The organism is Rothia sp. HSID18067, from assembly GCF_003989445.1.
In the GTDB taxonomy this organism is placed as follows: domain Bacteria; phylum Actinomycetota; class Actinomycetes; order Actinomycetales; family Micrococcaceae; genus Rothia; species Rothia aeria.
Genome location: NZ_RBMF01000001.1, coordinates 1035477 through 1150819, shown reverse-complemented (window position 1 = coordinate 1150819; position 115343 = coordinate 1035477). Strand labels below are relative to the sequence as shown.

85 protein-coding genes and 2 tRNA genes (2 of these 87 cut by a window edge) are annotated in these 115343 nt (G+C 55.9%); 63 read left to right on the top strand and 24 right to left on the bottom strand.

Translation table 11 applies throughout. The features are described 5' to 3' along the window. The 6 genes from scpB to D8M23_RS04975 form a co-directional block, all read left to right on the top strand. Window positions 1-838: the 3' portion of an SMC-Scp complex subunit ScpB gene (gene scpB, locus D8M23_RS05000; protein WP_126853900.1), read on the top strand. It extends 80 nt beyond the left edge of the window; the window shows 838 of its 918 coding nt (coding positions 81-918); its start codon lies beyond the left edge, outside the window; its stop codon occupies window positions 836-838. A gap of 138 nt (window positions 839-976) precedes the next feature. Further along, on the top strand, window positions 977-2035 hold the full coding sequence (locus D8M23_RS04995) for a pseudouridine synthase (RefSeq protein WP_126853899.1): 1059 nt from the start codon (window positions 977-979) through the stop codon (window positions 2033-2035). Then, a complete protein-coding gene (locus tag D8M23_RS04990) occupies window positions 2035-3171 on the top strand; it encodes a prephenate dehydrogenase (RefSeq protein WP_126853898.1) in 1137 nt (378 codons plus the stop codon). The genes D8M23_RS04995 and D8M23_RS04990 overlap by 1 nt, the downstream gene beginning before the upstream one ends. 102 nt (window positions 3172-3273) lie before the next feature. Next, entirely contained in the window at window positions 3274-3966 is a 693-nt protein-coding gene (gene cmk / locus D8M23_RS04985) for a (d)CMP kinase (RefSeq protein WP_126853897.1), read from the top strand. A gap of 106 nt (window positions 3967-4072) precedes the next feature. Beyond that, entirely contained in the window at window positions 4073-5662 is a 1590-nt protein-coding gene (der, locus tag D8M23_RS04980) for a ribosome biogenesis GTPase Der (RefSeq protein ID WP_126853896.1), read from the top strand. A 206-nt stretch (window positions 5663-5868) separates the two neighbouring features. Continuing rightward, window positions 5869-5942 (top strand) — tRNA-Pro (locus tag D8M23_RS04975). A gap of 213 nt (window positions 5943-6155) precedes the next feature. On the opposite strand, the gene D8M23_RS04970 is transcribed toward D8M23_RS04975, so the two are convergent. Then, window positions 6156-6794, bottom strand: coding sequence for an NAD(P)-dependent oxidoreductase (locus tag D8M23_RS04970; protein ID WP_126853895.1), 639 nt, complete (start codon window positions 6792-6794; stop codon window positions 6156-6158). A gap of 482 nt (window positions 6795-7276) precedes the next feature. Between D8M23_RS04970 and D8M23_RS04965 the strand changes: the two genes are divergently transcribed. From D8M23_RS04965 to D8M23_RS04955, 3 genes are all read left to right on the top strand, one after another. Further along, entirely contained in the window at window positions 7277-8938 is a 1662-nt protein-coding gene (locus D8M23_RS04965) for an L-lactate permease (RefSeq protein WP_126853894.1), read from the top strand. A 396-nt stretch (window positions 8939-9334) separates the two neighbouring features. Next, complete coding sequence (locus D8M23_RS04960; RefSeq protein ID WP_126853893.1) at window positions 9335-10996, top strand: L-lactate permease; 1662 nt, start codon at window positions 9335-9337, stop codon at window positions 10994-10996. A 178-nt stretch (window positions 10997-11174) separates the two neighbouring features. Next, the gene (locus tag D8M23_RS04955) at window positions 11175-11567 is read left to right on the top strand and encodes a DUF1304 domain-containing protein (RefSeq protein WP_006887864.1); all 393 of its coding nucleotides are present in this window, start codon (window positions 11175-11177) and stop codon (window positions 11565-11567) included. 158 nt (window positions 11568-11725) lie between these two features. Here the strand turns inward: D8M23_RS04955 and D8M23_RS04950 are convergent, their stop codons facing one another. Then, a complete protein-coding gene (locus tag D8M23_RS04950; RefSeq protein ID WP_126853892.1) occupies window positions 11726-12412 on the bottom strand; it encodes a DNA-3-methyladenine glycosylase I in 687 nt (228 codons plus the stop codon). Between the two features lie 101 nt (window positions 12413-12513). Next, the gene (locus tag D8M23_RS04945; RefSeq protein WP_126853891.1) at window positions 12514-13146 is read right to left on the bottom strand and encodes a methylated-DNA--[protein]-cysteine S-methyltransferase; all 633 of its coding nucleotides are present in this window, start codon (window positions 13144-13146) and stop codon (window positions 12514-12516) included. Window positions 13147-13565: 419 nt separating this feature from the next. Between D8M23_RS04945 and D8M23_RS04940 the strand changes: the two genes are divergently transcribed. The 5 genes from D8M23_RS04940 (at window position 13566) to D8M23_RS04920 (ending at window position 20565) form a co-directional block, all read left to right on the top strand. Beyond that, entirely contained in the window at window positions 13566-14501 is a 936-nt protein-coding gene (locus D8M23_RS04940; RefSeq protein WP_126853890.1) for a hypothetical protein, read from the top strand. A gap of 246 nt (window positions 14502-14747) precedes the next feature. Continuing rightward, a complete protein-coding gene (locus tag D8M23_RS04935) occupies window positions 14748-16307 on the top strand; it encodes an Hsp70 family protein (protein ID WP_126853889.1) in 1560 nt (519 codons plus the stop codon). Window positions 16308-16478: 171 nt separating this feature from the next. Further along, window positions 16479-18032, top strand: coding sequence for an Hsp70 family protein (locus D8M23_RS04930; protein WP_126853888.1), 1554 nt, complete (start codon window positions 16479-16481; stop codon window positions 18030-18032). Window positions 18033-18202: 170 nt separating this feature from the next. Continuing rightward, window positions 18203-19693, top strand: a complete 1491-nt coding sequence (locus D8M23_RS04925) for a DnaJ domain-containing protein (protein ID WP_126853887.1) — start codon at window positions 18203-18205, stop codon at window positions 19691-19693. Between the two features lie 95 nt (window positions 19694-19788). Then, window positions 19789-20565: a nucleotide exchange factor GrpE gene (locus D8M23_RS04920; protein ID WP_126853886.1), complete on the top strand. Its 777-nt coding sequence runs from the start codon at window positions 19789-19791 to the stop codon at window positions 20563-20565. Window positions 20566-20644: 79 nt separating this feature from the next. Here the strand turns inward: D8M23_RS04920 and glpK are convergent, their stop codons facing one another. The 3 genes from glpK to D8M23_RS04905 all read right to left on the bottom strand — a co-directional run bounded on the left by glpK (window position 20645) and on the right by D8M23_RS04905 (window position 24992). Then, window positions 20645-22201, bottom strand: a complete 1557-nt coding sequence (glpK, locus tag D8M23_RS04915) for a glycerol kinase GlpK (protein ID WP_126853885.1) — start codon at window positions 22199-22201, stop codon at window positions 20645-20647. A 153-nt stretch (window positions 22202-22354) separates the two neighbouring features. After that, window positions 22355-23158: an MIP/aquaporin family protein gene (locus D8M23_RS04910; protein WP_390896804.1), complete on the bottom strand. Its 804-nt coding sequence runs from the start codon at window positions 23156-23158 to the stop codon at window positions 22355-22357. A 67-nt stretch (window positions 23159-23225) separates the two neighbouring features. After that, entirely contained in the window at window positions 23226-24992 is a 1767-nt protein-coding gene (locus D8M23_RS04905; RefSeq protein WP_126853884.1) for a glycerol-3-phosphate dehydrogenase/oxidase, read from the bottom strand. A 201-nt stretch (window positions 24993-25193) separates the two neighbouring features. Between D8M23_RS04905 and D8M23_RS04900 the strand changes: the two genes are divergently transcribed. After that, on the top strand, window positions 25194-26141 hold the full coding sequence (locus D8M23_RS04900) for a sugar-binding transcriptional regulator (protein ID WP_126853883.1): 948 nt from the start codon (window positions 25194-25196) through the stop codon (window positions 26139-26141). Between the two features lie 32 nt (window positions 26142-26173). Here D8M23_RS04900 and D8M23_RS04895 read toward each other — a convergent pair whose 3' ends face one another. Then, window positions 26174-27073, bottom strand: coding sequence for a LysR family transcriptional regulator (locus D8M23_RS04895; protein WP_126853882.1), 900 nt, complete (start codon window positions 27071-27073; stop codon window positions 26174-26176). A gap of 340 nt (window positions 27074-27413) precedes the next feature. Here D8M23_RS04895 and D8M23_RS04890 point away from each other — a divergent pair, with 340 nt between their 5' ends. The 7 genes from D8M23_RS04890 (at window position 27414) to D8M23_RS04860 (ending at window position 36739) form a co-directional block, all read left to right on the top strand. After that, window positions 27414-30905 (top strand): bifunctional proline dehydrogenase/L-glutamate gamma-semialdehyde dehydrogenase, encoded by a 3492-nt coding sequence (locus tag D8M23_RS04890; RefSeq protein ID WP_037236401.1) that lies wholly within the window; start codon window positions 27414-27416, stop codon window positions 30903-30905. Window positions 30906-31119: 214 nt separating this feature from the next. Then, window positions 31120-31506, top strand: a complete 387-nt coding sequence (gene gcvH / locus D8M23_RS04885) for a glycine cleavage system protein GcvH (RefSeq protein WP_006887859.1) — start codon at window positions 31120-31122, stop codon at window positions 31504-31506. 506 nt (window positions 31507-32012) lie between these two features. Then, a complete protein-coding gene (gene ftsR, locus D8M23_RS04880; RefSeq protein WP_006887865.1) occupies window positions 32013-32783 on the top strand; it encodes a transcriptional regulator FtsR in 771 nt (256 codons plus the stop codon). 439 nt (window positions 32784-33222) lie between these two features. Next, entirely contained in the window at window positions 33223-33810 is a 588-nt protein-coding gene (locus D8M23_RS04875) for a MerR family transcriptional regulator (RefSeq protein WP_037235747.1), read from the top strand. A 228-nt stretch (window positions 33811-34038) separates the two neighbouring features. After that, a complete protein-coding gene (locus tag D8M23_RS04870; RefSeq protein ID WP_126853881.1) occupies window positions 34039-34851 on the top strand; it encodes a ParA family protein in 813 nt (270 codons plus the stop codon). Between the two features lie 42 nt (window positions 34852-34893). Then, window positions 34894-35181: an acetyl-CoA carboxylase biotin carboxyl carrier protein subunit gene (locus tag D8M23_RS04865; RefSeq protein WP_161971648.1), complete on the top strand. Its 288-nt coding sequence runs from the start codon at window positions 34894-34896 to the stop codon at window positions 35179-35181. Window positions 35182-35302: 121 nt separating this feature from the next. Then, window positions 35303-36739 (top strand): mycothione reductase, encoded by a 1437-nt coding sequence (locus D8M23_RS04860; protein WP_126853879.1) that lies wholly within the window; start codon window positions 35303-35305, stop codon window positions 36737-36739. Between the two features lie 162 nt (window positions 36740-36901). Here D8M23_RS04860 and D8M23_RS04855 read toward each other — a convergent pair whose 3' ends face one another. Together D8M23_RS04855 and D8M23_RS04850 are read right to left on the bottom strand one after the other, a co-directional pair. Then, on the bottom strand, window positions 36902-38980 hold the full coding sequence (locus D8M23_RS04855; protein WP_126853878.1) for an AMP-binding protein: 2079 nt from the start codon (window positions 38978-38980) through the stop codon (window positions 36902-36904). Window positions 38981-38999: 19 nt separating this feature from the next. Further along, the gene (locus D8M23_RS04850; RefSeq protein ID WP_126853877.1) at window positions 39000-39839 is read right to left on the bottom strand and encodes an alpha/beta hydrolase; all 840 of its coding nucleotides are present in this window, start codon (window positions 39837-39839) and stop codon (window positions 39000-39002) included. Between the two features lie 276 nt (window positions 39840-40115). Between D8M23_RS04850 and D8M23_RS04845 the strand changes: the two genes are divergently transcribed. Further along, entirely contained in the window at window positions 40116-40877 is a 762-nt protein-coding gene (locus D8M23_RS04845; protein ID WP_006888851.1) for a lysophospholipid acyltransferase family protein, read from the top strand. A 188-nt stretch (window positions 40878-41065) separates the two neighbouring features. Next, window positions 41066-42454 (top strand): class II 3-deoxy-7-phosphoheptulonate synthase, encoded by a 1389-nt coding sequence (locus D8M23_RS04840; protein WP_126853876.1) that lies wholly within the window; start codon window positions 41066-41068, stop codon window positions 42452-42454. A gap of 86 nt (window positions 42455-42540) precedes the next feature. Here D8M23_RS04840 and D8M23_RS04835 read toward each other — a convergent pair whose 3' ends face one another. Next, complete coding sequence (locus D8M23_RS04835) at window positions 42541-44094, bottom strand: serine/threonine-protein kinase (protein ID WP_126853875.1); 1554 nt, start codon at window positions 44092-44094, stop codon at window positions 42541-42543. 192 nt (window positions 44095-44286) lie between these two features. On the opposite strand from D8M23_RS04835, the gene D8M23_RS04830 reads away from it, so the two are divergent. Then, window positions 44287-44655 carry an Rv2175c family DNA-binding protein gene (locus D8M23_RS04830; protein ID WP_006888853.1) on the top strand — a complete coding sequence of 123 codons (369 nt, stop codon included), beginning with the start codon at window positions 44287-44289 and terminating at the stop codon, window positions 44653-44655. A 116-nt stretch (window positions 44656-44771) separates the two neighbouring features. On the opposite strand, the gene D8M23_RS04825 is transcribed toward D8M23_RS04830, so the two are convergent. Then, entirely contained in the window at window positions 44772-45905 is a 1134-nt protein-coding gene (locus D8M23_RS04825) for a polyprenyl synthetase family protein (RefSeq protein WP_126853874.1), read from the bottom strand. A gap of 224 nt (window positions 45906-46129) precedes the next feature. Here D8M23_RS04825 and dinB point away from each other — a divergent pair, with 224 nt between their 5' ends. The 24 genes from dinB to nrdR all read left to right on the top strand — a co-directional run bounded on the left by dinB (window position 46130) and on the right by nrdR (window position 78243). Then, on the top strand, window positions 46130-47467 hold the full coding sequence (gene dinB / locus D8M23_RS04820) for a DNA polymerase IV (RefSeq protein ID WP_174234607.1): 1338 nt from the start codon (window positions 46130-46132) through the stop codon (window positions 47465-47467). Between the two features lie 310 nt (window positions 47468-47777). Further along, entirely contained in the window at window positions 47778-48176 is a 399-nt protein-coding gene (locus D8M23_RS04815; protein WP_023134584.1) for a DUF3040 domain-containing protein, read from the top strand. Window positions 48177-48801: 625 nt separating this feature from the next. Beyond that, window positions 48802-49230, top strand: a complete 429-nt coding sequence (mraZ, locus tag D8M23_RS04810; RefSeq protein WP_006888897.1) for a division/cell wall cluster transcriptional repressor MraZ — start codon at window positions 48802-48804, stop codon at window positions 49228-49230. A gap of 67 nt (window positions 49231-49297) precedes the next feature. Further along, a complete protein-coding gene (gene rsmH / locus D8M23_RS04805; RefSeq protein ID WP_037288036.1) occupies window positions 49298-50350 on the top strand; it encodes a 16S rRNA (cytosine(1402)-N(4))-methyltransferase RsmH in 1053 nt (350 codons plus the stop codon). Then, window positions 50351-51451: a hypothetical protein gene (locus tag D8M23_RS04800; protein ID WP_126853873.1), complete on the top strand. Its 1101-nt coding sequence runs from the start codon at window positions 50351-50353 to the stop codon at window positions 51449-51451. Window positions 51452-51624: 173 nt separating this feature from the next. Then, on the top strand, window positions 51625-53472 hold the full coding sequence (locus D8M23_RS04795; RefSeq protein WP_126853872.1) for a peptidoglycan D,D-transpeptidase FtsI family protein: 1848 nt from the start codon (window positions 51625-51627) through the stop codon (window positions 53470-53472). Window positions 53473-53595: 123 nt separating this feature from the next. Then, the gene (locus D8M23_RS04790) at window positions 53596-55338 is read left to right on the top strand and encodes a UDP-N-acetylmuramoyl-L-alanyl-D-glutamate--2,6-diaminopimelate ligase (protein ID WP_126853871.1); all 1743 of its coding nucleotides are present in this window, start codon (window positions 53596-53598) and stop codon (window positions 55336-55338) included. After that, entirely contained in the window at window positions 55338-56954 is a 1617-nt protein-coding gene (locus tag D8M23_RS04785) for a UDP-N-acetylmuramoyl-tripeptide--D-alanyl-D-alanine ligase (RefSeq protein WP_037235670.1), read from the top strand. Before D8M23_RS04790 ends, D8M23_RS04785 begins: the two co-directional genes overlap by 1 nt. A gap of 3 nt (window positions 56955-56957) precedes the next feature. Beyond that, window positions 56958-58163, top strand: a complete 1206-nt coding sequence (gene mraY / locus D8M23_RS04780) for a phospho-N-acetylmuramoyl-pentapeptide-transferase (protein WP_126853870.1) — start codon at window positions 56958-56960, stop codon at window positions 58161-58163. Window positions 58164-58177: 14 nt separating this feature from the next. Next, window positions 58178-59770, top strand: coding sequence for a UDP-N-acetylmuramoyl-L-alanine--D-glutamate ligase (gene murD, locus D8M23_RS04775; RefSeq protein ID WP_126853869.1), 1593 nt, complete (start codon window positions 58178-58180; stop codon window positions 59768-59770). Between the two features lie 82 nt (window positions 59771-59852). Continuing rightward, on the top strand, window positions 59853-62018 hold the full coding sequence (locus D8M23_RS04770) for an FtsW/RodA/SpoVE family cell cycle protein (protein ID WP_161971647.1): 2166 nt from the start codon (window positions 59853-59855) through the stop codon (window positions 62016-62018). 189 nt (window positions 62019-62207) lie between these two features. Beyond that, on the top strand, window positions 62208-63311 hold the full coding sequence (murG, locus tag D8M23_RS04765) for an undecaprenyldiphospho-muramoylpentapeptide beta-N-acetylglucosaminyltransferase (RefSeq protein ID WP_006888831.1): 1104 nt from the start codon (window positions 62208-62210) through the stop codon (window positions 63309-63311). A 4-nt stretch (window positions 63312-63315) separates the two neighbouring features. Next, a complete protein-coding gene (murC, locus tag D8M23_RS04760; protein WP_174234606.1) occupies window positions 63316-64812 on the top strand; it encodes a UDP-N-acetylmuramate--L-alanine ligase in 1497 nt (498 codons plus the stop codon). 28 nt (window positions 64813-64840) lie between these two features. Further along, complete coding sequence (locus tag D8M23_RS04755) at window positions 64841-66283, top strand: cell division protein FtsQ/DivIB (RefSeq protein ID WP_238693761.1); 1443 nt, start codon at window positions 64841-64843, stop codon at window positions 66281-66283. Between the two features lie 205 nt (window positions 66284-66488). Further along, on the top strand, window positions 66489-67700 hold the full coding sequence (gene ftsZ, locus D8M23_RS04750; RefSeq protein WP_006888936.1) for a cell division protein FtsZ: 1212 nt from the start codon (window positions 66489-66491) through the stop codon (window positions 67698-67700). 150 nt (window positions 67701-67850) lie between these two features. After that, the gene (locus D8M23_RS04745; protein ID WP_126853866.1) at window positions 67851-68711 is read left to right on the top strand and encodes a polyphenol oxidase family protein; all 861 of its coding nucleotides are present in this window, start codon (window positions 67851-67853) and stop codon (window positions 68709-68711) included. A 97-nt stretch (window positions 68712-68808) separates the two neighbouring features. Next, window positions 68809-69627 (top strand): YggS family pyridoxal phosphate-dependent enzyme, encoded by an 819-nt coding sequence (locus tag D8M23_RS04740; RefSeq protein WP_174234605.1) that lies wholly within the window; start codon window positions 68809-68811, stop codon window positions 69625-69627. Window positions 69628-69930: 303 nt separating this feature from the next. Beyond that, window positions 69931-70620 carry a cell division protein SepF gene (locus D8M23_RS04735; protein ID WP_006888949.1) on the top strand — a complete coding sequence of 230 codons (690 nt, stop codon included), beginning with the start codon at window positions 69931-69933 and terminating at the stop codon, window positions 70618-70620. 13 nt (window positions 70621-70633) lie between these two features. Beyond that, the gene (locus tag D8M23_RS04730; protein ID WP_006888913.1) at window positions 70634-70933 is read left to right on the top strand and encodes a YggT family protein; all 300 of its coding nucleotides are present in this window, start codon (window positions 70634-70636) and stop codon (window positions 70931-70933) included. Between the two features lie 255 nt (window positions 70934-71188). Next, window positions 71189-71734, top strand: coding sequence for a DivIVA domain-containing protein (locus D8M23_RS04725; protein ID WP_006888900.1), 546 nt, complete (start codon window positions 71189-71191; stop codon window positions 71732-71734). 512 nt (window positions 71735-72246) lie between these two features. Continuing rightward, entirely contained in the window at window positions 72247-72909 is a 663-nt protein-coding gene (lspA, locus tag D8M23_RS04720) for a signal peptidase II (protein WP_126853865.1), read from the top strand. Further along, complete coding sequence (locus D8M23_RS04715; RefSeq protein ID WP_126853864.1) at window positions 72906-73892, top strand: RluA family pseudouridine synthase; 987 nt, start codon at window positions 72906-72908, stop codon at window positions 73890-73892. Before lspA ends, D8M23_RS04715 begins: the two co-directional genes overlap by 4 nt. A gap of 76 nt (window positions 73893-73968) precedes the next feature. Continuing rightward, the gene (gene dnaE / locus D8M23_RS04710) at window positions 73969-77505 is read left to right on the top strand and encodes a DNA polymerase III subunit alpha (protein ID WP_006888870.1); all 3537 of its coding nucleotides are present in this window, start codon (window positions 73969-73971) and stop codon (window positions 77503-77505) included. Between the two features lie 177 nt (window positions 77506-77682). After that, complete coding sequence (nrdR, locus tag D8M23_RS04705; RefSeq protein WP_126853863.1) at window positions 77683-78243, top strand: transcriptional regulator NrdR; 561 nt, start codon at window positions 77683-77685, stop codon at window positions 78241-78243. A gap of 100 nt (window positions 78244-78343) precedes the next feature. Here the strand turns inward: nrdR and ppgK are convergent, their stop codons facing one another. Next, window positions 78344-79135, bottom strand: coding sequence for a polyphosphate--glucose phosphotransferase (gene ppgK, locus D8M23_RS04700; RefSeq protein ID WP_006888834.1), 792 nt, complete (start codon window positions 79133-79135; stop codon window positions 78344-78346). A gap of 131 nt (window positions 79136-79266) precedes the next feature. Further along, window positions 79267-80163, bottom strand: a complete 897-nt coding sequence (gene map / locus D8M23_RS04695) for a type I methionyl aminopeptidase (RefSeq protein ID WP_037235648.1) — start codon at window positions 80161-80163, stop codon at window positions 79267-79269. A gap of 223 nt (window positions 80164-80386) precedes the next feature. Between map and D8M23_RS04690 the strand changes: the two genes are divergently transcribed. Beyond that, window positions 80387-80569: a hypothetical protein gene (locus tag D8M23_RS04690; protein WP_023134599.1), complete on the top strand. Its 183-nt coding sequence runs from the start codon at window positions 80387-80389 to the stop codon at window positions 80567-80569. Window positions 80570-80681: 112 nt separating this feature from the next. Here D8M23_RS04690 and panB read toward each other — a convergent pair whose 3' ends face one another. The 5 genes from panB to D8M23_RS04665 form a co-directional block, all read right to left on the bottom strand. Continuing rightward, complete coding sequence (gene panB / locus D8M23_RS04685; RefSeq protein WP_126853862.1) at window positions 80682-81578, bottom strand: 3-methyl-2-oxobutanoate hydroxymethyltransferase; 897 nt, start codon at window positions 81576-81578, stop codon at window positions 80682-80684. Window positions 81579-81621: 43 nt separating this feature from the next. Further along, entirely contained in the window at window positions 81622-83316 is a 1695-nt protein-coding gene (locus D8M23_RS04680; RefSeq protein WP_126853861.1) for a hypothetical protein, read from the bottom strand. Between the two features lie 94 nt (window positions 83317-83410). Further along, complete coding sequence (locus D8M23_RS04675; RefSeq protein WP_126853860.1) at window positions 83411-84388, bottom strand: TPM domain-containing protein; 978 nt, start codon at window positions 84386-84388, stop codon at window positions 83411-83413. Beyond that, a complete protein-coding gene (locus D8M23_RS04670) occupies window positions 84381-85679 on the bottom strand; it encodes a TPM domain-containing protein (RefSeq protein ID WP_126853859.1) in 1299 nt (432 codons plus the stop codon). Before D8M23_RS04670 ends, D8M23_RS04675 begins: the two co-directional genes overlap by 8 nt. Before the next feature lie 258 nt (window positions 85680-85937). Further along, window positions 85938-86384, bottom strand: coding sequence for a hypothetical protein (locus D8M23_RS04665; protein WP_037235630.1), 447 nt, complete (start codon window positions 86382-86384; stop codon window positions 85938-85940). Window positions 86385-86799: 415 nt separating this feature from the next. Between D8M23_RS04665 and D8M23_RS04660 the strand changes: the two genes are divergently transcribed. From D8M23_RS04660 to D8M23_RS04640, 5 genes are all read left to right on the top strand, one after another. After that, window positions 86800-88140 carry a glutamine synthetase family protein gene (locus tag D8M23_RS04660; RefSeq protein WP_126853858.1) on the top strand — a complete coding sequence of 447 codons (1341 nt, stop codon included), beginning with the start codon at window positions 86800-86802 and terminating at the stop codon, window positions 88138-88140. A gap of 59 nt (window positions 88141-88199) precedes the next feature. After that, window positions 88200-91619, top strand: coding sequence for a bifunctional [glutamine synthetase] adenylyltransferase/[glutamine synthetase]-adenylyl-L-tyrosine phosphorylase (locus tag D8M23_RS04655; RefSeq protein WP_238693760.1), 3420 nt, complete (start codon window positions 88200-88202; stop codon window positions 91617-91619). A 32-nt stretch (window positions 91620-91651) separates the two neighbouring features. After that, a complete protein-coding gene (locus tag D8M23_RS04650) occupies window positions 91652-92833 on the top strand; it encodes a hypothetical protein (RefSeq protein ID WP_126853857.1) in 1182 nt (393 codons plus the stop codon). Between the two features lie 747 nt (window positions 92834-93580). Continuing rightward, a complete protein-coding gene (locus tag D8M23_RS04645; protein WP_126853856.1) occupies window positions 93581-93880 on the top strand; it encodes a hypothetical protein in 300 nt (99 codons plus the stop codon). Between the two features lie 125 nt (window positions 93881-94005). After that, entirely contained in the window at window positions 94006-94329 is a 324-nt protein-coding gene (locus D8M23_RS04640; protein ID WP_006888915.1) for a DUF5713 family protein, read from the top strand. Between the two features lie 194 nt (window positions 94330-94523). On the opposite strand, the gene hrpA is transcribed toward D8M23_RS04640, so the two are convergent. After that, the gene (gene hrpA, locus D8M23_RS04635; RefSeq protein WP_126853855.1) at window positions 94524-98963 is read right to left on the bottom strand and encodes an ATP-dependent RNA helicase HrpA; all 4440 of its coding nucleotides are present in this window, start codon (window positions 98961-98963) and stop codon (window positions 94524-94526) included. Window positions 98964-99216: 253 nt separating this feature from the next. Between hrpA and D8M23_RS04630 the strand changes: the two genes are divergently transcribed. After that, entirely contained in the window at window positions 99217-100080 is an 864-nt protein-coding gene (locus D8M23_RS04630) for an N-acyl homoserine lactonase family protein (RefSeq protein WP_126853854.1), read from the top strand. A gap of 42 nt (window positions 100081-100122) precedes the next feature. Beyond that, window positions 100123-100773, top strand: a complete 651-nt coding sequence (locus tag D8M23_RS04625) for a GNAT family N-acetyltransferase (protein ID WP_006888840.1) — start codon at window positions 100123-100125, stop codon at window positions 100771-100773. A gap of 38 nt (window positions 100774-100811) precedes the next feature. Here the strand turns inward: D8M23_RS04625 and D8M23_RS04620 are convergent, their stop codons facing one another. Next, window positions 100812-101297 (bottom strand): NADP-dependent oxidoreductase, encoded by a 486-nt coding sequence (locus tag D8M23_RS04620; protein ID WP_238693759.1) that lies wholly within the window; start codon window positions 101295-101297, stop codon window positions 100812-100814. Between D8M23_RS04620 and D8M23_RS12105 the strand changes: the two genes are divergently transcribed. Together D8M23_RS12105 and D8M23_RS04615 are read left to right on the top strand one after the other, a co-directional pair. After that, a complete protein-coding gene (locus tag D8M23_RS12105) occupies window positions 101262-101480 on the top strand; it encodes a hypothetical protein (RefSeq protein ID WP_165575990.1) in 219 nt (72 codons plus the stop codon). The two genes, D8M23_RS04620 and D8M23_RS12105, sit on opposite strands and share 36 nt — an antisense overlap. A 120-nt stretch (window positions 101481-101600) precedes the next feature. Next, complete coding sequence (locus tag D8M23_RS04615; protein ID WP_023134609.1) at window positions 101601-102032, top strand: helix-turn-helix domain-containing protein; 432 nt, start codon at window positions 101601-101603, stop codon at window positions 102030-102032. A gap of 47 nt (window positions 102033-102079) precedes the next feature. Here D8M23_RS04615 and D8M23_RS04610 read toward each other — a convergent pair whose 3' ends face one another. Together D8M23_RS04610 and D8M23_RS04605 are read right to left on the bottom strand one after the other, a co-directional pair. Continuing rightward, window positions 102080-103054 (bottom strand): alpha/beta hydrolase, encoded by a 975-nt coding sequence (locus D8M23_RS04610; RefSeq protein WP_126853853.1) that lies wholly within the window; start codon window positions 103052-103054, stop codon window positions 102080-102082. A gap of 79 nt (window positions 103055-103133) precedes the next feature. Further along, complete coding sequence (locus D8M23_RS04605) at window positions 103134-104111, bottom strand: NADP-dependent oxidoreductase (RefSeq protein ID WP_238693758.1); 978 nt, start codon at window positions 104109-104111, stop codon at window positions 103134-103136. A 300-nt stretch (window positions 104112-104411) separates the two neighbouring features. On the opposite strand from D8M23_RS04605, the gene D8M23_RS04600 reads away from it, so the two are divergent. From D8M23_RS04600 to D8M23_RS04590, 3 genes are read left to right on the top strand one after another with little or no spacing between them, the layout of a single operon-like run. Then, window positions 104412-107090 carry a DUF6493 family protein gene (locus D8M23_RS04600; RefSeq protein ID WP_126853852.1) on the top strand — a complete coding sequence of 893 codons (2679 nt, stop codon included), beginning with the start codon at window positions 104412-104414 and terminating at the stop codon, window positions 107088-107090. Further along, on the top strand, window positions 107091-109748 hold the full coding sequence (locus D8M23_RS04595) for a DUF6493 family protein (protein WP_126853851.1): 2658 nt from the start codon (window positions 107091-107093) through the stop codon (window positions 109746-109748). It abuts the gene before it with no gap. A gap of 49 nt (window positions 109749-109797) precedes the next feature. Next, window positions 109798-112509, top strand: coding sequence for a DUF6493 family protein (locus D8M23_RS04590; protein ID WP_126853850.1), 2712 nt, complete (start codon window positions 109798-109800; stop codon window positions 112507-112509). A 283-nt stretch (window positions 112510-112792) separates the two neighbouring features. On the opposite strand, the gene D8M23_RS04585 is transcribed toward D8M23_RS04590, so the two are convergent. Then, on the bottom strand, window positions 112793-113311 hold the full coding sequence (locus D8M23_RS04585; protein WP_126853849.1) for an HXXEE domain-containing protein: 519 nt from the start codon (window positions 113309-113311) through the stop codon (window positions 112793-112795). Window positions 113312-113544: 233 nt separating this feature from the next. Then, a tRNA-Arg gene (locus D8M23_RS04580) sits at window positions 113545-113617 on the bottom strand. A 213-nt stretch (window positions 113618-113830) separates the two neighbouring features. Between D8M23_RS04580 and argS the strand changes: the two genes are divergently transcribed. Then, window positions 113831-115343, top strand: the 5' portion of a protein-coding gene (gene argS / locus D8M23_RS04575) for an arginine--tRNA ligase (protein ID WP_126853848.1). The gene runs 152 nt beyond the window's last position; 1513 of the gene's 1665 nt are visible here — the first part of the coding sequence; it begins with the start codon at window positions 113831-113833; the stop codon falls past the right edge of the window.

The window sequence follows — 115343 nt, the reverse complement described above, 5'->3', positions numbered from 1 at the left end:
TTGGGACCCCGGATCCGATACGGAAATAGCGTCGGGCGCCGGGCAAGAAGGCGCAGCGAGCGATGCTGACGCCCCAGAACCCAACAACACTGTGCAGACACCGCCCCAGAGCAAAGGGCTTACAGTATCTAGCCTCCCCGATAAGGACACAAACAAGACCCCATCAGGGCAGCGAGCGCCCCAGCACCCCAGCGGCCGAACCATGGGTGCTGCTGCTGTTGATGCTGAGGACGAGTTTTCCCGCGTGGAGCGTATACCGGGCGGGGTGAAAGCAGCGATTGAGGCTGTCTTAGCGGTCGCTGACGCCCCGGTGAGTGTGCGTGAGCTATCGGCTGCGCTGATCGTGAATGAGCGGGCGGTGGAGGCTGCCTTAGACGAACTGTACCGTGAATATAACGGGGACGAATCAGACTACGGTGAGGATGGGCCTTCTCGGGAGCCGAGAGGTTTTGAACTGCGCCGGGTAGGGGGCGGCTGGCGTTTGTACTCTCGTGCCGATTTCGCGCCTTGGGTGGCCCGGTTTGTGACCCGCAGCCAGAGCGCCACATTGAGCAAATCGGCGTTTGAGACGTTGGCTGTGATCGCGTATCAGCAGCCGGTTACCCGGGCTCGTGTTGCAGCGGTGCGCGGCGTGAATGCTGATGCCGCGGTGCGGCAGCTGGTGCACCGCCAGTTGGTGCGTGAGGCGGGTAAGGAAGAAGGTACAGGGGCGGCCCTGTATGAGACGACTGAGCTTCTGCTGGCGAAACTGGGGTTGGACTCGTTGGATGAGCTGCCGGAGCTTGCCCCGTTTTTGCCGGATGATACGGAGGCGGCACTTTTGGCAGATGATGCGTAGATACTTATAACGGGCTCCGCAGATGGGTAATGCGTGTAATACTTCAGGCCCAGGGGAGTGCTGCGGAACGTGCGGGCAGTGAGCCCGGGATATAACAGATAAATTGTAGAAAATACTGACAGGATATTAGGAAAACTGATGGCATACGGAAAGAATAATTCCCGCCCCGGACATACGGGCGGTTCCAAGGGCGTGGGCCCGCAAGGCGGTGGCCGCAAGGCTCAGGGGGGCGCCCCCAAAAACTCGAAGTATGGCGCCTCGCAGTCTGGCGCTTCCAGGGGCAAAGGCAAGGGGAAAGGTAAGTACTCTGAGCTACCTAAGCGTGAACGCCGGGCACCGGGCCGCCCGTACCGTTCGGGGGAGGCGTTTGCGCATGAGCGCGGCGAGTACCGGGCCAACAAATGGGCGGGGCCGCATCGCCCACGACGTCCGCGTGCTGCGCCGGTGGATCATTTCGATTTTTATGACGAGAACGGTGTGCGTCTGCAGAAGCTAATGGCCCAGGCCGGGGTGGCATCACGCCGTGTGTGTGAGCAGATGATCACCGAAGGGCGGGTCACTGTTAATGGTGAGGCCGTGACCGAGCTAGGGGTGCGTGTGAACCCTGCGGATGTTGTGGTTCAGGTGGATGGTATGACCGTGCAGACGAACGATAAGCTCGTGTACATGGCATTTAATAAGCCTGCCGGGGTTGTTTCAACAATGGAAGACCCCGATGGCCGCCCCTGCATTAAAGATTTTTTGCGGTCTTCAATGACGGAGCGGGTGTTCCATGTGGGTCGTTTGGATGTTGAGACTGAGGGGCTGCTGCTGCTGACGAATGATGGTGAGCTGGCGAATCGGCTGACGCACCCCTCCTACGAGGTGCCTAAAACATACCTGGTGCAGGTGCGTGGCCCGGTTGAGTCGGGCGTGGGTGCGCAGCTGAAAAAGGGGGTGCGTCTTGAGGATGGCGTGTCTCGTGTTGATTCGTTTAAGCTGGTGGATTCGGCCCCGGGGCATGTGCTGATTGAGGTGAGTATCCATTCGGGGAAGAACCGTATTGTGCGCCGCCTGTTTGAGGCTGTAGGGTACCCGGTGGAGAAGCTGGTGCGTGTTGAGATGGGCCCGGTACGTATTGGGTCGCAGAAGCAGGGTACGGTGCGTAACCTGTCGAAGGTTGAGATCGGGCATCTACTGGCAAGCGTGGACATGTAATGGGTTCTCAGGATATTTCCCCGGTGCTTACCGGCCCGGTGCTGGTGATCGGCACGGGCTTGTTGGGGGCATCTATCGGGTTGGGCTTGCGTGCCGCAGGAGTACCGGTGTACTTGCAGGATATTTCGCCTACCGTGGAGGCGGTCGCTGAGGATATTGGTGCGGGTACCCGTTGGTCCTCTCTTGGGGAAGCCAAACGTGCCTCATGCGCGCCGCAGCTGGTGCTGGTGGCGGCCCCGCCGGACGTGGCTGGTGACCTGTGCGTGCAGGCACTCAATACATATGCGCCGCACAGGGATTACCCGGGAGCCACCGTCACTGATATTGCTTCGGTGAAGTCTTTGCCGCTGCGGCAGGTGCTTGAGTCGGGGGCTGATGCTTCACGTTATGTGGGGTCGCACCCGATGGCGGGGCGGGAGAAGTCCGGTCCGGTTGCTGCACGCGGAGAGCTGTTTCAGGCCCGACCCTGGATTATTTGTGAGCATGAGGCTGCCCGCACTGAGTGCGTGAAACTGGTGCGGGCTTTAGCGGTTGAGCTGGGGGCTATTGTGACCGCCTTGAGTGCGTCTGAGCATGATGAGACGGTGGCGCTCATCTCGCATGTGCCGCAGGCGGTGAGTTCTTTACTTGCCACCCGCCTGCAGCACACACCGTTATATGCGCTGTCGCTGGCGGGGCAGGGCCTGCGTGATACGGTGCGTATCGCGGGGAGTGACCCGCGTCTGTGGGTGCAGATTTTCGCGGCGAATGCGGAGCCTATGGTGCGTACACTCTATGGTATGCGGCAGGATCTGGACCGTCTGATTGCTACACTTGAGAACCCTACCGCCCCCGGCGCTCGCCTGGATTTGGCGCAGCTCATGAGTGAGGGGAATGCGGGGGTGGCTCGCATCCCCGGTAAACATGGTACGGTGCCGACCGCATTTGCCACGCTCACGGTGTTGGTGGATGATACTCCTGGGTCTTTGGCGCGGCTGCTGGCCGATATTGGTGAGCTGGGTGTGAATGTGGAAGATCTGCGTCTGGAACATTCAACCGGGGCAGATGTAGGCATGGCCGAGTTGTCGGTGAGCCCCGCTAAACATGATGGGCTGGTGACCGGACTGACCGAGCGGGGCTGGAAGGTCGTCACCTAGTGGGTGGGGTGTCCCAATGTTTGCGGGGAGGAATAAACGCCCCAATCCCGTATGCTAAAAGCAGGTAAGTACCTGCGCATCACCATATGAAAGCGAATAAGCATGCATGAGAAACCTAAGTTAACGATTGCTATTGATGGCCCTTCCGGGTCTGGGAAATCTTCAGTCTCAAAAGAGGTGGCGCGTCATTTTGGGCTGGCGTATCTTGACACCGGCGCCATGTACCGTGCGGCAACCTGGTATGTGCTGGAGCGGGGGATTGACCTGGCTGACGCTGAGGCTATCTCCCAGGCGGTGGTTGAGATGCCGTTGGTGTTTGGTACCAATATTAAGGAAGAAGAGATCCTGATTGGCTCTACCGATGTGCGTGAGCAGATCCGCTCTGAGCGGGTTTCGGCGGCGGTCTCAGCTGTGGCGTCCGTCCCGGCGGTACGTGAGCACCTGATCGGGTTGCAGAGATGGGCCATTGGGCACGCCGTGAATGGTATTGTCGCTGAGGGGCGTGATATTACCACTGTGGTGGCCCCGGACGCGGACGCGCGTATCTTGCTGACTGCTTCAGAAGAGGTGCGTATGGCCCGCCGCGGCCTGGAAAATACTGAGAAGTCGGGTTCTGCGGGCGATTTGACGCAGCAGATCTCTGAGCGTGACGCCCAAGACTCGAAGGTTAATAATTTTATGCAGGCCGCAGCTGGTGTTGAGCTGATTGATAGCTCCGAACTGGACTTTAACGCCACCGTTTCGGCTGTGATTAATGCGGTCAACGCGCAGGTGAAAGCAAAACGCGGGGGATAACCCACGCAGCAGTATGTAATGTGCGAACCGTCCGACTCTCAGGTTCCTTAGTGGGATGTTTATTGGGAGGTGGTTCGGGTGTTTGCAGTGTAGAAAGGGGACGCGCATGGCTGAGAACGATGCTATCCGCGATGACTACGAAGACAAATATTTAGGCGGCGGTGAGGATGATGTCACCGAGCGTCTAACTGATATTGACGATGAGACCGCCGAGGCGCGCGCGCAGGCTCTTCTGGAGGGGCTTGAGGATTATGACCTTGATGAGGAAGATCGTGCGCTCTTGGGCGCCTGGGGTTTTGAGCTTGATGAGGAAGAAGAGCAGCTTGCTGACCCGGTGGTAGCGATCGTGGGGCGCCCCAATGTGGGGAAGTCCACGATTATTAACCGTATTTTGGGTCGGCGTGAGGCCGTGGTGGAGGATAAGCCGGGGGTGACCCGCGACCGTGTCTCCTATAAAGCTGAATGGTTGGATAAACGTTTCACCCTTGTTGATACTGGCGGCTGGGAGTCTGATGCTCGCGGTATTGACGCCCAGGTGGCGGATCAGGCGGAAATCGCAGTTGAGCAGGCCGACGTTGTTATTCTTGTGGTGGATGCGCGCGTGGGTATTACCGCCTCGGATGAGCAGATTGTGCGCATGCTCCGGCGCGTGAAGAAACCCATTATCCTGATGGCCAATAAGATTGATGACGCTCACCTGGAACCGGAGATTTATAACCTGTGGTCGCTGGGAATGGGGCAGCCTTTCCCGGTTTCGGGTTTGCACGGTCGTGGCCTTGCGGATGCCCTTGACGAACTTCTAGAGGTCATGCCCGAGCACTCCCAGTATGCGCAGCCGGATGCGCCAGGTGGGCCGCGCCGTGTGGCGCTGATTGGTCGCCCCAACGTGGGCAAATCCTCGCTGCTGAATAAGCTAGCGGGCTCTGAACGTGCAGTTGTGAATGACCTTGCGGGTACTACGCGTGACCCTATTGATGAGGTTATTGAGCTGGGCGGCTACCCGTGGCGGTTTATTGATACGGCGGGTATTCGCCGCCGCCAGCATATGGCGAAGGGGGCAGAGTTTTATTCTTCGCTTCGCACTCAGACAGCCCTGGAACGCTCCGAGGTCGCGGTTGTGCTTCTGGACGTGTCTGAGCCGCTGAGTGAGCAGGACGTGCGTATTATTCAGACCGCTATCGATTCCGGTCGTGCAATGGTGCTGGCTTTCAACAAGTGGGACACCCTTGATGAGGAACGCCGCGAGATGCTCGAACGTGAAATTGACCGCGACCTGGCGCACGTGAAGTGGGCTCCGCGCGTGAATATTTCGGCGAAAACCGGCTGGCATAAAGATAAACTGGTGCCCGCCCTGGAACGCTCGCTGGAGTCCTGGGATTCGCGTATCCCAACGGGGCGGCTGAACGCTTTCTTAGGGGAGCTGGCTGCGGCGCATCCTCATCCTTTGCGTGGTGGTAAGCAGCCGCGTATTCTTTTCGGCACGCAGGTGTCGTCGCGCCCGCCGAAGTTTGTGCTTTTCACAACCGGGTTCTTAGACCCGGGGTATCGGCGTTTTATTACGCGCCGCCTGCGTGAAACTTTCGAGTTCACAGGCACGCCGATCGAAATTTCGATGCGCGTGCGTGAACGCCGCTCCTTGGGGGAACGTCAGGGCGGTAAGACGAAGAAGAAGGGGAAGAGCACCCGCAAACGGTAGTCCCCTGCCCCGTGGTGTACTGGGTGCCTTGTGGTGGTCTTGAAGAAGCCGCTGCGAGGCGCCCGTGCTGGCATGGTGACCCCTTATGTGAGCAGCTGAGAACGGTAGCGCAAAAATTTCTGTTCCTTAGTCTGTGCCAAGTTGCACGGGGTAAAAACCTGGGGTATAGTTTATCGAGTGTTCAGGGGAGGGTTCCCCGGAATCATCGGGTTGTGGCGCAGCTTGGTAGCGCACTTGACTGGGGGTCAAGGGGTCGCAGGTTCAAATCCTGTCAACCCGACGCGGAAAACGCTCTAATCGGTAGAACTATCGGTTGGGGCGTTTTGTTGTATCTGGTATTGTGCATCATAAGTTACTGGTTTTGGCGGTTGACACAATGTACGTGACCGCAGGCTAGCTATGACCGGAAGGCAGCAACTTTAGCAGCCTCACGTGAGCGGATGCCGCTTAAGCCCTCATCGTTGTCTCGCCGGTGGCACCGCGTAATGGTGAGTTAGTTGCCGCCGCTGGTAATAACAGCATCGCGGCCAATCCACTCAGCATCTTGGGCGGCACGGTACATAAAATGGCCCACATCGGCGCGGCTCACCTTTAGTACCGCGGATTTCATGGAAATATTCTCTCCCACCCGGTAAGTGTCGGTGGCTGGGCCGTTTGTTAGAGCGGTAGGGTACACGATGGTGTAGTCCAGGTCGCTGGCGCGGAGCAGCTTTTCTGCCTCAGCCTTATTCTCATAAATATTGCGCAGTATTGTCTTATACACCGCTTTCTGGCTGAAGGTGGCCGAATCGTAGGTGTGCGCAACACCGAAAGACGATAACCACACCAGGCGGTGAACACCGGTGGCAGATGCCGCCTGCAGAATCGCCAAGATGGCGTCCGTAAAAAGGTTCTCCGCCCGCAGGGCTTTACCACGGCCTAGAGTGGAGATGATGACGTCCTGCCCGTCCATAGCTTTCGTTAGATCCTCAGCTGAGGTGGCATCACCGCGAACCACCTTCACTTGCTGCCCGAACTGTTCCAACGTTTCGGGGTGCCGGGCTAAGGCGGTGACGGTATCCCCATGTTCCAGGGCTTGCTGAAGCACTTGTTGTCCGGTGGGGCCGCTGGCTCCAAGTAAAAGGATATTCATAATTATTCCTCCCAGGCGGTATAGGCGCGCTCTGACAACATCTGCGAGTTTACTTAACAATGGTAGTAAAGTTCATGTAGAAGATAAATGTTTTAGGCGCACGGAATCTGCCCCCAAGTAATAGCCCTAAAGGCCGTTGAGCTGTCTGGATATCCAACGTGTTGAGGCGGGTAGTGGAATAATAGTGCGGAGCGCAGTGAAATCTTCAGGTTGTGATGCAACTATGATGTTTCAGTCTTTAGGTGGGGATATTTGCGAACAAGTTGTTATGAAGTGGTACATTCATAAGTGGGACGGGGAACACATAAGCCACCGTAACCATCTGGCAGGCAGGTTTAGCGTTTTCTCCGTTTGAAAACACATCAATATGCTGCCGCCAAACCCACAGAAACGCAATACTACCAGTAAGGCGCTCGCTGAGGGAACGACGGCACAGCCCGCATAGAACCACTGCGGGCGCACTGCCGGAAGGACACACCCTCATGTGGCAACAGGTATACGACCCGTTACATTCCACCGTGCTATCAGCCCTCGTTGCGGCCATACCCATTATTTTCTTCCTCCTAGGGCTTACCGTTCTCAAAATGAGCGGCATTAAAGCGGCTATAGTTTCTCTCGTTCTCGCTCTGGGCATCGGAATCCTCGTCTTCGGGCTGCCAGCAGGTGCCGGGGCGGGCTCGATCCTTTACGGTTTCTTAGCTGGCATGTGGCCTATTGGGTGGATTGTGCTCATGGCCGTGTGGCTCTACCGCATTAGCGTGCGCGCCGGGAACTTCGACATCGTCCGTTCCTCCATCTCAGCTATCTCAACAGACCAGCGCATCCAGATGCTGCTGATTGCGTTTTGCTTTGGTGGGTTCTTGGAAGGGGCCGCCGGGTTCGGTATTCCTATCGCCATCTGCGCCGCGCTGCTGGTGAGCCTGGGGTTCAACCCGCTCAAAGCCTCCATGCTGGCGTTGGTTGCAAACGTTGCCTCCGGGGCGTACGGGGCCATCGGTATTCCTGTCAGCACCGGTGCTGAGAAAGGCAGTATTCCCCTTGCTGAACTATCGGCAGATATGATCCCTGTGCTGCAGATTTTTGCGTTTCTTACCCCTGTGCTCCTTGTGATGATCCAAGACGGGCTGCGCGGTTTACGCGAAACAGGTCTGGTAGCGCTCATTGTCGGCGCCGTGTACTCTGGCGGACAGTCGCTATTGCTACAGGTGCTGGGCAACCCCGAGCTGGTCGATGTGATCCCGCCGCTGTTGGCGCTTGTGGCGCTCGCACTAATAATGCGTGTGTGGCAGCCCAAAAATACTTACCGTGAACCTACCGCTCCCACACTCGAAGAGGTACAAGAGCAGGGGGCAGTTAAGCATACCGCCGGGGAGATCCTAAACGCCTGGAGCCCGTTCGTATACCTCTCCGTCGTTATTCTCTTGTGGTCCACCGTCCTCAAGCCGGTATTTGTTAAAGCCACCAAACCGGGGGAGAGCGACGGGCTGCTAGGATTCACCAATATCCCTGTTAATATTCCCGGCGTGCACAAGGCAATAGCGCAGGCAGCCCCTATCGTTCATGAACCCACCCCAGTGAAGGCTGTGTTTACCTGGAACATTTTGGGGGCATCCGGCACCGCGATTCTGGTGGCCGTCGTTATTACTGTGCTGTTCTCCAAGATTAGTTGGAAGGCCGCGTTTGAGGAGCTCGGCGGCACCTGGAAACAGCTGCAAACTCCCATCATTATGATTTGCCTGGTCATGTCCCTAGCGAATGTGATGAACTACGCCGGAATGATCTCTTCCATCGCGCTGGCGGTGGCGGCCGCAGGTGCCGTGTTCCCGCTCCTATCACCCATTATTGGCTGGATTGGTGTGTTCGTGACCGGCTCCGTGGTGAACAACAACATCCTCTTCGCCGGTCTGCAATCAACCACCGCACACCAGATCGGCGTGAACCCCACTCTGTTGGTGGCTGCCAACACCTCTGGTGGTGTGATGGCAAAAATTGTTTCGCCCCAGTCAATTGCTATCGCTGCGGCCGCAGTGAACAGCGCCGGGCAGGAATCGAAGATTACCTCCATGTCCATCAAATACAGTGCAGGGCTGCTGATCGTTCTGTGCGTGTGGGTGTACCTACTCTCACTGGTGATGACGCACTAATCACCTCGGGCGGCTTCAACTCACATACCGCCATAGCAGCCACTACAACTGGCGGGTTCCGCAACGGAAATAACCGAGCGGAACCCGCCAGTTTCATGCGTCTACACCGCAAGTCAGTGCCGCCTCATATGAGTCAATTCCCGCACTCATGGTACTTTTGAAAAGAAAAGGTTGTGTGTACCCTTATTAGTCTCACATGTCCACGTCTCACTACAGCAATGGGTACAGAGCGGGAATAACACCGGTACACACCACTGTTATATACACACAAATACAGATAAAACGCACGATGCCGCCCACACACCTGCCACACCAGTAGCAGGAACCGTGGCGGCATCACATCGTGAAATACCGAGCGGGAGCACACACAGCACCGCCGGGAAGGACTAAAAACTTATGTGGCAACAGGTCTATGACCCACTCCACTCGACTGTGCTTTCGGCACTGGTCGCGGCGGCGCCCATCATCCTTTTCCTACTGAGCCTTACCGTTTTCAAACTCACTGGCATTAAATCCGCGCTCCTTTCGTTGGCGGCTGCGTTGGGTATTGGGATCTTCGTGTTTGGCCTACCTGCCAGTGCCGGGGCGGGTTCGATCCTTTACGGTTTCTTAGCTGGCATGTGGCCTATTGGGTGGATTGTGCTCATGGCTGTGTGGCTGTACCGCATTAGCGTGCGCGCCGGGAATTTCGATATTGTGCGCTCATCGGTCTCGGCAATATCCACCGACCAGCGCATCCAGATGCTGCTGATTGCGTTTTGCTTTGGTGGGTTCTTGGAAGGGGCTGCTGGGTTCGGTATTCCCATTGCCATTGCGGCGGCACTACTGGTGAACCTGGGCTTTAACCCGCTCAAAGCCTCCATGTTCGCACTTATCGCTAACGCCGCCTCAGGGGCTTATGGGGCTATCGGTATCCCGGTCACTACTGCCGCCAACTACGGAAACATTGATCTAGCAGGTCTATCCATAGATATTGTTCCGGTACTGCAGATTTTCTCAATGCTTATCCCCGTACTCATGGTCGCCATTCAAGACGGGGTGCGTGGTGTGCGTGAAGTTGGGCCTGTTGCCTTGCTTATTGGTGCAGTGTTTTCTGGCGGGCAGTCAGCGATTCTATTCTTCCTCGGCAGCCCCGAGCTGGTGGATATTATTCCGCCGCTGCTGGCGCTTGTGGCGCTCGCACTAATAATGCGTGTGTGGCAGCCCAAAAATATTTACCGTGAGCCTACCGCTCCCACCCTCGAAGAGGTGCAAGAGCAGGGGGCAGTTAAGCATACCGCCGGGGAGATCCTGAACGCCTGGAGTCCCTTCGTGTACTTATCCGTTGCCATCCTGCTGTGGTCTACCGCCCTCAAACCGGTATTTGCTAAAGCTGTTAAACCGGGGGAGAGCGACGGGCTATTGGGGTTCTCCACCATCCTGTTTAATATTCCCGGCGTGCATGGGGCAATTGAGCAGGCTGCCCCTATCGTCACTAGACCCACCCCTGTGAAGGCTGTGTTTACCTGGAATATTTTTGGGGCCTCCGGCACCGCGATTCTAGTGGCGGTGCTGGTGACCGTGTTGTTCTCCAAGATTAGTTGGAAGGCCGCGTTTGAGGAGCTTAGCGGCACCTGGAAACAGTTATGGCTTCCTATCCTCATGATCTGCTTGGTGATGTCCCTAGCGAATGTGATGAACTACGCCGGGATGATTTCCTCTATCGCACTTGCGGCCTCAGCTGCGGGCGCGTTCTTCCCGCTTATTTCGCCAGTAATCGGCTGGATTGGTGTGTTCGTGACCGGATCAGTAACAAACAATAACGTGCTGTTCGCCGGTTTGCAGTCTGCGACCGCGCATCAGATTAATGTGAATCCCACTCTGCTGGTAGCCTCGAACACTGCGGGCGGTGTGATGGGTAAGATCGTTTCGCCTCAGTCGATTGCTATTGCTGCGGCTGCTGTGAATAGTGCCGGGCAGGAATCGAAGATTACCTCCATGTCTATTAAATACAGTGCTATTCTGCTGGTTTTGGTATGCGTGTGGGTGTACCTACTCTCACTGGTGATGGCCCGCTAAAGAGCTCCTTGCTCTTCGTCCAATACCCGTTGTCCGGCTCGTCGGTACAGCGAGAATCCGAGCAGGCACGTGGTGAGGCGAAGTATGTGTATAAGTTACGGGCATGTATCTTCACTGGTCTGAGGGAGTAAAATTGTTCCTGTTTACCGATTGACACTACAGCAAGGAGAAGAACTTTATGCCAGCTATGCTGACCGTAGTCACTGTGTTCGCGTTTGTGGCAATTGCCATTCACGTGTATATCTGGATTCTTGAATCGTTTCTGTGGACCAAGCCGAAAGGCCGTGAAGTGTTCAACATGAGTGAGGAATTCGCGGAGTCTACAAAAGATATGGCGGCAAACCAGGGGCTGTATAACCTGATGTTGGCTTGGGTTGCTGCCACCGGCCTGCTCGCTTTCTGGTTTGGTGGGCTTCCGCAGGTGGGTATCGCCCTCATGTTTGCTGGTTTGGGGTCGATGGCTGTAGCTGGTATTTACCTGTTTCTCACCTCAAAAGATAAGCGTAAGCCCGCGCTCATCCAATTTACCCCGCCGCTGCTGGCGCTGATCTTCCTGCTGGTGGTGATCTAGCCTCAGAGGTTTTTAATAGGATGCGCCCGCACCCGCGTATTGTAATGCGCCGGTGCGGGTGCATCTTACTGTTTACGTCATTCTATTGTGTGGTGTTTTCTGAGAAAAGTGTGAGGCGCCCGGTAGGGGGAGGTAACATAACCCCAAATATGAGGGGGCTAAAGTGCCTCGGGGGAGGGCAGGAGCCTGCCGTTTTCGTCGAAAAGCCCCATGACGCCCCTGCGATGAGAATCCAGCAGGTGCGCATCCACCATACCGATAGCGCACATGAGCGCGTAACAGCTGGTGGGCCCTAAAAATTTTCCGCCCAGTTTCTTAAAAGTCTTCGCCATAGCAGTGGACACGTCGTCCTGGGCGGGGACCTCGCTGAGTTCACGCGGGGTAATGGTGCGTTCGGGGAGGAAAGACCAAATGAAGGCTGGCAGCCCGGGCTCAACCCACTGACCATTTGGCAGATAAAAGCCAGCCAGCGAGGTGTCCCCAGCAGCCGCACGGTCACGCAGCTCGATGGTTAATAGCGCGTTAGAAATAGTAGCCTGTATTTTCAGGCGGTTGCGGATAATGCGCTCATCCTGCAACAGTCGTTCCACATCGTCGTTAGTGAACTTTACCAGAGCGTCCGGGACAAAATTTGCGAACAGTTCACGGAACGCCGGGCGCTTCACAAGAACCGTGTACCACGAGAGACCCGACTGGAAGCCTTCAAGGCAGACCCGTTCAAGCATTCCGCGTTCATCGGTAACGGGCACACCCCACTCGGTATCGTAGTAGTCACGTTCCAGATCGTTACGAACCCACGCGGGGTACTTCTCACGGGGCGCGTGATCCCCGGTGCCTATAGCCATGACTCTCCCCATCATCGAAAGTATCTATTGGAACAGCGCGTAGCTCTCAAATATACCAGTCTTTATCGGAAAAATATGGTGGAAAATTGGTGAGCACAACACTAAAACAACCGCCCGCTACGTATATCTTTAGGCTCTTCACGATCCAATAACCAACGTTTACGGTCAAGGCCTCCAGCGTATCCGGTGAGCTTCCCACCCGCACCGAGCACCCGGTGGCAAGGAATAATGATCGCGATTTTATTATGACCAACTGCCTGCCCAACAGCCTGGGCGGGCGCACCAGGGCCAACCATCCGCGAGATTTCACCGTAGGTAACCGTATACCCGTACGGAACTGTTTTGAGATAGTCCCACACAGCCAGCTGAAAATCGGTGCCGTCAGGATCCAGCGGTACCTCAAAATCTGTGCGCCGACCCCTAAAATATTCGTCAAGTTCCCGCTCCGTTTGAGCGAGGATACGCGCCGGGGCCACATAGATGTGTTCGCCACGGCGTTCGGCATCGGCACCTATTGCCTGAGCCACCTCGTCGGCCTCAGCGACTAGACCAGCGGGGTCGGTAATACGTTCGCCCAGCTCATGGGGGAGCGGAAAATGGGCTTGCTCTTCATACCAAATGCCGGTCAGGGCGTTATCACTGGCCGCCACATACAGACGTCCCACTGGGCTGTTGATAATACTATGCCAACGCGGCGGGTACTGCCTCTGAAAGGCCCTCGGTTTGACGCTCATGGTCGCTCCCTGATCGTGAGGTTACTGCGAACCCGCCCATAACAGGGGAGAGCGCTATGGCGTGCCCGCATCATAATTAACCATCATATCGGTTAGCAGAAGATCTGGTTGAGGCGATTGCATAACCGATAGCGGGGGAATAAGGGGCAAACAGGTGATAAAACATGCGGGCTGTGTAGCGTTTCTTACCGTTATGTTTCCTGCGGTTAGCGTATCGGTATTCTCAATCAAGCGATACCTTGAACGTATCGACTCTGCCCCGCGACAGGCAAAACCTGGGAGTATGATTTGAAAATCTTCAGGGGCCAACTGGCAGAGTTCAGAGGGTGCGGTATGCGGCTAAAATATTGTCTAATCACAGACAAACGCCGGGCGGCATCACCACGCCCGCACGCGGTAAATTTCAGCAAGGACGCCCTATGACTACGAATATGAATACTCAACAGCCCGACGACGAACTACAGCACTGGCGTTCCTCAGTGCAGGACTACATTAGCCGCAAAGATGACATTAACCTGTATATCGCTGCGCAGAACCTGAACCGACTAGCCCCCGCCGATCCGCTCGGGCTGTTCGGTCTTGCCAAGGCCCAGCGGCACAGAGGGGAGCTTGAGCCCGCCTACTTTAATATCACCCAGGCGCGCCAGCGCTCCGCAGAACCTGTTGAGGGGATGCTGTTGCTGGAGGCACAGCTCGCCCAGCAGCTCAACCAACATGCTGTCGCCGCAGACCGGTACGCTGAGCTCATTGCTCTTAATCCTCTTGAACCTGGTTACGTCACAGCCCGCGCCGAAGCACTCAGACTCAGCGGCCACACCGAAGAAGCCGATAAAGAACTCCGCAAAGGTCGCGATTTCTTTCAATACGACCAGACCCTACACGACTCAGGAGTTGCAGCCGCCGTAGCAACCGCAGAAAAAGACACTGTTAATATTAACCAGAAGCCCGCTTACCTTACCGCCGAGGCTGCGAAAAACGCCCTAGAAATACTGCGTAAACCCGAGCCGCTTGAAAGCGTCAGAACTGCCTCAGCCCACCTGCGGGAACGCTACGAGAACCTTCAAACCGCCGCAGAATATGCGCTCAAGAGGCACTTCGTTTGGCGCGAATGGTGGCAGATGATCATTATCGGCTTGTTCCTGCTCTTCCTCATTCCGTTCGAATATGGTGTGCTGCATGGGGCAGTGGCACGTATCCTGGAAACCCCGACCTTTACAGAGATCTTCGGAACGGTATTTGCAGTACTCGTGCTGCTGGGTATCCCGCTACTGCTGGGGTTTATTTTCTTCTTCCCTAAAGGCTATAAGATTAGCCGCTCAAAAGCCCGTAAAGCAGGGATTCTTTTGTCACGTTAAAGCCCTCACAATATGTACTCATAGCATGGGATAACGGGTAGGATGTCATCAGAAGAAGCCGCTTGTTCCTAGGGGCGCTGTAATGCCTAATTTTCTGGTACTGCATAATGTTCCCGCATGTCTATCTTAGTAAAGCAAGAGCCAGCCATATATACTGAGGCTAGTAGTGACCTGCAATAAGCATCTTATGTATATTTGAATATAGGATGATGCCTGAAAAGACCAGCCACCATTGAGAGGGAATACATGGGGATCGCTATAGGAATAGATCTGGGGACGACGAACTCTGCAATAGCTGTTGTACGGCCTGATGGAAGACCAGAGATCCTTAAGAACCGTGAGGGGGCTGCTACTACCCCCTCTGTTGTCCTCTTTCAAGATTTTGGAGGTGGCGATGAGCCGTTGGTGGGAGAACAAGCTAAAAGGCAGGCGGGCATAAATCCTACTGACGTTGTGCAGCATGTGAAACGTTATATGGGGGATGCTTCGTGGAGGTTCGATTCAGAATCTGGCGCTCAGTATAGCCCTGAAGAAGTGTCCGCAATCGTTCTCAAACGGCTCAAAGAAGATGCTGAGCTAGCTCTTGGAGCAAGTGTTACTGACGCCGTCATTACAGTTCCAGCATATTTTGACGACTCGCGCCGCATTGCCACAAAGCACGCTGGCCAGATCGCTGGGTTGAATGTTTTACGGGTGCTGAACGAGCCAACAGCTGCGGCACTATCGTATGGAGTTGAAAATAACTCTGGGGGGCATGTGCTTGTCTACGATTTAGGTGGCGGAACTTTCGACGTTACTATTTTGCGTATTGCCGGGGCAGAGTTTGAAGTGGTTGCTACAGATGGCGATCGTAACTTGGGCGGGTTTGATTTTGACAATGCCCTGATGAACTACCTAAATGATGAGTTGAAAAAACAGGGTGCTCCTGACAGCTTTGAAGATGTTTCATTAATGGTGCAGCTGCGTGAACAGGCAGAAGATGTGAAAAAATCTCTCTCCACAGTTCCGGCCACGAATGCATATGTAACCATTCACGGCAGGAGCTACCGAGTGCCTGTGAACCGTGGAATATTTGATGCGCAGATTGCTGGGTTATTGCGTCGTACGGAAGAAATTTTGGAGGACGTCCTGCAAGAAGCACAGCTTACTTGGGCGCATATTGACAAGGTTCTTCTGGTGGGCGGTTCCACCCGTATGCCTGCTGTGCGGCAGATGCTTGAAAAGGTAACGGGTAAAACCCCAGAGTTAGGGGTTAACCCTGATGAAGCTGTGGCTCTTGGTGCTGCTATACGGGCGGCTCTGGAGTCTGAGCCTGAGGAAGAAACCATTGGGTTTATCGGTGGGCGTACAGCAGTTGAAGGGTTGTTGGGTGGTCCGGTACGGGTGAAAGACGTAACCTCACAGGCATTGGGGGCAATATTATTTAAGTATAATACGGATGAGAAGATTAATAGAATTATTATTCCCCGTAATTCTGAAGTTCCAGCAAAGCATAGTCGAAAAGTTTGCACACGTTATGATTACCAAGAAAGTAGTTTGGTTACAGTCACCCAGGGAGATGATGAAGATCCTGAATTTGTGACAATTGTGGGTAAAGGTGTTCTTGACATGCCAATAAAATATCCCAAGGATGCACCGTTAGAATATATTTATAAGTACGATGTGGATCAGATTATCAATGTTGAAGTTATTGATTTAACTGCCAATATATCCTTGGGAACTTTTCAGATTGATCGTGTTGCTAACCTTACCCAGGAGCAGATAGAAAAAGCGAATTATAAGATTGGAAGTATGATGATTATGTAGGTTGATGTATATAAAAATATACTTTCTATTGTGTCATAGATATTTTTAGTTCGATCTAAAATAGTTATTACGCTTAGATATAAGCTGTTTATTATGAACTATGGTTCTGTCGCTGTGTGGATCCTATGTTCAGCTTATAGAGACGCTGCAATTAGCGGAAAAGGAGCATGTATGGGAATCGCAGTTGGAATTGACCTTGGCACCACGAACTCTGCGGTGTCAGTGGTACGTCCCACTGGTAAACCGGAAGTCTTGAAGAATAAAGAGGGTGATTCCATCACCCCATCGGTTGTTCTATTCCAATCATTTGGAGGGCCAGATGAGCCACTGGTGGGGGAGCAGGCTAAACGGCAAGCGGCGGCTTTCCCTGACGATATTGTGCAACACGTAAAACGGTATATGGGGGATCCGTCGTGGCGGTTTGACTCCTCATCTGGGGCACAGTATTCTGCTGAAGAAGTGTCGGCTATTATCCTCAAGAGGCTGAAAGAGGATGCCGAAATTGCGCTGGGTGAAGAAGTCACTGATGCTGTGATTACAGTTCCTGCGTATTTTGATGATGCCCGCCGAACCGCTACGAAACAGGCTGGTCAGATTGCCGGGTTAAATGTTTTGAGGGTTCTGAATGAGCCTACTGCGGCTGCGCTTTCCTATGGTATAGATGCGGATGCCAATGGTACGGTGTTGGTGTACGATCTAGGCGGCGGTACGTTTGACGTAACGATTCTAAAAATTGCTGGTACCGAATTTGAAGTGATCGCGACTGATGGTGATCGTAACCTAGGCGGATTCGACTTCGATAATGCCCTGATGAGCTACCTGAATGAGGAGCTGAAAAAACAGGGCGCACCGGATGCTCTGGAAGATGTTGCGCTCATGGCGTCTCTGCGCGAAAAGGCAGAATTTGCCAAGAAAGCACTATCCACTGTTCCTAAGACAAATGTACAGTTTTCAGCGAATGACCAGCACTACCGGGTGCCTTTGACTCGTGAAGAGTTTAATGAGGTTACTCAGTCGCTTATGGTACGCACCCAGGAATTGGTAGCTGATGTCTTAGAGGCTTCTAAGCTCACGTGGGATGACATTGACAAGGTCCTTCTCGTTGGCGGTTCGACCCGTATGCCAGCGGTGCGTGAACTTGTTGAGCAGATGTCAGGGAAGAGCCCTGAACTGGATGTTAACCCGGATGAAGCAGTAGCTCTTGGTGCGGCCATTCAGGCCACTCTGGAAGGGGATATTGAAGTCAGCACTGAACAGGTGGGCTCTAAAGCCACTGTTGAAAGTTTCCTAGGTGGTCCTGTGCATATTAGCGATGTTACATCGCAGGCGCTGGGTGTGATTCTCATAGAGGCTGACGGGGTGACCGAGTTCAACCAGGTCATGATTGAACGTAACACGAAAGTACCCGCAAAGACCGAACTGAAGACAAAGACTGCTTATGATCGGCAGACCGCAGTGCACGTAAAAGTGACCCAAGGGGATGAGCGGGATCCGCAAAATGTCACTATTGTTGGTGAGGGCCAACTGGAAATCCCTGTTTACCCTAAAGGTTCTCCTTTGCGCGTGAGCTATGAGTATGATGTCGATCAGACTGTTGTTGTTGAAGTGCACGACCTGACTGCTAATAAATCACTGGGGACCATTAAGATCGAGCGTGTCGCAAACCTTGGAGAAGGTGAGCTCGGGGAAATGGAGCAGAAGATCGGCGGTATGCAGATTAACTAGATAGAATCTGCAAAACATTAGGTGCCCGAGGTTTATCTTGCAGGAGCAGATTTTAGCTAGCGGGAGCACCTCGGGCACACAATCTATAATATCTTGGTTGTATTTTAGGTAGCTGTAATAAAAATATGTTTTTATTTCGGATTGCCGCACTAAAGTAGCGGAGGAGAGATATGGATTTTAACGACTACTATGACATCCTTAAAATTGATGATTCGGCAGCGGAATCTGAGATTAAGGTAGCAATCCGTAAAACTCGTTCTCGTTACCGTAACCTAACGGGATCTCCTAATAAGGATCAAGCACGCAAAGCAGAACATATGATTGACGTGCTTGCTGAGGCAGAGAAGGTTCTCTACGATCCTGCTGCCCGAGCCGACTACGACCAGAAACTTGCTATTTATCGCACAAAGAAAATCCTAAACGATGATGAGAGGAAAGGGCCTTCCCCATCTGAAGAAGAAATTCGCCGTGAATATGAATTGCGGCTTGAGAAAGAGTGGCAGCGTCGGGAACGGAAACTCCGTGATGAATACAAGAAACATAAAGAAGAACGGCACGATGACTCCATAATAGAGGATGACATTAGTGACGACGAATTCCTAGACCGTTATGAAGAGCGTTTAGAACGGGCACGCCAAGAACGAGCTGCACGTGAGGAGCGTGAACGTCAGGAACGTTTGGAGCGCGAGAGACAAGCTCGTGCTGAGCGGGAACGCCTCCACAAACTTGCACAAGAGAAACGTGCCAAGGAAGAAGCTGCGCGCTGGGAGAAACAAGTTACCAGCTATTTAGAGGATCAAAATCGTGATTATAAAGCTCTTCACTACGCCGCTCAGCAACTTACCTCATATAACCCTCGCAGTGCTATAGGGTGGCAGGCTCTGGCAATGGCCCAGTATGACCGTGGGGAATTTCCAGCGGCTGCTACATCAATCCGGCAAGCAAAACAGCTTTCGTCAACGCCCAGTGATGACCTGCTTTCCCTAGAAGCACTAATAGCCATTAAAAACGGAAACTATACGCAAGCGCTCGCGAATTATCGTCATCTTATTCAAGAGTATCCTGATAATCAAAAATATATTGCCCAGTATATTCAAGCCCTTACCGTCAGTGGAGATCCGCAGCATGCTGTTTCTGAAAGTGAGCAGGCTTTAGCTGTCCATCCTGATAGTTCAGAGATAAAGAAACAATATGCTGTATCTCTTATGAGGGAAGCGCAGAGTTATTCTATACCATATAATGGATTATTGTATGTTGCTTCACGGCAGCAGTTAAGAAACGCCCGTAAGGCTTTTGCAAAGGTACCCAAACCTCATATGCTGCCTGAAGATATAAGGCCCATATATCATCAAGTGGCGGATCATATGAAGATTGCTACCAAGCGGCGGTGGACTGGAAATTTTCGGCTGATGTTCCTGTATTTTTTATTTTTGGGTGGGGCAATGGTGTTTATGCCGCTGATGACACTTATGGCTTTAGTAGATTCGATATCAAAATTTTATAGTGATATTTATGGATTTCTGGCTGATATAATCATCGCATTTATTGGAATGGGTATCTCGGTACCTGTGTGGTGGTTATTCTTTTACTGCTTCTATCAGCCAATGTGGCGTCACAATCGACGATGGCTATCAAGTATAGGAGTTGCTGTGCCGAGGTAATTTGCGTATAGAGAGCTAGCAGCTCTCTATACCCGCCATTGACCTTTAGTATGTATCCGTAGAAATGTATTTATAGTTATAATTTGAGGGAAATAATGTCAGACAATATACCTGAAACCTTGTATACCTCCCAGCCTGCCCTCCATGCTCGAGAGGGAGAACAAAATACTGAGGATAAAGCGGCAAACACCGATTATCCTCACACTGCGGATGGCTCTACCGCAACCGCTCAGCCTGTCCCCCAAGAGAACATCCATAGCCAAAGTGTGACTGTTTCAGCGTTCGTTACTCCAGGATTTGAAGAACGTGTGCTTGGAGAACTAGAAGAGTTACGTAACCGTTTTACCCATAAGATTGCTGAGGACCGTGCGAAGAATCAGCTGATTGTTTCGGTCCAACAGAGTTTACGTGAGCGTGATGAGACAGCTAGGGGAGAAGCATACCGCTCTATATTCAAGGAGATCCTCGTCGCCTTGGACCGGTTGATCTCTCAAGAACCCTCAGCAGCTCTTACAGAATCAGTGCGGGAAGAAATCCTTGACATTCTCGCGCTGCGTGGACTGGAACGCATTGAGGCACAAGGCCTCTACAACCCCGCAATTCATGAAGTTGCCGGTGTGGTACCTGCTGATGATACGCATCCAGCGGGGAGTATCGTATCTGAGGTGAAGGAAGGTTTTATGCTTGCTGACCGAGTGCTCCGCCCTGCTTTGGTAACTGTGGCGCGTGCTGCTCAAGTTTCTAACGGCGTTCAACCTGAGACTACTTATACCGCACCTTCAGAGAACACCGTCGAAGCATCCGGAACATTGCAACCACATAACCCAACAGCTGTTCCCCAGGCAGAGCCTAACGAAACGCATCTGTCATAACTTTCCCTGATATTGTCTCAGGGGTGCCTAGGCACTAGCCTAGACACCCCTGATATACGGTAGGTCGCAAATTTAAAGTTTATGCGGTGGGCACGTCCTCATCCACCCAGTCGAGGGTGCGCGCTACAGCCTTCTTCCAAAGGCGGTACTGGCGGTCTACTTCGGACTGCTCCATGGCAGGCAGCCACCGCTTATCCTCAGCCCAGTTTTCGACAACGTCTTTCTCGCCGTCCCAGAAACCGACCGCAATACCGGCTGCGTAGGCGGCACCCAACGCAGTAGTCTCAATAACCTTCGGGCGGATCACCGGGACCCCCAGAATATCCGCCTGGAACTGCATCAGGAACTCGTTTGCGGTCATGCCGCCATCCACACGCAGCTCGGAAAGTTTCACGCCGGAATCGGCGTTCATCGCGTCCAGCACCTCGCGGGTCTGGAAAGCGGTTGCCTCCAGTGCCGCGCGCACAATGTGCGCCTTGTTTACGTAGCGGGTCAAGCCCACAATCACGCCGCGCGCATCGGAACGCCAGTGCGGGGCAAACAGGCCCGAGAATGCAGGAACCACATAGCAGCCACCCGAATCCTCAACCGAAGTTGCTAGTGCTTCGGAATCGGAGGCGTTGGTGAGCATGCCCAGGTTATCGCGGAGCCACTGAATCAGCGAACCGCTCATCGCAACCGAACCCTCTAGGGCATAAACGGGGTCAGCGTCACCAATCTTGTATGCCACGGTTGTCAGAAGGCCGTTATCTGAGAACACGGGCTCATTTCCGGTGTTCATCAGCATGAAGTTACCGGTACCGTAGGTGTTCTTCGCCATGCCCTTCTCAAAGCATGCCTGCCCGAAGGTTGCAGCCTGCTGATCGCCCAGGATACCGGCAATGGGTGTGCCGCGCATCAGGCCGGTCGGGCGCCCATAACCGTAGATCTCAGAAGAGGACTTAATCTCGGGGAGCATGCTCATGGGAATACCCATATCGGCAGCGATCTGCGGATCCCACTCAAGAGTACGAATGTTCATGAGCAGAGTACGGGATGCGTTCGTAACGTCAGTCACGTGCACGCCGCCATCAACACCGCCGGTCAGGTTCCACACCACCCAGCTGTCGGTGTTGCCAAAAAGCAGATCACCGCGTTCGGCACGCTCACGAGCGCCGGGAACATTATCGAGAATCCACTTAATCTTGGGTCCTGAGAAGTAGGTTGAAAGATTCAGGCCCACAACATCGTGGTACTTGCCCACACCGTCATCGCCAGCGAGCTCATCAACAACGTCTTGGGTGCGGGTGTCCTGCCAAACAATTGCGTTATAAACCGGCTCACCAGTGTTCTTATCCCACACCACCGTGGTCTCACGCTGATTGGTGATGCCCACTGCGGCAATCTCGTGATGGTTTACCTCACCGTTTGCCATCGCCATTGCAACGGCTTTACGCACGTTATCCCAAATCTCAACGGGGTTGTGCTCAACCCAACCTGCCTTGGGGAAAATCTGCTCGTGCTCAAGCTGACCCACAGAAACGATCTTGCCCGCCTTATCGAAAAGGATAGCCCGGGAGCTGGTGGTGCCCTGGTCGATAGACATAATGTACTTGCGCTCAACATTCAGGGTGGCGCTGTGTAGGGGGTTAGTCATAGTGATTTCCTCACTGTTGTGGGAGACAGGCGGCCTGAAATACGCCAAACCTGTTATCTGACACGGAATAAAACTTTTAGGAGTAGAAACGGCAGAGGATACGCCGCCCGTCTCTTACATAACGGTGCCGGGCGGCGTATCACGCCTTAACAATTAGAGCGCCAACAGCGCCGGAACAATCAGGCCAGCGAGCACACCACCGATGGTGGGGCCAAGCACCGGCACCCAGGAGTACGACCAGTTAGAGCCGCCCTTGCCGCGGATCGGAAGCACAAAGTGAGCGAAACGCGGGGCCAAGTCACGTGCCGGGTTAATGGCATACCCGGTTGCACCACCAAGGCTCATACCAATCACAACCACCACTAGGGCCACACCCAGCGGGCCAATCTGTGCAGGGGTCTTGCCCGAAGCAATAATCCACCCTACCAGCACGAACGTACCGAGGATCTCCGTCACCAGGTTCCAACCGTACGACTTAATAGCGGGGCCGGTCGCGAAGATACCTAGGCGGTCGCCTTTCTCCTCATCAAAGTGTTTTTTGTACGCGAGGAAAGCCGCCACAGCACCGAAGAACCCGCCGAGCATCTGCCCGGCAATATAGATCGCAATATTAGCAGCCGAAGCGGGTACATTCTCGGCAAGGTCACGCCCGGCTGAGGCCAGCCCGAGAGTCACAGCGGGGTTGAGATGGGCGCCCGAAGGGAAAGACAGGTACACGGCGGTGAACACTGCAAGACCCCAGCCAAAGGTAATAACAACCCAGCCAGCGTTCTTAGCGTATGACTTGGGCAGGTTGACTGCGGCGCACACACCAGCACCGAGCAGAATCAGGATGAATGTCCCGAAAAATTCAGAGACAAACAAGCCTAACGTGTTGGCCTTACCGGCGGTATCCGCAAGGGCGCTACCGCCATCTGCGAGAAGCGTGCCGACGGCGGCAGCTAGAGGAATTGACATAATCGTCCTTTCAGCACTGCATTGTGAACTTCACATAACTATACGGGCAGCTAAAAACCTGCGGCAGTTAGCTGTGGTGCACATTGAGCGTGCGGCGGGGGGCCACCGGCTCAACGGCCTCAATCTTAGCGGATGCTTCGGCGTCGGTCGAGGCTGTCTCTGCCTGACGAATAGCCGCTACACGGGCCGCGTAGAGATCGAATTCTTTTTGGGCTTGTTCCGGCGACCAACCGAGTTCGGAACGCATAATCTCAAGAATCTCGGGGGCCGCAGCCAACCCGCGATCACGCTGTTCAAGGTCAAGACGCACGCGGCGAACCAGTACATCTTCCAGGTGCAGGGCACCTTCGTAGCGAACAGCGAATACAACGTCGGCGCGTAGGAACTGCGGTGCGTGTTTAAGAGGCGCACCAAGGTCCGGATCAGCATCAATAAGCGCACCAAGATCCTCAATCTGCGCGCCGTAGCGTTCCAGCAGATGGGTAATACGGTCTTCATCCCAACCATAGCGTTGTGCGTAACGGCCACGGCCGGCCTCAATAGCGCGATACCCAGCAGCACCCACCAGCGCGATCGTCTCCGTCACCGATGGACGTTCCTGTGCACGATCACCGAGTGCAAAATCAACCGCATCCGCCGCCATTACACGGTAGGTAGTCAGCTTGCCGCCGGCAATAGCGCTCATGCCGGGGGCAACCTCCGTAACAGTATGCTCACGAGACACCTTAGTGGACTGGGCACCATCACCCTTAACCTTCGGCTGCAAGAGAGGACGCAGCCCCGAATAGGTACCGATGATGTCATCATGGGTCAACGGGTCAGCAATCAGCTTGTTCGCCTGCTCCAGCACGTAATCAATATCTTGACGCGTTGCCACAGGACGCTCGCGATCCTCGGTATACGGGGTATCGGTCGTACCAATAATCCAGTAACGCTGCCACGGGATAATGAAAAGTACCGATTTTTCGGTCTTTGTGAAAATACCGCTAGTAGCCTGAATACGATCACGCGGCACGACAATGTGAATACCCTTAGACGCGAGTACCTCAAGGCCGGCATCCGGGTTCGCCAGAGATTCAGACTCTTCGGTCCAGACTCCGGTGGCATTAATAATGTGTTTCGCTTTGACCGTGAGCTCCTGCCCGCTTTCCAGATCGGCCAGCCTCGCACCCACCACCTTGCCGGAGGTGTCTTTATCGATACCTACTACCTGGGTACGTGAAGCAGCCAGGGCACCATAACCGCTGGCGGTGCGAACAACATCAACGACTAGGCGGGCATCATCTACGCGTGCATCATAGAACTGAATAGCGCCGGTAAATGCAGAATCTTTGATATCGGGGAAAACCGTTTTAGTGCCCTTCTTCGTGAAGTGACGCTGCGAAGGAACTCCCTTTTTGCCGCGCGAACCAATGTACGCGAGGGTATCGTACATGCCAATGCCGATAGCGGAATAGGAGCGCTCAATAACAGGAGTCTTCAATGGCCACAAAAAGGGCTGCGCGTGCACGAGGTGAGGCGCAATTTTCTCGAGCAGCAGACCGCGTTCCTTGAGGGCCTCAGCTACGAGTTTGAAATCCAGGTTGTAGAGGTAGCGTAGACCGCCGTGAATAAGTTTTGAGGACCAGGCGCTGGTACCTGCTGCCCAGTCTCCCGCTTCCACAATCCCTGTACGCAGGCCGCGAGTCGCCGCGTCGAGGGCGATACCGGCACCGGTAATACCGCCGCCAATGACAAGAACGTCGAGTTCGGGTCCTTCCGCCATATCAGCCAGTGCGCGTGCACGAGAGGAAGCGGTGAGGTGAGAAAGTTTATTGAACTGCTGAGAGCCCATTTGTGTTCTAATCCTTTTCTTCAGGGGCGTCTTTGTCGTCTGTGGTTGGGGAGGGAATAGGCCCACCTGTGCCGGGTGGGAACCGGCGCCAAAGCCAGCAAACTGTGTGCTTACACCGTTTTGAGGTTGCACTCAGTAAAACCTGGTGGTGAAATATTTACCAAGTATTATGAACGGATTTTCATGCGGGGGAGGGTGCATGTGAACGGACGAATCAATCAAGCCTATGAGGCCGCACAACTGTATTACGTACAAGATATGACTATGGACGGTATCGCTAATCGGCTTGGGGTTTCCCGCGCTACCGTCTCACGACTTCTCAAAAGCGCTCGTGAAACTGGCATGGTGCAGATTCGTCTGGATGATTCTTTCCGGGTTCGCAGCGAACTTGAGCGGCGCATTAGCGAACGATATAAGACCCGCGTAAGCCTAGTAAACACTCGGGCGGATGCTACACCTATCGCGGTGATGGGACAGGTGGCCCGTACTGCCGCCCAGCTTCTAGACTCTATGATTGACGACGGAACAAGTATTGGGGTGGCATGGGGTGCGACCGTCACTGAGGTGTCTCGGCATCTGCCGCGCCGCCCCCTCAATGGGGTAAAAATAGTGCAGCTCAACGGAGCGGGAAACGCCCACCACACCGGAATACCGTACCTGGACACCCTGCTAGGACGACTTGTTACAGCCTATGACGCATATATAGTGCATTTCCCCGTTCCTGCGTTTTTTGACTATGCCGACACGAAAGACGCTATGTGGCGGGAAAGGAGCGTGCAGGCAACTCTGCGGGCCCAACGCAAGGTTGACGTGGCGCTCTTTGGTATTGGTGCTTTCGGTGGGGCAATCCCATCGCATGTGTACTCTGGCGGGTATTTCGATGCTGCCGCGCAGCGTACACTGCGTGAGCAGGGGGTGGTGGGGGATATATGTACTATCCTGTTGCGAGAAGACGGCTCGTGGAAGGATCTGGAGATGAACCGCCGGGCCTCTGGCCCCACTCCGACAGAGCTAACTCATATTCCGCGTAGGTTGTGTGTGGCATCTGGGGTGCATCGGGCAGCTGTGCTGCGGGCAGCATTGCGCACGGGGGCCATCACTGACCTGGTGCTGGATGAGCAGTTGGGGCGGGCTCTCATTGAGAAGTAAGAGCGAGGGCGTTTCGGTGTGGAGGGCAGCTGCTAAGAGTCGAACGCTTCACTCACCGCATGCCGCATGGCTTCACGTACCATGGCAAGGGCGGGGGTTGTGACCGCATCGGCGCGTACCGCGGTAAAAATACTGCGGTAGGGGGCTCCCGGCAGATCCACTACCCGTAACCCTTCAGAGTTGGAGAGTGAAGCGAGAATAAAGCCGGGCACAATACTGGCGGCAAAACCGGCACGTACCAAGTTCACATTAGTGATCATGTCGTTGGCGCTGTATCGGATCTCGGGTTCGAACCCGGCGGCTCGGCATTGGTTGACGGCCCACCGGCGGGAGGTATTTTCTTCCCTTTCAAGAACCCACGGGATGTGTCGTGCCTCGTGGAGGGAACGGATGGGGGAGTCCGCTGGAACGATGAGGCTCAGAGGGTCTTCAACCAGCAGCTCGGAGTGAAGTTCGGGGTATTCAGGGATGTAATGGTGTGGGTAGGATTCGGCGATTACCATGTCGTATTCGCGGCTTCTGGTCATTGAGATGCCGGTTTCCGGATCGATTTGAAGAACCTGCAGCACTAGACGTGGGGCGTGGTCGTGAAGGTAGGCGAGGGTGCGTGGCAATAAGGCGAATGATGCGGACTGGAAAATTGCTAGACGTACAGTTCCGGCTGGCTCTCCGGCGAGGGTAGCTACGCTGGTTTGCATACGGTCCACTTCCCGCAGAATACGTCGGGCTGTTTCGATGACTACTAGCCCGGCGCTGGTAAGCTGCACACGCCTGCCTACGCGTTGGAGCAGGGCGGTTCCTGCTTCTTTTTCGAGGTTAGTGATCTGCTGGGAGACAGCTGATGGGGTGAGATTAAGTGCATGCGCGGCAGAGATAATGGTGCCTCGCTCGTGGATTTCAAGGAGCATCTGCATGCGGCGGATGTCGTACATGGCTGTCTTTCTGCTGGGTGAGGTGGGGCTGCGGCGTCTCTACTATGATTTCAAGATTAGTATATAGAGATTAGCCTCACATCTACTCTGGGGTGATGAGTCCCACTATTTTGGGGTGTTTGGGGGAGTAAAGTAAGCGGCTGAAACCTCCTGCACTCCTGAGATGTGGCGGATTTTCGGGAGAAAACGATGCCATAGCAATTATTTAGAAATTTTAAACAATATATGGCACAAACATTTATTTTTTCTAATGAGGTATTTCCCACCCTTTTGTGGTGAAATAGAGACATCATTAAGCTTCGTGCGCATCGCGCGCACCGTAGTTAGTTAGGAGTCAAGGATGACGCATCCTTTCGCATCTGAGCACTACCAGAACATGGCGAACGAGGCTCGTAAGCTCGTCCGTCAGTGGGTCACTGAGGCGCAGAACGAGAAATCAACCTTTGCCGCTGAGCAACTCGCTGGCGTGCTCAAGGATCCGAATGGCCTGCCTTTTACTGTCGGTTTTGTCGACGGCGTGATCCGCCCCGAAGACGATAATGTCTCGGGTCGTAACCTCTCCCATATTGCATCTCTTGTTCCTTCCTTCCTGCCGTGGTATATGAAGTCCGCTGTTGGTATCGGCGGTAAGATGGCGGGTAAGCTCGCCTGGCCGACCGTTCCCGTAGCACGCCGAGTGCTCCGCGAGATGGTTGGGCACCTGATCGTTGATGCCTCCGATGAGAAGCTAGGTGGCGCAATTGCAGAGCTCACTAAGACTGGCAACCGCCTAAACGTGAACCTTCTGGGTGAGGCTGTGCTGGGTGATAACGAAGCAGAGCACCGCCTTTCCGAGACCAAGCGACTGTTGGCACGTGACGACGTTGATTATGTCTCCATTAAGGTATCGGCTGTCTCCGGCCCGCACCAGCACTGGGCGTTTGACGAAGTTGTTAATGAATCAGTCCGCCGCCTGACCCCGTTGTACGAACTGGCTGCCTCCACCAGCCCCACCAAGTTCATTAACCTGGACATGGAGGAGTACAAGGATCTGGACATGACCATTGACGTGTTCACCAAGATCCTGGATCAGCCGCAGCTGAAGAACCTCGAAGCGGGTATCGTGCTGCAGGCATACCTGCCTGATACTCTTGCCGCTATGATCCGCTTGCAGGAGTGGGCCGCACGCCGCGTTGAGAACGGTGGCGCAGGTATTAAGGTTCGCCTCGTTAAGGGCGCCAACCTCTCCATGGAGATTGTTGAAGGTGTAATGCACGGTTGGCCCGTCACCACCTGGGACACCAAGCAGGCAGCAGATACTAACTACAAGCGTATCCTTGATTACGCCCTGCGCCCCGAACATGCCAAGAACATCCGCTTGGGTGTTGCTGGCCATAACCTCTTCGATGTGGCGTTTGCACTGCTGCTGGCTGAGGACCGCGGCGTTGCCGACCGTGTCGAATTTGAGATGTTGATCGGTATGGCCGAGCAGCAAGCAAAGGTTATTCAGAAGCGTGTGGGTCACCTGCTGCTGTACACCCCCGTGGTAAACCCCAAGGAATTCGATGTTGCTATCGCCTACCTGATCCGTCGTCTGGAAGAAAACGCATCAAGCGAGAACTTCATGTCGGGCATCTTTGACCTGGCAACTGACGAGGCTATCTTCAAGCGTGAGGAAGAACGCTTCCTGCGCTCACTGAACTCCGTCACTGACGAGATTCCCTCCGCTAAGCGTACCCAGGACCGTTCCCACGAGAACGCTGAGAACGTCTTCGTCCCTGCGGGTCGCTTCGAGAACACCCCCGATACCGACCCCTCACTGGCAGGTAACCGTGCATGGGGTCGTGCGATCCTTGAGCGTTCCAAGAGCACCCAGTTGGGTATTGATATCCTCAAGGAGAATGAGCTGACCTCTGTTGCTGAGGCGGAGGCACTTATTGAGGAAACCGAGCAGGCTGGCAAGGCTTGGGGTCGTCTCTCCGGTGCTGAGCGGGCTAAGATTCTGCGCCACGTGGGTAAGGGTATTGCTCTGCACCGTGCAGACCTGCTGGAGGTTATGGCTGCCGAAGCTGGCAAGACTCTTGAGCAGGGTGATACCGAGGTATCTGAGGCTATCGACTTTGCGTACTACTATGCAATGCTGGCTGAGGACCTCGATAAGATGGACGGTGCTCGGGCTAAGTCTGTAGACCTGACCCTGGTCGTTCCGCCGTGGAACTTCCCGACTGCTATTCCCGCCGGTGGTGTGCTTGCCGGTTTAGCCGCAGGTTCTGCTGTTATCTTCAAGCCCGCAACCATTACCGCCCGCACCGGTGCTCTGATTGCAGATATTATGTGGGACGCTGGCGTGCCGAAGGAAGTTCTGAAGCTTGTCAAGGTTGTTGACCGTGAGGCAGGTAAGGTACTCATTTCCCACCCCGAGGTGGATCGTCTGATTCTTACCGGCGGCTACGAGACCGCTGAGCTGTTCCGCTCCTGGCGCGATGACCTGCCGCTGTTCGGTGAAACCTCAGGTAAGAACTCCATTATTGTTACCCCGAACGCTGACATCGACTTGGCTGTGAAGGACGTCGTATACTCGGCGTTCGGTCACGCGGGTCAGAAGTGCTCTGCCGGTTCAACTGTTATCCTGGTTGGTTCCGTGGCTCAGTCTGAGCGGTTCCGTCGTCAGCTGCTTGACTCCGTGAACTCCCTGCACGTGGCGCACCCGCAGGACATTGAGTCTCAGATGGGCCCGGTGGCGCAGAAGCCTGAGGAGAAGCTACTCCGCGGTCTGACCACCCTTGGTCCGGGTGAGCGTTGGCTGATTCAGCCTAAGGAACTGGACGAGACCGGCCGCCTGTGGAGCCCCGGCGTTCGTGAAGGCGTCAAGCCTGGCTCTGAGTACCATATGACTGAGTACTTCGGTCCGATTCTGGGTATTATGACTGCTGACACCCTTGAAGAGGCTATTGAGCTGCAGAATGCTCCCGACTACGGCCTGACTGCTGGTCTGCACTCGCTTGATGCTGATGACCTTGAGCTGTGGCTCTCCAAGGTGCAGGCGGGTAACGTGTACGTGAACCGTGGTATCACCGGTGCAATTGTTCGCCGCCAGCCCTTCGGTGGCTGGAAGAAGTCTACCGTCGGTTCCGGTACCAAAGCTGGTGGCCCCAACTACCTGGTCGCACTTACCGACTGGGAGCCGGATCACGCAACCGCTACTACCGTTCCGCAGTCTGTGGCGGTACGCGAGGTACTGGCCACCGCTGAGGGCGCTAGCCTGTGCGGCGCAAAGGACTTCGAGTTCATTAAGCGCTCGGCATCCTCCGACGCTCACGCTTGGGAGACTGAGTTTGGTTACGGCCACGATCCCTCGAAGCTGGGTGTTGAGCGTAATATTCTGCGCTATCTACCCACCCAGGTGCTGGTGCGTGCCGATGAGTCGGCACCTGCGGCAGAGGTCGTACGTGTTGTACTGGCTGGTTTGGCAGCCGGTGCCCCGATCGCTCTGTCAACTGCACGGGATCTGCCGGTCGCCGTCCGCGGTGTGCTGGAGAACAAGGGCGTGAAGTACTCGATCGAGTCTGATGAGGCATGGCGTAACTGGCTCAAGTCCAACGCTAAGACCCCGGTTCGTGCCCTAGCTGGCACCCCTCTGGAAGGTACTCGTATCCGCTACATTGGTAGCGATGTAAAGTCCGTGTACACCGCTCTGGGTGGCCGCCCGGACGTGGCTGTGTACTTCCAGCCGGTGACCGAAGCCGGGCGTATCGAGATGCTGCCGTTCCTGCGTGAGCAGGCCGTCTCGATTACCGCACACCGTTTCGGTAACCCAAACCCCTTCTCTGAGAAGGTCATTGCTTCTCGCTAGAAGCTGTAAGTAACTCATAGGATGCGCCTTGCCTCCTTCGTGGAGGTGGGGCGCATCCGCCTTTAAAACAGCCTCGTCATACTGGTAATCAACGTGCTCGCGGTTACGTTATATGCGATAATCTAAGGTATATCGTGCGCGTTCCCCACGGCGCGAACGTGGCTCGCGTGGCTCACGCGGCCTGCAAGGAACACAGTGAAAGGAAACCACCGTTATGAGCAATGTTCCCGCAGAACTTTTGTACACCTCCGACCACGAGTGGGTTTCGGCTCTCACCGATGAGGGCACCGTTCGTATTGGCATTACCGACCACGCACAGGACGCTCTGGGCGACGTCGTGTATGTTGATCTTCCCTCGGAAGGCGATACTGTCGAAGCTAACGATTCTTTCGGCGAGATTGAATCCACTAAGTCCGTTTCGGATGTGCTTGCCCCGGTTGCTGGCGAGGTTGTGGCCGTTAACGAGGCTGTGAACGACGATTCGTCCTTGGTTAACAGCGACCCTTACGGGGAGGGCTGGCTCGTTGAGCTGCGCCCTGCAAACGCTGATGATCTCTCTGGTTTGCTCTCTGCTGAGGCATACAAAGCAGAGTTGGACTAGGGTGAGTACGATGGTTTAAGCCCTCGATTCAAAAATGAGAGCTTAATCTCGGTCGCAGCGAATTTGTAGAGGTGCTGGTGAGTTTTGAACTTGCCAGCACCTCCGTTTTTCAAACAGGGTAGGTTCCCCTTAGTTCGGCGTTATTTCACGGGTAAAACGGTGTATTGGCTTCAACCCCGGCTTCATATTCGGGCGTTGAGGGGGCTAATTGGTATTCTTTCTCCCAGCGCTTAATAAAGTACTTTCTCCGTAAAAAATCATAAAATTTACCCAGAATCTTCGGGAGAAATGGCATTCTCTCGCTTAAAGCTATAAGATTGAACAGCAGGTTAAGTGTTTATCATTTCGTGATAATTCACGAAGGCCTGCTCTCACACTCAAACACAGGCGCTAAATAGCTGGCTACCGTGCAAGCCTCCCGGTCATGTACGTGTCAGGCGCTGGGGTACCTTGAGCGTACCCCAGCGTGTATTTAGCGAAAATCTATAAACCCGAAAGTTGTTCTCATGAGCTCACTCATTGATGAAAACCTCGCAAGGGCCGAGGCTCTCGTAGAAAGCGTCGGGCGTGGCGAAAACAGCCGCGACCCCCGCGACATTAAAAGCCGTACCATCGGTCAGGTTCTTAGTCAGCTAGACCTGGACTTCCCCGGCATTAGCGCTTCGAAGATTCGGTTCCTCGAAGAACGCGGACTGGTGTACCCCAAGCGTACTGACACTGGGTACCGCAAGTACTCCCAGACCGATATTGAACGCCTGCGGTACATCCTCACCATGCAGCGTGACTACTATATGCCCCTGAAGGTCATCCGCCAGCACCTTGACGACCTTGAAGCCGGACGCGCTATTAACGCAATCCCTGCGCCGGTCTCTGACGAGGTGCTGGACCAAGTACTCGGATCCTCCGACAATGCAAGCCGCAAGTACACCCTGCGCGAGCTGGCAGAGTACTCAGGGGCCTCAACAGAACTTATTGATGACCTGGTTGAATACGGCCTGATCGAGGCTAAGGACGGCGAATACACCGAGTATGATGTGCTGACCGCCCGCACTAGTGCTGAACTGACTCAGCACGGTATTCAGCCCCGTCACCTGCGTTCCTTCAAGTCTGCTGCAGAACGCGAGATTTCTCTGGTAGAAATCGCGGTAGCTCCACTGGCTTCCCGCCGCGACCCTTCATCGCAGTCTCAGGCTCAGGAGCGTGCGGATAAGATCCGCAAGCTGTGCCTGCAGCTGCATGCGACTCTGGTCGAATCGGCAATGCCCAGTTACGAATAATTTGGCATTATCGAAAACACTCTGTTATTCCGGCACCGGGACCGGGACGGGGCGTTTTCCCCAGAATCCGAGACACAATCAATAACCCCGCCGATGGGTTTATAGTGGATTCACTCACTCAGCATGAGGATGCGCGCCTCGCCCACTGGGCGAGGCGCGCATCCTCATTTAAGTCATAAAATTTTTTGCTGAAATACGTTCTTATTTAGGTGCGTTGTCCCGTGCAAACGTATCCTTCAGCCGGTACGATAGCTAAGTAGGATTCTCATGGTGCATGTCCTAACCGGACGGCCCCACCTCGTACCCTCACCGTGGGGAGAACGTAAGAGAACACAAAGAATAGGAAGTAACCTCAGTGGCGCAGCAATCCAGCCGTGGGCAGAACGCGAAAGGCACCGCATCCGCTGCGGATGCAGCAGACTCTACCCTTTCGCACCCGATGGATCAGCCGCTTGAAGGGTTCGGCTCTCTTTTTCCCACAACGCCACCTCCGCGCGGAGAACAGGGGGTGCTTTTCGCAGACCCTCTGTCCCTGGTAGATGAGAACCTGGGGTATCGTGGGTCGGTAGCCCGCAAAGCGGCGGGTATAAGCTACCGCCAGCTGGATTATTGGGCGCGTACCGAGCTAGTGGTCCCCACAGTTCGTTCAGCCTCCGGGTCTGGTACCCAACGTCTCTATAGTTTTAGGGACGTGCTGGTGCTTAAGATCGTAAAGCACCTGCTTGATACTGGTGTTTCCCTCCAGCAGATCCGTACCTCCATAGAGCACTTACGCACCCGAGGCGTGGAAGACCTGGCGGGAGTGACCCTTATGAGTGATGGCACAACAGTATATGAGTGCACATCCCCGAGCGAAGTGATTGACCTGGTACAGGCGGGGCAGGGTGTGTTCGGTATCGCCATTGGCCGTGTCTGGCGTGAGATTGAGCAGAACCTTAACGGCGAGCCGGGAGAAGACACCCTCGGCGGGGCGCATGAGCACGTAGACCAGTTGGCGGCTAGACGTGCCCGCAAGGCCGGGAACTAAGTCCCGGCCCTGCCTTGCAGGCTGCCCTAACCCACGATACAAGAGGCGGCAGGGAGGCAGTCCCTGAGAAAGAAACCTACACACTAGCAGGTACCCATAGTATTTTTGAATCGTGGGTTTCAAGCGTACCCTGCAAAAAGCCTCACCATTCGGTGAGGGTGCAGTTATTTCGCTAGAATAAGTTGTAAGCACTCATTCATTGGAATACTCAACGGAAATATACTCTCAATGCCTAGAATCGTCAGTATCAGTAGCCTCAAAGGCGGCGTAGGCAAAACTTCCATAACACTCGGTTTGGCATCTGCCGCGCTACATGGTGGGCTCAAGACTCTCGTAATAGACCTTGACCCACACGCAGACGCCAGCACAGGGTTGGACGTTGCCCCTACCACCCCCGATATTGCCTCCATCATGGATGGAGACGAAGAGGACGCGTTCACGGCCTCAGTCGGCCCATCTGGGTGGAACCGTCACGCCGGTGCCACTACGCTCTTAACCAGCCACCCCGCCACTACCGGCGAGATACAGGTGGCGCGCGGCTCTGCCCGGTCAATCCTTTTCGATACCCGGCAGCATGTCTCCTACAGTGAGCGGGTGCGGAAACTTATCCGCGCGACTGACGCTACCTACGATCTGGTGCTCATTGACTGTCCTCCTTTTATGGGAACCCTCACCTCGGTGGGGTGGGCTGCCAGCCAGCGGATACTTTCTATCGCGGAACCTTCCCTTTTTTCGGTTGCCGGAACCGAACGCACGCTACGCGGCATCGCCCGTTTTAAGGACAATAACGAACAAGATATTGAGGGGGCTGCGGTCATCATTAATAGGATGCGCCCTAATGACCCTGAGCACCTGTACCGCCGCGAAGAAATGCGTACCCTCTTCGGTGGTCTCGTGGTTGAGCCAACCCTGTGGGAAAGCTCAGCGGTACAACGAGCCCAAGGCGCGGCTTTTCCTATCCATTACTGGCCCGATGAGGAAGCCGTGGACCCGGCAACCCGTTTCACCCGCCTGCTCACGGGGCTTGTCGCCGCCCTGTAGCCGTTGGATATGAAAGAGCCGCAGAAAGTAAAGGACTTCTTCATGCCGCAGAACAGCAACTCGCCGCAGCGCCCAAACGAACATACTCTACACTCAAACCAGGATGATCTGGGGCCCACTATAGTGTGTGCACCGTTCGCCGGGTACCTGACTCTGCTCGTGGGTCAGGGCGAGCATGTGGACGCGGGACAGAAGCTCGCCATCGTCGAAGCCCTTAAAGTGGAAACTCTGGTAACGGCTCGGACGCACGGTCGGGTTGGGCGTATTACCCACACCGATGGCTCATACGTAACTGGTGGGCAGCTGCTACTGACTATAGTGCCGGAATAAAACCTAAGTCCCCGTGTTATAGCTACCGTTAGAATGATACGAAGGGCACCTGAGGCCCAAGAAACTGGCAAACCCGAGAACCGGCAGGCCCGGGACCACCACATGATAAAGGTAGGAGCGCATGAGCATTAAAGACCTCGAAGTCATTGACGGGGTGGCACAGTACGACCTTGTAGTGATCGGCTCTGGGTCGGGCAATAGCATTATTGGACCCGAGTGGGATGATAAGACAGTCGCCATTATTGACGGCGGTATATTTGGCGGCACCTGCCTAAACGTGGGGTGTATCCCCACAAAAATGTTTGTGTATCCGGCCACCGTGGCAGTTAAAACGCAAGAAGTTGCTGAGCTTGGCGTTGAAGCATCCGTGCAAAACATTTCGTGGAAGAACATGCGCGACCGCATTTTCCCACACCGAATCGATAAGATTTCTGAGGCTGGCCGCCAATGGCGTGCTAACCTGCCGAACGTTGACTTCTACCCAGAGTATGCGCACTTTACCGGCCGGCACACCCTGCAGACTGCATCGGGCCGGAAGGTCCACGGTAAGCAGGTGGTTATCGCCGCCGGTTCACGCGCCACGCGCCCCGACGTGCCCGGAATTAACCTGCCGCAGGTGCTCACAAATGATACCGTGATGCGCATGGAACACCTACCGCAGCGTATGGTGGTGCTTGGCGGCGGAGTAGTGGCCGCAGAGTTCGCACATGTTTTCTCAGCGCTGGGCGTTGAGGTAACCCAGGCGAACCGGTCAGCCCGCCTGCTGCGCGGCGTGGATGAGGAGGTCGTGAACCGTTTCGCCCAAGCCGCATCTCAACAGTGGAATCTGCTGCTGGAGCACGCTCTCATCGAGATCCGTCAAAACGATGACGACTCAGTAACCGTGGTTCTTGAGAACGACGGCGAACTAGTTGATGTGGTTGCCGATAAGGTGCTGGTGGCTACCGGGCGGCGTCCAAATAGTGATAGCCTGCATGCTGAGAAGTTCTTTGATGTAGATGCCCGCGGCCTTATTGGTGTGGACGAGTATCAGCGGGTACTGTACAACGGCGCCCCCGTTGAAGGTGTTTTTGCGCTGGGGGATATCTCCTCCCCATATCAGCTTAAACATGTTGCTAACCACGAGGCGCGCATCGTGCAGCATAACCTGTCCCACCCGAACGAGCTACGCGCCAGCGACCACCGCTTTGTGCCCGCGGCTGTATTCAGCCACCCGCAGCTGGCGTATGTGGGCCTCACCGAGGAGCAAGCGCGTGCCGCCGGTGAACGTGAAGGCTTTGAGGTGACCGTTAAAAGCCAGGAGTTTGGGGATACCGCCTATGGCTGGGCGATGGAGGATAAAGTGGGGCTGTGCAAGCTGATCGCCCGTAAAGACACCGGTCAGCTGCTGGGGGCGGCGCTGGTGGGCGAGGAGTCATCCGTGCTCATTCAGCCGCTCATTCAAGCGATGAGCTTCGGGCTGGGGGTGCGCGAGATGGCCCGCGGCCAGTACTGGATTCACCCCGCACTGACTGAAGTTGTTGAGAACGCTCTGCTGGGGCTTGAAATCAACGCATAGCTATAGCTGCAAAATATGCCGCAGGGCAAGTTTTCCCGGTTTGAGGAGACTCGGTGGGAAAGCCTGCCCTGCGGCATATATCTCTTGGGAAACATACGTTTGGCAGCCGTCAGCGCACATCGCGTACATGCGGCACCCGACCGTTCCGGCCCAAGGCCGAACTTATTGCTCGTGGGAGCGAGAAGTGTCATCCTCTGCTGCTTCGATCACAGCGGTATCCTTGGGGCCGTCAGAGGTCACAGCAGTCGCCTCAACCTGCTCGGTACTTTCGGTTTTCTGCGCTCGCGCAGCCTGATACCCCTGCAGCCTCTCACTAGCCTGTTCCCTGAGCTCCTCAATGCGTTCGCTGGCGTGCTCCGCGTATTCGTGCAGTTTCTCGGACGCCTGCTCTTTTATCTCCTGCAGCCGCTCTAGACGCACACCCATATCGCCGGAGACCCGGCTGTACATATCGTCCACATATGCGGAGAAATCTTTCAGAATCTTTGAGCGTTTAAGCTTCTGCGATGGCGTCAGGTAACCGTCGGATTCCGTCAGGTCTTTGTTCATGATACGAAATTCACGCACTGCCTCTGCCCGAGACACCAGCAGGTTTGCCTCGTCAATAAACATCTGCACTGCCTCACGCACCTTCGGGTGCACCGCTGCCTCGGGGATGCTCATGGCACGCGGTAAGCCCAGGTGTTCCAGCTGCTCCGGCAGCGTATCCGGGTCAAGCGTCACCAGCGCGGCAATAAACGGTTTCTGATCTCCCACCAACATTGCCTGAGATACCAAGGGGGAGGTGCGGATGTGATCTTCCGCCACAGACGGTACCACATTCTTACCGCCCGCAGTCACAATAATTTCTTTCTTACGGCCCACAATCGTCAGGTTGCCGCGTTCATCAAAGCGGGCCAGGTCTCCGGTTTTAAACCAGCCGTCTTCAGTAAATGCGGTGGCGTCTTCCTGAGGGTTCTTATAGTATCCATCGATCACACCCACGCCGCGCACCTGCAGTTCACCGTCTTCGGCAATACGCCCCTGCGCTCCCGGTAAGAGCGGGCCGATGGCCCCGATCTGGAACTCGCTAATACGCCCCGCTGCAATCGGCGCGCAAGTCTCCGTGAGACCGTACCCTTCAACCACCCGGATACCTACAGCGTGGAAGAAGTGGCCTAGAGTATCGGATAACGGGCCACCGCCCGAGACGGCGTACTTTAGCTGCCCGCCCATCGCCGCTCGCAGCTTCGCGTACACGAGCCTATCGTAGAACGTGTACTGGGCCGCCAACGCGAGGGGAACCCGCCCGGAAATTTTAGCGCGCGACCACTCAACAGCAACCTTCACTGAGCGGTCAAATAGGGCTTTGTTGAGCGTTCCGCCTTTAGCTGCCTTAGCCTTCGCCCCCTCATAGATTTTCTCAAACACGCGGGGCACTACCAGCAGCATAGTCGGTTTAAAACTGTCCAGATCGGCAGCGAGGTTTTTAATATTAGGGGAGTGCCCAATCTGTACGCCCGCGTCCATCGCCAATATCTGAATCAGCCTGGCGAGCACATGCGCCAACGGCAGAAAAATAATAGAGGAATTATGGGGATTCGCAATCTCTGGTTCCGCCAGTTTGGTGTTTACGCTCAGGTTCAGGAAATGCCCGTGTGTTAGCGGGCACCCCTTCGGCCTGCCGGTGGTACCTGAGGTGTACACAATAGTTGCCAGGGAGCTGCAGGTGGCGGTGTCACGTGCCGTATACACTGCTTCTTCCGGCACGTTGAGCCCGGCCGTAATGAGTGCATCCAGGGCCCCGTTATTAATAACCCAGGTGTTTTCAAGGTGCAACGGCTCAATGCTGTTTGCCTGTTCGATAACACCAGCCAGCTTATCGTCCTCAACGAAAACTGCTTTCGCTTCGGAGTGAGAAAGAGCCCACGCCGCCTGGGCGGGCGCGCTCGTCTCATACACGGGAACAGAGACGGCTCCCGCATACCAGATAGCGAAGTCAATGAGAGTCCATTCGAACCGGGTGCGGCTCATAATGCCGATACGATCTCCGGGAACAATACCGGAGGCGATCAGCCCTTTAGCCACCGCCACCACCATGGCCCGAAATTCGCGGGCCCGCACCGGCTGCCAATTCCCCGGTGACATCTGCCAGCGATACAACAACGGGTTGGTAGTGTCAGCGCAACGGCGTTCTAAGATGCTGGTGATATTCAGCTGCGGGTCGCACATTACCTCTGCTGGAACAGAGAAAACCTTCATGAGTTACGCCTTCCACGCCCTAGCTTAAGGACTGTACAAATTTGTGTGTGAATTCTTTAACAAGCTCGGCATCGTAATCAAGGGTTGCCACATGGTAGCTACGGGTGAGCCATTTAAATTCTACCGATGCCGAGACATGTTGCAGAAAATAGCGGTGTGACGCGTCAGTAACGGTGTGGTCTGATACGGAGCGCAAGTACAGTACAGGTGCATGCAGTTTCGGCAGTAGCTCGCGGGTTTCTACCCCCAGCAGGTGCAGCTGCCGGATAGACGCGGTGGGAGTGCGTGCATATGCCCCTTCATCTACACCCGGCACGGCAATATCGGACCCTATTGAGCGCATTACCGGCAGCACTGGTGCCACCCGGTGGGCAATGCGCATGAGCGGGTTGACATCAACAAAGAATGGGTTAATAAGCACTGTGCCAGCAACCGGGCGGCGTGCCGCAAGGTGCGCGGCAAGGCATCCACCCATAGACATACCGATAACAATTACTCGATATCCCGCACCAGTGAGCCGCTCGTACGCCTGCTCAACACTATCTATCCAATCGGTGTAGTGGGTGACTGCCATATCACGCCAGTGAGTTCCGTGGCCGGGTAAGCGGGGTAACTCCACCGGGTACCCTTTCCCTGTTAAATACGCTGCTAACGGGTGCAGACTGTGCGGAGAGCCTGTGAACCCGTGCACGATGAGGATACCTAAGTCACCCGCATACTTTTTGGGGTCTGCGGGGGACGACAGCGGTTCGTGGTTAAAGTCCGGCTGCTGCGCAGGCACCCCACCTGTCTGTTGCCTCTCGTGTACTTTGCGGCGTATCCGACGCACCGGCTCTAACGAGTTCTCAAAAATATTCATACATCCCCCAGGAAGCTGTGTAACCCCACACTTAATATCTAGCACTATTATTGCTTTCAAGGTGAGATAAAAACTCACGCTATTGAGCTGTGAGCGTGATTTCGCGCGATTCACAGGTAACTGGCAGGTGAAAATGGGCTGTATAACACCCAATGGACCCCCTGGTACCCGGCTACAATCTACTAGGAAGGCACTCGCCCCTCCGATGACGCACACCGGTGTGAATTAATCGAACCGTGCCGCGTTCAATAACCGGAAACACTCCAGGAGAAAACTGTGGTCACACACCCCGCCACAACACCCGTATATGCGGTACTTAAAGCAATAAGCGACCCCACCGTCCGGCGGATCTGGCCGCATGAAGTTATAGGCGCTGAAAACATGCCCAATGGTCCAGCCATTATTGCCAGTAACCACTTAGCCTTCTGCGATTCGGTGTTTATTCCGCTTGCGGTTAAACCCACCGTAAATTTCTTAGCGAAAAGCGACTATTTCACTACCCCCGGCTTTAAAGGGCGTGCAATGGCAGCTTTCTTCCGCAGTGTGGGCCAGCTTCCTATGGATCGTTCGGGTGGGGAGAAAAGCAGGGCTTCTTTAGAAGCCGGTCTAAAGGTGCTTCGTGCCGGGGGAGTGCTCGGCATCTACCCTGAAGGAACCCGCAGTCCTGACGGACGCTACTACCGCCCTAAAATTGGGGTGGCGCGTCTTGCATTGGAATCTGGTGCACCCGTGGTACCTGTGGGTCAGCTGGGCACCGACCTAATACAGCCAGCCGGGACGAACAGGCCACGTTTTCGGCATAATGGGAAACCCATTACGGTACGCACTATTATTGGTAAACCGTTGGAGTTCGCACATTTGCAGGATAAAGCTAATGACCACGCCACGCTCAGGGCTGTGACCGATCAGATAGCTGAGGCTATTCGCGCCCTCTCGGGGCAGCAGTACGTGCCTGTGCCCGCCGACAAAGTTAAACGGCTTATGGCGGCTCATGGGTGGAGCGCCCAAACCGCAGTAGCTAGTCTTCTCACACACTAACAGCCACATTTCGGTTGTACGGGCCGCTTTGTGGCGTGTGATTTCACGCAGCGAGATAAAAACATGACCGCTCCGTACCGTCTTGCCCATAGCGGGAGTACAATAACGTAGTACTGCCTCATGGTTTTAGCTATGGGGTACCGCAACCGCAGACAACCCAACCTGAGTGATAGAGCGAGACAACATACATGAGCAACACGATTCGCCCGCAACAGCCCAGCGACCATGGGCTGGATATTTGGCGCACCCTTAACGCTGACCAGCAGCCTACCTGGGCGGATCATCCCGACTACGCGCCCACAGTGGCAGAACTCGAAAAGCTGCCCCCGCTGGTCTTTGCGGGGGAAGTGGACTCGATGCGCCGTCAACTTGCTGAAGTCGCTGAAGGTCGTGCTTTTCTGCTTCAGGGCGGAGACTGCGCCGAAACGTTCGCGGGAGCCACCGCCGATAAAATTTCAGGCCGTGTTCGCACCATCCTACAGATGGCAGCGGTGCTGACCTATGGGGCCTCTATGCCTGTGGTTAAGATGGGCCGCATTGCCGGGCAGTTCTCTAAACCACGCTCCTCGGATGTGGAAACCCGTGACGGTGTTACCCTGCCTTCGTTCCGTGGAGAAACCGTTAACGGTCATGAGTTCACAGCAGAGGCGCGCACTCACGATCCCAAGCGGATGCTGCGCGGGTACCACACCTCCTCGGCAACCCTGAACCTGGTGCGGGCTTTCACGAAGGGCGGTTTTGCCGATCTGCGTTCCGTGCACCAGTGGAACCGTGGGTTTACCGAAAACCCTGCGCATGCCCGCTATGAAGAAACTGCGCGTGAAATAGGCCGTGCCCTCAAATTTATGGAAGCCTGCGGGGTGGACTTTAACGCATTGACCACCACCGACCTGTACGTGGGCCACGAGGCACTGGTGCTTGATTTTGAGCGTGCCCTCACACGCATCGATTCGCGTACCCACCAGCCTTATGACACGTCCGCACACTTTTTGTGGATTGGCGAACGCACCCGAGGAATTAACGACGCCCATGTGGACTTCCTTTCTAAGGTGCGTAACCCCATCGGTGTTAAGCTGGGCCCCGGCACCACCACCGATGACGCACTAGCTCTTATCGACAAGCTCGACCCTGAACGGGAACCCGGTCGTCTTACTTTTATCACCCGCATGGGGGCAAAAAATATTCGCGAAAAACTTCCCGCTCTCGTCGAGGGGGTTAAAGCATCCGGGGCGAAGGTCGTGTGGGTTACCGACCCCATGCACGGCAACACTATATCGGTTCCATCAGGGATTAAAACCCGCCGGTTTGATGACATCCTGGATGAGGTGCGCGGCTTCTTTGAGGTGCATGAGTCCCTGGGTTCTTTCCCAGGCGGCATCCACGTTGAAATGACTGGGGATGACGTCACCGAGTGTTTGGGCGGCTCAGACCCCGTGGACGAGGCAGCACTGGCTAACCGCTACGAATCGCTGTGCGATCCGCGACTGAACCATTCACAGTCTCTGGAGATCGCATTCTTGGTATCTGAGTACCTGAAGAGCCAGTATGTGCGCCAATTGGGTAATACTATGCGTTAAGCACACCCATATAAACGTATGATGAGGCCGATGAGCCGTCCTAAAGAGGGCAGCTCATCGGCCTTGAACGTATGAGGTGTGGGGGATTAGAGCCCACCAAACATTTGTGACAGGTTAGCCCACCACGTGCTCTGTAATACCGACTGGGCCAGCAGCCACCCCACGAACCCTGCCAAAACTAGAGCCACCAAGAGTACGACCACTCCCGTCACTACTGTAAACGGCGATGGTGGCGGACCTAGCCTTTCAGCTGGGAGCCTCCTGTTACGGGGGAAAGGACGCGGGCCGGGCCGCGCTTGCGGATGCGATGCTGGCCTGCGCTGCGGGGAACGGTTAGGGCCCGGTGGGGTGCGTGGAAGTCCAAAGACATTATTCAGGGAACGCTGAGCAAGCTCTGGGCGCAGCGCGCCATAGTGCATCCGCGCCGAGGAACCGTCCAAGGACCGCTGGCCGCCTAGGGGGATATCGCCACGCGCTAAGGCAGGGTTTACCGGCCGGGTTTCAGGGCCGATACCGATCGAGAGCGGAACGTATTCTTCCATGGGTAGCACAGGTTTTGCGGCCTGGGCCCGCCGGTTAGTGCCCACCAGCAGATCCTCAGCACGGCCAATACCACTGATGGGGCTGTTGTGCACCATCTGTGCCAACCCCGTAGTCTCCGCGATGTGTTCCACAGCCTCCCATAGCGGAACTTCAGGTTCCTCCACGAGGGGAGTGCGCCAGGCAAGCTCTTCCTCGCTCATGTGGGCAGTCACATCCCGCAGATCGGTTAGAACTTCAAGCGCGTTCTCTGGACGGTCTTCAGGCTGCTGACGGGTACACCAGCTAATGAGCCCCGCAAGCCCTGGATCTAGGCCGGGAGCAGCCTCAGCGACGGGCGGGATTTCGACGTTTGCATTGTAACGGTGAACCTCGCTGCTGTTGGCGATGCCATCAAACGGCAGATGCCCGGCGAACATGAGGTACATCATCACGCCCAAGGCAAAAATATCGGCGGGTGCACCCGTCTGCTGGCCTTTGACCAGTTCCGGTGCAGCGTATGCGGGGGTGCCCATAATCTCACCGGTGAGCGCCTGGTCGTCGCGGCGCGTCAAACCGAAGTCTGCCAGTTTCACCGTCTCGGTCACATCCAACAAAATATTGCCGGGTTTAATATCGCTGTGCACCAGCCGTCGCGCATGAGCCTCAGACAGCCCCTCCACTACCGGCAGCAGAATTTGCAGGGCTTCCCCTACAGATAGGGCACCGCGCTCCCGCAGCAGCTGGCCCAGCGTACACCCGTGCACGTACTCCATGACAATGTACCGTAGCTTCTGCCCGCGTACCGTCTGTTCACCTGAGGAAAGCACGCCGATCACATGTCCGCCGCCCATCTGCCGTAGCGATGACTCTTCACTGTAAAACTTGCGCTGATTCTCGGGTGAAGCGGCAAGTTCAGGTTTCAGAATTTTAATAGCCACCGGGGAATCATTGAGCCACGTATCGGTCGCGTAGTACACTTCGGCCATACCGCCGCCAGCAATGAGCGGGCCTGCCAAGTAGTGTTCGTCGAAGATGATGCCGTTTAACCAGTCACGCCCCCGCGTCGCAGAACTCGCGGGGGAAGAAGACGGCGTTGAAGATGGGGGAGGATTCATCATCTACGATTCTAGGGGATATGTGGTGCCCATGCTGCATGGACAACTCTCACTGAGCAAAGATACAGCGGATTCATAGGTAAAGGGAGTAAACCCGGTCAAGTCATAGAGCCCGAACCACCCACCAGAACAGAACCGACAATAATGGCGGCACGTAAGTAGGCAAAATCGGGCAGATTCTGGCACTCTTAAAAGGTGAGTAGCGAAAAAACTGTACAGACCTTTGCCCTTGTAGGCGACTGGGTCACTATTCCTGATATTGCCGAGGCACTTGATTTGAAAGTTACTCGAGTGCACAACCTTATCTCGGATGGCACTCTTGTAGCCCTGCGCGAACCAGACACGAATGTGCGTAAAGTACCCGCGCTTTTTCTCAACGGCGATCATGTGCTCGAATCTCTCAAAGGCACCTTAGTAGTGCTCAAAGACGCTGGTTTTAGCGACGAGGAAGCCATCACCTGGCTCTACACTGCGGATGATTCTCTGCCGGGACGTCCCATTGACGCGCTCATTAACGGGCAGAAGACGGAAATCCGCCGCCGCGCACAGGCCTTAGCCTGGTAAAACCCGAGACCGATAAAACCGTGCGCCATTGAGCACTTGGGAGCTCTCCTAAAAATTAGTGACGGTGGAGGGGCCACCCACATGATGAGGTGGTTGGTCCCTCCACCTTTTTGTAGTTACGCGGCTCGGTGCAATGCTTTTGCCGCGATAGCTTCTAGGGCTGCCCGCACCTGCTCCGGCACCGGTAAAGCAGCCAACGCCGTATCAATGGCAGCAGACTTGCGGGCAATGAGCTCCTCAAGCTGCGCCACTGCACCACAAGAAAGCATGAGACCACGCACCCGCTGAACATCGTGAACATCTAGGTTCGGGTTCCCCAAGCATGTCTCAAGCAGGGACCGTCCCGCCTGATCCGCATTCTTTTCCGTAAGTGCCACCAGCACGGTGCGTTTTCCTTCCCGAATATCATCCCCGGCAGGTTTTCCAGTGGTTTCAGGCTCACCGAACACCCCCAGCTGATCATCACGCAACTGAAAGCCTTCACCCAAGGGCAAGCCGAAGCTGCGGTACGCATTAAGAATGGGGTGGTGCTGGTTCTGCTGTGCATCAAGGGCTAGAGCGCCGCCAAGAGTCAGCGGGTGCTCGCATGAATATTTGGCTGACTTATAACGGATCACGTTCTGGGCACGCTGTAGTGCCGCATCATAATCTTCGGAATCGATGACTTCCGAGAGTACATCCAGGTATTGCCCGGCCATGACTTCGGTGCGCATCGTATCGAAAACAGTTCGTGCGGTGCGGTCTGGTAGGGAGCCCACCCCCATGCGCGCAAACATTGTCTCCGACCATGATAGGCACAGATCTCCGGCGATAATACCCCCCGTAAGACCATAGTTAAAAGTATCGCCGCGCCAGGCACTACTTTTATGCTGGTTCTCAAAACGTTTGTGCACGGCGGGTGCTCCACGCCGAGTATCGGAACGGTCAATAATATCGTCGTGGATGAGCGCAGCGGATTGAAACAGTTCAATGGCCACCCCTATACGCACCACCGACAGGGGCTTTGGGTCCTCAAGAATACTCACCCCACCTGCGCCGCGCCATCCCCAGTAGCTCAGTAGCGCACGCAGCCTTTTACCACCTGTGGAGAGCGCTTCAATGGCTTCTAGCAGGCTGAGTGCATCTGGTGAAATATTGGAGAGCACCTCGCGCTGTTGGGTAAAAAAACGCGCCATTTCGGCCTCAACCTCTTGCAGATATGCCTGCTGTTCGGCCTGAATTTGCGTTTCAAACGCGCTCTGCGTAGCCATTATTGCTCCCGTCGATATATATCTGGCGGTGGTCGATACCCATCTAGCTTATGCTATCTCCCATAATTTGCGGTATTTTCGCGTGGGGTTAGCCAACTCGATTTTTTATAGAATAAGAATACTATATAGAATATATATGCTATTATGGGGTGGTGGGAGGCTGAAGATACATCAAAGCTGAGGCACAATAGTCATCCAGGGCCTCCCTCTATCAAGGGGGTGTAATGTCTGAGAACGTAAAAAACATCTTTAATACATCTCGCTTCCAGCGGGGGAATACCGCTGATGACCGAAGCGAGAAGCCCCGCATCATGATGCATCTTGATATGGACGCATTTTTTGTCAACGTAGAGCTGCTGAATAAACCAGAATTACACGGAACTCCTATTATTGTGGCGCATGAGGGCCCGCGCTCAGTGGTATGTTCTGCTTCCTATGAGGCTCGAGACTCGGGTGTTCATTCGGGTATGCCACTGGCACATGCTAAACGCTTGAGCCCACAGGCAACTATTCTGCCTCTGCGGGGTGATTACGGCTTTTACTCTCGTGCGGTCATGCGAATACTGCGGGATGAAAGCCCGCTTGTGGAACAAGTAAGTGTTGATGAGGCATTCATTGATCTCACCGGTGCCACTGCCATCGGCGGATCCCCGGTTGCGATAGCACAGCGGGTGCGAGAACGTATTGCAGACGAGCTGTCTCTACCCTGCTCGGCGGGGATATCTATTAATAAGTTTCTTGCCAAAATGGCCTCAACTGGCAGTAAACCCAATGGGCTGTGGGTGGTGCCGCCCCACAGGGTGCAGGAGTTCCTGGATCCTATGCCGGTTAATAAACTGTGGGGTGTGGGAGCGCGAAGCGCCACTTTGCTGAACGAATACGGAATCTACACGGTGGCACAGCTGCGTGAATTTGACGCCCAGTGGCTGTGCGGGCGTTTTGGTAATGCGGCAGGGAACCATCTCTATGCTCTTGCTCGTGGTATTGATCATCGTCCGGTGGTCACTGAACGTGTTGAGAAAAGTATGGGAGCTGAACATACCTTTGCTACCGATACTCGCTGCGTCGCAGATATTGAGCGAGCGGTGCAGGGTATTGCTTTACGGTTGGGGCGGCGGCTGCGCGCAGCAGGGAAAACCGCCGGTGCGCTGACCATTAAATATCGTTATGAAGGTTTTGAGACACACACTAAATCTATACCCCTAACTGAGCCTGTAGATTCTGGGATGCAGATATATCGTATTGCTTGCGCCGCCCTGAGGGCGATGGGGCTTTTGATCAAAAGTTGTGATGGTCAAAAGGAACAAGCGTCACGGGCTTTACGGTTGATAGGGGTACGCGCCGAGCGGCTGCAACAATGCGCCTCTGGTATGCAGCAGACGCTTTTTGCCTTGGACCCACAGGAAGGTGACGGTGCAGAGAAAGCTGACTGGGGTCGTGTGGAGCGTGCCCTTGATGGCATCCATACGCGATTTAGTGCAGAGGCGGTGCGCCCGGCCTCTCTGATGGGGTATACGGCGGAGCGAACACATATGCACAGGGTGCAGCATCGTCAGGTGTAAGGCTGGATGCGAGGCGTAGAAGTGCGAGCTTTTAAAGAATATACGGCTTAGAAATCCCCTGAGTGTTAAGCGTTGAGGCAGGTTCATGGGCCGCTGGGTACTCTGATGCATCCGCGGCAACGCAGGGATGTGGTGAGTGCGGCTTTTATTCTCAGTACATACACAGAGATTTAGCTCAAGAAAGAGTACCTATTGGGGGCCTAAAAGGGGTACTATGATGAACGTACGCTAGGCTACATGTGATGGTCTTGCCCCGGGGTGGATATGTGCCGACGGCAGGGCTTTTGGGCACGGTTTTAAGGAGAATGCTATGGCACTTTCGGAGCGCGAACAGAAAGTCCTTGATCAGCTTGAGGAGTTAATGCACGCCGAAGATCCGCAGTTTGCAAGTTCGATGTCTTCGACGGGCAATACCGCGCCCGTATTTAGCGCCCGCCACATGGTGCTGGGTATCCTGTGCGTGCTTGCTGGGCTGGGCATTATTATTGGGGCGGTTGCCTCAAAGATTATTCTGCTTGGTATTGTCGGCTTTATAGTTGCCGCCGGGGGCGTGTATTTTGCGACCACCAGTAAGAAAACCCCTATTGATTCGTTCTTAGGTGGTAAGGCTAAAGGTGCCTCCGCTGAGAAGGCGCAGCAACAGCGCAAACAATCGAAGCTCATGGAGCGCCTGGAAGAGCGCTGGGATGAGCGCGAACAGGGGCGTTAGTATATTTTTCTTCTTGTGATACGTCAGTGCTGGCGTGAGGTACCACCGTGGTAATAGGCTGGTACGTTTAAACCGTGTTCTACCTCAGACTTGGTGGTGGGGCGGGGCTTCCATAAGGGAGGCCCCGCCCCACTGTCCGTTAAAGGTCGCTGTACTTGCAGCTGCTGTACACGCCACACCGGGGTGGTGGTACTAAGAGCCGGTATTTATCCCAAGCTAGCGTTAGCTTCTGATTATGGGTGTTTTCCCCACCGTAAGCGGTACTCACGCTGAAACTGAGGATGTTTCCTCCACTTTTCCCTCCACAATCCTCCACCGCCCCACAATAACCCGTGTAGCGGCGGGATTGTGTCTGCTGCCGCCAATAACTCTAAAACTGCCTGCGTGGAACGGGCAATGATGTGGTTTTTCAAAATATGTTGGCTATTCGTGCGTCGAATCAGCGGGTGGCGAACTCCTCAATAACGGTCCTAGCTGGGGTGAAGCTGCGGGATTCAAGGGCTTGACGTGCAGGTTTATTAAAATTTGCGGAAAAATTTGGGTGCTTAAAAAGGGTTAAGTGGTGGAAAGTGGGGTAAAGTGGAGGGTAGCAGATTGTTCAAGTGCGCTGTGAGGGGGTGGGTACGTGTTTTTAGGGACGTATTCGCCTCGGTTAGACACCAAAGGGCGCATCATTCTTCCCGCGAAATTTCGTGAGGAACTTTCTGCTGGTCTAGTGCTCACCCGCGGACAGGAACGTTGCTTGTACGTGTTCTCTGCGGAAGAGTTTGAGCGTATTCACGAGCAGATGCGTTCAGCGCCGCTGTCTTCACGGCAGGCTCGGGACTACATGCGTGTGTTCCTGTCGGGCGCATCTGATGAGGTGCCCGATAAGCAGGGGCGGGTCACCATCCCGGCGGCGTTGCGTGAGTACGCTCGGTTAGACCGCGAGCTTGTCGTCATCGGCGCGGGTTCCCGAGCCGAAATCTGGGACGCTCAGGCTTGGGACGAGTACCTTGCTCGTACCGAAGCTGAATTTGCACAACTGGATGAGGAGCCTTTCCCCTTCCTGTAAACCACCCCATCTGTTAGCGCATTCGCTGCGGGAGCAGATCCTAGTACGTGACCCTCAAGGAGCGAATATGAGCGCTAAGGAAAGCACCCACGCCGGTGCTCAGGGAGCGGTAGCTCCCGCACACACCCTTACGCTTACTGAAACTCCCGATGCGGGGCTTTCGAAGAAAGAAGCGAAAGAACGCCACGTACCGGTCATGCTTACCAGGTGCCTTGACCTGCTAGCCCCGGCCCTCGAACGTGAAGGGGCAGTGGTCATTGATGGGACGTTAGGAATGGGCGGGCACACCGAGGCAATGCTTGAACGTTTCCCCGAACTGCAGGTGATCGGCATCGACCGAGACCCGCAGGCGCACACTATTGCGGGGCAGCGGCTGGAGCGGTTCGGCGAGCGGTTCATCCCCGTGCACGCTGTGTACGACCAGATTGAATACGCCATGGACGTCGCCGGGGTGAATGCCGTCGATGGCGTCCTATTCGACTTGGGTGTCTCCTCCATGCAGCTGGATGAGCGTTCACGCGGGTTTGCTTATTCTTACGACGCTCCGCTCGATATGCGGATGAATAGTGAAGATGAGCTGACAGCACGCACCGTAGTGAACGAGTATCCGTTGGAGCGGCTGCGGAGAATTATCCGCACGTGGGGCGAAGAGAAGTTCGCCGCGCGGATTGCCGAACGGATCGTTGCTCAGCGGGCCGTTCAGCCGTTTGAGACCACCGGTGAGCTGGTAGCCGCTATCCAAAAGGCGGTGCCAGCAGCGGCACAACGCAAAGGCGGGCACCCTGCGAAACGCACTTTCCAGGCGCTACGCATTGAGGTGAACCACGAACTGGAGGCACTGGAACGCGCTGTGCCGGTCGCAATCGACTCGCTCTCCCTGGGCGGGCGGTTTGTGGCCATGAGCTACCACAGTTTAGAAGACAAGATCGTCAAGCGGGGCCTGAGTGCTGCCGCCACCTCTAAGGCACCCAAAGGGTTCCCCGTGGAGCTTGACGAACATAAGCCAACGATGAAAGTTATCACGCGTGGCGCAGAGCCACCGACTGAGGCTGAAATCGCAGAGAATTCACGCGCCGCAAGCGCAAAATTGCGGGCTGGCGAGAAGATTAGGGTTACATAAATGAGCGTAACAACGAAGACCACCATGACGGGGGAGCGTAGGAACACGCCCAAACCCCCGGGTCGTAAAACACGCCCGGAAGGGACAGCTGCTGCGCCGGGCCGAGCAGGCTCCTCACACCCCGGGTCGGCTCGTCGTGCCTCCACAACTTCGACAAGCACCCGCCGCACCGCACAGAAGGAAAAAGTTGGTGCATCATCTCGGGCTGCTACCGCTGGCAGCCCCACCCGAACCAGCACCCCCAGCCGGGCTCGAACAACCGAAACAGCCCGGCCTCAGGGCGCTGGTGCCACGCGCACCTCACGGGGGGCGACCCTGCTAGACGCTCCCGCCCGTTTCTTGGCGTACACGCGCGGGGTAGCGGGAGTATTTGAGAAGCCCTCAACCGCGCAGTTCGAAGCGAATACCACCTCGGTGCGGCCTCAACCTGCTCGGGGCGGTACAGCTGGGCGCGCTGAAGTGCGAGAAGCCTCCGGTGCAAAAAAACGTGCGCCGCTGGCCCGTTCTTTACGTAAACCCACCCGCCGGGGAGGCATCATGAGCCTTCTGATGTGGGCGGTGTTTTTTGTGATCCCGCTATTTCTCATCTTTAACCTGCTGATGAATATCCTAGTGGCTCAGCGTCAGTACGAACTGGTAGACATGCACGCCCAGGAGCTGGCTCTCACCCAGCAGAACGAGGCTCTGCATCAGGAGTTGGGGTACAACGAAGCTCCGCAGGATCTAGCGATCCGTGCTTCTCTGCTGAATATGTTCCCCAGCACTACCCCGGCAACTTTGGACGTGCAGAACGGTACGATTCAGGGCACCCCAACCCCAGCTGCTTCGCCCACCTCAGCTAATGGGACCCGCGGGAATCTGGTGCCAGCACCCGCGACCCGCGATAATGACCCCTCCGGGCAGAAGGCTGCGGATGCCCAGAAGCAGGCGCAGGAGAAGACCGCGAAGCAGAACCGTGAGCGGGAAGAGAAAGAGAAGCAGGAAAAGGAGAAGGCAAGTGCCCCCGCCTCGCCTTCACCCTCTGCATCTCCGCAGGGTTCACAGAGCCCGCAGCAGGCTCAGCCGTCACAGGCTGCGCCTAGCGCCTCCGCGAATCGCTAATACAGTTCACACCCCGGGTAGGGGTGGTGGCGCCGATTGGTGTCACCTAATCTACTCGGGGTAGTGTTCTGTTCGGGACAAGTTATAAGCTGCCCCGGCAGGTGCCAGAAGAGCCCGGCGATATAGGAACAACAATCCAGGAAATAGCGCAGGAATGTACCGGAAGGAACACTGTGGCCCACAAGAAAAAAGCGGTATCCTCACAGAGCGAGCGTAAACTCAGCCGACGTGGATTCATGATAGGCGCCAGCAGCACGGGGCTACTGGGCCTGCTGAGTTTACGCCTACTGTACGTTCAGGGGCTTGACCTGCAAAACCTGGCTGCAACCTCCCGGGATTCTCGAACCCGAACCCAGAAAGTTCCCGCAGTCCGCGGGCAGATTACCGATGTGAACGGGCACGTACTGGCCCGTAGCGTGCAAAGGTACAATATCATCGCGGACCAGACGATCGTGGCGGAATTTAAACGCTACGACCACTCCCAAGAGCGTGTGACAGTCACCCCCACCGAGCTGGTGTATGAAGTCACCGATATTTTGCGCACCGTGGACCCGACCATCACCGATGACTTCGTGAAGTCAAAACTTGAGGGAGACTCCCGGTACTCGGTCATTAAAACCAACGTAACCCCCGAAATTTACAATCGTATCGACGCATTAGGGGCACCGTTCCTCTTCGGGGAAGTAATCAGCGAACGCCTGTACCCCGACGGGCCGGTGGGTGGTTCTGTGGTAGGCCGCTACCACATCGTTGATGAAGCAGTTGAGGGTAAAGAAAACGAAACCGTTGAACGCAACCTCTCGGTAGGGATTGAGCGCACCTTCGAGAAGGAGCTCGCTGGGGTGAACGGCAAACGCGTGTACGAGATCGGGGCCGACGGTGTGCGTATTCCTGTGACCCAGGAGCAGGTGAGCGAATCAGTGAACGGTAAAACCGTGCGTCTGACCCTCAACCGGGATATCCAGTACTACGCCCAGCAGGTTATGAAAGCCCGTGTAGACGAACTCAAAGCAGAATGGGGATGCGCCATTGTGATGGATGTGCGCGACGGCTCAATCCTGGCACTTGCTGATTCAACAACCATGGACCCGGGTGCCGAAAAAGTTGAGAACACACAAGATATGGTGCCACGTGCCATTTCTCAGATCATTGAGCCCGGATCGACGGAGAAAATCCTCACCGCATCAGCGCTCATTGAGAAAGGCATTACCACCCTCACCGATACATATGATGTTCCCGCCACCCTCACCGTTAACGGGCAAACCTTCAAAGATGCTTTTGAGCACCCCGCGCAACGCCGCACGTTCTCGGGTATTATTACCGATTCGATGAACACCGGAACTGTGCTGGTTGGCCAGAAGATGCCCAAAGAAGAGCGCTATGAGTGGCTGAAAAAATACGGTATGGGCGAGTTCACAGGCATTGATATTGCCGGAGAACAGCAGGGCCTAGTCTCCGATTGGAAAACCTGGGACGGACGCCAGGAATTCACGGTGTTTTTCGGCCATGGCCTTGCGCAGACCCCGCTTCAGACCGCTATGGTTTTTCAAGCCGTAGGTAACCTGGGGGTTAAAGTGAAGCCACGGATTGTGGATGCCATTATCGACCCCGACGGCACCGAGCATAAGGTTCCCGTAGAGGGCGCCCAGCGTGTGGTGAGTGAAAAAACCGCCCGAGACTGCCTGACCCTCATGGAGAATGTGGTGACTAAGGGGCAAGCGAAACTTGCCCAGGTCAACGGGTACCGTGTCGGGGGTAAAACCGGTACCGCAGAGGCGCCCAGCGAAAAAGGCGGCTATGAGGGATATGCCACATCTTTCATTGGTGTGGCGCCCATTGAGAACCCCCGGTTTATGGTGAGTATCACCCTGCAGCACCCCAAAGGTGAGGTGGGAACTATCGGTGGTACCGGGCAATTCTCCCAAATCATGGAGCGAGTTCTGCACACCTACAATATTCCGCACTCCACCACCGAGCCACATATTATCCCCATTTTTGCGGATGGTAAGAACAGCGGCTAGTCTCGTGAGGGTGCCGAGCACCCGTTGGCTCATTACAATGAGAAGGTACCAATCACCCCAGCCCAGCTGTGGCACATCACAAGACGATAAATAGGGCGCCCCATGCGCGAAGGAAGAAGGACAATGAACGGCGAACAGCCCGGTGAGAAACTCTCAGACGAAGCTATGCCCGGCGAAGAGCTGTTCGGCAAAGATGCCCAGAACTTACGGCCCCGCCTAACCACAGGCTACCCGCTAGATACGCTCATTCAGAAGCTGCAAAACCTTGAGGCACAGCCGCACCTAGCCCTATCCGGCTCCCGAAACGTGACCGGTATCAGTATGGACTCACGCTCCGTACGCGAGGGGGACCTATATGTAGCGCTGCCAGGTGCTAAAACACACGGAGCTAGTTTCGCTGCAGCTGCTGTAGCCGCAGGCGCAGCGGGTATTCTTACTGACGCTCAGGGGCAGCGCATTATTGCTGAGGCGCACCTTGATTTAGCAGATACTGCGCTTATAATTGGCACAGATTTACGCCGGGTGCTGGGTTCCTTGGCGGCTTTCATCTACGGTTCAAACGACTACCCGCAACTGCAGCGGTTCGCGGTGACCGGAACAAACGGGAAAACCACCACCACCTATATGCTTGAATCCGTTTTCCGTGCCGCTCTGGGCGTCAAAACCGGGTTGGTCGGTACCATCCAAATCCTTATTGACGGTGTGTCGATTCCCTCCGCGATGACCACCCCCGAATCTGTGCATGTGCACGCCCTGCTGTCTCTTATGGGCCAGCGTGGAGTACGTTGTGCAGCTATGGAAGTCTCTTCCCACGCCATTGATTATCGCCGCGTTGACGGGGTGCGTTATGCAATGAGTGGTTTCACAAACCTCACCCAAGACCACCTAGACCTACACGGTGGGATGGAAGAATACTTTGACTCAAAAGCACAGCTGTTCACCCCTGAACGTACTGAACGGGCCGTGATCACCGCAGACGATCCATGGGGGCAGCGGATGCTTGTTCACGCACAACAGCAGCTGGGTGCGCAAAACACAATTCGGTTGCTGACCAATCACGGTGCCGGGTTAGAAGCGGTACCGGCAGATTTTGGTGTCAACGATTGGGCTGTTACTGAGGTGATGGCTCAAGGGTTAGGGCATACCTTCGTACTTGCTAACGGGGCTGGGGAGCGTGTTCAGGCTCGTACCGGACTTCCCGCAGATTTTAACGTTTCCAATGCGGCCCTGGCGGCGCTTATGGCCTGGCTCAGCACAAGCGAAGAAGAGAGAGAGCCGTTGGCGGCTGCGCTCGCCAGTGGGGAGGCACTCACCCCGGTAGTTCCTGGTCGAATGCAGCTTATTGGGCACAGCCCCCACACTATTGTTGATTTTGCGCATAATCCTGACGGGCTAATCCGTGCGTTAGAGGCGATGGATCGCCCCGGTGAGGGCCGAGTCATTATCGTGTTCGGCGCTACTGGTGAACGTGACCAGGGCAAGCGCCCCATTATGGGTGAGATCGCTGCCCGCTACGCAGATATCGTTATTGTGACCGATGACGATCCGCATGGGGAAGACCCGGCCCCCATTCGCGAGGCTGTTGCTGCCGGTGCACAGCGAGCTATCGCCGCTGGGGCGCGGGCTCATGAAGTACATAATATTGCCCCGCGTGCTAGGGCTATTGCGCAGGCTATTGATATGGCCACCCCTGACGATGCCGTGCTCATTGCGGGCCGCGGCCATGAAACAGCCCAAGATGTAGCTGGGGTAGACGTGCAGCTGGATGACCGTATTGAAGTGGCCCGCGCCATGGTTACTCGTGGATTTGAGATTCTGCCAGATTATCGGCGTATGCTGGAAGAAAACGCTGAGGATAAGAAATAATGATTAAACTAAGTGCCGCCGAGATTATCCAGGCGACCGGAGGTGCCGCGCTCGGGCTTCAAGACCCCGAGACGGTCTTCTGTACCTTCGCCACTACTGATTCACGGGAAGTAGTCCCCGGTACCCTTTTTATTGCGAAACCGGGAGAAAGTACCGACGGGCACCGTTTTGTTGCCGCGGCTTTTAACTCTGGTGCTTCCTTAGCCCTTGTTGAACGGCCCGTTACCGCTGAGCCTTCAGGTGAGCTGTATCCTGCCGTGCAGGTGGATGATGCGGTACTGGCGATGGGGCGCTTGGCGGCATACGCTATCGAGAAGATGCGTAGTCTTGGTCCCGTGGAAGTCATTGGGATTACTGGTTCCGCAGGGAAAACCACCACCAAAGATTTGCTGGCAGCTATTTTTGGTGCCGAGGGTGCTACGGTGGCTCCCGTGGGCTCCTATAACGGTGAGGTTGGGGTGCCGCTGACGGTATTCCGTGCGGATGAAACCACCCGGTACTTGGTTATTGAAATGGGCGCCGACCATGTAGGCAATATTGAGTACCTGGCGAATATTGTACAGCCGGACTACGGGGTCATCTTAAAGGTCGGTACCGCCCATGCAGGCGAGTTCGGCGGGGTAGACAATATTGAACGCACCAAAGGTGAACTGGCCGAAGGCATCCGCGCCGGTGGGGCGCTCGCCCTCAACGCTGACGATGAGCGTGTGCTGCGCATGGCAGCGCGTGCGTGTGTTCCCGTCACCTATTTTGGAGTGGGGGATAAGCCACAGTACGAGCGGTATGTGGCGGCTCTGAACTTGAGCACGAATGATGCGGGGTGCCCGGAATTCACTCTGCGGCTGCCCAACGGGCAGGAACACCTGGTGTCGTCACAATTAATTGGTGAGCATCATGTGCATAACCTGCTGGCGGCCGCAACTATTGCGTATAACGCTGGCATCGCGGGGGACAGGATAGCTCACGCGCTCAATACCAGCGGTGCTGTGTCTAAATGGCGTATGGCCCGCACCGACCGCTCCGATGGGGTGAGCATCATTAACGATGCGTACAACGCGAACCCGGAGTCAATGTCGGCTGCACTGCGAACTCTGGCGCAGCTGGGCCGCGGCAGCGAGCCACGCCGCACCTGGGCCGTGCTGGGGGCGATGCTGGAACTGGGAGAAAGCAGCGTCGAAGAGCACGACCATATTGGGCGGCTTGCAGTGCGGCTCAATATTTCTAAGCTAATCGCCGTGGGAGACACGGCCAAACCAATCTATAATGCCGCGCACCTGGAAGGTTCCTGGGGTAATGAGGCCACCTGGGTACAGACCCCGCAGCAGGCATTGTCGGTGCTACGCGCTGAGCTGCGCCCCGGCGACATTGTGCTGTTTAAATCCTCCAACGGCGCCAAACTTGGACAGTTGGGAGATGAGGTGGCATTCAGCAGTGACCGGTTTGGGTCCGGCTCTGAGCCTGCTCCTACCTGGTTGAGCGCTGGCGACTTTGTTGAAGTGACCGATTTGACGGGTTCTGTCGCCCCCACGGCGAGTGAGCCTGCAACCACCTCCAGCCCGGCGGCCACTACGGCCTCCGCTTCCACCACATTCACCGGACAGGAAGGCACACGCTAGAGAATGATTACTGTGCTCATTGCGGGAGTTCTGGGTTTTGTCCTGTCATTTGGGGCGATCCCCCTGTTCATCCGCCAGATGCAGAAGCTGAAGCTGGGTCAGCTTATCCGTGACGAAGGCCCTGCTGCGCACCAGCATAAAGCGGGAACCCCCACCATGGCGGGGCTTGTCTTCATCCCCGCCGCCGTGCTCGCCTATTTCATAACGCTGCTGCTGAGCGCCTGGTTCTACGGCACCTCCCCAGCACCCAGTGCAACAGCATGGCTGACTCTGGGGTTTACGGTAGGGATGCTCGCTGTGGGAGCGGCAGACGACATTATGAAATTCCGCAATAAGGGCAATGAGGGGCTGACGGAGATTCAGAAAACGGTCGGGCTACTGGCCGTAACCCTGCCGTTCTCTTACTTGGCGTTCCAGTTCCCAAACTCCGCAGGAGTTACGCCCGCGTCCACAGCGGTTTCTTTTGTACGTGATTTGCCGCTGGATCTTATGGCCCCGGGGGCTATTGTGGGTACCCTACTGGTGATGGCGTGGATTAACCTGATCGCTCTCTCCGGCACTAATGCTGTGAATTTCACTGATGGCCTGGATGGCCTAGCTGGCGGGGTGATGATGACGATTTTCACCGGCTATTTGGCAATGACTGTGTGGCAGTACTCGCACCGGTGTGTTTCGGCTGCTGGGGTCGGGTGCTATGACGTGCGTGATGCTGGTGCCCTGGCCATGATCGCTGCAGCTTTTGTGGGGTCGCTGGGCGGGTTCCTGCTGTGGAACGTGTCAAAGGCGCAGATCTTTATGGGCGATTCCGGGTCACTGGCCTTAGGCGGGGCTCTTGTAGCGTTCGCTATTTTTACCCGCACCGAGCTGCTGCTACCCATTATTGCGTTGATGCCTGTGCTAGAGGTTTTCTCGGTGATAGTGCAGAAGTTCGTTTTTAAATTTAGCCGTAAAGGCTCGGTGTCCCGCGGTGAGAAAGTTCCGCATGCACACCGTTTCTTCCGTATGACACCGTTCCACCATCACATGGAGAAGACCGGCGTGAATGGTATGTATTCTATTGATAAGAAGGGTATCGCACCCGGTACCGTCAGCAGCGGCGAGGTAAACTCGGTGTTCCGGCTGTGGGTGGTGAACGCTTTGTGCGTACTCATCGCCTTAGCCCTGTTCTTTGGTGATTGGTTCTCGCAGAATACCGGGGTGATTAACTAGTGACGGAGTGGAACATGAAAACTGCTGAGCAGCTGGCCCGTATTGAGGCGAGTAAGGACGCGGTAGCAACCAACCCCGTATTGAATAATTCGCGTCTTGCTGAGCTGACCAGTTGGGATGCTCCTTGGGCCGGACTTCGCGTGGTCGTGGTTGGTCTGGGGGTCTCTGGCGATGCCTCAGCTGATGTGCTGGCTCAGAAAGGCGCGCACGTAGTTGCTATTGACGCTAAAGACACCGCAGAGAAACGGGAGCGTATCCGCCTTTATGATCAGGCATACGGTCATGTGAGCGGCCTTTTCGGGCAGGAGCACATGAGTTCCTTACCCCTGGTTGATGGGCAGGAGCCGGACGTAGTGGTGGTGTCCCCAGGGATCCGCCCTGATAGCGATATTATGTTGGACGCCTATGAGCGCGGCGTTCAAGTGTGGAGCGAGGTTGAGCTGGCGTGGCGCTTAAACACGCGTGCTGGCCGTCGCAGCACCCAATGGCTGTGCCTGACCGGCACAAATGGGAAGACCACGACTGTTGGTATGGTCGATTCAATCCTCAAAGCAGCCGGGCGGCATAGCGCTCAGGTGGGGAATGTGGGCCTGCCTATTGTGTATGCTGTGGCTGATGACGAAGAGTACGAATTCTTCGCTGTGGAGCTTTCAAGTTTTCAGCTGCACTGGACCTATTCGCTTTCGCCCTTGGCTTCTGCGGTGTTGAACGTTGCTGATGATCACGTGGACTGGCACGGTAGTTTTGAGGCGTATAAGGCCGCGAAGGCACGTATCTACGAGAATACGCAGGTGGCCTGCATCTTCAACGAAGACCACGCTGATACGCGTCGCATGGTTGAAGAAGCTGACGTGGTTGAGGGTGCCCGTGCGGTGAGCATCAGCAGCACCGAGATCCCGAGAGTTTCTATGCTTGGTCTGGCTGAGGATATCCTCGTGGATCGGGCGTTTTTGAAGGACCGTTACCATCAGGCCCTTGAGCTGGGGGTGCTAACTGATTTAGCGCAGGCTCCCGGTCAGGTTCCCGCGCAGCACACGGTTGAAAATGCGTTGGCGGCGGCGGCGCTGACTCGCGCGGCGGGTATAGCCCCGGAGCATGTGCGTGAGGGGTTGCGTACGTATTCCCCAGGGGCGCATCGTAACCAGTTGGTGGCCTCAGCTGGCGGAGTGCAGTGGGTGAATGACTCAAAGGCCACGAACCCGCACGCTGCAAACGCCTCCATGAGCGCCTACCCGTCGCTGGTGTGGATAGCAGGGGGCCTGTCGAAGGGTGTCACCTATGATGAGCTGGTGAAGAAGCATGCTGAACGCCTGCGTGCGGTGCTTATTATTGGTACTGATTCTGCGGCGTTGATGTCTGCCTTGGCCACCCATGCGGGGCAGGTTCCTGTGTATAACCTCACTGCGAGTGTGGCGAACCCAACGGATGGGGCGGCTGCGATGGAAGCTGCGGTTATTAAGGCTCGCGAGGTGGCTGAACCTGGCGATGTGGTGCTCATGGCCCCTGCGGCGGCTTCCATGGATCAGTTTAAGAATTATGCAGAGCGCGGTAACGCTTTTGTTGAGGCTGTACAACGAGCCGTTGGTGAGGGTATTTCAACCACCTAAGAGCAGGTGCGGTGTTGAGCTAGACCACAAGACGCTAAGCTAATAACTGGACGGGAGTAACGGAATAAACGGGGAGATTAGTGTGAGCGGTGCATCTGGCAAGACGCAAAACACGGCGGCAGACCATCGTAAGACGCGGCGTGTGTGGCGTGATGGCGTGCTGGCCAGGCGCTATGCTTCCGCCTATGCGCGTATTTCCCGCGCTGAACTGTCATATGTGTCCCGCCTGATCCTGCTGGTGAGTGTGAGCCTGACGTTCTTCGGGTGCATTATGGTGCTGTCCGCTTCATCGGTGCGCATGATTTCGCAGGGTATGTCCCCGTTTAACCAGGGGGAACGACAGCTGCAGTACGCCGTCGGGGGTCTTGCCCTCATGCTGGTGGTGGGGTTCCTGCCGGTGGGGTGGTATCGGCGTCGGTGGGTGCTGAACACGGCCGTGGTGTTGGGTATCCTGCTGCAGGTTGCGGTGCTTGTGGTGGGCGTTGAGGTTGGCGGTAACCGTAACTGGATTGTGCTTGGTCCGGTGCAGCTTCAGCCTTCTGAATTGTCGAAACCGATTCTTATCATGTGGATGGCCCTCATGTTGGCTAGGCAGGGGGACGTTTCGAAGAACAGCTGGCGGGCTCTTCTCCCCGCGCTTTTTGGCTTTTTGCCGCTGGTGGGCACTATCATGTTGGGCCGAGACTTGGGTACCGCTATCGTCTACGGTGTCATCTTTATGGGGATGCTGTGGCTGGCGGGTACCCGTAACCGCACCATGTGGGTATTGGTGGGGTTCGCATTGGTACTCGCGATTTTTGCGGTTGTCATGAGTGAGAACCGTATCCAGCGTGTGTTTGGTGCTGCTGGCGTATGTGATGGGGCCACCTGTGACCAGTCGAATGCGGGTAAGGTCGCCTTGGCAACCGGTGGTTTATGGGGTGTTGGGCTTGGGCAGTCCCGCCAGAAATACAACTACCTGCCGGAAGCACATAACGACTATATTTTTGCGATTATCGGCGAGGAGCTGGGTCTAGTAGGCACCCTCGCTGTGGTGCTTTTGTATTTGGGTCTTATCTACTGTTCTGTCACTATTATGGTGCGCACTTCGGACCGTTTTGTGCGCTTGGCGGCGGGCGGTATTACGGTGTGGATTACGGCGCAGGCGCTTATTAATATGGGCATGGTCACGGGTGTGCTCCCGGTGATTGGTGTGCCTCTGCCGTTTATTTCTTATGGTGGTTCGTCTCTTCTTGCATCAATGTTTGCGGCGGGGTTATTGTTCGCATTTTCGCGGCAGGCGCCGGTGTACCCGTTGCGGAGGGACCCGAACCGTAACCTTTCTCCGCGTGAGATTCGCCGTGAGAATGAGGATTGGCAGCGCCGCCTGGTTTTAGGGCAGGCAGTTGCTGAGGAGAACCGGCGTATGGTGCAGGCGGGCGGCGCATTGGGGCTTGACGTGTGGCATTGGCGCAGCCAGCTGCGGGATGCGATACATGGTTTGCTCGTATGGTTGGGCCTATCCAGTGAGCAGCGGGCGCGTGCGCATCAGCGTCGGGTCCAGCAGCGGGAGCTAGCTGCCCGTGAGGCACAGAAACAGCAGGCCGCGGAGCGTGAACGTGAGCTTCTTGAGAGGCAGCGGCTTCAACAGGCGCAAAAACAGCAGGCTCAGCGGGCAGAACGTACAGCGACCCGACGGCCCAGTGCGGCAACTTCGGGGCAACAACGGCCCACAGCCCAGGGCCGCCCAGCTAAGCAGTCTCAGGCAGCTGACAGGAGTCGGGGAGAACGGCAGCGGCCTGAGCCAAAACGCCCCGCTGCAACTGTTTCGGGAGGCGGTGCGGCTCGCCCTCGCACTGCTTCTGAGCAGCGGCCGGTTGCTGCACGGAGCAAGACCCAAGGCACAGCGAAGCAAGGGGCGTCTCGTCGTCAGGATGCGCAGCGTACTGTTGCACGCGGCTCGCAGGCTCAGGGGCGTAACCGTACTCAGGGCAAAACTCAGCCCCAGGCGGCGCGTACGCGCCGTCCGCAGCGCACTGGTTCGCTCCCGGAGGGCCTGCGCCCATTGCACGGTGGCGCTCCGAAGAATGCGGCGTCAAAACCCCGTCATGGTTCCGGGGAAACCCCACGGGGGTCAGGCTCAGCTGCGGCGGGCCAGCGGCGCACCGTAAGGCAGGGCAGCAGCCCCCAAAAGCGTGGCGGGTCACCCGGCGGGTCGAAAAATACTGGCCAAAGTGCACGGGGCAATCGTTCCAATCCTCGGCGCTAGAGAAAGCAGCGCTGGTGCTTTCACACCCGGTTCTGTGTACGTTGAGAGCCGACAGTAAGGGGCAGCGTCGCGTTAAAATATAGGTCTGTTTTGCCGGATGAGGAGGGTGTATTGCATGTTGTACGGGGACGGTTTGTGCCGTGTCTGATGCCGTAGAATGGGGAAGAACCGATTTTTAGGGAGATTTTTATGTCTAAGGCACCTTCTGTGGTTTTTGCTGGGGGCGGCACGGCAGGGCACATTAACCCGATGCTCGCTATCGCCCGCGAGATCCGTAAGATAGAGCCAACTGCGAAGATTACGATGCTTGGTACGGCTGATAAATTGGAGGCCCAGCTGGTTCCGGCAGCTGGTTTCGATATTGAGTTCATCCCCAAGGCTCCGTTACCGCGTTCGTTGAATAAAGAGGCTTTTGCATTCCCCGGAAGATTCTTGGGTGGTATTCGTAAGGCGCACGAGGTTTTTAAACAAGTGGATGCGGATGTCGTGGTGGGCGTGGGCGGGTATGTGTGCCCTCCAGCTTATATGTGTGCGGCTAAGGAACGTATCCCGATTATTATTCATGAGGCGAATGCAGCCCCGGGGTGGGCTAATAAGCTGGGCGGGCGCTTCGCGGAGTTTGTGGGGGTGGCGTTTCCTAATACGCCGTTCCGCGGCGCTGAGCTGGTGGGGATGCCCATGAGTGATGAGATTGCGAACTTAGACCGTAAGACGCAGCGTTCTGAGGCGATGCGCAGGTTGGGGCTGGATGAGTCGCTGCCGACGGTGATAGTGACTGGTGGTTCCCTGGGGGCACTAACGCTCAATAAAGCGGTGGAGGCTAATATTGATGCTCTCGCCGACTGGGGGTTTCAGGTGTTGCACATTACGGGTAAGGGCAAAGCTATCCTGGATGAGCAGGGTAATCCGCGCACCGCGAAGAATTATCACCAGATGGAATTTTGCACCAGCATGCAGGATGTGTACGCCGCTGCTGATCTTTTGGTGGTGCGTTCGGGTGCGGCGACCGTGAGTGAGGTTGCTGCCGTGGGGGTTCCTGCTGTTTTTGTGCCGTTGCCGCATGGTAATGGTGAGCAGAGTTTAAATATTCGCCCTCTTCTTGAGGAAGGAGCAGCTCGCCTGGTGGAGGACCAGGATGCCACCGCTGAGTGGTTTGCGAGCGAGATTCCGGCTTTAATGGCGGATTCGGCGTTATTAGAGCGGATGGCGCAGAAGGCGTATAAGTTGGGTATCCGCGATGCTGCGCGGGTTATGGCTGAACGGACATTGAAAGCGGTTAAACACAGTGACTGAGTTAATGAACCTTGATCTGGTGCTTCCTGCACCGTTGAATCCGCCGTTTCCTGAACGGGCACGGGTTGCTGATTTAGGGCGTGTGCATTTTGTGGGTGTTGGCGGCGCGGGGATGAGCGCTATCGCATTGCTAATGGCTCAGCTGGGTGTTCCGGTCAGTGGGTCGGACCGTGCCGAGTCGGCTAACCTTCAGTCGTTGCGACAGGCTGGGGTGCGTGTATCGGTTCCGCAGGATGCCGTGAATATTCATGACGTGGATACTGTGGTTATTTCGACTGCTATCCATGAGGATAACCCTGAACTGGTGAAGGCCCGTGAGCTGGGGCTGCCGGTTTTGCATCGTTCTGAGGCGCTTGCCGCAGTGATGGGGGACTCCCAGGTGGTCGCGGTGGCTGGTACGCACGGTAAGAGCACCACCAGTTCCATGATTTCGGTCATGTTTGATGGGCTGAATGCGAAACCGTCGTTTGCGGTGGGTACTGTGATCGCCGGGTTTGGTACGAATGCACGGCTGGGCGCCACAGGCCCCGGATCGTGGTTCGTAGCTGAGGCTGACGAGTCTGACGGCTCATTTGTACGCTACCGCCCGAAGGTTGCGGTGGTGACGAATATTGAACCGGACCATATTGATTTTTATGGCACTGCTGAGCGGGTGTATGAGGCGTTTAACCGGTTTGTGGCCTCAATGGTTCCTGATGGAGTGCTGATTACGTGCGCGGATGATGCTGGCGCTGTTTCGCTGGCTCAGCGCAGTCGGGCGGCTGGCCTTCAGGTGCTCACATATGGTGAATCTGAAGATGCCGATGTGCGTTTATCGCAGATTACAAGTCATGGTTCACAGTCGTCATCGGTGTTAAGCTGGTCGTTTGATCTTGCGGGGCAGCACTATTCGGGTGAGCAGGAGCTCAATCTGCAGGTTCCCGGTGTCCATAATCAGCTTAATGCTGCGGCGTCGTTTGCGACGGCGCTGGTTGCTGGGGCACGCCCTGCGGATGCTGCCAGTGCATTGGGCGGCTTTGTGGGCGCGGATCGTCGGTTCACACTGCGGGGAGAAATAGCCGGGATTAAGGTTTTTGACGACTACGCCCACCACCCTACAGAGGTGTTGTGCGCTTTGCAGACGGGGCGTACTGTTGCGGGTGGACATAATCTGTATGTTGTATTCCAGCCGCACCTATTTTCACGCACTAAGGAGTTTGCTCAGGAGTTCGCGCAGGCGCTGTCCTTGGCGGACAGGGCATATGTGCTTGATATTTACCCGGCGCGTGAGGAACCCATTGAAGGTGTAACGAGCGAGTTAATTACCGGTGCCGGGTTCTCTGAGGTGCACTACGCCTCTGATGCTACGGTAGCTATTGATGACATTGTGACGTGCGCTAGCGCGGGGGATATTGTGATGACGGTGGGAGCGGGCGATGTTACCGCACTCGGGGAGCGTTTCTTGGAGGCTCTCACCTCGCGTCATGGTGCCTCTGATGAAGGTGATGCTGGTACCAAGTAGAACGGATAGAGTGTAGCGGAAGGCTGGTATGGGCGAAGAAGAACAGAAACGGAAGGGACCGCCGGAGCATCGTAATGCCCCGGCGGGGGCTCCGCGTGTGCCTGTCCACCGCCGACTAAAAAAGAAGTCGGCGGCAGACGGTTCGTCCCCTGCAGCACCTGCCGAGCAGAAACAACAGGCGAATAATCCCCGCCCTGCCTCTGCTGCATCCGCAGATTCTGTTGCTCAAAAGCGGAAGGTATCTGAGCCTGCTGCACCGGAAAGTTCAGCGGCTCAGCAACCAGCCGCACGACGGGCTGAGCCCATGCCAAAGCCCCGTAACCCTAGGGCTCGTGTTTTACCTCCTCATGTCATCGCTACGGAGGTTCAAGAGGGCGCCGCACAAAGGGAAGCTGAGACACCTGCAGAGGCGCCGGTAGGCAATGTAGCCTCTGGACGACAAAAGCCGTCTAGGGAGGCTTCACAGTCGTCTCAGAAGCATGAACCAAGTGATGCTCTTCCGTCCTTACCTGACGCCGCAGATGAATCCACCGGGAAACGGGAGCCTGCCGTCTCTCGCCCCGAGGAGAAAAGCTCGGGACAGAGTCGTTTTGGTCGTTGGCGGGCAAACCGGGAGCAGCAGCGCGAGGCTGAGATTGCGCGTGAGAATGAGCGGGTGCGGGAACATAACAGGCGTGAGCAGATACGTCGCGATCCCGCTCTGGATGGTTTACGTGCTGAAGATAAGGTTGAGCCGGAGCGTGCTCCGCTCTCGCGTATGCGTAAGCTGGCTTATACCGCTTTGGCTCTGGTGCTGGTGGTGGCACTCTATATTGGCGTGGTATTTTTCTCTCCGTTGTTGGCGGTTGAGAAGATTACGGTGCGGGGTGCCTCTTTGATGGACAGCGCACAAGTTGAACAGAAGCTGAGCTCTCTGCGGGGGGTTCCGTTATCACGGGTGAGCGAGGACCGGGTGCGTGAACTGGTTGGCTCTGACGGGGCTTTGCGCGGGGTCCAGATGGAGATTCGCCCCCCGCATGAGCTGGTGGTGACGGTAAAGGAGCGTGTGCCGATCGCTGCGGTGAAACGTGGCGAGAAATATGCGCTGGTGGATAATGAGGGGCAGACCCTGCGCGAGGTTGATTCAGCACAGCAAGCCGGTGTTCCTATAGTTCAGGTTGAAGATGAAAATCTGTCGCAGAGCGCCGCATTCCGCATTATCTCGAATGTGTTGGTGACCTTACCAACGTCGCTGTTAGTGGAGGTCTCTGAAGTAAAAGCTGACTCCACCTCAAGCATAACTCTCATCTTGAAGGATAAGGTTACAGTGCTATGGGGTACCTCACAGGAGAATGAAGTTAAAGCTAAGGTTTTAACTAAGCTGCTGGAAGCTACTCGGTCTGAAGATTCGCAGTCGAGCGGGGCGCAGGGGCAGGGGAAGAAAATTTCTGTGTATGATGTTTCTTCACCGCTTCTGCCGGTGACTCGGTAGGTGCTATCTTCAAGTTGGGGTTTAGACAGATGTAATTTTTTGGCTAAATCCTCACAAATTTGGGTGTCAGTACACCCCGCAACTAGGAACCTGGTGAATCTGTTGGTATCCTTGCAAATAAAGCCAATTTGAGAGCGAGTATGTCTAAGGTTAAACTCGAACTTTGGACTTTTCTCAATAAATCAACGAAACAATTGAGGGATAAATGGACGCTGGAACTCCCCAGAACTACTTGGCAGTCATCAAGGTCGTCGGTATCGGCGGCGGTGGTGTCAACGCAGTCAACCGAATGATTGAGGTTGGTCTGCGCGGCGTTGAGTTCATTGCAATCAACACCGATGCCCAGGCGCTATTGATGTCTGATGCGGATGTTAAGCTTGACGTTGGTCGTGAGCTGACCCGCGGTCTTGGTGCTGGTGCTAACCCCGAGGTTGGCCGCCAGGCTGCAGAGGATCATGCGCAGGAGATTGAGGAAGTCCTCAAAGGTGCAGACATGGTCTTTGTGACTGCCGGTGAGGGCGGTGGTACCGGTACCGGTGGCGCTCCCGTGGTGGCACGTATCGCTCGCTCGCTTGGTGCTCTTACCATTGGCGTGGTGACCCGTCCGTTTACCTTCGAGGGCCGCCGCCGTTCAAACCAAGCAGAGACCGGTATTTCTGCTCTGCGCGATGAGGTTGATACCCTCATTGTTATTCCGAACGACCGACTGCTGTCTATCTCTGACCGTAACGTGTCAATGCTTGATGCCTTTAAGTCAGCAGACCAGGTGCTTCTGTCCGGTGTGCAGGGTATTACCGACCTGATTACCACTCCGGGTCTGATTAACCTTGACTTTGCGGACGTGAAGTCTGTGATGCAGGGTGCTGGCTCCGCGCTTATGGGCATTGGCTCCGCTGCTGGGGAGGACCGCGCAGTCAAGGCTGCCGAGCTCGCTATTGCCTCTCCTCTTCTGGAAGCTTCCATTGACGGTGCACATGGTGTTCTGCTCTCCATTCAGGGCGGATCCGACCTCGGCCTATTCGAGATTAACGAGGCCGCACGTTTGGTTCAGGAAGTGGCCCACCCGGATGCGAACATTATCTTCGGTGCTGTGATTGACGACGCGTTGGGTGATGAAGCTCGTGTGACCGTGATTGCTGCTGGCTTTGATGCAGTGAACCCCGAGACAAATTCAAATGCATCCGCTGCCGCCGCAGTGCAGGCTCAGGCCCAGCGCACTCAGCAGACTTTCGGTGGTCAGAACGCACCTACGGCTGCTCCTGCTCAGCCTGATTACGGGTTCAACGCTCCCGCAGCTCCGGCATACCAGCAGAATGATGTTCCTGCCTCAGCCGGGTTCGATGTTGATCTGCCTCCGGTGGTGGAAGAGCCTCCGGCTCGTCGCGATACCCTAGACGTTCCTGACTTTTTGAAGTAGAGCGTGTAGAACCGCATTTTGAATGTGGGAGTCGGTGCGCGGTACGTGACAGTGCCGTGCCCGGCTCCTTCCTTTGTGCCTTTATAACTTCTAAGGGGTGCTGGTTATGTTCCACCCCGTCAATATGTACTAAAGATATATCGCAAAATCATGGATAATACCGAACATATTTACCATACTAGTGCACCGCTATTGTTCTCATATCAGCTTTTTCGCTCTGGAGCGCATGAGGTAAATATTGCTTTTACCAGTGTGGCTGCGGGCAATGTAGGACTGCATGTTGATACGGGCGAACCGCAGGCGCAGACGCTACGCCATAGGTTACGTTTAGAGGGGATGCTGAGCACAGGTTTACCCTTTCTGTACCTGAACCAAGTGCACGGTACCACTGTGGTATGCGCTGAAGACTATGAGCCAGCACAGTATGCTCCGCAAGATTCAGCCGACGGATTTAGCGATACACACGCACAGCACCTGTTGGAGCAGGCGCCCGTAGCGGATGCGGCATATAGTACGAACGGTCGGCCGTTGGCGATTATGGTTGCTGATTGTATCCCTGTGGTGCTGGTGGGACAGCGTCAAGATGGTGAGCTGGTGCTGGCCGTGGCCCATGCCGGTCGTAAAGGGCTGCTGGATGGAGTGCTGCAACGCACGGTTGCGGCCATGCATGAGGCTGGAGCTGAGAATATATGTACATGGCTGGGGCCGAGCATCTGCGGGAGCTGCTACGAGGTTCCCGAGCAGATGCGCACTGCCTCAGCTGAGCGTATTCCACAGGTTGCTGCGCAGACCCGCACAGGAACCCCAGCTCTTGATTTACCTGCGGGTGCTATTGCGATACTAGAAGATATGGGGGTTGAGGTATCCACCGAGCTTGCGGCGTGCACCTATGAGACCGGTGAGCTGTATTCTCACAGAGCGTTCACTCACGGGTCTCGACCCGCAGGACGTATCGCAGGGCTAGTGTGGCTTAGCGCCGCATCGGAGGAGAAGGAAGAGACCACAAACTAGCTGTCTCTTAGGGGTATCTTTGCAGGCTGCTAGAGGTATAGGTGCCTTCTGCAGGCTATCTTCGGCCTATCTATTTCAGGTCATTGGGGAGGAAATAATGAGCACTAATTCTCTAACATATACTGCCGATCGTGCGGAACAGCTTGCCAGCGGTTACCAGCGGGTGGTTGAACGTATTCGGGCAGCTGAGCAAGATACTAGCGGCGCCCGCTCCGCCCAGAGTGAAACGGTGCAACTGGTGACCGTGACAAAGTTCTTCCCGGCCTCCGACGTGATGGCCCTCTACGATGCTGGTGTGCGGCTTTTTGGGGAGAATCGCGATCAGGAGGCTGCACCAAAGGCGGCGCTGGTGAGCGAATCCGTCCCGTCCCATGACCCAGCTCGTTGGGCTTTTATTGGCCAGCTGCAGACCAATAAGGCGAAATCTGTGGTGCGGTACGCCCAGCAGGTGCAGTCAGTGGACCGCCCGTCGTTAGCGGATGCCTTAGCGAAAGCCTATGCGCGGCAGGTAGAGCACTTTGAGACTGAGCATGCTCCTGCCCCCGCAGCATATAAGGCTGGGAAACTGGAATGTCTTATTCAGGTGTCTCTGGCGCAGGGACAGGCTACGGCGGGTCACGCCTCAACCGGTGCCCGCGGCGGGGCTGACCCTGAGCAGGTATTAGCATTGGCCGAACATATTGAAAACTATGAACAGCTACACTGCGCGGGAGTGATGGCCGTTGCGCCTTTAGGATCTGAGCCAGATACGGTATTTGAGAAACTATGGAATATTTCTCAGATACTTCGAGAGTCTTTTCCCCAGGCCACCCAGATTTCGGCGGGAATGAGCGGGGATTTAGAAGCGGCTATCCGCTGGGGGTCGACATGCGTTCGAGTGGGGTCTGACATTATGGGGCCGCGCCCAAGCGCATAGTCCTGGTGATGCGTTCGTTACCAGCTGAGGGGCTTCCCGTACCAACTATTCAGGAACCATGGTTTTGAAGGTGTCTGAAGCCTGCAGCGAGGTGTTGTAGCGCGCATCACTGGAAAAAACCAAGGTCTGGGCGCAATTTATGCGTAAGATACGCAAATCTATAAGGTTTAGCGGCACATCCACTGATAGAATAGTGAACAGCAACGCACCCGCGTGACGGAGTGCTCACCCGGCATCCGCCTCCTGGATGTGTTTTAAACGGGATTATTTCCATCTGACTGACTGCGAAGCGAGATTTATAGTATGGCTAAACAGGGCGGCGGTATAGCCCGAATTACCTCGTTCTTTGGTGTTGCGGAGTATGAAGGTGCTCATGAACATCAGGGGAATAGCGAGGCTGAGGGAGCTGCTACTTCCGCCCAGCCTGAAGAGTCGTCGGCACGTCTGAACGCTCTGCCCACCCCGTTAGATGGAGGGCATAAACGTCGCTACGCGCGTCAGGAGTCTTCCGCGGCCGCGGATCGGGGGTATGATAATTCCGCAGATAACCACTGGGAGGATGATACGGTGCAGGACAACGCAGAGGTCGAGTACACGCAGGATCAGTACGGCTACGAAGACGGCGAGCTGGCCGAGGAGTATCCCGAGGACTACGGTGCTGACGATTACCCCAGTGAGGAAGAAGAGGACGAATTGCGCCGCATCACTACTATTCACCCCCGATCCTATAATGACGCCAAGATTATTGGTGAGGCATTCCGTGAGGATATCCCCGTCATTATGAACGTTGATGATATGCCGGATGCGGACGCGAAACGCTTGGTGGATTTTGCCTCGGGGTTGGTGTTCGCGCTTAACGGCCGTATTGAGCGGGTGACTGCCAAAGTCTTCCTGCTCACTCCTTCTGACCTGGAGGTTCTCGGTATTACCAGTAGTGATGATATGCCGCAGGCCTTTGACGATGAGGGACTAGTTCCCTTCGACCAGGGTTAGAGGATCTTGCCCGATGGGTTATCTTTTTGCGGTGCTGACAATCGCCCTGTACGTGTTGTACATTGGGCTTCTGCTGCGCATGATGTTTGATTGGGTGCGTATTTTTTCCCCCACGTGGCGCCCACGCGGGCCAGTGTTGGTCGTAGCTTCTGCGGTGTACGGGGTGACTGACTGGCCAATGAACCTTCTGAGGAAGGTAGTGCCTCCGCTTCGGCTGGGGAACGTGGCCCTTGATATGGGTTTTTTGATTCTTATTATTGCAGTGAGTTTTTTGTTGAATGGGCTACAGTATCTGACGGCTATTACGTCGTAGGGGATACCAGTCCGATAGGGATCTTGAAATTTTGGACTTAAAACTCCTAAATCTTAAGGTGATATGCCTCTCTTGGGCGGGTCAGTAAAAACCCTGGAATAGCGTCAAGTTTTGCTTTAGGTGTAAATGGTTTTCGCTTATCGGCCCGTTAAAGGCGATTTTGCCACCCAAAGGGGGGTAGAATAATTACGGTATACCGATTTCGTGCGGCCCATCCGTGCGGATTCATTGTTTAACTTCCGAGGAGAAACCCCAGTGGCTATTACCCCCGAAGACCTGATTAACAAGAGTTTCAAGGTCGTTAACGTTGGACCCAGCTACAGCATGAATGAGGTCGACGATTTTCTTGACGAACTGGTAGGCGAGCTGCGTCGTCTGAATGCTGAGAATAATTCACTCAGGCGCAAGCTTGAAGATTGTGAGTCGCGTAAGGGCGGCGCATCGACCTCCGAGACCACTGCAGCAGCGGCTGCCCCCGCCGGCGGTGGCTCTCAGGATGCTGCTGGCCTGCTGGCCATGGCTCAAAAGGTCCACGATGATTACGTGAGCCAGGGTGAACGCACGAAGGCTGAACTGATCGCGGAGGCCGAGAAGAAAGCTAACCAGCTGGTAGTTGAGGCCGAGATTAAGCGTGAGAAAGCTCTGTCGGCTCTGAAGGAGGAGCAGGCAAATCTTAAGAGCAGCGTTGAGTCGCTACGTGGCTTTGAGTCCCGCTACCGTACTCAGCTCCAGGAGCACCTGAACAGGCAGCTAGACGATCTGCGTCACCTGAAGAGCATCGAGGCTGAAGCGAGGTACTAAAAGAAGAGGTACTGGTTACGGTACCTATGGTACCCGCGCCTCTTACTGCGACGCGTGGCGGCCGCCTGTGTTCCCTAACCGCCTTATGGCGGGCGAGTTTATGAATTGGGGATGCGGGCGGTCGGTTATATTCTGGTCAATGTTTTAAGCGGTTGAGCATTCTTCGCGCCGCACAATAGTGAATATTTTTTCGCCTGCTTCTATATGTAACCTTTATGTATACCTTAATCGTTGCTTAATGATACGTTCGAACGTTTTTAATGCACGATAATAAGAGAAAAGACTATTCTTAATAACCGTATTATATGCATTGTGAGAATGCTGCTGGTGCCAGACCTTATTAATAGCTCGCAGGTCTGTAAAGAATTAATAGGGGAGTAGCTATCTGCAGTTAGTATCTATATTGCTGCTGCCCGGACCCCTGAACTCTATAGGTTACTGGTGCAGTAGTTAAGATGCGATAAGCTAGAGGGTGCGGGGCCACCCCCGTCAGTTACTGAACGAGGAGCCGCATGAAGGACGAGCACACACACGCCGCAACCACCTCCAAAGAACAAGCCGCAGAATCCGGCAGCGGATCTACCGGCAGCCCGCGACCGCACGTCATATCCCGCCGCGTTTTTAGCACACGTAGTGCTTGGACGCTGGCCCTTCTTCTAACAGCTACCGTTTTTATTATCGACCAGGGGACCAAATATTTAGTGGTAACCCGCATGGAGATAGGGGAGCGTATCCCCGTTATTGAGGGGCTGCTGTGGTGGTACTCAATCCGTAATTCCGGTGCGGCATTCTCGTTCGGTGAAGGGGCCACCTGGGTGTTCACCCTTATTATGGCTATCGCAGCGGTAGTGGTGGTGTATACGCTTCGTAAAACCCGGGCTCTGGGGTGGGTACTGGCACTGGGAGGCCTGCTCGGTGGGGTCCTGGGAAATCTTTTTGACCGTCTTTTCCGTGAGCCTGGTTTTGGAACCGGGCATGTAGTGGATTTTATCTCAGTACCAAACTTCGCCATTTTCAATATCGCTGACTCCGCGATATGCGTATGCATGGCATTGATCGTGCTTTTGAACTTTAAGGGGATGACCCTCGCCGGAACTCGTGCCGAAAGCCCTCAGCGCACCACACCGGAACACCACACCGATGACACCCCCAGCGACCTGGAGGAAACGGCATGAGCGGTACAGGGCATATGCGAGAGAACGAAGAAGGCATTCACGCTGAATTTGAAGTGAGCGAACCCATCGCTGGAATGCGCCTAGATGCGGCGCTTGCGGGGGTCTTTGATGTTCCCCGCACCCGAGCCTCCGCATGGATCCGAGATGGGCATGTGCGCCTCACCCGGGCTTACCAGCCAGTTAAAATCGGCAAATCTCATAAACTGTCGGTGGGGGAACTGGTGAGCGTAAACGCCCCCGCACCGCGTGATTTGGCGGATATTCGCCCCGAAAAAGTAGACGGCTTCTCCATCATCTACTGCGACGACGACATTGTGGTAGTTGATAAACCCGCCGGGGTGGCGGCGCACCCTTCGCCGGGATGGCACGGGCCAACCGTACCGTCGGCCCTGCTGGGAGAAGGAATTAGCGTAACAACCTCCGGTGCCGCCGAGCGGCAGGGCATCGTACACCGGCTGGACGTGGGAACCAGCGGACTTATGGTACTCGCCCGCAGCGAGCGCGCCTACACCGAGCTTAAACGTGCCTTTAAAGAACGCACAGTAGAGAAGGTGTACCACACACTAGTGCAGGGGCTACCCGACCCGCTGCGAGGAACTATCGACGCCCCGATTGGACGGCACCCAGGCAGCGAATGGCGGTTTGCGGTGGTAGAGGACGGGCGAGAATCCATCACCCACTACGAAACGCAAGAGGCATTCGGGCCGGCCACCCTGGTTGAGGTGCACCTTGAAACCGGACGCACCCACCAGATCCGTGTGCATTTTTCAGCGCTCCACCACCCCTGCTGCGGGGATCTCACCTACGGGGCAGACCCCACACTGAGCGCAGAGCTGGGGCTAACCCGCCAGTGGCTGCATGCCCACCGGCTGGGTTTTACGCACCCCGCCAGCGGTGAGAGAATGAGCTTTGAGAGCCCCTACCCGCGTGATTTGACCTACGCGTTAGAAGCGCTCCGTGAGGGGAATATTCGGCGAGGATAAGGCGACGAGTGCGGCACAGCCTATGAGCCGCACGAACAACCAGTGACGTACTAGATAGCGAACGAACGGAGAGACCGTGGCGAAAAAAGGCTTCGCACACCTGCATGTGCACACCGAATACTCCATGCTGGATGGTGCCGCGCGACTGAGTGACCTCTTTACGCACACCCGTGAGCTCGGTATGGACTCCATCGCCACCAGTGATCATGGTTTCTTATTCGGCGCCTTCGACTTCTGGCGGCAGGCAAAAGCTAATGACGTGAAACCTATTATCGGGGTGGAAGCGTACCTGACTCCTGGAACGCATCGTAGTGACCGTTCCCGTGTGCGGTGGGGAGACGGTTCCCGCGATGATGTTTCTGGTGGTGGCGCATACACACACATGACCATGTGGGCGGAAACCACCGAGGGTATGCACAACCTATTCCGGGCTTCCTCTATCGCCTCCCTGGAAGGGCAGCTGTATAAGCCGCGCATGGACCGTGAAGTGCTGCAAACCTACTCCAAAGGTTTGATTGCCACCACCGGGTGCCCTTCAGGTGAGATTCAGACGCGTCTACGCCTGGGGCAGTATCAGGAGGCGGTTGCTGCCGCCGCAGAATTCCGCGATATTTTCGGTAAGGGTAACTTCTATTGTGAAGTGATGGATCACGGCCTGTCTATTGAGAAAAATGTGGCTGCTGATCTGATGCGCCTCGCTAAAGAACTTGACCTGCCGTTTGTGGCAACTAACGATCTGCACTACACCAAACACGAAGACTACAATGCGCACGCGGCGCTGCTGTGCGTACAGTCAGGCTCAACCCTGGAAGACCCCAATCGCTTCAAATTTGATGCGGATAACTTTTACCTGCGTTCACCTGAGGAGATGTACTCCATCTTTGGCGATATTCCCGGGGCATGCGAGAACACCCTCGAAATCGCTGAGCGGTGCAACGTTGAGTTCAACACCAAAGCGAACTATATGCCGAACTTCCCGGTGCCTGAGGGGGAGAGCGAAGAATCATGGTTCGTGAAAGAGGTTGAGGCGGGGCTGCATTACCGGTTCCCCAACGGCATCCCTGATGAGGTGCGTAAACAGGCGAATTATGAGGTTGAGGTTATTACCTCAATGGGCTTCCCCGGCTACTTCTTGGTGGTGGCGGACTTCATTAACTGGGCGAAACGCAATAATATTCGTGTGGGGCCGGGGCGTGGCTCCGGTGCGGGCTCGATGGTTGCGTACGCTATGCGCATCACCGAGCTGAACCCGCTGCGGCACGAACTGATTTTTGAGCGGTTCCTGAACCCTGACCGCGTCTCAATGCCTGACTTCGACGTGGACTTTGACGATCGCCGCCGCCCCGAGGTGATCCACTATGTGACTGAGAAGTACGGTGAAGATAAGGTCGCGCAGATCGTCACCTTCGGCACCATTAAAGCGAAGCAGGCGCTCAAAGACGCCTCCCGAGTGATGGGGTACCCTTACTCGGTGGGGGAGCGGCTCACCAAGGCAATGCCGCCGGATGTGATGGGGAAGAACATTGCCCTGGCGAACGTCTACAACAAAGACGATAAACGCTACGCCGAAGCTGGAGATTTGCGTGAGCTCATCGAAACCGACGACGTTTCGGGCAAGGTTTTTAAAACCGCTCAGGGCCTTGAAGGCCTAAAACGCCAGTGGGGCGTGCACGCCGCCGGTGTGATTATGTCCTCGGAGGTACTCACCGAAGTCATCCCTGTGATGCGCCGTGAAGCAGATGGGCAGGTGATCACCCAGTTTGATTACCCCACCTGTGAGGGGCTGGGCCTGATTAAGATGGACTTTCTGGGGCTGCGTAACCTCACCATCATCTCGGACGCTATTGAAAACATTAAAGCTAACCGTAATTTTGACCTCGACTTAGAGACGCTTGAGCTGAGCGATAAAGCATCCTACGAGCTGCTGGCGCGCGGTGATACGCTGGGCGTGTTCCAGCTCGATGGCGGACCGATGCGCTCGCTTCTGAAGCTTATGGAGCCTGAAGAGTTTGAGCATATTTCTGCTGTGCTTGCTCTCTACCGTCCCGGGCCGATGGGGGCGAACTCGCATACGAACTATGCGCTGCGCAAGAACGGTAAGCAGGAGATTACGGCGATCCACCCCGAGCTGGAGGAGCCTCTTTCCGATATTTTGGGTACCACGTACGGTTTGATCGTGTACCAGGAACAGGTGATGGCGATCGCCCAGAAGGTGGCGAACTACACCCTTGGTGAGGCAGATCTTTTGCGCCGCGCAATGGGTAAGAAGAAAAAGGCTGAGCTGGATAAACAGTACGCCACGTTCCACGATGGCATGATTTCGAACGGATACTCTGAGGGCGCGGTAAAAGCCCTGTGGGATATTCTGCTGCCGTTCTCCGATTACGCGTTTAATAAGGCTCACACGGCTGCTTACGGGCTGGTTTCATACTGGACCGCATACTTGAAAGCGCACTACCCGCAGGAGTACATGGCTGCGCTGCTGACCAGTGTGGGCGATAACAAAGATAAGCTTGCCATGTACCTGAACGAGTGCCACCGCATGGGCATTACCGTGCTGCCGCCTGATGTGAATGAATCGGAGCTAACGTTCGCCCCGGTGGGTGACGATATCCGCTTCGGCATGGGCGCAGTCCGTAACGTGGGCGCGAACGTGGTGGATGGTATGATTACCGCCCGCAATGAGAAGGGCCGGTATGAGTCGTTCAGCGATTTCCTGCAAAAAGTGCCGTTGAGCGTGTGCAATAAGCGCACCATTGATTCGCTTATTAAGGCGGGTGCGTTTGACGATCTGGGGCATACACGCCGTTCTCTTGCGCTCATGCATGAGGAGGCGATTGACGCGGCTGTCTCGGTGAAACGTAAGGAAGCCGCCGGGCAGTTTGACCTGTTCGGTTCCCTCGGGATGGGGGAGGAACTGGGCGAGGATCTGTCGGTATCGGTACCTGATGTTCCCGAGTGGGAACGGCGCGATAAGCTCAACTTTGAGCGTGACATGCTGGGGCTGTACGTCTCGGATCACCCGTTGCGCGGGCTGGAACGCGCCCTTTCTGATGCGTCCAGCACCTCGATTCACGACATTATGGAGGAAGAATCCCACATTAAAGACGGCGAGTTCGTCACAATCGCAGGGATGCTCACGGGCGTGTCACGGCGTATCGCTAAGTCAAGCGGTAACCAGTACGCCACTGCCGAGCTGGAAGACCCCTCGGGGGTGACGATCACCGTCATGTTCTTTGCCCGCACCTACGAGACGGTGGGCGGGGTACTCGCTGATGATTTGATCTGCTCAGTGCGTGGACGTGTGCAACGTCGAGACGACGGCAGCGTGAATATTAGTGCCCAGGAGCTGACGATCCTGGAGCTTACCGAGGATGGGCGTACCGGCCCGGTGACGATCGCTATCCCCGAGTATCGTGCCACCGAATCGAACCTGGTGCACCTGCGGGATGTGCTGCTTGATCATCGGGGTTCGACGGATGTGCGCCTGGCCCTGCGCGGTCGGGAGAAAGAACAACTGGTGCTGCTGGAGGCTAAGCTGCGGGTGGAACCAAACCCCAGCTTATTCGGCGAGATTAAGACGATTTTCGGTCCCGGGTGCATCCGCCGTTAGGCTACTGTATCCCCATACAGCCGCCGGGGCAGGGCGGGGCTTGGCTCTGCTCAAGCGGATGCGTTCAGGGCATATATACAGCAAACTATGCGGTTAGGGTCCCCTGTAGCGGGGTACACTGGGAATAAGTATGCTCACAGTGGGCGGTTATACCCCGTCCGACCGAGGAGGCTCCCTGTGTATTGCCCCTACTGCAAACACACCGATTCCCGAGTGGTTGACTCCCGCACCACCGATGACGGTGCCGCAATCCGCCGCCGCCGTCAGTGTACCGACTGCGGGCGCCGGTTTACCACGGTCGAAACAACCAGTATTTCTGTTATTAAACGCTCCGGGGTTACCGAGCCGTTCGACCGCGCTAAAATCGCCTCGGGTGTGCGTAAAGCCTGCCAGGGCAGGCCGGTCGGTGAGGATGACCTGGCGAAGCTCGCCCAGGAGGTAGAGGAACGTATCCGCGCCAAGGGGCTTGCCGAAATTAACGCGCATGAGGTGGGGCTGACTATTCTAGAGCCGCTATCGAAGCTGGATGCGGTGGCGTACCTGCGGTTCGCCAGTGTGTATCAGGCGTTTGAAAACCTTGAAGACTTTGAGGGGGCCATTGCTTTGCTCCGTAAAGATGCTGTGGGGGATGCGCTGCCTGAGGCTGAGGCGCCCGCTCCGAAACCCCGCAAGGCCAAGACGGAGACGGCCAGCACCAAAAAATCTAAAGAGGTTCCTCTGCAGGATACCCTGTTATAGGGCCACTCTGCACCACGTATACTAATGTGCCCTACCGGTTGGAACTGAACACCGGTAGGGCACACCTCTTTCTTATTGGCAGGTTTTCTCGGCGGGTTCTTTACGCCTCCCCGCGGCGTTGACGTTCGGGCAGCATACCGCCAGCCCACAGTGCCGCCCCCACAATACCGGCATTATTGCGCAGGGTTGCCATGACCATGGGGGTGCGAATCTCGTCCTCAAAATAAGGCATGAACTTTTCGGGGTTCTTCGAGATACCACCGCCGATAATGAAAAGGTCGGGGGAGAACAGTGCCTCAACATGCTGGAAGTACCGGCGCAGACGTTTACTTGCGTACTTCTTCCAGGAGAGTTCATGGACTTCGCGTGCTCGGGCGGACGCGCGGGATTCTGCATCGTGCCCGTCAATTTCAAGGTGCCCAAGCTCGGTGTTCGGCACCAGCACACCGTTATTAATGAGGGCGGAACCAATGCCGGTTCCCAAGGTGATAACGGCGATAAGCCCCATCTTGTCTCGCCCCTGCCCGTAGGTGGCTTCGGCAAGACCTGCAGCATCGGCATCATTAATGCCGTAGACAGCTCTTGAATCCAGGGCGTCACTGATGAGCTGCTCAAGGTTAGTGTTAATCCAGGTCGGATCAACATTCGCGGCTGAGAACACCACACCGTTCTTCACAACGGCGGGGAAATCAACGCCAATAGCCGAGTGAGGCTCGGGAGCCAAGTCGCGGGATTGAAGCTCATCAACAATCTGGCGCGCCACCTGGGCAATGGCCTGCGGGGTTGCCGGTTGCGGGGTGGGGATGCGGAAACGCTCAGACACCAGGTTGCCGGTGCGCAGATCAACGATCCCGCCTTTCATCCCGGTGCCGCCAATATCAATACCGATCATTAGGTCTTTCGGCGTGGGCGCCGGGATATCAACATACTCTACTGACTCTTCGGCTGCGGAATTTGCCGCTGTACTCTCGCTCATGGGTTTCTCTTTCCTTGTTGTGTCTGCGTTATGAAGGGAATGCTGAATTAAGGCAGGGTGAGAACATCCACGCCGTCTGATGTGACAACCATGGTGTGCTCAAACTGGGCGGTACGTTTACGGTCACGGGTGACCACGGTCCAATTGTCGTCCCACAAATCCCACTCAATGGTGCCTAAGGTCAGCATGGGCTCAATAGTGAAGATCATGCCTTCTTTAATCTCGGTATCGTAGGCGGGCGCCGCATCGTAGTGAGGAATAATAAGGCCTGAATGGAATTCGCGGCCCACACCGTGCCCGGTGTAGTCACGCACCACACCGTACCCAAAACGCGCCGCATATTTTTCAATCACGCGGCCAATAACGTTAATCTGACGGCCCGGTTTAACTGCTTTCATCGCACGGTTAAGGGCCTCTTCGGTGCGTTCGACCAACAGGCGGGACTCCTCATCAACGTTGCCCACCAGCAAAGTCTTATTGGTATCGCCGTGCATTCCGTCAAGGTAGGCGGTGACGTCAAGATTCAGAATGTCGCCGTCCTCAAGCACCGTAGAATCGGGAATACCGTGGCAGATCACCTCATTCAGCGAGGTACACACCGACTTCGGGTAGCCGCGGTAGTCCACGGTGGAGGGGTAGGCACCGTGATCACAAATATACTCATGAACCAACACATCAATCTGGTCGGTTGTTGTCCCCGGGACGGCAATCTTCGCCGCTTCCACAATGGCACCGGCGGCGACCTTACCGGCTGCACGCACCCTCTCAACCTCTTCAGGGGTGTACATATTTGAATCGTTGCCCTCATTGGCGGTAGGTTTCCCCACGTACTCGGGACGAACAATGTCTGCCGGTACTTTACGCATGGGGGTGATGGTGCCGGGGGCCAAGCACCCTACGGGTGCGGTACCCGGTTCTGCGGGAAGATTATGAGAAGTAGCCATACCTAATATTTTAGCGGCGCCCGCCCGCACTGGGACCGGGCAGACACCCAAATCCTGAACCTTTTGCCAACTGGTGTATTATTTTCCGCGCTGTTTTCAGCGGTGCGGGGGTAAACACATGCGAAGCGAGCACGGATAAGATACCGTGAAAGGTACATGCCGTACATATAGATACACTCATGTGGTGTGAGACTAAGGAGAGACTGTGAGCCTGAAAAATGATATGACCCCCGGCCCCCACGAGACCGAATACTGGTACAACACCTCCACTGGGGAGGTTGAAGAAGGGCAGCAGAGCAAGATCACTCACCTGTGGGGCCCTTATAAGACCCGTGAAGAGGCGGAACACGCTATGGAAACCGCCCAGAAACGCAACGAAGAATGGGATAACCAGTGGAAGGACTAGACCCCACCAGCGGTAGGGGCGCCCCTCAATGATGCGTTAAATATTTCCGGCTGGCTCATACACGGGTGCGTACGGAACCAGCCGGAAAAAATATGCTGGCTGTGGGCTGGCCTTAGTTGAATGTGTGCTCATCGGCCGGGAATGAGCCAGCCCGTACCTCAGAGCGGTAAGCGCGAGCTGCATCCTCCAGCAGCTGCCCCACTTGGGCGAACTGCTTCACGAAAGTAGGCATCCGCCCTTGACGCACGCCCATGGCGTCCTGCCACACCAGCACCTGCCCGTCAGCAGTATTACCCGCACCAATGCCGATGGTGGGTACCGTACCCACTGCCTGGTTAACACGTTCAGCGGTTTCTGCGGTTACCATCTCCATGAGGATGCAGAAAGCGCCAGCAGCGGCGAGTACCCGGGCGTCCTCAACTACCCAGTCGGCGGTACCGTGACGGCCCTGAACCCTGAAACCGCCCAGAGCATGCTCAGCCTGCGGGGTGAACCCCACGTGCGCAACTACCGGGATGCCAGCGGTTACGAGGGCCTGCACCCAGTCGGCCATGCGCGCATCGGCCTCAATTTTTACGGCGTGCGCCCCGCCTTCTTTCATGAGGCGCGCCGCAGAAGCAACCGCCTGCTGCGGCGACTGCTCGTAGGTGCCAAACGGCAGATCGGCGACCACCATTGCCCGTTTCGCCCCGCGTGATACTGCGGCCACCATCGGGATTATCTCATCAAGGGTGATGGCTAGGGTGGAGTCGTAACCAAGCATCACATTCGCGGCCGAGTCACCAATAAGGAGCATCTCAATGCCTGCGCGGTCAAAAACCTGCGCTGTGGAAAAGTCGTAGCAGGTGAGCATTGAGAACTTCTCACCCTCAGCCTTAGCCCGCTCCAGGTGGATGGTGCGGATTTTTTTCACCGTATCAAGGCTAAAGGGCGTTTGGGCCATGCCGGGTGTCTCGGCAGTGTTCGTTACAGTGGACGTTGCATAGGGTGCGTTTTCGTTCTCACTCATGCCTATAGTTTATCCTGCCTAACCCCTGGCACCGGTACCTGCGTTAGCGTTTAGTGAACGCCGCGCGTGCCGCCTCTAGGGCACTGGTAGAACGCTGGTATCGTTCTGCCAGCGGTTTCTTGCGTGTCGATAGAGGCTGAGTAGCTCTCTGGTACAGCCACTGAGCGCGTTCCAAGCGGTTTGCTGAGGCAGGTTTTGTCTTCTGCTTATCTTGCACGGGTTGCGTTTTGGTGCTTATGCGCGCGCATGCGATATACTGCTCGGCCAGCGCCACATGTGCACCTATTAGGTTTTCCTGGGTTTTTGTGCGCGCCTTTGAACCGATGAGTTTCTGCTCCTGGGCCAGCAGGGAGGCGGTGTCCTCCAGAACGCGGAACATATAGTCTAGCGGCGCGAAATCTTCGGTTTCTAAACGGTCGCGCAGGGTGCGGCGAAGCGCCGCCCGCTGTTGTTCGGCAACCGAAAAATTATGGGAAACTTCCTCAGATAAGAAAGCATCCAGCAGGGTATTTGCCGCCGTCTCACATTCGCGCACGGCCAGAGGCAGACGCCCCAAAACTTCCAGAGATTCAAAGAGAGAATCCAGAAGATCATTCGCCTCATCCACCCAAGAGCGTAGCTCTTTGAGCTTCTTCCGGGTCTTAGGGGTATTCACCGGCTGGTCGGTTGTGGAGGATGCTTCTGCCAATTCTGTGTGTTCACTGCTGGCACGTTTCAGCAGCTTTTCAGCACGGCTGGTTAGGGCCTGCAGATCGTTAAGCGGCAGGCCCCGGTACGCCAGCAGGGCACGTTCTATGAGCGCAGCAGCTTGGGTGCGGCGGTTGTGGGCTGCGGCAATAGCTGCGCCTAGGGTATCTACCTCATCCTTCACTACGGAACCTTTAGGTGTGGGCCCACGCTTTGAGGTCGCTGACGTATCCTCATGTTTTTGCGTCTTGTGCGTGCGCTGTTTTCTTCTCACCCAGAGGTAGCGGAAGATAATCCATGCGCCGTAGGGAGCAAAAAGTATGGCTAGTGCGGTGAGGATAATCCCTACCTTCCAGGATTCGTTCCCAGAGGATTGTGAGGAAGTACCTGGTTTTACACCGATATCGGCTTCAGCCGATGCCTTGGCGGAGGCCTCTTGATCCCTCTGATAACGGGCGAGCTGGGGAGGCTCTTCCCTTCCGGGGGAGCCAAAAAGAGTTGAAGCATTTATTCCTGCCTGCTCGATGGCGTCACTATTTCTATGATGCCGTGCCCAATCGGCGGCAGATTTATCGATCTCCGCATACTTGTACAGGTATTGCGCATCCTCATCACTGAGCCACGAGGGGTCTTTAGCCACCAGAGAGATCTGATAGTTATCGGCGGTTGCTATCAGTAGTACTGCATGATCGGGGGCGTTATTACGCTGCAGAAAATCACGCCCCCACCGTATGCGTTCCGCCTGCAACTCTTCATCACTGCGTTGCTGGCCGGACTGTTGTTTGGGGCTGCCGCCGTCAGTATTATCGATTACCACAATATACAGGTGACCGTTGTACTTGGCGGCAATTTTTTGCGTCATGCTCTCAAGATATTTAAGGTCATTGTCGGTGAGAATAAGACCGGTGCGGTCAATAACTGCGTGCTGAGAATCTAGCGGGGCGGAGAAAACCTCTGTCGCCTGTGCAACACCGGGGGACAATACACCAGCGGCTACAGTACAGGTGGCACCTAAAAGCACTGTGAGCACAGCAGAAAAGAGCAGACGCAATAACTTTAACCCTGTTCTTACCAACGGGTACCTCACTATCAGGCTGCGGTTACAAAACCTACGAATACGAGACATAGCTATGGCCACCCGCATACTAGTCTTCCGGTTTGTTGCGCCTGCGGCGACGCATCCACACGTAGCCAATAACCCCTGCCGCAGCTACAGCGCCGAGAACCGCAAGAATCACTGTACTGTTTGGTGAATCTTGTGAAGAACTTCTCTGCGCCGCCTCAGCACTGGGGTTGGGACTCCACTTACCGCCCGCGCCCGGGCCCTCCCCGAAACCCGGGTTATACGCGGGGCCGAACGCGTGCGGGGAGGGCCGTGCCGCAATAATGCGGTCGTACAGGCCGTCTTTCTGAAGTGCAGCTTCGAGGCTGGTAAGAGTTGCATCCCACTTTCCCTCATGTACAGTGCTTTCGATGGAGGGCACCCCGTCTGCCGGGTGCTCGGAGTATAGTTTTTGAGCTTCATCATTCTGCAAAGGACCGTGTGGAGAATGGTAGAGGCTCGCTTGATGGGTGTCCGTTTCTACCACCAGCAGCGCATCATAGGCGTCAAGATGATTCTTCTGAGTAAACTGATACGCCCACAGCATCCGTTTCTTATCTTCCGGGGTTTGACCCGCAGGCTTCGGGGCGGCATCGGGGGATGCACTCGAGGGAGCCGAGGGAACCTCTGTAGGGGAAGCATCCGGCACCGCAGTTTTTACAAACACAATATAAAAACGGAACGGGCGTTTTGAATGAATATTTGTCAGCTTTTGTGAGGCCTCCTGTACCTGCTGCTGGCTCAGCACGTCCGCCTTATCAACAATAGGGTGCGAGGGGTCAAACCGGTGCTCGAAAACGCTTTCAGCATGGGCGGCAGGTGCGGCGGGAGAGGGGAGGAACAGTGGGGCGCCTGATCCACCCAGCCCAAGAGCCACAGCTAAGGCAATTTGAGTGATGCGCTGTGACCACCGGGAACGGCACACGCTGCCCGCGCCCGCATGTGTACATGTGAGCTGGGCGTCCTGCGGATTGCGGTGGGAAGAATAGTGAGCAATAACTCTGTTCAATAAGCTACTCATTAAGACTGTATTTCTCCCAGTTTTCTATGGCCAATTTGTCGATATTCGGAATATTAGTGCGTGATTGGTCGAGATTGTTGCTATCTTCCAGTGTGTTACTTTTTGGTGCGCCAGCAAAAATGCGGGATAAGCCGCGATATACCTTAATAATAAAATTGCCGAACCCTATAATAGCGGCGCATATAAACGCAATACAAAGCCCAATAATTAAGAATACTAATACGGTATCTAAAAATCCGTTACTTTCTTTAGGAGCGGCTTTTGTCTTGGCGTCCAGCGATTCTTTTCTGATGCCTTCTAGGGCTGCTCTTATAATAACCCCGAGATCGTTATGGTTTGATTTCTCTTTAATGTAGTCATTATTAATCTTATGTAATACGTCATCGCTGATGAAGCTGCTATCATTAGTGGTTACCAAACATTTTCGAGGATCATCGCGTGTCCTATCTCCCTGGCAGACAAGCACCGCAGTGTGCGCGGGGGCATTATTAACGCGTAAGAACTCTTTGCCCCACTCCTGTAAATCTGATGGGTTTTCTGGTTTGGTTAGCAGCACAACATACAACTGGGCGTCGTTGTTTTTATTAAAACTTATAAGTTCGGGCCATAATTTCGGGTCGGTGAGTGAGTACGATGTGAGACTAAAAACTGGGTCTTCAGGATTAAGCTCTGTTTTCATAACAGACTGGCCCGCTACTGTGGGAGAAGGTGCAGGTGATGGGGTAGGCGTGGCTGTTTGCGGAGCGGGCTGAATATTATATTTATCTGGGTACCCTGTGCCATTGTCAAAAGCTTTAGCCATAGCCTGCGCTATACCCGTAAAATCACGTTTTTCAAGGAGCGGGTTTATTGTTTTATTTCTTATTTCAGAGCCCTCAACGGTACCCAGATAATGCATATTAAGAGAGTGGAAACTGGCTTCTGGGGTGGCGTTTTTATCACCAGTACCCTGCGGGTCTAGCTCTATGAGAAGCAGCGCAGTTTTATCATCGGGGCCTGCACCATTCTGTTTCAAAAATTTATGCCCCCAGTTTCCAACCCATTCCGGGGCAGCCCTGTCAATCACCACAACCTGCAACGAGACCCCGCGTCGTGCGGAGACATCAGCAAGAGGAACACTCATCTGTTGGATTTGTTCTGTACTGAGCGCACCTGTTTTATCAATGACTGGATGCGCGGGATCCAGCCGTGAGTCAAAAGTGCGGGTGCCTACTACAGCAGAAGAAGCCGGCGGAACAACAACGCCAGTCACCACGGTATGCCCAACACCTAACACGGCGGCGAGCGCCATTGCCAGAAGGGTGCGGTGCGTCCTGCGGAATGTGCGGCGGATGCGCTCAGTGCACGTGCGGGTGGGGAAAGTATTCACTAGCGCTTGTTCCTCACAAAAGTTCGGAGAATAAATACTTTAAATAAGTATAAAGTATGTTGATTCTGTGTTGGTTGCGAGGGTTACCCCCGCGTGCTGTCTGCAAAGTAGTGCTGGGTTTGCGGTGCAGCTCTGGTAGGCGGCACCCTCCCGCTATCCCTAGAAGAAATGAGCGTGTGGCTATGCGGCGAAACCTTCTCGGGTGGCCTTGGAGAGCACATACTCCAGCTCTTGCAGGATCGTATGGTTCTTATACCCCAAATGAGGCAGCAGCTCCCGGCACCAGTCAAAGTGATCCCAAATATCCGTATTTGCTTTATCCCAGAAGAGCTGGTGCATGAACCGGATGGCCGCTGATTTGCGGAGAGGAGCATATGTTAGGTTGTGTGAATCTAGATATTTCCAGATAAGCACCCGGGCGTTCTCAAGGGCTTGAGGTGATACGTTTCCTGCGTGCCAGTAACCTTCGGCAACCTCAAGATGTGCCCTGAGCTTTTCGGGGATTTTATGTTCGATTCGGGGGATAAAACGGAAGCAGAACTCAATGTAGATTCTGTATGCTTCCTGCTCCGTAAAGTTCTCTTCTAGGCCATCAATAATATCTAAGATACGCTGCTCGTCAGCCACGGGTTCCCTCTTTTTCCTCGTTTAGTGGGGGTTTAGCCGTTTATGGGTATGAGGATTTTAGCGCATTTCCCAGACTGAGTTTTCCTAGAGCTCCGCGCAATTTCCGCATATTTTACAGGCCCTATTGTATGCGCATCAGAGAAGAAACCTGGGGGAAGACAGTTGCACATGAATTGATGTGGTGGGAGTTGGGAACGTGAACTGGTGGCTGTGGCTGCCTGCGCAACGATGGGAACCTGCACACCGCAGAGGCAGCACGGGCGGCACAGAATTTACATAAACGAAACCTGTACCCTGGGCGTTCCGCCGCAGAACCCGATAGGCTAGAGGAGAGACAAACCGTGACAGCGCACGCGTGTGCGCCCGGTACCGCTCACCGCCGACTCAACGACCGCCCGGATCGAGGGAGAAACATATGGACCGTCAGCAGGAATTCGTGATGCGCACCATTGAGGAGCGTGACATCCGCTTTATTCGCCTCTGGTTCACCGATGTGGTCGGCACCCTCAAATCTGTGGCGCTCGCCCCCGCCGAGGTTGAAAGCGCCTTCGAGGAAGGGCTGGGGTTTGACGGTTCGTCCATTGAGGGCCTCTCCCGGGTGTACGAGTCAGACATGCTGCTGCAGCCTGACCCCTCAACATTCCAGATCCTGCCGTGGCGCGGCGCCGAATCCCACACCTCCCGCATGTTCTGCGACATCCTCACCCCAGATGGGGAAGCGAGCGCATCCGACACCCGCGGCGTTCTTAAACGCACCCTGAACCGTGCCGCCGAAATGGGGTTCACCTGCTACACCTCACCCGAGATCGAGTTCTACCTCCTTAAATCCACGGAGCTGGGGGCTGACGGGTTCCCCGTCCCGGTGGACTACGAGTCGTATTTCGATCACACACCCGGCGGGATTGTGCAGGATTTTCGCCGTAATGCGGTGACCATGCTGGAAGAGGTCGGCATTTCGGTGGAGTTCAGCCACCACGAAACCGGCCCCGGGCAGAACGAAATCGACCTGCGTCATGCCGATGCCCTGCAAACCGCCGATAATGTGATGACGTTCCGCACCGTCATTAAAGAGGTGGCGTTTACCCGAGGTATGTACGCCACGTTCATGCCCAAGCCTTTCACCAAATATGCTGGCAGCGGGATGCACACCCATTTCTCCCTGTTTGAGGGGGACACCAACGCATTCTTCGAGGCGGGTGCCGAATACCGGCTCTCAAAAACGGGGCGGCATTTTATTGCCGGGGTACTCAAGCATGCCCCCGAATTCACGGCGGTCACCAACCAGTTCATTAACTCGTATAAGCGCCTGTGGGGCGGCGGGGAAGCACCCAGCTACGTTTCGTGGGGGCACAATAACCGGTCTGCGCTGGTGCGGGTTCCGCTGTATAAACCAAACAAGATGCAGTCGGCCCGCATTGAATACCGCGGCCTTGACTCGGCCTCTAACCCGTACCTGGCGTATGCGGTGATTCTTTCTGCCGGGCTGAAAGGTATTGAAAACGAGTATGAGCTGATGCCAGCGGTGACCGAAGATTTGGCGGCAATGACAACCGCTGAACGCCGCGCCATGGGGTACCACCCGCTGCCAGCGTCGCTGCGGGAAGCCATTAACCTGACCGAGGACTCCGAGTTCATGGCTGAGGTGCTGGGGGAGCAGGTGTTTGAGCATTTCCTGCGGAATAAGCGGGCCGACTGGGAAGACTACCGGGCACAGGTGACCCCGTACGAGCTTAAACACAACCTGGGCATCCTCTAACGCTGCTTGCGGGCAGGCTATGAGAGAAGCGGCGGGTACTACGTACCGGGAAGGTGAGTATGAATCAAGCGGAACCAGGGCATACACCCCAGAACGGGCGGGAAACGCACCCCAGAGGCACCGTATCTGGCACCGGGAGCCACCTCACCGGTGCTGCCCGTGTGGTGGGAACAGCAGATGCAGCCGACGCTGATGTATCTAAACCCGCTGATACCGAGCAGGCTGAGGAGCAGCGCCGCACCCGCACACGGTTACGGGCGCAAATGGTCAGCGCGGGTTTCTACGACTCCGGCAAAAGCGAACGCTGGCTAGAAGCCCCTGAGCTTGCCTCCGTGGACCGGGTAAACCTGTTCGCGGGACTGCGGTATGCGCCTTCACCGGATACCGCCCTACCAGCGTTAGTGCGGCTGATTGAGAAACACCCGCCGGTTGCTGAACGCGCTAACAGCGGCGAAAAACAGATGGGCCTGTTCCGGCTGCTGGGTGCATCCCAGGCGGTGGGAGATTTTCTGTACCGCCACCCGCAGACGATCGACCCGCTCTTTGACACTGATACGGTGCGTGGCGAGACGGAACTGGTGGCAACTGAACACCCGGAAACAGTACTAGATACCCCCGAAACAGACACGCCGAATAAAACACCGGAACGGGCGCAAAAGAGCCCTCTACCCCAAAGCGCCCCGCTCAATACCCCGTACCGAACCCGTCTGCTACACGCCGTCGGCGCCGACCCGGACGCTGAGCGCCCGCGCGCCCGCACAGAACTCACCGGCAAAGACGGGTACGTGGCTTTACGCGTGGCCTACCGTGCGGAGCTGGCAAAAATAGCGCTGATTGACGTGTGCTCACCCGACCCGGTGGAGCTTATGCCTACCATTGGACGGCACCTTGCTGACCTGGCCGCAGCCGCCCTAGAAGGGGCGCTCGCTATCGCCCGCACCGAAGTCGCTGAAGGCGCTGGCGGGGGGCTGTGCGCCACCCCCGCGCGTGGCGCATCCGTGGATGCCCTGGATCTGGCGATTATTGGCATGGGCAAGTGCGGGGCACGTGAACTGAACTATATTTCTGACGTGGACGTGGTGTACGTGATCGCCCCCGCACCCGCCAGCGACCTGCCCGAGGGGGCTGAGCCGCTCACCGAGCAGGAGTGCGCGCAGATCGGCACGGAACTGGTGCAGGCCCTCACGAAAGCAATCATGGCCCCAGCTCCGGAGCCGCCCCTGTGGGAGGTGGACGCGAACCTGCGCCCCGAAGGTAAGGACGGGCCGCTGGTGCGCACCGTCGAATCCTACGTGAGCTACTACAAGCGGTGGGCGGAGAACTGGGAATTCCAGGCGCTGCTGAAAGCCCGCCCGGTTGCAGGTTCGGCGCACCTGGGGCGGCGTTTCGCCCACGCGATCGACCCGTTCGTGTGGGACTCAGCGGCGCGGGAATCCTTCGTTGAGTCGGTGCAGGCGATGCGCGCCCGCGTGACCGACAATATCCCCCCAGCGCAGGTGGAACAGCAGATAAAGCTCGGCCCCGGCGGGCTGCGTGATATTGAGTTCACGGTTCAGCTGCTGCAGCTGGTGCACGGGCGCACCGACCCCACGGTACGCACCAAATCCACCATCGAATCTTTAGAGGCGCTGACCGGTTCAAGCTACATTAGCCGCGCCGACGCGCAGACATTCGCGCTCTACTACAAGAAACTGCGCCTGCTGGAGCACCGCATCCAGCTGTCCCAGCTGCGCCGCACCCACCTGATGCCCGCCAAAGAGCAGGAGAGGCGCGCCCTGGCCCGTTCACTTGTTTCCCCGGAGAGGCTGGGCACTCTCTCGGCGGAGCAAATGTATAAGGCGTGGCAAAAGCTTAAACGGAACGTGCGTTCCCTCCACGAGCGTGTCTTCTTCCGCCCGCTGCTGGCAGCGGTCTCAACCTTGAGCCGTGACGAAGTGGTGCTCACAGAATCAGCTGCCCAAGACCGCCTGGCTGCGCTCGGGTACCGCGACCCGCGCGGCGCTATGCGGCATATTCAGGCGCTCACCAGCGGGGTGAGCCGCCGCGCCGAAATTCAGCGGCATCTGATGCCCGTGCTCCTGGGGTGGTTCGCTGACGGGGTGGACGCGGACGCCGGGCTGCTGGGGTTCCGCATTGTTTCTGAGTCGCTGGGAACTACCAGCTGGTACCTGCGCATGCTGCGCGATTCACCCGCCGCTGCGGAGCGGCTGTGCCACATACTTTCAAGCTCCCGGTACATCACCGACCTGCTGGAGGATGCGCCCACTTCCATCACCTGGCTTGATAAGGTTGCCGACTTGCAGCCGTTGGGTGCGGCCGCGCTCAAAGCCGAGATAGCCTCGCTGCTGTCGCGGCATGACGACTCTGCGGAGGCGATGCGTGCTGTACGGTACCTGCGCCGCCGCGAAATTCTGCGCATCGCCATGGGGGACGCCCTGAACCTGCTGGGCGTGCAGCAGGTGTGCACCGGGCTGGCGACCGTGGATGAGTGCACTATCGGTGCGGCGCTCGCCCTAGCCGAGCGTGAGGAAATAACGGCGAAAGAACGTGAAGAAGCCGCCGGGATTAGGGAAATCCCCGAGGAGGAGCCGAAGAACCCGCTGCTGACTGAGATCGCGGTGATCGCCATGGGCCGTTTGGGCGGCGCCGAGAACGGCTTCGGTTCTGACGCGGACGTGATGTTTGTGCACCGCCCCGTGGAAGGCGCTGGTGAAGAGGAAGCCCAGTCGCAGGCGAACCGTATCGTAAACCGGCTGATGCAGCTGATTAAACAGCCGGTACGCCCTGCGATCCGTGCCGAACGCCCGCTTGAGGTGGACGCGGATCTGCGCCCCGAAGGTAAGCAGGGGGCGATGGTGCGCTCGCTGGATTCGTACCGCGCCTACTATGAGCGCTGGGCGGAGACTTGGGAGTTTCAGGCGCTTTTGCGGGCGCGCCCGATTGCTGGTTCTGAGGAGCTGGGGCGTGCGTTTATTGAGCTGATTGACCCGTACCGGTACCCGCGCGAGTTCACTGCTGAGCAGGCGCAGCAGGTGCGGCGCATGAAGGCACGCGTGGAGCATGAGCGCATGCCGCACGGGGCAGACCGCACCCGGCAGCTGAAGCTGGGGCGCGGCGGGCTCTCCGATGTGGAGTGGCTGGTTCAGTTGATTCAGCTGCAGCATGCCCATGAGGTGCAGGGACTGCGCACCACCTCAACCCTGGATGCGCTGGATGCCGCCGTAGAAGCAAACCTAGTGGCCGCCGAGGACGCCGAAGTTTTGCGGGACGCGTGGCTGCTGGCGACCAAGATTCGCGGCGGCAACGTGCTGCGCGGCGTGCGCCAATCCGATCTGCTGCCCACCCTGCGCGATGCCCTGGAAGCGGTAGCCCGCTGGAGCGGTTACACCCCAGGCAACGCCCGCCAGCTGGAAGAAGACTATCTACGCGTTACCCGAAACGCTAGGAAAGTCTATGAACGGCTTTTCTTTGAGGGGTAAGAACAGAATCTAAGAAGAAAATTAGGAGAGAAATGTTTGGGTGTAAGAAACGCAAGAAAGATTATACAGAACTCACAACGAACCTTCAGAATATTAGTGGAGATTTAGTTCGATTAAATCACACGGTTCAAAATGATTCTCAAGTGAATTGCAAAGAAACGAAAAAAGAAAGTAAAAACTTATTGGAAAATATAGATAAAATATTAAAAATAATATCTGTATATTTGGCCATATGGGGCGCTTTAAATATATTTCTATGGGCATCATATATATCCTCCTGGAACTTAGCAGACACCGCTTTTATAATCCAGCAGGAAGGGATAAGCGGTGGTGTATCTAGAATGTTTGCATTGATAGTTTCATATGCTATTATGATTTTGATATCTTTTGCTTCTCTTATTGTTTTTATTGGGTTTCCAATTATTTTCGGGAAATGGGTTTATGAAAAACTTAAAAGTCGAATAGATAGAAGATATTATTTTGTGCTTTGTATTTTTTGTGTTATCGCGTCAATCTTCTTACTCGCTGCAATATATTTGACAGTTGTATTTATATATAAGAATATACTTTATATGGATGATAGTCCTGTAGATGGGTATTTTGATTACTGGGTAAATGGGGAAGATTTTGTCAGACCATTTATTATAGTTTCTATCGCAGCTTTCTGCATTGCGATGATAAAATTCTTTTTTTGGGATAGGCATAAGCTGGGGGGTAAAAAGGAGGTTGGCCTTTATGGAAGAAGAGTGTTTTTGATATATTTAGCTATTGTTCTTGCTATATTCCCGATCTTTGTTTTCTCAGGTGTTTATTCTAAGGGGTATGGGACTGAGTGTATCTCTCTTGAGGTTGAAGATAGTGTGATAAAGGGCTCAGGGATGAATAATGCAGAAGGTAAAGAGGGTAAATTGAAACCCTCATGGGCTATTCAATCAGGTGGTAAAGATATTGCTGATATACTAGATAAAAATAAAGGAAATAATACCTATGTGTTAGCTAGTTATGTCTACTCTGAAGATAAAGATTATTTGAATATTATGGTTTTCTCTATTCGGGAATTATATAAAGATACTGAAGGAAAAACCCGAGCAAAGAGTGACTTATTGATTAGTGAGAACGGTGAGGGGAAAAGTGGAGTTCTTGTATCTATCAAAAAATCTTCTATTGCAGGTAGGTATCCAAGCAATCCATTATGTTTTAAAGGCGATTCTTGAAGTGTGAGCTTAAAGTTTCCATTTTTGAGAGTAAAGTTTTGATTTTTGTTATATTTAATCTATTAAGTTTGTAGCTGGTGAACTGTTTCCCACTTCTTTGTGGGGTGGTTGATTGGTAAACCCTGCAGAATAAGGTGTTGTTTATGCGCTAGAGTAGCTGAAGGTATCCTGATGAATGAATCTCTATCTTGTTGTTTATTCCCGTTATGATAATAGACTGTTAAGTATCTGGTTTTAAAACTATTCCTACCCCAATAACGAGGATAACCCTATGAAAACTTTTTCCTATAACGGTTCTGTCGAGCAATATATCGAAGTTTTCGACTATCTCGAAGAGCATTATTATTAGGAAGCCGTAATTATTTGTGTTAGGTGTGATCCTGCTGTGGCTCTCTCTTCAAGTATGAACCGTTCTGTGAGACTATACGTCTGATGGTTTCCCAGGTGAATGCACGTTGTTTTATAGCATCTGTCGCCCGCATCGAATCATAAAAGAGCTTCAAACAGTAGTTCCATAAAGACCCAGCTTAGGGTATTGCTAATAATGCGGGCACATAGTTACAAACAGCCTCAACGTACCTCTCTCATCCCACCCATCAGGGACTCAGCCTCCCAGAGCAGAAGCTTCCTCTGCGCCTGTGTGCCGTATCCTTAATAGACACGTTCTGTGGCGCCGTCCAGCCGTTGGGTTGCCGCCTCGAACATGCCTAAATTATTCACCGAATATGTTGATAGGAAGGCGCTGTTATGGATACGAATATTGAGCACATCATCACAGTAGATGAGATTATCCACGGCATGGGCGCATTGCAGGCCCTCAAGCGTAAGCTCCAGGACGGGGAACGCGACCCCGAGAAGCTGGGGGAGGCGTGCGACCGTATCGTGGCCGCCACCCAGAAGGTTATTAGCGAGTCCGGGGAAGAAGGGGAGGCTATCGCCGAGCTGCTGCGTGACTCCGTTTCAGACACCGTCTACTTCTTCCTGGAAGAGCACAACCTTGACGACGATTTCGATATCCGCGCATTCGTCACAGACCGCAAATGGTAGGTGGCCCGCCCCCTCACAGAACCCTCGATGACCGAACCGGTTGCCCGCCGTCTTTGGCGCGTGGGATTATAAGCTCAGCCCCAGTAAACGCCGGGGCCACACCTCACAATTTTGAAGGAAAAACCATGCTGAAAAACGATGACTACGTCTACGACATGCGCGACGACGACTATTACCCGCCCCACCTGGTGCAGAAAGTCGCTGACGAGCTGCGGAAATTTGATGAGCTTCTGGACGCGGGCGAGCGTGACCCGCAGAAAATCCAGGCCCGCGCCGACGAAGTCACCAAGAATATTAACACCCTTGAAGATGAGTTCGATGAGGCAGACAGCGAGATTGAGACCGTTGCACGCGAGTCTATCGCTGAGACCTTCTACCTCATCCTCAAAGAGTACGGGCTTGAGGAAGATTTCGATATTGAAGAGCTCATCGCTGAGCGTGACTGGTAGATTAGACGCACTTTACAGATAGGGCCTCGTCGTCTCAGAGGAACTGTACAAGCTTACTGACGACTCTATTGTCATAGCTTCATGCCGATATCACTATGGCGCGTAGAAGGGTTGGGTGTTGCCGCAAGATTCAGAATCTTGCGGCAACACCCAACCCTTCGAGGAACGAAAACCTAGACAGAGCCGCCGACAACCTACCTTTTCACCTGCTCCAGCGCCTCACGCTGAGCCTTGGCGATGCGCTTCTCCGAGATCGTGTACGCCGTGCCGAGTTCCTGGGCGAAGAAGCTCACACGCAGCTCCTCAAGCATCCAGTTCACGCGGGCGAGCGCATCGGGAATAAGAGTCCCCTCGGGCAGCGACTTGACGGCGGAATCGTAGGAATCCTCCAAATCCTGCACCGTGAGCATGAGCTGATTATCTCGGTTCAGGTTCGGCCCCAGCTTCGTCAAACGTATCTGCGCGGCCTTCAGATAGCGCGGCAGGTGAACCAGCTGATCGTACCCGGTATTCGCCACGAATCCGGGGTACACCAGGTTATCGAGCTGCCCCTTCACATCTGAGACGGCGTGCATGGTGCTCAGCGAGGTCGCCTTCTTAATGGCTTTGCGCAGCGCCGCCGCCTCCGAGAGGATTTCGGCAACCAGCTTGGTGACCTCAAAGACGGTATCGATCAGCTCGGCGCGCACATGCTCGAACAGGCCACGGTATTCGGCACGCGTGAACACGGGCGTATGCGGCACCAGCTTATCGAGCGCGGCAACCGTGCAGTCCCGAATCAGCTCGTCAATCGAGCCGTGCGGGTTCTGCGTGAACACAATCTTCTCTTTATTTGACAGGTGATCGCTCACGTACCGCTCAGGTGAGGGCACCTGCAGCTGCAGAAGACGAATAATACCGCGCCGCTGCGAATGTACCTGCTCGGCCTCAGTGGGGAAAATACGGATGCCCACGCTCGTTTTTTCGTCCACCAGCGCCGGGTATCCGCTGACCGCCTGGGTCGCAATAACGCGCTGCACCTTGCGCGGAATCTCCTCGCCAGGAAAGTCGGTCAGGCCCGTGGTCTCACGGATAGAATCCTGGGAGTCCGCACCCTGAGCGGCGGCTTTCCCAGGTTTTGCGCCCGAGCCTGTGCTGTTTTTCTTCGCACCCTGCTGCGCCGAACCGGTTCGCGATGAGGCCCCCTGCGCGGAGTTCCCGCCCGCGAGCGCCGCCATTTTCGCCACCGTATCCTCCGAAGCACCCAGCGAATCTGCCAGGGCTGAGCGGATCTGCGCATGGAGTTTTTGCTGCAGTTCACGGATATCTTTGCTTTCGCCCAGAATCTTATTGCGGGCATCGCGCACCTGGAACGTGAACTTCAGATGATCCGGCACGGAGTCCCAGTCGAAGGCATCAGGCTCAACCACCACACCGCGCAGACGACGCAGCACCAGCGCGAACGAGGGCAAAAGCTCGTCGGTCGCGGGGGAGTAGTCAGCCTCCAGAGACTCCAACGCCATACGTGCAACATCCGGGGCGGGCACAAAATTACGGCGAATCGCCTTCGGCAGCGATTTAATGAGCGCCGTCAAAAGTTCATGGCGCATCCCCGGAATCTGCCAGCGGAACGGCTCGGGGGTCAGCTGGTTCAAGAACAGAATCGGTACCTGAACCGCCACGCCGTCGCGTTTTGCCGCATCCGTGCGGGCACCGCCCAACCCCGCCCCCGGGGCGTACTCGTACCGCAAATCCAGGGTGAGTTCCCCGCCGTCGGTACGCTGCACCCACTGGCGCGGGAACTGCGAATCGTCATAATCGGCGGCATCCTCATTAATAAGGTTTTCCGGGTTGAAATCGAGCAGGTTATCGTTTTCTAAACGTGCGTGCTTCCACCATTTATCGAAGGAACGAACGTCCGTCACATGCTCGGGGATGCGCGCATTATAGAACTCGAAAAGCACTGAGTCATCCACTCGCAGATCGCGGCGGCGCAGGCGGGCCTCAAGCTCCTCAACCTCAGCCAGGGCACGCAGGTTGCGCTTGTAGAACTTGTGCTGGGTGTGCCAGTCGCCCTCCACCAGGGCGGAACGAATAAAAATCTCACGTGCAGCGGCGGCATCTACCCGGGAATACTGCACAGTACGGTCGGCATAAATCGTCAGCCCGTACAGGGTACCTTTCGTATACGCCACGGCAGCACCCCGGCTTGCCGACCAGTGCGGCTCGGAATACTGCTTCTTCAGCAGGTGCGCGCCCACTTCTTCAACCCATTGCGGCTCAATCGCAGCGTTTGTGCGTGCCCACAGCCGGGAAGTCTCCACAAGCTCGGCAGAAAGCACCCAGTCAGGGTTCTGCTTGAAAAGCCCGGAACCTGGGAAGATAGCGAATTTTGTGCCGCGCGCCCCCAGATATTCGCGCGGGCCACGCGGGGCTTTGCCGTAGGTTTTCTCACGCTCCTCTTTAGCGCCCACATGCGAGAGCAGGCCCGAAAGCAGGCTCTTATGAATCTCAACCTCACGCCCCGAAGCGTCAATATCGCGCCCGTTCGACACGCGGATATTCGCGGTGCGCCCCATCTCACGCAGCTGGGCGAAAAGGTCCTGCCACTCACGAATACGCAAAAAGTTAATAAACTCGCGGTGGCACATCTTCCGCAGCTGCGAAGAGGAAAGCTCAGCCTGGCGCTCATTAATGTACTGCCACAGCAGCAGGAACGACGAAAAATCAGATTTATCGTCCGTGAAACGGGCATGCATCTCATCGGCGGTGCCATGCACCTCAGCCGGGCGTTCGCGCGGATCCTGAATCGTCAAAGCGGCGGCAAGCACCATCATCTCTTTAGCGCAGTCACGGCGCGAACCCTCAATAATCATGCGCGCCAAGCGCGGATCGACCGGGAACGCACTCATTGCACGCCCCGTAGCGGTCAGCGTCGAGGCAGCACGATGATGCTTCCCCCTCTTATCCGTGCGTGCCAGTTTTTCAGAAAGCGCCCCAAGCTCACGCAGCAGATTCACGCCGTCATTAATCGCGCGCGATGCGGGCGGCTGCACAAACGGGAAACGCGCAATATCGCCGGGCTCACGCACCACGCCGATCGCAATCATCTGCAAAATAACGGCTGCCAGGTTCGTGCGCAGAATCTCCGGGTCGGTAAACTCGCTACGCGACGCGAAATCCTCCTCAGAATACAGCCGAATCGCAATACCATCGCTCACACGGCCGCACCGCCCCGAACGCTGATTCGCGCTCGCCTGAGAAATCCGCTCAATCGGCAGACGCTGCACCTTCGTGCGCGCCGAATACCGCGAAATGCGGGCGGTACCGGTATCGATCACATACTTGATACCCGGCACCGTCAGCGAAGTTTCCGCAACGTTCGTCGCCAGCACGATGCGCGGCCGACTCCCCGGCGTAAACACACGATGCTGCTCCGCGAGAGACAGACGCGCATATAGCGGCAAAACCTCATAGTTCATACGTGGGGACTTGGCGACCAAAGACTCCAAAGCATCGTGAGCATCGCGAATTTCACGTTCGCCCGAGAAGAAAATCAGGATATCGCCAGGCGCTTCCTTCGACAGCTCCTCAACGGCGGCAAGGATTCCATCGGTTGGGTCACGGTCTTCGTCGCCTTCATCTTCATCAGCGTAGCCGTCCCCATCGAGCGGGCGGTAGCGAATCTCCACCGGGTAGGTGCGCCCCGAAACCTCAATAATCGGGGGAGCATCATCGGGAAGAATCTGCTCGGCAATCTCACGTTCCTCATCGCTGAGAGATTCGTCTACCACACCCTTACCGGGCACGAAACTCGGCGCGAAATGCCGCGCGAACCGTTCAGGATCAATGGTTGCGGAGGTAATAATGACCTTCAAATCGGGGCGCTTCGGCAGAATCCGCTTCAAATACCCCAGAATAAAATCAATATTTAGGCTGCGCTCATGTGCCTCGTCAATAATGAGCGTGGAATACTTGCGCAGCAGCTTATCGTGCTGAATTTCGGCGAGCAGAATACCGTCGGTCATGAGTTTAATGGCGCTGTTCTCGCCCACCTCAGAGGTGAAACGCACCTGGTAGCCCACGGTCTCACCAATTTTCTGTCCCAGCTCTTCGGCGATGCGCTCCGCCACCGAACGTGCGGCAAGGCGGCGCGGCTGGGTGTGCCCAATCATGCCTTTCTCGGCAAGACCGAGTTCCAGGCACATCTTGGGCAGCTGCGTAGTCTTACCCGAGCCGGTCTCGCCAGCAACAATGATGACCTGATGATCCCGAATAGCCGCCTTAATGTCTTCGCGGCGCTCGCTGACGGGCAGCTCTTCGGGATAGGTGATTACGGCGGGAATCAGCGGGTTATAGGGGCGCTGTTCGGCCCGGTCCCGGTGGTTCTTGTGATGCGCGCGTTTTTGCGGGTTTTTGGAGCGTGAAGCGTTATTTTTACGCGAGGAATTCTTGTGGGCATTACGCCGTTTTGAGCTTGGCTCTGTTGTGGAAGCATCGCCGGGTTTCTCATCGGATGTTTGTGATGCGCGCGCGGGCTTTTTGGCTGCGCGCACCGGCGCCGCATGAATAGCAGCCGCCATACTCGCCATACTGGGCGCGGTTCGAGCGGTCTTAGGAGTATCTGTGTGTTCGGTGGGTTTCTGCTCAGACATATCGTTACTAGTTTACTCTTCTACCACCAACCGTAAATCAGCGCACCTTCACAGCATCGTGCCCCTCTCGCCGCCCTTTAAGAACGGAGCTTGGGCGCATCAATGAGTCTTAGGTGCCCTGCCGATTGTGAAGAAGCAGAAAACTGCAACTGTTTTCAACCGACTTTGGTATGTTTCGCCCATCGGAATACCCGCCGCCGAACAGGCCAAAAACGCCCCGTATGGGTAGGGGTTACGCGTAGCATATGGGGCTATGACTGAGGTTCAACTAACTATTCTGCATACCGGTACCGTGCTCGTCGATCAAGCGCTGCCGTACCACCGCGACACTGACCCGCCACTGGCATGGACCCACCTGCTGCGGCCTCAAAGCGCCCTGGTGGACATTCCGGTCAGTTGCTACTTGATTGAAAACCAGCACGGGCTGACGCTCATTGATACCGGCTGGCACACCGATAACCGCACCCGCTGGGGCCAGATGAAGAATCTGCGTCACCAGTACCCCGTGAATAAAGCAAACCTGCCTGCTGGCCAAGCTATTCATGAACAGCTTGAAGAGCGCGGAATCCGCCCACACGACCTTGACCTTGTGCTCATGAGCCACCTGTACTGCGACCACGCGGATGGGCTTCGTCTGGTCAAAGAAGCCCCGCGCATCCTGGTGTCTGAGGCTGAGTTCCGAGCCGCTCAGAAAGACCGTATACGATACCTGCCGCACCAGTGGAAGGGCGTTAACCTGCAAACCTATACATGGAATTCTCGCGTAGGGGAGAGGCAGGCGTACGACCCGTACGGTGACGGTTCGGTGGTGATGGTGTCCGCGCCGGGGCACAGCCCCGGGCTGACGGCTACACTCGTGCGCGGTACCGACACCGTACCTAATGCGGAACCGGGCGTTATTGGCGATGACTTACGCAAATATATTCTGCTGACTTCGAATGTGGGATTTGGCCGTCCCTCTTTTGAGGAGCGTCTGCGTCCTGGGGTTGTGGCCGATGCCAAGGCGGCGTTTAGTTCCCTCGACTGGGCGTGTGCCGCCGGTGCCGATCCGCGATGTATCGCTATGTACGCTAACCACGACCCGGAAGTTGAGGCGGGAACCCGAAGTCTTGTGTAATCTTGGAGCAGATACTAATAACCTCAAACGCGGAGGAAGGTCATGAAAATAAAACTGCGGGCTTGGCGGGAAGATGATGCCGCAAGACTCTATGACATATACCGTGCAACGCCCGATCTTGTACATCAGATGCCAGCTCTCGGTGGTGTAGAAGATGCGCGAACTCTCATCTGCGAAGAGCTTCTTCCGTCTTCTGAACACATAGCATGGTGTCTGGAAGCTGATAACCAAGCTGCCGGGTGCGTAGGTTTCAGATGTATGGGGCGCCAGCCTTCTGGAACCTGGGATAGAGCTTGGGTTTATTACTGGATGTCGGCAGAAACCCGTGGGCTCGGTATAACACGTCGATGCGTGCGTGCGGCGTGCGACTGGGCACAGAATATAGACGCGTCGGATGATAGCGCTGTATCACCTGGAAAACCCGCAGAACAAGCCAAGATCAGCTACGATTTCTCAGCTCTTACATCCGCGAGGTCCCCACGTGTTCGCCGTTTAGAGCTTGGGTACCGTACCAATAACCCGGCATCAGCGGCAGTGGCGCGCCATACGGGGTTCGTGGTTGAAGGCGTAGAACGTGAAAAGTTCTGCTACAACGGCGTGCTCTATGATGCCGCCATAGCCGCGCGTCTTCACAGAGACGTGGACCATATGCTGGCAGCCACCTCATCGTCTGGAGCATCAGCAGCCCTATAAAGATTCAGGATCTTCTTCTTCCAGAGAACACGTGGAATCTAAGGAATAAGCACCACTTTGCCGCGCACATGACGGGAACCCACAAGTTCATGAGCCTTTGCCGCTTGCTCTAGCGGGAAAGTCTGATCCACGTGAACCTTCACGATCCCCAGCGACATGAGTCGAGCAATCTCACCCAGCTGATAACGGTCGGGATGCACCGTCAGCCACTCTGCCGTAAACCCGCGCTCGCGTGCAGTCTCTAAAGGATCGGGGCTTGTGAGGGTCACGATTCGACCGCCCGGAACCAGCACATCCAAAGAATCTATGAAGGTTTGTGCACCCGTAGAATTCAGTACCACATCAAGGGTAGAACCTAGAACCTGCCGGAAATCCTGGGTTGTATAGTCGATAAATTCTGCGCCCAAAGACTGTATAAAATCACGGTTTTTCTCAGAAGCCGTGGCGTAAACTGTAGCGCCAGCGTTGAGGGCAAGCTGAATCGCGAGATGACCAACACCGCCGGCGCCCGCATGGATCAGCACGCGCTCGCCTGCAGCAAGGCACGCCACCTCAAAAAGCGCCTGCGTCCTGGGGTTGTGACCGATGCCAAGGCGGCGTTTAGTTCCCTCGACTGGGCGTGTGCCGCCGGTGCCGACCCGCGATGCATCGCCATGTACGCCAACCACGACCCGGAGGTTGACCCCGGTACTCGGGTGCTGAGGTAATAGTGGGCGCAGCATCTGCATAATAAATAGTGAAGGTATCATCCCATATTTCGAAAATTTCGAATATATGATAAGGTGGAGGCACAGAAATATCGTAAATTGGCGAGAGAGTGTGATCGTATGAGCACCAGAGGGCAGGGGCGATATTACGAAGAGGAGCCCGACCCGGCTGGCCAGCACAGCACACCCAGCGAACTATTCGACATGCTTTTAAACGCCCAGCGTAAGCGGGACGCTGAGCACCACACAGAAGAAGCCGATACCCTCTACATTGCAAATAGCAAAGGGGAAAAAATACCCCTGAGCCCTGATATGTACGCGCCGCTGGAAACCATTCTGCGGGCACAGCTGGAACACAAAGCAGTCACGCTTGTGCAGCAGGATAGAATGATGACCACCCAAGAAGCCGCCGATTATCTGGGAATGTCACGCCCCACGCTTGTTCGGCTTCTTGAAGACGGGAAAATCCCCTTCGAAAAACTGAAAAAACACCGCCGTGTAGCGTTTGCCGACGTAGAAACATACCGGGCGCACCGGATGAATAAAAAGTAGGGCATAACCCGGCTCGTACCTTAATTATTTCACCCGGTTAAGGCGGCTTACGCTGACTCCGTGGGACTATCGGTACTGTCTGTGGGCATATGCTGTTGCAGAAACCCCAAAAACTGTGCGGTAATCCCTGGGCTGAAACAGCTCGGGTCCGCATGCTCCGCGCCGGGAACTAACACCAGATCGGTGGGTATTCTGTGCGCCTTTAAAGCGTTAAAGACGCGCACCGACTGCTGATACGGCACACACGAATCGGCTATGCCATGCGCCAAAAACAGGGGCACACGCGGGCACTGCTGGCCCGCAGTCCGCACCATATCAAGAGGATGCGCCCGCGCCCAGTTCACCCGGGCTGGAGCATCCGCCGCAGTATCAGCCGGAACCGGATACACACTACCCAGCAGGCGCCACTCAGCGCCATCATCATCACGATGCGCCAGTCGGCACCCCGCCAACGGCCTATCGCTAAAAATCGTGCGCACATCACTGACCCCGTAGAACGACCCGGCGCACACCACCGACGCTGAAACATCAGGGTAGGCGCTAGAGCCAAAACCCAGATAATACTCGGCCAGCTCAGCATCCAAAGAACCTGATGCGGCGCTATCGGCGGCGAACGCGCAGAGCATCGCCAAATGCCCGCCCGCACTGCCCCCAGCGATAGCGATACGCCCAGCATCCACCCCAAACTGGGCCGCATTCGCCCGGAAAAACCGAACCGCCTCAGCCACATCATGCAACGGGGCAGGGAACAAACCCTGATGCGAATACCGGTAATTCACCGAAGCAACCGCCCACCCCGCCCGCTGAAACAGCGCCCTCATGGCACCCTGGGCGCGAGAAATATCGCGTAAACCATGGTTATCACCAAACCGCCAGGCGCCGCCGTGCACCCACACCAAAAGGGCAGAGCGAGCATCGGAAGCCGCGGGTGAGACAGCGGGAAAGAAATCGTAGGCAAACGCTTGCCGCTGCTCAAAAGGGAACGAATCCGGGCGGTAAAAACCAGTCACATAATCAGGCATACCACCATTAAACGGCCTCCGCGCCTTAACCACCCAACCGTTCACCCACACCGAAGCGTACAAGCACTAGCCGCAGCGCCTACGGAACGAGCACCACCTTACCGCGCGCGTGGCGCTGCTCAATATACTCGTGGGCCGCCGCAGCCTCAGCCAGCGGAAACACCCGGTCAAGGTGAACCCGCAGCGTGCCCTCCTGCAGATAATGCGCGATCTTAGTAAGCTGCCCGGCATCAGGGTGCACCGTCAGCCACTGTGCCGTGAAACCGCGCTCCCGCGCCGCCTCCAAAGGGTCGGGGCTGGTAAGCGTCACAATACGCCCCGCCGGTGCGAAAATACGGTCGGCGGGGGCCAGCACATCCAACGAGTCCAGGAACGTCTGCGCGCCGGTTGAATTCAGCACCGCATCAATATGCTCACCATCGTCGGCAAGAGCCTCACGAAAATCTTCCGAGGTGTAGTCAATACACACCGCACCCAGGGACTCCACAAATTCACGGTTCCGCGCAGATGCGGTGGCGTACACCTGAGCCCCGGCAGCTGCCGCCAGCTGAATCGCCATATGGCCCACCCCGCCAGCGCCAGCATGAATGAGGATGCGCTCGCCCGCAGCAAGGCGCGCCACCTCAAAAAGCGCCTGGTATGCGGTGAGAGCGGCAAGGGGAGCGGCCCCCAACTGCTCCATTGGAACATTATCTGGGGCATGAGCCAGCTGGTAGGCGGGAACCAGGGCGTACTGTGCGTAGGCGTTCCCCAGAACCGGGAAATTCACCATCCCGAACGCTCGATCACCCACTGCGAACCCGGTGTAGTCACCCGCAACGGCGGTTACCACCCCGGCAATATCCCAGCCCAGAACTACCGGTTTGCTGGTATCTGCCAGCTGCGCTGCGGGGCCCAGCCCTTTACGGGTGGTGGTATCAATCGGGTTCACACCCGCCGCCTGAACCCGTACCACCACATGCCCGCGCACCGGCTCGGGGACGGGAATCTCCGCAAGGTGCAGCACCTCAGGCCCACCCCACTCCACGAGCTGCACCTGCTGCATGGTATCTGTCACGGTTACCTCCCTGAAATGTTCTGTTACTGAACCTATTACCCAATTCTCTCAGCGTCACAGCGGCAAGAGCCAGCAGAACCATGAGAAAAATAGACAAGAGCCGTGCCGCCGTCGCGTATTAAACACCCAGATACAGGCAGCAATAATACGCCGACTAGGGGCTTTAGAGCGGGCTGCGATCAGTGGCAGCTAGACCCGGCGCATCCGCAGCTAAAAGGCCGTACTATTGGTGTACAACAACCAACCACCAGGGAGCGAGAATTGCCTGAAAGACCATCTGAAACGGCGAATGCAACAGCTATGAGCGTTAAGGAACGCACCGCCGCGATCCGCATGATTCTCACCGGCTCAGATACCGAGAACTGGCATATGCTAGAGACCTACTTGACTGAGACAACGGAAAAAGACCGAACCGCTATCGCCCGCAGTCTTGGTGGGATGTACGGGCTGTATGAGGCCGAAGGCCCCACCCTGCGGATGCTCTACCTGTGGGCGGCGCTGGCTTCCAACCCTGAGTATCTTGCCGGGGGCGGCTGGGCAGATACCCTGGACTACTGGGGGAAACAACGCAGAAAAACCGCCTACCCCGTATACACACCCGCCGTCATGCGCGCTGATGAGCAAGCCCTCAACCGTGCGGTACACGCCTACACTGCGGGTCTTATATCGCGAGGGGACATCGCGAAACGATTAGAGACAATCTGCGCGTCTGTGTGGAACAGACGCGAATGGGTGTGGCGGGTATGCCGCACGCTCGCCGGGCACCTCACCCCGGACCAGTACCCGCTGCCTTATTTGCGGATGGTGCGTAACTATATATCTGGTGACGGGCTGAACCTGCAGCCGCAGCCCATGGCGGAGCGTATAGTGCGTATACTCACGGACGATGAGGCGCTGCGTGAGAAAGAATTCTGGGCGTTTTTTACCGTCGAAGGGATGGGCGATGAACAGTCCCTAGAGCATCGCAACGATACGGCACTCATCTGGGATGCTGCGCGTGCGAAAGAAGCCCGAGAGAAGATTAAAAACGCCTACCTGTGTGCGTTGAGTGAGCTGTGTGAGCGTATCCCCGGGTTCCGTGACCGCCTGCTGGAGGCCACTCTCACGGGAACACTCAGCGACTTCTCGACCCGCAACGTTGCGTGGTACGTAAATATTCACCGTTACCTAAAGCCCACCAGCACTGAGATTTCGGTGCGAGAACCACGCTACACGGCGCTTCTTACTGTGCCCTCCGGGGCGGCTGTTGCCCTGGGGCAGAACGCCTATAAAACCCTCATGAAAACCGGGGAGCTGGGGGAGGTAAACGGGCTGATAGAAGCAAGCCGAACAGTACTTGCCCGCACCGATAAGAAAAGCGTTAAAGCGCAGCTGAGCCTGCTCCGCTCACTTAATAATTATGCAAAGAAAAACGGGCTTTCTGAGGTTCCCCAGAAAGTATCTGCACTAGTGAACGAGTTTCTGCCATCGTTTCCGGTAGATACGGCTGAGCCCGCTAAAAGACTCATCATAGCCGCCGATAATAGCCCCGCAGATAACGGAACAGAGGCTCCTGGCACAGAGAATGCCCCAGCTGAAGCCCCTATTGTTCCCGAACCACGTGCCGTACCGCTACCGGATAACTATGCGCCCGAAGCCCCTGTTACTGACGCTGCCGAACTCAACAAACTAATGATTGAACACCTGCTTAATGCCGGCAACGGGGCAGATCTGCCGCGTATTCTCGACGCGATCATCACCTTAGGCATTGACGCAATAAGCGCACCAACTCTGACCCGCATTAAACGCATAGCCCGGCAACAATGTAAGAACCAAGATAACTCCCACCATGCAGGAACCGGGCAGACAACAGGCCAGTGGGAGCTTGCCCCGTACGGAACGCTCCTAGCGTGCGCGCTCGCTACAGTGACCGTGAACGCTAGCGAACCTGAGCACGCTAGCTGGGATGTTCTGATAGCTGCCATGACTTCAGGGCGGGGAAAGACACTAACCGCCGCATCTCACCTGCCGGATCGTGCAGCAAGCACCCTGCTCATCCGCGAACTAGACCGGTTCACCCGTCAGGTCGCTGGCGGGCAGGCAACAGTACCGTTCATGCGGCCAGTTCCCCAGCAGCAGCGCCAATGGACGCGTAAACGGTATAAATTATCGTCGCTGGCACGTGCCTGGGAAGGGCACGGGTGGAAAGCCCCGCTGTGGTTTGCCCCGGCCATTAAAGCCGGAAAAAATATTAGCCCCGTGGAGTCCGCTCTTCTGGGCGGCCCGTTCACCCGCACCAACGGCAATTTCGGGGTGGCCGACTACATTGATTTTAAGGGCGAGCAGCGGGTGTATGAGTGGATGGTGTGGGCCCTGCGTCATAACCTAGACACCCTCGCGGCGCACGCACATATGAGCCTTATCGCTGGGATGAACTACCCGCACCGCCCTGAGATTCGGCTTTTTCTGAATACTTTTGAACGCACCGAGTGCATACCGGGTGAGCCTGTATATTCGGCCTTGGGGTACGCCTGCCGGGCTAAAAACGATGCTGACCGTGCTGCTGCCGCGGAGGCGATTGCTGGGCTGTGCGCCTCGAACCTGCTTGACCCGCACGTGTTTGCCGAACAGCTCAAACTGCTCATGGCTGATGGGGCGATGATTGTGGGGCGCCTTGCCAAAACTCTCGACGATGCGGCGCAGCTGAACGAGCTGGCCGGGTATCGGGTGCTTCAAACTCTGCACGCTATGCTGCAGGAATCCACCGACGTGGTAAATGAGTACCCGCTGGTTGCTCTTCTGGCCCAGTTGTGCGTGCAGTACGGTGTGAGCGTGCCAATACCCAACCGTCTGATCCCGGCACCGAAAGCCCGCGGCACGGTGGCAACAGCGCTGCGTACCATTCTGGCTCTTGAACCGCACCCTACCGAACTATTGGTGAAGGCGGCGCAGCAAGCAGAGGCAGCGAACAGGCTGCAATACGATGATGAGGACAAATAAATGACCGGCCCCGTGCATCTGCCGCCGCATACCTCACAAGTGAAAAGCCTGGCCGAGATGATTCGTGCAATCCTTACTGCACCAAAGACCGGGAACTGGCGGGGACTAGACGAGATCCTGGCGGGGACGGGCGAGAAAGAACGCTCCGCTGTGCTGCGCACCCTAGGTGGGTTTACCGCAGTGTATGAGAGGGAAGGGCCAACCCCGCGTATGTTCTATCTGCGGGCGGCTTTGGCGGGGCGTAAGAAAGTGGGTGAAATATTCACGTGGCCCTCCGCCAACGACCCATGCACTTCATGGATTGCCCGGCACCCAGGCACTAATTACCCAGTGTACTCCGGGGAACAGCTATGCACAGATGCGTCAGTACGGGAAGCAGCAGCTGAAGCATTCGCTGCGGGTATTCTGCATCGTGGGGGTACTTGGGTTCAGCGAGTAATGGACGATATGCTCGGTGTGAGAAACCTATGGGCGCTGCACATCATGCGCCTGCTCATGCGGGACGTACCACCCGAACGGTACCACCCCAGCTATTTGCCAACAATCCGTGATTATCTGCGTCGCCCCTACTATCGGGAACCCAAAAAACGTGAGCCCCGCCCGGAACGTATCGCCCGCATCCTTACCTCAGATGAGCGGCTGTACCAGCGGGAATTCTGGGAATTTTTCTCCGTTGAAGGTATGGGAGATACGCGCCAGTTCGCAGAGATCGGTTCAGATGTTCGTGGTATGAACGCGCGAAAACGCGCCGAGGCGTGCAGTAGGGTCGAGCACGACTTCATGGCCGCATTCGATATTCTGTGCCATCAGGTGCCGGGTTTCCGTGACCGCCTCTTAGACGCCACACTAACAGGGATGCTCAGTGACTTCTCGGCGCGAAACATCACGTGGTACGTGAATATTCATCGGCACCTGAACCCCGATAGCCGTGAGCTTTCCCGGCGGGAAGGAAGTTATGCGGCGCTTTTAGCAGCACCGTCTGCGGTAACGGTGAGTGTGGGACAAAACGCCTATAAGAGCCTCATACAATCAGGGAGCCTAGAGAATATGAGCGGGCTCCTTACAGCGAGCGAAGCGGTACTGAGCCGAGCCGATAAAAAGAGCGTCACAACCCAGCTGAGCCTGCTCCACACCCTGAATAGCTATGCAAAAAAGTGCGGCTATGCAGAGGTGCCTGAGAAAGTCAGCGCACTAGTGGCAGAATTTCTGCCAACATTCCCCATAGACCTCGCTGAGAAGGCACAAAAACTTATAACACCGGAGGAGACACAGGGTACAGGCATCACGGGCGCTATAAAAACAGATGCTGATTCGCTGGAAATACCCGCCCCACGCACCACACCAATACTGCATTATTATGCACAAAAGGCGGCTGTCCCATGTGTAGCCGAGCTGAACGAGCTTATCGCTGAACACCTTATTGATGCTGGGGACGGGGCGGATCTGCCGCGCATCATTGACGGAATTATTACGCACGGTATAGGCGCGGTAGATGCGCAGAATCTTGACCGTATTCGGCAGCTGGCCCGCCAAGAATACGTGGGCAGCTACCGTGAGCGCAACAACCGTACAGACGAAGAGTCCGAAGCTCACCTGTGGGATAACATTCCGTACAGCTCCCTGATGGCGCTTGCCCTCGCCAAAATCGCGGGGCTGCCCAAGCCAGCGGGTACCGCATGGGATAGGCTCATAGCCCATATGGCAGTCGGCGGGGACACCGGGCTGTTCCTGCCCAACCGCGCCCTCAGCACCGTGCTCATCCACGAGCTCAACCGGTTCGTTGAATGCAGCATCGCAGGCGAAGAAGGCGCCCCGTTAATGGTTGCGGTACCCCCACAACAGCGGTTGTGGGAGCGCAGGCGCTACCGGATCCCCTCACTGAGGTACGGCAGGGATGAGAACCGTGAAGCTGCATGGTGGTTTGCCCCTGTACCGCAGGCCTACCGCAAAGACCCAGTCGTGAATGCGCTCCTGGCGGGTACCGCAGATCGTAGAGACGGTAACTTCGGGATCCACGACGCTATGGTTTTTAATGGCCGCCAGCGGGTGCGCGAATGGGCGGGGTGGATGCTTCAGCACAATATTGATACCTACGCGGCCCACGCCCACATGGAGCTGGCCCATGGTATGCAGCCGGTCTTGTTTCTACGTTCTCTTGAACACACCGGGCGGGTGCTGCAGGAGCCCGTTTATTCTGCATTAGCGCACGCCTGCGGGGCGGCGCAGGCCGAAGGAAGAGCCGCCGCTGCTGAGGCACTTGCCGGGCTGTGTGCTTCGAACCTGCTTGACCCGCAGCTTCTCGCGAAAGAGCTGATACTCCTTTTTGATGAGAAGGCGATTATTGCATCTCGTATCGCGAAAACCCTTGACGATGCGGCGCAGCTGAGCGCCCTAGCCGGGTACCGGGTGCTTCAGACCCTGACTACGGTAGTAACTGGGGAAACCACGATTCCTAGAGGGCATCAGCTGACCGTTCTGCTGGCTCAATTGTGTACGCAGTACGGTGTGAGCGTGCCAATACCTGATCGTCTGATTCCCGCGCCGAAAGCCCGCGGCACGGCTGCAGCGGCGCTGCGTACTATTCTGACTCTTGAACCGCACCCCACCGAACTATTGGCGGAGGCGGTGCAGCAGGCAGAGGCAGCGAACAAGCTATAACTAGCACCAGCCCAGCCCCAAGTACCACTGAATAAATATGAGGAAGATTATGGCCGGTAATACCACCGCAGAACCGGGTCTTGTCACCCCACCTAGCCAGAACCGCTTCGAGGCATTACGCGCTGCTCTAGCCCATAAAAACACCGAAGACTGGCACACGCTCGATAGCATCCTAGCTGACGCAGACGAAAAAGAACGCACCACCATCATGCGCGCCCTAGGCGGGTTTGCTGCGGTGTACGAGGCTGAAGGACCAACCCTGCGCATAGTTTATCTGCGTGCAGCCGTTGCACGCCGCGACCACGTGACATACCCGAAAGGGCTATTCGCGCACTCTACCGGGCAGGAAGACGCAGACAACCGTTGGGTGAAACACCACCCAGACCCCGGGTACCCGCTCTACCCCCAGGAGAGCTTTCACACCGACGCAGCGGCACGGCAGAAAGCGGGTGAAGCGTTTGCGGCGGGGATTATGAGCCGCGGCGGAACCTGGGGTAATAAAGTTTTTGAGGACATCCACTGGTGCCACGATTTGTGGAGCCTGCACATTATGCGCCGCCTCATGCGGGATGTGCCACCCGAGCAGTACCACCCGGAGTATCTGCGTGAAATCAGGTACTACCTGTGCCGCCCCTACCAGGATGAGCCGTTCACCCATGAATCACACGCGGAACGTATAGTGCGTATCCTCACGGAGGATGAGGGGCTGCGTGAGAAGGAATTCTGGGCATTCTTTACCGCCGAAGGGATGGGGGACACGCAGGCAATACTCACCTCTTCCACCGGCACCCGCGCCGGCGATGCGCAAGAAAACCAGCTGCTCGAAAGCCAGCTCATGGCTGCCTTCAATAGTCTCTGCGCGAGGCTGCCGGGGTTCCGTGACCGCCTCTTAGACGCCACACTGACGGGGATGCTCAGTGATTTCTCGGCGCGTCATATTGCCTGGTACCTGAATATTCAGAAGCATCTTGCCCCCACCGTGGGCGAGATACTTGCCCGTAAAGATAACTACCTGAGCTTGCTCGCCACCGAACCTGGCCCAGCTGTCGCCTGGGGCCAAGCCGCCTACAAAACCCTCCTAGCCGAGGGTGCACTCGATAACCCGTATGAGCTGATAAGCGCCAGCGGGGCCGTGCTGAGCCGCGCCGATAAGAAAAGCGTCAAAGCCCAGCTGAGTTTGCTCCGCACCCTGAATAACTATGCCAATAAGCACGATTACTTAGAGGTGCCTCAGAAAGTGTCTGAGCTGGTGCGGGGGTCTCTTCCGTCGTACCCAGCGGATATTGCTCAGAGTGCCCAAAAACTCATACTTGAGAAGCCTTCGGGGGAGGTGCCGCATCATACGCAGAGCAGCTGCAAGGCGGTACCACGGGGCGCTGAAATCCCCCATATTCCTGCCCCATGCACCGCACCGTTACCGGATAACTATGCGCCCAGTGAGCCTATTACCACCCCGGTGGACCTTAACCGGCTTCTTACGGAGCACCTCAGCGAAGCATCCGGGGAAACACACGGCATGGGCGCAGGTGAAGAGCTGGCGCGTATCCTTGACGGAATCATTACCCTGGGAACTGAGGCGGTTGATAAGCAGAACCGGGAGCTCATGCGCCGCACAATACGTGAGATTCAGAGTATCCACACCCCGGAGGCGAACTGGAGTGTTAGCTCGTGGGGGTTTCTCTGCCGGTACAACGTGATTCTTGTGCTCGCGCTCGCCGAGCTGGTTGAGGTTAAAGATAATGACGGTGCCCTTTGGCAGGAGCTTATTGCTACTATTACTGGCGGCACCATGGCAATTACCCGACATGCCCGTCTTGAAAACCGGCGGGTGAGCCTGCTGCTGATCTTTGAGATGATGCGTTTTATTGACGAAATGCGCTCAGGCTCCGCGGCTGCCCCGTTCATGCGCCCCATACCCGCACAGTCCCGTCCCTGGACGCGGATACACTACCCGCAGTCGCATTTGGGCATGTTGTGGGACTCAACGCGGGATGAACAGGAGCTGCCCATCTGGGAAGCCCCCATGATGACCGAAGAGCAGGGGGTAGGAGCCATGCAGTCGGCGGCCCTTGGCGGCCCGTGCACCCGCATTGACGGCAGCTGCGATATACACGAGAGGGAAGAATGGACGCACACCCAGCACGTGCCTGAATGGTTCGCCTGGCTTATGCAGCATAACCCGGATACCTATGCCGCTCACTCTCACATTCGCTTAATGCGCGCCCTGACCCAGAACCGGGTGCCAGAGGTTCAGCGAACTATGCGGCTGCTTGAAGCTAGCCGCCAAGTGCCAACGGCTCCGGTGTACTCCGCGTTGGCTCTTGCCTGCAGCGCGAAGAGTGTCGAAAACCGGGCGGCTGCGGCGGAGGCGATTGCGGGCTTATGCGCCTCGAACCTTTTTGACCCCGCCGGGTTTGCGCACCAGGTGCGGCTGCTGCTGGCGGAGAAGCTGCTGACGGCCGGGCGCCTTGCTAAAACCCTTGAGGATGCGGCGCATATGAGTGCCCTGAGCGGCTACCGGGTGCTGTACGTTTTGGCTGAGCTGCTGAATGAGACAAAGCCCGCCCACCAGCTCCTTGATCTGCTGGGGAAGCTCTGCATGCATTACGGGGTGGCGGTGCCGGTTCCTGAGCATCTTACCCCCGCACCGAAAGCACGTGGTGTTGCAGCATCCGCCCTGCGTACTATTGCTGTCGTTGAGCCGCATGCTACGGATGCCCTCATAGCTGCCGCTGACGAGGTTGCTGCGGCAGAAGCATAGAAAACACAGAATAGGGTAAGCGCCACGAAACGGCACTAGCTGTGCTTCGTGGCGGTACAGCCACCTATTCCAAAGGGCCGCGCATATACGTAGTGGTATTTTCCACCGGAAGCTGCGGGGCGAGGCGCTCTAAAAGTTCTTCGTTAACAAAGCGGAGGAAAACCTTTTGCGATTCTTCGTGGGTCCCAAGGCTGCGCAGCAGCCCGGTGAAAGCTGACTCTACAGGGGAGGGAACCTAATAGCGGGGGAACGCTTGCGCAACCAGAAAGAGCGGTTAAGCGTATTACGCAATTTTTTGGATTAACGTTTCAATCTTTCCTGAGAGACGGTAAAGCATCTGTAGGTTAATAAGAACCAGAGCGCTCAAGGCCACGGTCAAAATAACTAATGTGAGGTAATCGATATGCTGGGTAGCAAAGATAGCGTATAAGGTAATAGCGTTAAACGGCATGGTAAATACTGCGGTCCTGCTGCCCGGCGCCCACCCCGGGAAGACTATTGCCTCACGAATATGGATGACGAGATGCAATGTGTAGGCGATAAACATAGCTGCCACCACCTCAGCAGAATCAAGGATGATCCCGGTACAAAGGATGAGGCAGGCAACAACGAATTCTTCAGCGATCATGGCCGCAATAGCCGCGGTTGAAGGGTAGTGATCTTGCCCTGCCACGAAAAGCTCGTCGTGATACCGGTTATTGTCGGCATATTTATCAATATAGCGGCGCACAAAAATAATCTCTTCAAATTCGTGCACCATAAACAGCACAAGGGTGATTAAAGCAAAACCGCTAATAGTCATTGCAGCCTCCCGAGTTTCCCGTGTAATTTCATGCTACAACCATGGCGCATGTGGGGGACGAGAGGCAGCAGGGGCACTGTTCTGTGCATCACGCCGTGGTTTTAGGGTGTTGGCTTCTTTGCTGCTCTGATGGTGTGGGCATTATTGCGGGGGTACTTGGGCGATGGGAAAGGGCGGTTAACCCTTAAACAAGGGCGGTCTGTCTAAATTACTGTTTAGACAGACCGTTTTTGTGCCCTTGAAAGGATTCGAACCTTCGACTTCTTGCTCCGGAGGCAAGCGCTCTATCCACTGAGCTACAAGGGCTAACATATGAAATTTTAGACGCCCCAGCAAAGCCGCAGACGATAAAAACCTTCGATTTCTCAGACTCACTAACGTTCGTCTGCTTCGGCACGAAATATAATTCCTTGCGCGCTCGGAATTTCGTGCCGCAGCGGAGAATCAAGTGCTCTATCCGCATCGGTTACAAGGGTGAACCTCATCTATCCTAGCAGAGTATTGCTAAACTATTAACTTATGACTCCAGAAGAACTCTCAGACGCTATCACTCACGTTCTTAAAGACACCATTGCCGCCGGTCAGCTGACCCTCGTTGATGGTGCCGACCTGCCACAGGTTCGTGTGGAGCGCCCCAAATCGCGTGAGCACGGCGACTGGGCGACTAATATTGCGCTGCAGCTCGCCAAGAAAGTTGGCAAGAACCCTCGCGAAGTAGCAACCGTTCTTGCCGATAAAATTGCCTCAATTCCGGGGGTGTCAACGGTAGATATTGCTGGCCCCGGCTTCCTCAATATCACCCTGGACGCGGCAGCGGCAGGCACACTAGCCGCAACTATTGTAGAAGCAGGCGAATCCTACGGTACGAGCGATAAGTTCGCGGGGAAAACCATTAACCTCGAGTTCGTTTCGGCTAACCCCACCGGCCCCATCCACTTGGGCAGCACCCGCTGGGCGGCCGTGGGTGACGCGTTGGCGCGTATGCTCAACGCCGAAGGGGCGAACGTGGTGCGCGAATACTACTTCAACGACCACGGAACCCAAATTGACCGGTTCGTCAACTCACTATTGGCCGCCGCCAAGGGAGAGCCTACCCCTGAAGACGGCTACGCGGGCGACTATATTACCGATATTAAAGATCAGATTCTCGCCCAACGTCCAGATGCGCTTGATGCCGAGAATCCCGCAGAGATTTTCCGTGAAATCGGAACCGAGCTCATGTTCGCGCAGATTAAAGAGTCCCTGCACCGTTTCGGCACCGACTTTGATGTCTTCTTCCACGAAAACTCGGTATTTGAGTCTGGTGAGGCCGACCGCATCATTGAGCAGATGAAACAGGACGGTCAGCTTTTTGAAGCTGAAGGCGCCTGGTGGATGCGCACCACCGACTACGGCGACGACAAAGACCGTGTGGTCATTAAATCTGACGGCAACCACGCCTATGTGGCTGGCGATATCGCATACTATAAAAACAAAATGACCCGCTCCGAGAACCCCGCCGACGTGGCTATTTATATGCTTGGCGCAGACCATAGCGGATATGTGGGGCGGCTGAAAGCTATCGCCCAGATCCTTGGGTACCAGCCCGAGCAGATTGAGGTCATGATTGGGCAGCTGGTGAACCTCGTTAAAGACGGTAAACCCGTGCGCATGTCAAAACGTGCCGGTAATGTCGTCACCCTCGAAGACCTGGTAGAGGCTGTGGGGGTGGATGCGGCACGCTATGAGCTCACCCGCTACTCAGTGGACAGCACTATCGACATTGACCTGGATCTGCTGGTGCAGAAAAGTAACGATAACCCGGTCTACTATGTGCAGTACGCGCACGCCCGCGCATGCGCCGTTGCACGTAACGCCGCCGACGCCGGGGTGGATACCGCAGCCGGGGTGGATACCGCGCTGCTGGATTCCCCTGCGGACACGGAACTGCTTGCAGCACTGGGGCAGTACCCGGCGGCCGTGCGCACCGCAGCGGAATTCTACGAACCGCACCGCGTGAGCCGTTATCTGGAAAATCTTGCGGCGGCCTACC

Excerpts from the sequence above, each read along its gene's own strand:
- D8M23_RS04800 (WP_126853873.1), top strand. The coding sequence starts at position 50,351 with ATGAGCGTAACAACGAAGACCACCATGACGGGGGAGCGTAGGAACACG.
- D8M23_RS04905 (WP_126853884.1), bottom strand. The coding sequence starts at position 24,992 with ATGGGCTCTCAGCAGTTCAATAAACTTTCTCACCTCACCGCTTCCTCT.
- ftsR (WP_006887865.1), top strand. The coding sequence starts at position 32,013 with ATGAGCTCACTCATTGATGAAAACCTCGCAAGGGCCGAGGCTCTCGTA.
- D8M23_RS04935 (WP_126853889.1), top strand. The coding sequence starts at position 14,748 with ATGGGGATCGCTATAGGAATAGATCTGGGGACGACGAACTCTGCAATA.
- D8M23_RS04840 (WP_126853876.1), top strand. The coding sequence starts at position 41,066 with ATGAGCAACACGATTCGCCCGCAACAGCCCAGCGACCATGGGCTGGAT.
- map (WP_037235648.1), bottom strand. The coding sequence starts at position 80,163 with ATGGCTACTTCTCATAATCTTCCCGCAGAACCGGGTACCGCACCCGTA.
- D8M23_RS04715 (WP_126853864.1), top strand. The coding sequence starts at position 72,906 with ATGAGCGGTACAGGGCATATGCGAGAGAACGAAGAAGGCATTCACGCT.
- D8M23_RS04825 (WP_126853874.1), bottom strand. The coding sequence starts at position 45,905 with ATGGCTACGCAGAGCGCGTTTGAAACGCAAATTCAGGCCGAACAGCAG.
- D8M23_RS04790 (WP_126853871.1), top strand. The coding sequence starts at position 53,596 with ATGAACGGCGAACAGCCCGGTGAGAAACTCTCAGACGAAGCTATGCCC.
- D8M23_RS04910 (WP_390896804.1), bottom strand. The coding sequence starts at position 23,158 with ATGTCAATTCCTCTAGCTGCCGCCGTCGGCACGCTTCTCGCAGATGGC.
- murC (WP_174234606.1), top strand. The coding sequence starts at position 63,316 with ATGAACCTTGATCTGGTGCTTCCTGCACCGTTGAATCCGCCGTTTCCT.
- D8M23_RS04960 (WP_126853893.1), top strand. The coding sequence starts at position 9,335 with ATGTGGCAACAGGTCTATGACCCACTCCACTCGACTGTGCTTTCGGCA.
- D8M23_RS04875 (WP_037235747.1), top strand. The coding sequence starts at position 33,223 with ATGGATCAGCCGCTTGAAGGGTTCGGCTCTCTTTTTCCCACAACGCCA.
- D8M23_RS04735 (WP_006888949.1), top strand. The coding sequence starts at position 69,931 with ATGGCTAAACAGGGCGGCGGTATAGCCCGAATTACCTCGTTCTTTGGT.
- hrpA (WP_126853855.1), bottom strand. The coding sequence starts at position 98,963 with ATGTCTGAGCAGAAACCCACCGAACACACAGATACTCCTAAGACCGCT.
- D8M23_RS04785 (WP_037235670.1), top strand. The coding sequence starts at position 55,338 with ATGATTAAACTAAGTGCCGCCGAGATTATCCAGGCGACCGGAGGTGCC.
- D8M23_RS12105 (WP_165575990.1), top strand. The coding sequence starts at position 101,262 with ATGACCAACACCGCCGGCGCCCGCATGGATCAGCACGCGCTCGCCTGC.
- D8M23_RS04600 (WP_126853852.1), top strand. The coding sequence starts at position 104,412 with ATGAGCGTTAAGGAACGCACCGCCGCGATCCGCATGATTCTCACCGGC.
- D8M23_RS04990 (WP_126853898.1), top strand. The coding sequence starts at position 2,035 with ATGGGTTCTCAGGATATTTCCCCGGTGCTTACCGGCCCGGTGCTGGTG.
- D8M23_RS04835 (WP_126853875.1), bottom strand. The coding sequence starts at position 44,094 with ATGATGAATCCTCCCCCATCTTCAACGCCGTCTTCTTCCCCCGCGAGT.
- D8M23_RS04895 (WP_126853882.1), bottom strand. The coding sequence starts at position 27,073 with ATGTACGACATCCGCCGCATGCAGATGCTCCTTGAAATCCACGAGCGA.
- D8M23_RS04890 (WP_037236401.1), top strand. The coding sequence starts at position 27,414 with ATGACGCATCCTTTCGCATCTGAGCACTACCAGAACATGGCGAACGAG.
- D8M23_RS04965 (WP_126853894.1), top strand. The coding sequence starts at position 7,277 with ATGTGGCAACAGGTATACGACCCGTTACATTCCACCGTGCTATCAGCC.
- D8M23_RS04925 (WP_126853887.1), top strand. The coding sequence starts at position 18,203 with ATGGATTTTAACGACTACTATGACATCCTTAAAATTGATGATTCGGCA.
- murG (WP_006888831.1), top strand. The coding sequence starts at position 62,208 with ATGTCTAAGGCACCTTCTGTGGTTTTTGCTGGGGGCGGCACGGCAGGG.
- D8M23_RS04610 (WP_126853853.1), bottom strand. The coding sequence starts at position 103,054 with ATGCCTGATTATGTGACTGGTTTTTACCGCCCGGATTCGTTCCCTTTT.
- D8M23_RS04870 (WP_126853881.1), top strand. The coding sequence starts at position 34,039 with ATGCCTAGAATCGTCAGTATCAGTAGCCTCAAAGGCGGCGTAGGCAAA.
- D8M23_RS04675 (WP_126853860.1), bottom strand. The coding sequence starts at position 84,388 with ATGAGTAGCTTATTGAACAGAGTTATTGCTCACTATTCTTCCCACCGC.
- D8M23_RS04650 (WP_126853857.1), top strand. The coding sequence starts at position 91,652 with ATGTTTGGGTGTAAGAAACGCAAGAAAGATTATACAGAACTCACAACG.
- D8M23_RS04860 (WP_126853879.1), top strand. The coding sequence starts at position 35,303 with ATGAGCATTAAAGACCTCGAAGTCATTGACGGGGTGGCACAGTACGAC.
- dinB (WP_174234607.1), top strand. The coding sequence starts at position 46,130 with ATGTCTGAGAACGTAAAAAACATCTTTAATACATCTCGCTTCCAGCGG.
- D8M23_RS04945 (WP_126853891.1), bottom strand. The coding sequence starts at position 13,146 with ATGAGCGTCAAACCGAGGGCCTTTCAGAGGCAGTACCCGCCGCGTTGG.
- D8M23_RS04655 (WP_238693760.1), top strand. The coding sequence starts at position 88,200 with ATGAATCAAGCGGAACCAGGGCATACACCCCAGAACGGGCGGGAAACG.
- glpK (WP_126853885.1), bottom strand. The coding sequence starts at position 22,201 with ATGACTAACCCCCTACACAGCGCCACCCTGAATGTTGAGCGCAAGTAC.
- ftsZ (WP_006888936.1), top strand. The coding sequence starts at position 66,489 with ATGGACGCTGGAACTCCCCAGAACTACTTGGCAGTCATCAAGGTCGTC.
- ppgK (WP_006888834.1), bottom strand. The coding sequence starts at position 79,135 with ATGATCGGTATTGATATTGGCGGCACCGGGATGAAAGGCGGGATCGTT.
- D8M23_RS04640 (WP_006888915.1), top strand. The coding sequence starts at position 94,006 with ATGCTGAAAAACGATGACTACGTCTACGACATGCGCGACGACGACTAT.
- D8M23_RS04940 (WP_126853890.1), top strand. The coding sequence starts at position 13,566 with ATGACTACGAATATGAATACTCAACAGCCCGACGACGAACTACAGCAC.
- D8M23_RS04855 (WP_126853878.1), bottom strand. The coding sequence starts at position 38,980 with ATGAAGGTTTTCTCTGTTCCAGCAGAGGTAATGTGCGACCCGCAGCTG.
- lspA (WP_126853865.1), top strand. The coding sequence starts at position 72,247 with ATGAAGGACGAGCACACACACGCCGCAACCACCTCCAAAGAACAAGCC.
- D8M23_RS04645 (WP_126853856.1), top strand. The coding sequence starts at position 93,581 with ATGGATACGAATATTGAGCACATCATCACAGTAGATGAGATTATCCAC.
- D8M23_RS04755 (WP_238693761.1), top strand. The coding sequence starts at position 64,841 with ATGGGCGAAGAAGAACAGAAACGGAAGGGACCGCCGGAGCATCGTAAT.
- D8M23_RS04590 (WP_126853850.1), top strand. The coding sequence starts at position 109,798 with ATGGCCGGTAATACCACCGCAGAACCGGGTCTTGTCACCCCACCTAGC.
- D8M23_RS04595 (WP_126853851.1), top strand. The coding sequence starts at position 107,091 with ATGACCGGCCCCGTGCATCTGCCGCCGCATACCTCACAAGTGAAAAGC.
- D8M23_RS04995 (WP_126853899.1), top strand. The coding sequence starts at position 977 with ATGGCATACGGAAAGAATAATTCCCGCCCCGGACATACGGGCGGTTCC.
- panB (WP_126853862.1), bottom strand. The coding sequence starts at position 81,578 with ATGAGTGAGAACGAAAACGCACCCTATGCAACGTCCACTGTAACGAAC.
- D8M23_RS04815 (WP_023134584.1), top strand. The coding sequence starts at position 47,778 with ATGGCACTTTCGGAGCGCGAACAGAAAGTCCTTGATCAGCTTGAGGAG.
- mraY (WP_126853870.1), top strand. The coding sequence starts at position 56,958 with ATGATTACTGTGCTCATTGCGGGAGTTCTGGGTTTTGTCCTGTCATTT.
- D8M23_RS04740 (WP_174234605.1), top strand. The coding sequence starts at position 68,809 with ATGAGCACTAATTCTCTAACATATACTGCCGATCGTGCGGAACAGCTT.
- D8M23_RS04690 (WP_023134599.1), top strand. The coding sequence starts at position 80,387 with ATGACCCCCGGCCCCCACGAGACCGAATACTGGTACAACACCTCCACT.
- cmk (WP_126853897.1), top strand. The coding sequence starts at position 3,274 with ATGCATGAGAAACCTAAGTTAACGATTGCTATTGATGGCCCTTCCGGG.
- D8M23_RS04745 (WP_126853866.1), top strand. The coding sequence starts at position 67,851 with ATGGATAATACCGAACATATTTACCATACTAGTGCACCGCTATTGTTC.
- murD (WP_126853869.1), top strand. The coding sequence starts at position 58,178 with ATGAAAACTGCTGAGCAGCTGGCCCGTATTGAGGCGAGTAAGGACGCG.
- D8M23_RS04615 (WP_023134609.1), top strand. The coding sequence starts at position 101,601 with ATGAGCACCAGAGGGCAGGGGCGATATTACGAAGAGGAGCCCGACCCG.
- D8M23_RS04585 (WP_126853849.1), bottom strand. The coding sequence starts at position 113,311 with ATGACTATTAGCGGTTTTGCTTTAATCACCCTTGTGCTGTTTATGGTG.
- D8M23_RS04950 (WP_126853892.1), bottom strand. The coding sequence starts at position 12,412 with ATGGCTATAGGCACCGGGGATCACGCGCCCCGTGAGAAGTACCCCGCG.
- D8M23_RS04625 (WP_006888840.1), top strand. The coding sequence starts at position 100,123 with ATGAAAATAAAACTGCGGGCTTGGCGGGAAGATGATGCCGCAAGACTC.
- rsmH (WP_037288036.1), top strand. The coding sequence starts at position 49,298 with ATGAGCGCTAAGGAAAGCACCCACGCCGGTGCTCAGGGAGCGGTAGCT.
- D8M23_RS04660 (WP_126853858.1), top strand. The coding sequence starts at position 86,800 with ATGGACCGTCAGCAGGAATTCGTGATGCGCACCATTGAGGAGCGTGAC.
- D8M23_RS04730 (WP_006888913.1), top strand. The coding sequence starts at position 70,634 with ATGGGTTATCTTTTTGCGGTGCTGACAATCGCCCTGTACGTGTTGTAC.
- D8M23_RS04850 (WP_126853877.1), bottom strand. The coding sequence starts at position 39,839 with ATGAATATTTTTGAGAACTCGTTAGAGCCGGTGCGTCGGATACGCCGC.
- D8M23_RS04955 (WP_006887864.1), top strand. The coding sequence starts at position 11,175 with ATGCCAGCTATGCTGACCGTAGTCACTGTGTTCGCGTTTGTGGCAATT.
- gcvH (WP_006887859.1), top strand. The coding sequence starts at position 31,120 with ATGAGCAATGTTCCCGCAGAACTTTTGTACACCTCCGACCACGAGTGG.
- D8M23_RS04865 (WP_161971648.1), top strand. The coding sequence starts at position 34,894 with ATGCCGCAGAACAGCAACTCGCCGCAGCGCCCAAACGAACATACTCTA.
- der (WP_126853896.1), top strand. The coding sequence starts at position 4,073 with ATGGCTGAGAACGATGCTATCCGCGATGACTACGAAGACAAATATTTA.
- D8M23_RS04630 (WP_126853854.1), top strand. The coding sequence starts at position 99,217 with ATGACTGAGGTTCAACTAACTATTCTGCATACCGGTACCGTGCTCGTC.
- D8M23_RS04920 (WP_126853886.1), top strand. The coding sequence starts at position 19,789 with ATGTCAGACAATATACCTGAAACCTTGTATACCTCCCAGCCTGCCCTC.
- D8M23_RS04970 (WP_126853895.1), bottom strand. The coding sequence starts at position 6,794 with ATGAATATCCTTTTACTTGGAGCCAGCGGCCCCACCGGACAACAAGTG.
- D8M23_RS04670 (WP_126853859.1), bottom strand. The coding sequence starts at position 85,679 with ATGGCGCTCGCCGCCGTGTTAGGTGTTGGGCATACCGTGGTGACTGGC.
- D8M23_RS04930 (WP_126853888.1), top strand. The coding sequence starts at position 16,479 with ATGGGAATCGCAGTTGGAATTGACCTTGGCACCACGAACTCTGCGGTG.